This window comes from Streptomyces sp. NPDC002206, assembly GCF_053593595.1.
The window spans coordinates 43,717-158,506 of sequence record NZ_JBSFCW010000008.1 but is presented as its reverse complement, the minus strand read 5'-3'; the positions used below and the strand labels follow the sequence as shown (position 1 = coordinate 158,506).

Below are 114,790 nucleotides of genomic sequence, written 5' to 3'. Positions count from 1 at the left end.
TGAAGACCCGGTTGCCCTTCACCTCGTCGTGCTCGTCGCCCCGGCCGCGCGACACCGCGCCCCGCAGCTTCGACCAGATGTCGTTGTTGGCGACGGTGGCGCAGGCGATCAGCGCACCGGACGACGTCGACATCACTGCGGCGAGTGCGGCGGCCAGCACCAGCCCTCGCACACCCACCGGCAGTTCGTCCTTGACGATGGTCGCGAAGGCGGAGTCCGCGCTGGGCAGCTTCGGGTACATCACCTTGGCCGCGGTGCCGATGACGGCTCCGGCGAGCGCGTAGACCAGGCAGTACGTACCGGCGACGGTGCCGCCCCAGCGCGCGGTGCGGTCGGTGCGCGCGGTGAACACGCGCTGCCAGATGTCCTGGCCGATCAGCATGCCGAAGGTGTAGATCAGCACGTAGGTGAAGATCGTCTCGCCGCCGATGCCCAGCGGGTCGAAGTACTCGGTGGGCAGCTTCGCCTTCATCTCGCTGAAGCCGCCGGCCTTGATGACCGCGATCGGCAGGAGCAGGAGCAGCACACCGATCGTCTTGACGACGAACTGCACCATGTCCGTGAGCGTGATCGACCACATGCCGCCGAGCGTCGAGTACGCGACGACGATGGCGCCGCCGAGGATGATCGCGACGGTCCGGTTCATGTCGAAGAGGACGTCGAAGATGGTGGCGTACGCGATGGTCGAGGTGACCGCGAGCATCAGCGTGTACGCCCACATGACGACGCCGGAGATGAGGCCGGCCCGGCCTCCGTAGCGCAGGTCGAGCATCTCGGAGACGGTGTAGACCTTCAGCCGGGCGATGCGCGCCGAGAAGAAGATGGACAGTGCGAGCAGTCCGAGGCCGATGGTGAAGACCATCCAGGCGCCGGAGAGCCCGTACTGGTAGCCGAGGCCGACGCCACCGATGGTGGAGGCGCCGCCGAGGACGATCGCGGCCATGGTCCCGGAGTACATCCAGGGGCCGAGGCGGCGGCCCGCCACCAGGAATTCGCTCTTGGACTTGGCGCGGCGCATGCCCCACCAACCCATGGCGAGCATGCCGGCCAAATAGACGACGATCACCGCGTAGTCGACAGCCATGGGCTTCCTCCGTCTCAGTCACGTTGCGGGTCATTGCGGGATGTGTGGTTCGTGAAGACGGTAGGTGGCCCGCAGGCGGCGCTGAAGTGTACGTTTTATCCAATCTCGCCGTAGCCAATGGATGGACCGTCCATGTCGGACACTCCCACCGGGCCCTCCGCCCTCACCGGATCCACCGTCCCCGCCGCTCCTGCCGGGTCCGCCGCCCCCTCCGGGTCGGCTCCCCCCACCCCGCCGATCCCGCTCGCCGAGCTGCTCGCCCGCGAGGACCTCGGGCTGCGCCTGATCGCGGGCCCGGCCCACGTCGACCTGCTGTGGGTGCACACCTCGGAGATGGCCGACCCGTACCCGTATCTGCTCGGCGGCGAGCTGCTGCTGAGCGCCGGTGTGCTGCTCAAGGAGCCGGACACGTATGTCGCCCGGCTGGTGGAGGCCGGGGCGGCGGCCCTCGGCTTCGGGGTCACCCCGGTGCACGACGCGGTGCCGCAGGCGCTGATCGAGGCGTGCGACCGGCACGGGCTGCCGCTGGTGGAAGTGCCGCCCGCGACGCCGTTCACGGCGATCGCGCGGGCGGTGTGGCGGCTGATGGCGGAGGCCCGGCACCGGGAGCTGCGCCGGGTGACACGCGCCCAGCAGGCACTGGCGACGGCCGCGGCCCGGCCGGACCCGGTGCCCGCCGTGCTGCACCAACTGGCCGCACAGCTGGCGGGCCGGGCGATGCTGCTCTCCGCGGCCGGCGAGGAGCTGCACGCGGCGGGCCGCCGGCCGGCCCCCGAGGTCCGGGCCGCCCTGACCCGGCTGGCCCGCGTGGTCTCCCCGACCTCCGCACCCGCCTCCCCGGCCCCGACGTCCGCGACCGACACCCTCGGCGACACACATCTCTTCGCGTACGCGCTCGGCGGCGGGCAGGGGCTCGTCCTGGCGCTGGCGACGGGGCGGCGCGAGGCGGGCGACCACACGGTCACCGGGATCGCGGTCGTCCTCCTCTCCCTGCTGGCCGCCCCGCACCAGGGCGCCGACGCCGCGGGCCGGTCGGCGGCGCTCGTGCGGCTGCTGCTCGGCACGGACCCGGTGGCCGTCGCCCCGCTGCTCGGCGGCGCCGAACTCTGGACGGTGGTGCACGCACGCCGCAGCGGCGGCGGCCCGGTCGATCCGCTCACCGCCGGGGCGCTGGGCGCCGCCCTCGGGTCGGCCCTGGTCGACGCGGGCCGGGGCGGCGACGCCGTCAGGGTTTTGGTCCCGGGCGGCGACCGGATCACCCCGCAGCCCGGCTGGACGCTCGGCACCTCCGCCCCGGCCCCCATCACCGCACTGGACCTCGCCGACGGTCAGGCGGCCCGCGCGCTGGGCCGCGCCGTGGCCACCCGTACCCCGCTGGCCCACCACCACACCGACACCGGCCGGGGCCTTGCCGCCCTCGTCCCGCGCGCCGAGGCGGAGGCGCACGCCCGCGCGCTGCTCGCTCCGCTCACCCCCACGCTCGCGGAGACGCTCCGCTGCTGGCTGAGCCTCCACGGCAGCTGGGACCGCACGGCCACGGCCCTCCAGGTCCACCGCAACACGGTTCGCCAGCGCATCGCCCGCTGCGCGACGCTGCTGGACGCGGACCTGGACGACATGGACGTACGGACGGAGCTCTGGTTCGCGCTTCGGCAGCAGTGAGACCGCGCCGACCGGTCCGGCGGCGAGGTATGGGCCGGCCGGTCCGGCGGTGAGCTCCGGGCCGGCCGGGCGGGCGGTAAGCGCCGGCTGTGATGTGGGCGACCACCGCGGGCCAACTCTGGACAGCCCCGGTGACTGCCGGGTAACTTTTGACCAGAGCTGAGCAAGCGCTTAGCCAGCCCTGGCCGAAGCTCACTCACCGCTGACCGAAGCTGACAGAGGAGGCACCCCCGTGCGCCGTACGGTATTCAACGAGGACCACGAGGCGTTCCGGGAGACCATCCGCGCCTTCATCGAGGCTGAGGTCGCGCCCGTCTACGACGAGTGGTTCGCCGCGGGCCAGGCGCCGCGCGACTTCTACGACAAGCTCGGCGAGCTGGGCATATTCGGCATCAACGTCCCCGAGGAGTTCGGCGGCGCGGGGCTGGACACGCACAAGTTCGAAGCCGTGCTCTACGAGGAGACCGCACGCGCGGGCGTCTCCTTCGGCGGCTCCGGCGTGCACGTGCTGCTCGCCCTGCCGTACATCAAGTTGCTCGCCTCCGACGAGCAGAAGAAGCGCTACCTGACGAAGTTCGTCACCGGCGAGGAGATGTGGGCGCTGGCGATGACCGAGCCGGGCACCGGCTCCGACGTCGCGGGCATGAAGACCACCGCCAAGCTCTCGGAGGACGGCACGCACTACGTCCTCAACGGCGCCAAGACCTTCATCACCGGTGGCGTGCACGCCGACCGCGTGATCGTGTGCGCCCGCACCTCCGCCCCGCGCGAGGACGACCGCCGCTTCGGCATCTCCCTCTTCGCCGTGGACACCAAGTCCGAGGGCTACTCCATCGGCCGCAAGCTCGACAAGCTCGGACTGCGCACCTCCGACACCGCCGAGCTGGCGTTCGTCGACGTGAAGGTGCCCGTCGAGGACCTCCTCGGCGAGGAGAACAGGGGCTTCCACTACCTCGGTCAGAACCTGCCGTCCGAGCGCTGGGGCATCGCCTTCGGTGCGTACGCGCAGGCCAAGGCCGCCGTCCGGTTCGCCCAGCAGTACGTGCAGGAGCGCACGGTCTTCGGCAAGCCGGTCGCCTCGTTCCAGAACACCAAGTTCGAGCTGGCCGCCTGCCAGGCCGAGGTCGACGCCGCCGAGGCCGTCGCCGACCGCGCCCTGGAGGCCCTGGACGCGGGAGAGCTCACGCCCGCCGAGGCCGCCTCCGCCAAGCTGTTCTGCACCGAGGTTGCGCACCGCGTCATCGACCGCTGCCTCCAGCTGCACGGCGGCTACGGCTACATGAACGAGTACCCGATCGCCCGCCTGTACGCGGACAACCGCGTCAACCGCATCTACGGCGGCACCAGCGAGGTCATGAAGTCGATCATCGCCAAGTCCATGGGGCTGTAGAGCGGTTACGTTCTTCTCCATGAGCTCAGCACTTGAATCCCTGCTCGATCTGCTCGACCTGGAACAGATCGAGCGGGACATCTTCCGGGGCACGAGCCGTTCGGCGGTCGTGCCCCGGGTCTTCGGCGGCCAGGTCGCGGCCCAGGCACTCGTTGCCGCGGGCCGCACCGTCCCCGCGGACCGCACGGCCCACTCCTTGCACTCCTACTTCCTGCGGATGGGCGACCCGGGCGCGCCGATCGTCTACAGCGTCGACCGGATCCGCGACGGCCGCTCCTTCACCACCCGCCGGGTGGTGGCCGTCCAGCACGGGCAGCCGATCTTCCATCTCTCGGCGTCCTTCCAGACGTACGAGGAGGGCCTGGAGCACCAGGCGGACATGCCGCCTGCTCCCGCCCCGGAGACGCTGCCCACTGCGGAACAGATGCTCCCGCGGTACGCCGACGCGTTCACCGACCCGGGTGTCATGGACCGGCTGCTGGAGGCGCGGGCCGCGGTCGACCTGCGCTATGTCGGCGCCCCGCCGTTCGCCAACGTCGGCACACCGCAGGAGCCCCGCTCCCAGGTGTGGTTCCGCACCAACGGCAAGCTCGCGGACGACCCGCTGCTGCACGTCTGCATGGCCACGTACGTCTCCGACATGACGCTGCTCGACTCGGTGCTCCTCGCGCACGGGCGCGGCGGCTGGGCGGTCGGCGACGTGGTCGGCGCGAGCCTGGACCATGCGATGTGGTTCCACCGGCCGTTCCGGGCCGACGAATGGCTGCTGTACGACCAGGAGTCACCGTCCGCGTCCGGCGGGCGCGGACTCGGTCAGGCCCGTATCTACACGCAGGACGGCCGACTGGCGATCACCGTCATCCAGGAGGGCGTGGTCCGGGTCCCGCGGGACTGAACAGGCCACGGTCCGCCCCTTCATGGATACTCCCCACCATGAGCGCCGAGAACAGCACCAGCAGCAGCGCGCCTGGTGGGGAGTCCACGTTCACGGTCGTCGTCGCGGCGGTCGCCAATCTCGGTATCGCCGTGGCGAAGGCGGTCGCGGGGCTGATCAGTGGATCGAGCGCGATGCTCTCCGAGGCGGCGCACTCGGTCGCCGACACGGTCACCGAGGTCCTGCTGCTCACCGCGCTCAAGCGCAGCGAGAAGCCCGCCGACGAGGAACACCCGCTGGGCTACGGCCCGGAGCGCTACATCTGGGCGCTGCTCGCCTCGGTCGCCACGTTCGTCGGCGGTGCGGTGTTCGCCTTCTACGACGGCATCCACACCCTCGTCCAGGGCGAGGAACTCGGCGACCCGCTGGTCTCGTACATCGTGCTGGCCGTCGCCTTCCTCCTGGAGGGCTTCTCCCTGCGTACGGGCCTGCGCCAGGTCCGCGGCGAGGCCGCCCGTCTGGGCGCACCCACCACCCACTACTTGCGCCACACCCCCGACACCGCGGTCAAGGCGGTCGTGATGGAGGACTCGGCGGCCCTGGCCGGCCTACTCCTCGCCGCGGGCGGCCTGCTCGGCGGTCAGCTCTCCGGCTCCGGCGTCTGGGACGGCATCGCGTCGGTCCTGATCGGCGCACTGCTGGTGTACGTGGCCTGGGTGCTGGGCCGGTCCAACGCCCAACTGCTGATCGGCCGCCCGGTGCCGAAGGTGATGCGGGCCGGGATCCGCGAGGAGCTTCTCTCCGTACCGCACATCATCGAGGTCCTGGAGCTCACCACCCTGATCCAGGGACCGACGGAAATCCTCGTCGCCGCGAAGATCGACTTCCGGGACGCGTCGACCGCGGCGCAGATCGAGTGGGCGTGCGAGGAGGCGGAGGAGCAGCTGCAGGAGCGGTATCCGGCGATCCGCCGGGTGTATCTGGACCCGACGCCGGGGCTGGGGCTGGTCGTGCGGCGCGGGGCCGCCGGCTCGGACCCGCCCGGCGCCTGAGGACGACGGGCGCTCAGATCAGCCCGGCCGCATCCAGCAGATAGTCCGTCATCGCGTCGTAGAACCGCGGGTCCAGGACATGGTCGTCCAGCGGCACGACGACCTGAAGAGTGCCCTCCGCCTCCCCGAGGAAGAGCGCCGGGTCATTGCAGTCCGCGTACCCGACCGAGTCGAGCCCCCGCTGTCCGGCGCAACCCGCCCACCCGTGATCGGCGACGACCAGATCCGGCATCGGCCGCCCCTCGCGCTCCAGACCGTCCAGGACGGCCGCCATCGGCACCGGGGAGTGCGTGTGCCACAGCGTCGCCCCGCGCTCCATCACGGCCACATCGGCGAACTGGAAGACCATGCCCTCGTCCGCCATCAGCCCGGACGGAATCCGCACGATCTCGCATCCGGCGGCCCGCAACGCGTCCGCGGTCTGCCGGTGCACATCCAGCAGCCCACCCGGATGCCCGGTCGCGAACAGCACCCGCTCCGAGCCGGCAGCCGCCTTGCGCAGCCGGGCCGCCATCCGCTCCAGCGCGTCGACCGTCAGCTCGGGATCGATGGTGTCCTGCCCGTACCGGTGCTCCGGATCATCACTGACCCCACAGCGCTCGGCCATCACGGCGAGCACATCCTGCTCATCGGCCCACCGGTTACCGAGGTCCAGACCCAGCCAGTAGTGGCGATCGCCGTTGGCGAGCCTGCGGTAGTGGGAGAGGTTGTTGTCACGGGGTGTGGCGACATCTCCGGCGATACGCGTACGGACAAGGTGTTCGACGAGAGCGGCACGGCTGGGTATCGGCATGAACCCATTGTGCCGTCAGGTGTGCGCAGCGTGCCGGGTGTCTCGCACGGCGGACGGCGGGGCACGCCCGTGGCTCCCGGGCCGCCGCGCCGCAGGGCCGCTACGGGCGCCGCGCACCCGGCCGGGACACCCGGTCGGTGCTGACCGGCTCCCCGGCTTCCCGCAGATCCCGTACGAAGCGAAGGCCCGGGCGGCCGTCGAGCCGGATCTCACCGGCGGGTACGAATCCTGTACGGGCCAGCACGGCTCGCGACCCGGCGTTGTCGAGGGTCGTGACGGCCCGCAGCGTGGTCAGACCGTACTCCGCGGCGGCAAGGCCGCAGACCTCACGGACGGCGGCCGTGGCCAGTCCCTGCCCGGCGCTCTTCTCGGCGATCCGATATCCGAGCTCGGCCGAACCGTCCGCCACATCGGCCAGGTTGACCCGCCCGTGCACCGCACCGCTGCCATCCACCAGCAGGTGGAAGAAGTGCTGCCCCGCAGCCTGTTCTGCGAGCAGATCGTGGTGCCGCACGTCGAAGTGGGCGAAGTAGTCGTCACCACGATCGGGAATCGACGCGGCGAAGTAGGCCCGGTTCTCCTGCTCGAACGCAAGAAGAGCCGGGGCGTGGTCGAGGCGGAGGAGCTGCAATTCAGGCATGCGGCGATGCTAGTGATACGTCGGCCCGGACGTCGCCGTCCAACGACACGTGGGCCCGCCCGAACCTCGGGAGGGCCCACGTGTCCGTGCTTCTCCGTGTCATTGCGGTTCAGCGGGACCGTAGGGAGAGGACAGCCGGGGCGGAACTGTCAGCGATCACGCCTGGACCTGGTCACCCGTCCGCGAAGACCTCGCCGACGTCGGCGAGGATGCCGCTGCAGAGGGCCTCGTCCGCCCTCACCCTGCGGTCCGGCCTCGCCACGGACCGGCCGCCACGGATCGCCGGGAAACGCCACCGGCACCTTGCGTTCTGCCTGCGCCTGAATCTCGTAGTGCGAGTCGTGGGCGGTCACACGGAAAGCCTCGTCGTAAGAGGCCATGGCGGCGCGGACAGCTCCGCCGGCAAGACCGCGACGGCGGACAAGGGATGCCAGCCAGGTGAAAAAGCCCCTGATCGTGGCGAGCGCGCCGGTGACCACAAGGAACGGCAAGAGCTCACCCATGCAGCAGAGATTAGCGGCAGGTCCGCAGGAGTCGGCGTGCCTTACGCCTGCTCGCCCGCCGCCTCGAACGCCCCCCGCGCCAGCCGGTGCAGCAGTGCCGCCGTCGCCGTGCGACCTGGGAGGGCGCCGGGGCGGCCCAGGTGGGGGGTCGAGTTGAGCAGGCCGAAGACCGCGTGGACGGTGGCGCGGGCCTCGGTCTCGGGCAGGAGGGGGTAGCGGGCGCGGACCACTTCGACCCACAGTTCCACGTACTGCCGCTGGAGCCGGCGCACCCGCTTGCGGTCGGTGTCCCGGAGGCGGTCCAGCTCGCGGTCGTGCAGGGTGATCAGAGGGCGGTCGTCGAGGGCGAAGTCGATGTGACCCTCGATGAGCGCGTCCAGCAGCGCCTCCGGGGAACCGTCGCCGGAGGTCGCGTCCTCGGCGACCCGCAGCTGTCCGCCGGCCAGGAGGCGCTCGCTGATGCCGACCAGGAGTTCGGCGAGCATCGCGTCCTTGCCGGGGAAGTGGCGGTAGAGGCCGGGGCCGCTGATCCCCACGGCGGCGCCTATTTCGTCGACGCCCACGCCGTGGAAGCCGCGCTCGGCGAAGAGGCGGGCAGCCTCCTTGAGGATCTGCTCACGGCGAGTCGGGGCGTCCGTCCTGGTGGTCATGGATTCGATTCTAGACAGTCGGGTTAGCGAGCGTTAACCTGAAGGAAACGTGTTAACGCTCATTAACCGAGTCGGCCGGACCGGCCGACCGGGCAAGGGGGCTCGACGGATGCAGCAGGCACCGGTACTGGCGAGTGCGGCGGATCCCGCGTCTCAGGGCTGGCTGGCCAATGAGGAGGCGCATCGCGCGCTCGGCGACGAGCTGCGGGCGCGGCTTGCCGTGGCCAGGCTGGGCGGGGGTGAGAAGGCCCGCGCCCGGCATGTGGCGCGCGGCAAGCTGCTGCCCCGGGACCGGGTGGACGCGTTGCTGGACCCCGGGTCGCCCTTCCTGGAGCTGGCGCCGCTGGCGGCCGAGGGGCTGTACGGCGGCGCGGCCCCGGCGGCCGGAGTGATCGCCGGGATCGGGCGGGTCAGCGGCCGGGAGTGCGTGATCGTCGCCAATGACGCCACCGTCAAGGGCGGCACGTATTACCCCATGACGGTGAAGAAGCACCTGCGGGCCCAGGAAGTGGCGCTGGAGAACCGGCTGCCCTGTCTCTACCTGGTGGACTCGGGCGGGGCGTTTCTGCCGATGCAGGACGAGGTGTTCCCCGACCGGGAGCACTTCGGGCGGATCTTCTACAACCAGGCGCGGATGTCAGGGGCCGGGATTCCACAGATCGCGGCCGTGCTGGGGTCCTGTACGGCCGGTGGGGCGTACGTCCCCGCGATGAGCGACGAGGCCGTGATCGTACGGAACCAGGGGACGATCTTCCTCGGCGGGCCGCCGCTGGTGAAGGCCGCGACCGGTGAGGTGGTCACGGCGGAGGAGCTGGGCGGCGGCGAGGTCCACTCCCGTACGTCGGGCGTCACCGACCATCTCGCCGAGGACGACGCGCACGCGCTGCGGATCGTCCGGAACATCGTCTCGACGCTGCCCGCACGTGGGGCTCTGCCCTGGTCCGTGGAGCCCACGGAGGAACCGAAGGTCGATCCCGCCGGGCTGTACGGGGTCGTGCCGGTCGACTCACGGACGCCGTACGACGTACGGGAAGTGATCGCCCGGGTCGTCGACGGGTCACGGTTCGCCGAGTTCAAGGCGGAGTACGGGACGACGCTGATCACCGGCTTCGCCCGGATCCACGGACATCCGGTCGGCATCGTCGCCAACAACGGCATCCTGTTCTCCGAGTCCGCCCAGAAGGGTGCGCACTTCATCGAGCTGTGCGACCAGCGCGGCATCCCGCTCGTCTTCCTGCAGAACATCTCCGGGTTCATGGTGGGGCGCGACTACGAGGCCGGTGGCATCGCCAAGCACGGCGCCAAGATGGTCACGGCCGTCGCCTGCACCCGCGTGCCGAAGCTGACCGTCGTGGTCGGCGGGTCGTACGGGGCCGGGAACTACTCCATGTGCGGGCGGGCCTATTCACCGCGCTTCCTGTGGATGTGGCCCAACGCCAAGATCTCCGTCATGGGCGGTGAGCAGGCCGCGTCCGTCCTCGCGACGGTCAAGCGCGACCAGTTGGGCGACGACTGGAGCGCCGAGGACGAGGAAGCCTTCAAGGCGCCGATCCGCGAGCAGTACGAGACGCAGGGCAACGCGTACTACGCCACCGCCCGGCTCTGGGACGACGGTGTGATCGATCCCCTGGAGACCCGGCAGGTGCTGGGGCTCGCTCTGACCGCGTGTGCCAACGCCCCGCTGGGTGAGCCCGGCTTCGGCGTCTTCCGGATGTGAGGGAACAGATGACGATGTTCGACACCGTTCTTGTCGCCAACCGCGGCGAGATCGCGGTCCGGGTCATCCGGACCCTGCGCGACATGGGTGTGCGGTCCGTTGCCGTCTTCAGCGACGCGGACGCCGACGCCCGGCATGTACGGGAGGCCGATACGGCGGTACGGATCGGTCCCGCACCCGCCTCCGCGAGCTATCTGAACGTGCCCGCGCTGCTGGAGGCGGCCCGCCGCACCGGCGCGCAGGCCGTGCACCCCGGGTACGGGTTCCTCGCCGAGAACGCCGGGTTCGCGCAGGCCTGCGCGAACGCGGGGCTTGTCTTCATCGGGCCGCCCGCGTCGGCGATCTCGCTGATGGGAGACAAGATCCGGGCCAAGGAGACGGTGGCCGCGGCCGGGGTTCCGGTCGTGCCCGGGTCGTCCGGGAGCGGGCTCAGCGACGCTCAGCTGGCGGACGCGGCGCGCGGGATCGGGATGCCGGTGCTGCTGAAGCCGTCTGCGGGCGGCGGCGGCAAGGGCATGCGGCTGGTGCGTGACGAGGCGCTGCTCGCCGACGAGATCGCGGCCGCCCGCCGCGAGGCCCGTGGCTCGTTCGGGGACGACACCCTGCTCGTGGAGCGGTGGATCGACCGGCCGCGTCATATCGAGATCCAGGTCCTGGCCGACGAGCACGGGAATGTGGTGCACCTCGGCGAGCGCGAGTGTTCGCTGCAGCGCCGCCACCAGAAGATCATCGAGGAGGCACCGTCCGTCCTGCTCGACGAGGAGACCCGGACGGCGATGGGCGAGGCGGCCGTCCAGGCGGCCCGCTCCTGCGGGTATGTGGGTGCGGGCACGGTGGAGTTCATCGTCCCGGGCAACGACCCGGCCTCGTACTACTTCATGGAGATGAACACCCGCCTCCAGGTCGAGCACCCGGTGACCGAGCTGATTACGGGGCTGGACCTGGTGGAGTGGCAGCTGCGGATCGCCTCCGGCGAGCAACTCCCCTACGGCCAGGCGGACATCACGCTCACCGGGCATGCGATCGAGGCTCGGATCTGCGCCGAGGACCCGGCCCGCGGCTTTCTGCCCTCCGGCGGTACGGTGCTCTCCCTCCGCGAGCCGAACGGCCACGGCGTACGGACCGACTCGGGGCTCAGCGAGGGGGTCGAGGTCGGCAGTCTGTACGACCCGATGCTGTCGAAGGTCATCGTCCACGGTCCGGACCGGGAGACGGCGCTGCGGCGGCTGCGCGCGGCCCTGTCGGAGCTGGTGATCCTGGGCGTCCCGACGAACGCCGGGTTCCTGCGCAGGCTGCTCGCCCACCCGCAGGTGGTGGCGGGCGAGCTGGACACCGGACTGGTGGAGCGCGAGGTGGACGGGCTGGTGACGGACGGGGTTCCGGAGGAGGTGTACGCGGCAGCGGCGTTGCTGCGGCAGTCCTCCCCGGTGAGCGCCTCCCCCGTGGACGCCTCCGGCTGGGTGGACCCGTTCTCGGTGGCGAGCGGCTGGCGGCTGGGCGGCACCCCGGCCCGGACCGTGCGCGACTTCCGGTTGCCGGGCCATGACCCCGTGCAGGTCTCACTGCGCGCCTGCCCGGCGGGCACCGAGCTGACGTTCGGCCATGTCGGGGAGGGCGCGCAGCCACCGGAGCCCCCGACCGGCACCTGCGGCCCACTGGCTCCGCTGCCCGGTGGCAGGGAAACGGCCAGAGTGATCGAGCTGTCGCCGCACCGCATCGTCCTCGAACTCGCCGGTGCCACCCACACGTTCACACACGCCGCCTCCCCGGAGGGGACCTGGCTGGGCCGCGACGGCGACACCTGGCACGTCCAGGACCACGATCCCGTCGAGGCGTCGCTCACCGGAGCAGCCCGCTCCGGCGTCGACACGCTCGCCGCACCCATGCCGGGCACGGTCACCGTGGTGAAGGTGGCCGTCGGGGACGAGGTCGTCGCCGGGCAGAGCCTCCTCGTCGTGGAGGCGATGAAGATGGAGCACATCATCTCCGCCCCGCACGCCGGGACCGTCACCGAGCTCGATGTCACGGCCGGCTCCACCGTCGCCATGGACCAGGTACTGGCCGTGGTGGCGCCCGCGGCCGAACCCGGGGAGGACGCATGACCACCGCCCGCACCCTGCCCATGACGGTGCCCGCACCGGATCTGCCCGCCCGGGTACGCATCCATGAGGTCGGCGCCCGCGACGGGCTGCAGAACGAGAAGGCCGTCGTACCCACCGAGGTGAAGGCGGAGTTCATCCACCGCCTCGCCGCGGCCGGTCTGACCACCATCGAGGCGACCAGCTTCGTCCACCCCAAGTGGGTGCCCCAACTCGCCGACGCGGAGGACCTGTTCCCCCGCCTCGGCGACCTCGGCGGGATCGCGCTCCCGGTACTCGTCCCGAACGAGCGCGGGCTCGACCGGGCCGTCGCACTCGGTGCCCGCCGGATCGCCGTCTTCGGGTCGGCGACCGAGACGTTCGCCGCCCGCAATCTCAACCGCACGGTCGACGAGTCACTCGCCATGTTCGAGCCGGTCATCGCCCGCGCCAAGGCGGACAAGGTGCACGTCCGCGGCTATCTGTCGATGTGCTTCGGCGACCCGTGGGAGGGGCCCGTCCCCGTCCACCAGGTCGTCCGGGTCGCCAAGGCGCTGATGGACCTCGGCTGCGACGAGCTCTCCCTCGGCGACACCATCGGCGTCGCCACCCCCGGCCATGTGCAGGACCTGCTCTCCGAGCTGAACGAGGAGGGCGTGCACACCAACACCATCGGAGTGCACTTCCACGACACGTACGGCCAGGCCCTCGCCAACACCCTCGCCGCGCTCCAGCACGGGGTGACCACCGTGGACGCCTCCGCGGGCGGCCTCGGCGGCTGCCCGTACGCGAAGAGCGCCACCGGAAATCTCGCCACCGAAGACCTCGTGTGGATGCTCCACGGCCTCGGCATCGAAACCGGGGTCGACCTCGACGCGCTCACCGCCACCAGCGTGTGGCTCGCCGAACAACTGGGCCGACCGAGCCCGTCCCGTACCGTCCGAGCCCTCTCCCACAAGGAGTGACCCCCGCCATGTCCCTGGACCACCGGCTGACCGCCGAGCACGAGGAACTGCGCCGCACCGTCGAGGAGTTCGCGCACGACGTGGTCGCCCCGAAGATCGGCGACTTCTACGAGCGCCATGAGTTCCCGTACGAGATCGTGCGCGAGATGGGACGGATGGGCCTGTTCGGGCTGCCGTTCCCGGAGGAGTACGGCGGCATGGGCGGCGACTATCTCGCCCTCGGGATCGCCCTGGAGGAGCTGGCCCGGGTCGACTCGTCCGTGGCGATCACCCTGGAGGCCGGGGTCTCACTCGGCGCGATGCCGGTCTACCACTTCGGCACGGAGGAGCAGAAGCAGCAGTGGCTGCCCAGGCTCTGCTCGGGCGAGGCGCTCGGCGCATTCGGGCTGACCGAGCCGGACTGCGGGTCCGACGCGGGCGGCACCCGGACGACGGCCGTGCGCGACGGGGACGAGTGGGTGATCAACGGCTCCAAGTGCTTCATCACCAACTCCGGTACGGACATCACCGCACTGGTCACGGTCACGGCGGTGACCGGCCGCAAGGAGAACGGCGCCCCGCTCATCTCGTCGATCATCGTGCCGGCCGGCACCCCCGGCTTCACGGTCGCCGCCCCGTACTCCAAGGTCGGCTGGAACGCCTCGGACACGCGCGAGCTGTCCTTCACCGACGTCCGGGTCCCGGCGGCGAACCTGCTGGGTGAGGAGGGCCGCGGGTACGCGCAGTTCCTGCGGATCCTGGACGAGGGGCGGATCGCGATCTCCGCGCTGTCCACGGGTCTGGCGCAGGGCTGTGTGGACGAGTCGGTGAAGTACGCCAAGGAGCGGCACGCGTTCGGCCGGCCGATCGGCGCCAACCAGGCCATCCAGTTCAAGCTCGCGGACATGGAGATGCGGGCGCACATGGCCCGGATCGGCTGGCGGGACGCGGCGTCGAGGCTCGTGCACGGCGAACCGTTCAAGAAGGAGGCGGCGCTCGCCAAGCTGTACTCGTCGACGGTGGCGGTGGACAACGCGCGCGAGGCGACGCAGATCCACGGCGGCTACGGCTTCATGAACGAGTACCCGGTGGCGCGGATGTGGCGCGACTCCAAGATCCTGGAGATCGGCGAGGGAACGAGCGAGGTGCAGCGGATGCTCATCGCGCGGGAGCTGGGGCTGCCGGCCTGAGGGGTGTCCGGCAGGCCCCCCGGAAGGGCGGCTGCCGGATTCCTGCCGGCGGGCAATTCGTTCGACAGGGCCGGGGCCGCCCCGTCAGAGTCTGTTCATGGACCCCCGGTACTGGCCCCTCTACGGGCTCCGCATCCGCACACCCCGCCTGGAACTTCGGCTTCCGGACCTGGAGTTGCTCGACGACCTCTCGACGGTCGCCGCCGACGGGGTGCATGCGCCGGACAGCATGCCGTTCACCGTCCCCTGGACCGACGGCCCGCCCGCCGAGCGCGGCCGGGCCGTGTACCAGCACGTGCTGGGCACCGTCGCCAACTGGTCGGTGCGGAGCTGGGTGCTGAGCCTTGCCGTGCTGCACGAGGGCAAGGTGGTCGGCCGGCAGGACCTGGGGGCGGCCGACTTCGCGGTGACCGGTGAGGTCAGCACCGGCTCGTGGCTGGGGCTGGCGCACCAGGGGCAGGGTATAGGCACCGAGATGCGGGCCGCCGTGCTGCATCTGGCCTTCGCCGGTCTCGGCGCCCGGACCGCGATCTCGTCGGCGATGACCGACAACCCGCGTTCGCTGGGCGTCTCGCGCCGGCTCGGCTATCTGCCGGACGGGCTCGAGGTTGCCGCACTGCGGGGCGCTCCCGTGACCCTGCAGCGGCTGCGGATCGACCGCGACCGCTGGGAGGAGCACCGGACCCTCGACGTGCGGATCGAGGGACTCGACGCGTGCCGGAAGGACTTCGGCGGATGACGCTCCTGGTGCACACCTTCGTGCGGGGCAGGAGCGGCAGGCCGCACCTCCTCGACGATCCCCCGGACGGCAGCGACATGGCCGGGTTCGAGAGCTGCCGGACCGATCTGTGGGGGTCGGAGCGGGTCCGCGCGCTCGGGGCCCGGTTCCTGCCCGAACTCGCGTCCTGCGACCTGTACGTCGAGCCGGAGGACATCGAGGAGTTCCTCGCCGAGTGCGCGCTGCTGCGCCCGCACGCGGCGGCACTCGACGCGCACTGCGGCTACCGCGAAGGCTATGTGGCCGAGCGGCCGGCCAACATCACCGCGGCGGCTCGGCGGGCCCAGGACGTGGGTGGCGGAGTTCTCGTCCGGTAGCCGGGCCGGCGGCCCATGGGCAGGGCGCCCTCTGGACAGTTAATGAGGTTAGGCTAACCTACCTTCGAACTCGTCAGCGGGCGCCCACCGGCGCGTACGAAAGCAGACACACCCATGCCCAAGGTCCGGACCACCTCCCTCTCCCGTCGCGGCCTCCTGGCCGCCGGCGGCGCCGTCGGCCTCGGCGCCGTGCTCGCAGCCTGCGGCGACAGCGACTCGAAAGGCTCCGGCTCCGGCTCGGGTTCGAGCTCCGAGAAGTCCGGCCCGTGGACGTTCAAGGACGACCGCGGTCTGACCGCGAAGGCCAAGTCGACCCCGAAGAACATCGTCGCCTTCACCGGTGTCGCCGCCGCACTCCACGACTACGGCATCGAGGTCAAGGGCGTCTTCGGCCCGACGAAGACCAAGGACGGCAAGGCCGATGTGCAGGCCGGCGACCTCGACATCAGCAAGGTCGAGATCCTCGGCAACGTCTGGGGCGAATTCAACGTCGAGAAGTACGCGGCGCTCGGCCCGGAGCTGCTCGTCACCGCCATGTGGGAGAAGGACGCCCTCTGGTACGTGCCGGACGAGTCCAAGGACAAGATCCTCAAGCTGGCCCCGAGCGTCGCCCTGTGGGCAGCCCAGACCACCGTCCCCAAGGCGATCCAGCGCCACGAGGACCTCGCCGCGTCCCTGGGCGCCGACGTCAAGGCCGCCAAGGTCACCGCCGCCAAGGCCCGCTTCGAGAAGGCCGCGGCCCGGCTGCGCGCCGCCGCCAAGTCCAAGCCGAACATCAAGGTCATGATCGGCTCGGCCGGCCAGGACCTCTTCTACGTCTCGCTCGCCAAGATGTCCGCGGACACCCTGTACTTCCAGGAACTGGGCGTGAAGTTCGTCGAGCCGAAGGTCAACGCTGCGGGCTTCTTCGAGGAACTGAGCTGGGAGAACGTCGACAAGTACGACGCCGACATCATCATGATGGACAACCGCTCCTCGGCCCTGCAGCCCGACGCCCTGACGTCCAAGCCGACCTGGGCCCAGCTGCCCGCGGTGAAGGTCGGCCAGGTCATCCCGCGTACCACCGAGCCGATCTACTCGTACGACAAGTGCGCGCCGATCCTTGAGGACCTCGCGAAGGCCATCGAGGACGCCAAGAAGGCCGGCTGACGCACCGGAAGCGCTCCGGAGCCATTCCGGAACCGCTCATCGCAGCAACCCAGTACCGGCCCGGCCCGGCCGGGAAGATCCCGGCCGGGCCGGGCCGCGTCACCCACGCTTCCCGGTTCCTGGAAGGAGCCCTCGTATGACGACCGCCGCCGCTCCCCCCATCGCCCCCTTCCGGTTTTTCGGCCTGACGGTCGTCCGGACCAGGCGGCTGGGGCCGTCCATGCTCCGGATCACCTTCGGCGGGCCGGGACTCGACGGCTTCGCCGCCGGGGGCCGGGATCAGAGCCTGTCGCTGTTCCTACCGCACCCCGGCCAGCCGGAACCAATCGTTCCGGTCGATGAGAACGGCGACTGGTTCGCCGCCTGGCGGGCCCTGCCCGAGGATGTCCGGGCCGTCATGCGCTCGTACACGGTCCGCGCGCAGCGCCGCGGCCCCGACGGTTCGACCGAAATCGATATCGACTTCGCGCTGCACGAGGACGGCGGTCCGGCCTGTCGCTGGGCGGCCGGCGCCGCCCCCGGCGATTTCCTCAAGGCGCTCGGACCGGCCGTCGAGGACAACACGGCCGTCCGCTTCCGGCCCCCTCAGGACACCGACTGGGTGCTGATCTGGGCCGACGAGACGGCGCTGCCCGCCGCGTCCGCGGCCCTGGAATGGCTGCCGGCCGGCATGCGGGCCCGGGTCTGGCTGGAGGTCCAGCACACCGAGGACCGCCAGGCCCTCAACACCGCGGCCCGCGCGCGGATCAGCTGGCTCGTCCGGGACGAGGGCGCACCGTCCGCCGTGGACGCCGTGCGCGCCGCGGAACTGCCCGAGGGGACCGGGTACGTCTGGATCGCGGGCGAGTCGTCGAACGTACGGGCACTGCGCCGCCATCTCGTGCAGGAGCGTCAATTCGACCGCAGGCGCATCACCTTCGTCGGTTACTGGCGCCGCGGACTGAGCGAGGAGCAGCTGCGTGCGGAAGCGGCCACCGAGGACGCGTAAGGGCATGTGATTCGGACAACTTCTGCGTCCCACGGGGGGCGAGGGAACAACGCGACGTGAAGTTAGGTTAGGCTCACCTAACTTCGACATCGCGCCCTCGCCCCCTCTTCTGTCCTGAGGGCCCGATGAAGTTCCCCGCATCCGGGAGGACCCCTTCATGCGTTCGCACCTGCTCAATGACACAACCGCGGAGCACTACCGTCGCTCCGTCACCGCAGGCGTCGAACGGGTCGCAGCCAAACTCGCCACCACCGACCGGCCGTTCACCGGGATCTCCGTCGACGAGCTCTCCCCGGTCGTCGACGCGATCGATCTGGACCGGCCGCTGGGCGATGCGTCCGCCGCCCTCGACGAGCTCGACCGCGTCTATCTCCGTGACGCCGTCTACTTCCACCACCCCCGCTACCTGGGGCATCTCAACTGCCCCGTGGTGATCCCCGCCGTCCTCGGCGAAGCCGTGCTCTCGGCCGTCAACTCCTCGCTGGACACCTGGGACCAGAGCGCGGGCGGAACCCTCATCGAGCGCCGGCTGATCGACTGGACCGCGGCCAGGATCGGCCTCGGACCGGCCGCCGACGGCATCTTCACCAGCGGCGGCACGCAGTCCAACCTGCAGGCCCTGCTGCTCGCCCGCGAAGAGGCCAAGTCCCGCCCGGAGCACTTCAACCGGCTGCGCATCTTCACCTCCGAGTGCAGCCACTTCAGCGTCCAGAAGTCGGCGAAACTCCTCGGCCTCGGACCGGACTCCGTCGTCTCCGTCCCCGTCGACCGGACCAAGCGCATGCAGACCATGGCCCTCGCCCGCGCGCTCGAGCAGTGCGTCGCCGAGGGAGCCGTCCCGATGGCGGTCGTCGCCACCGCGGGCACCACGGACTTCGGCTCCATCGACCCGCTGCCCGAGATCGCCGCGCTCTGCGAGCAGTTCTCCACCTGGATGCATGTCGACGCCGCGTACGGCTGCGGACTGCTCGCGTCGCGCGAGCGCCGTCACCTCCTCGACGGCATCGAGCACGCCGACTCGGTCACCGTGGACTACCACAAGTCCTTCTTTCAGCCGGTGAGTTCCTCGGCCGTGCTGGTCCGGGACCGGGTGACGCTGCGGCACGCCACGTACCACGCGGAGTACCTCAACCCGCAGCGGATGGCCGCGGAGCGCATCCCCAACCAGGTCGACAAGTCCCTGCAGACCACCCGCAGATTCGACGCCCTCAAGCTGTGGATGACCCTGCGCGTCATGGGCGCGGACGGCATCGGTGAGCTCTTCGACGAGGTCTGCGACCTGGCCGCCGAGGGCTGGCGGCTGCTCACCGCCGACCCGCGCTTCGATGTCGTCGTCGAGCCGCAGCTGTCCACGCTGGTGTTCCGCTGCATCCCGGCCGCCGTCACCGCACCCGCCGAGATCGACCGGGCCAACCTCTACGCCCGCAAGGCGCTCTTCGCCTCCGGCGAGGCCGTCGTCGCCGGGACGAAGGTGGGCGGCCGCCAGTACCTGAAATTCACCCTGCTCAACCCCGAAACGACCGCACGGGACATCGCCGCGGTCCTCGACCTGATCGCCGGCCATGCCGAGCAGTACCCGGGAGACTCCCTTGACCGCGCTTCCTGACCTCCACGACTTCATCGGGATCGGCCTCGGCCCGTTCAATCTCGGCCTCGCCTGCCTGACCGAGCCCATCGACGAGCTCAGCGGTGTGTTCCTGGAGTCCAAGCCGGACTTCGAGTGGCACGCCGGGATGTTCCTCGAAGGCGCCCATCTCCAGACGCCGTTCCTGTCGGACCTGGTGACGATGGCCGACCCCACCTCGTCGTACTCCTTCCTCAACTATCTGAAGGAACGCGGCCGCCTGTACTCCTTCTACATCCGGGAGAACTTCTACCCGCTGCGGACCGAGTACAACGACTACTGCCGGTGGGCCGCCGCCAAACTGAGCAGCGTCCGCTTCAACGAGACCGTCGAGTCCGTCACGTACGACGAGAACACCGCCCTCTACACCGTGGCCACCGCCGACGACGGCGTCTTCCGCGCCCGGCATCTGGTGCTCGGCACGGGGACCCCCGCGTACATTCCGGAGGCCTGCCAGGACCTGGGTGGCGACTTCCTGCACAACTCCCGCTATCTGAACGGGAAAGCCGCCCTCCAGGCGAAGAAGTCCATCACCCTCGTCGGCAGCGGGCAGAGCGCGGCGGAGATCTACCACGACCTGCTCTCCGAGATCGATGTGTACGGCTACCGGCTGAACTGGGTGACGCGCTCACCCCGGTTCTTCCCGCTGGAGTACACCAAGCTGACGCTGGAGATGACCTCCCCGGAGTACATCGACTACTTCCACGCGCTGCCCGAGCAGACCCGCTACGGGCTGGAGTCCGGCCAGAAGGGCCTCTTCAAGGGCATCGACTCGGAGCTGATCGACGCGATCTTCGATCTGCTCTACCAGAAGAACCTGTCCGGCCCCGTCCCCACCCGGCTCCTGACCAACTCCGCCCTGAACAGCGCGAGTCACCAGGAGTCCAGCGGTACGTACACCCTCGGTCTGCGCCAGGAGGAGCAGGGCAAGGACTACACCCTCACCACCGAGGGCCTGATCCTCGCCACCGGCTACCGCTACACCCCGCCGGTCTTCCTGGAGCCGATCACCGACCGGCTGCGCCACGACAGCCGGGGCCGCTTCGACGTGGCCCGCAACTACTCCATCGACACCACCGGGCGCGGCGTCTTCCTGCAGAACGCAGGCACGCACACCCACTCGATCACCTCGCCCGACCTGGGCATGGGTGCCTACCGCAACGCGTACATCATCGGCGAACTGCTCGGCCGTGAGTACTACCCGGTCGAGAAGTCCATCGCCTTCCAGGAGTTCGCCGTATGACCACCGACCTCGGCACCTTCACGGTCCGCGCCCTCGACCCTCTCGCCGACGCCGAGATGGTGCACGGCTGGGTCACCCACCCCAAGGCCTCCTTCTGGCTGATGGGCGGCGCCAGGCTCGAGGACGTCGAGCGGGAGTACATGGCGATCGCCGCCCACCCGCACCACGACGCGTTCATAGGACTGCACGACGGGGAGCCCGCCTTCCTGATGGAGCGGTACGACCCCGCGGAGGTGGAGCTCAAAGGTCTGTACGAGGCCGAGCCCGGAGACATCGGGATGCACTTCCTGGTCGCCCCGTCCGACACCCCGCTGCACGGTTTCACGCGCGCCGTGATCACCGCAGTGATGGAGAGACTCTTCGCCGACCCGTCGGTACGCCGTGTCGTCGTCGAGCCGGACGTACGCAACAACGCGGTGCACGCACTCAACAAGGCCGTCGGCTTCGAGGTTCTCCGGGAGATCGCCAAGCCGGAGAAGACCGCCCTGCTCAGCGCCTGCACCCGGGAGCAGTTCGAGGCCGCACGACGCGAAGGAGCCGCCCGATGACCAGGACCACCGACGTCGTCGCACACCTCACCCCCGCACACTGGGCCACCGCCAACCGGCAGCTCATCCGCAAAGCCCTCGCCGAGTTCGCCCATGAGCGGCTGCTGGCCCCTGAACCGCTCGGGGGCGACCGCTACGCCGTACGCAGCGACGACACGGCGACCGAGTACTGCTTCGCTGCCCGGCTCTTCGCGCTCGACCACTGGCAGGTCGACGCGGCCTCCGTCACCCGCCACCGGCACGGCCAGGAACTCCCCCTGGACGCACTGGAGTTCTTCATCGAACTGCGCGAGACGCTCGGCCTCTCGGCGGAGATCCTGCCGGTCTACCTGGAGGAGATCTCCTCCACGCTGGCCGGAACCGCGTACAAACTGACCAAGGAGCCGGTGACCTCCGCCGAGCTCGTCGCCGCCGGTTTCCAGGCGATCGAGACGGGCATGACCGAGGGCCACCCCTGCTTCGTCGCCAACAACGGACGGCTCGGCTTCGGTGTCGACGAATACCGCGCGTACGCCCCCGAGGCGGCGAGCGAGATCCGGCTGGTCTGGCTCGCCGCCCGCCGCGACCGCGCCACCTTCACAGCGGGCGCCGGGCTCGACTACCCCACGCTGATCACCGGAGAACTGAGCGAGGAGACCCGGGCCCGGTTCGCGGCCACGATGACCGGCCTCGGTCTCGACCTCGACGACTACCTGCTGATCCCCGTCCACCCCTGGCAGTGGTGGAACAAGCTGGCCGTCACCTTCGCCGGAGAACTCGCCCAGCACCATCTGGTCTGCCTCGGGGAGGGCGACGACAGCTACCTCGCCCAGCAGTCGATCCGCACGTTCTTCAACACCAGCAACCCGGACAAGCACTACGTCAAGACGGCGCTGTCCGTCCTCAACATGGGCTTCATGCGCGGGCTCTCCGCCGCGTACATGGAAGCGACGCCTGCGATCAACGACTGGCTCGCCGGGCTGATAGAGCGCGACGAGGTGCTGCGCGCGGCCCGGTTCTCGATCATCCGGGAGCGGGCTGCCATCGGCTACCACCACCGGGCGTACGAGGCGGCCACCGCCAAGGGCTCCCCGTACCTGAAAATGCTCGCCGCGCTCTGGCGGGAGAGCCCGGTGCCCGGTCTGGCGGCCGGTGAACGGGTCGCGACCATGGCCTCGCTCGTCCACACCGACCACGAGGGCAACTCCGTCGCGGGTGCGCTGATCGCCGCATCGGGACTGGCGCCGGCCGCGTGGCTGCGGCGCTATCTGGACGCCTATCTGGTGCCGGTGCTGCACAGCTTCTACGCGTACGACCTGGTGTACATGCCGCACGGCGAGAACGTCATCCTGGTCGTCGAGGACGGGGTCGTCACCCGCACGGTGTTCAAGGACATCGCCGAGGAGATAGCGGTCATGGACCCGGACGCGGTGCTGCCGCCGCAGGTCGAGCGGATCCGCGCCGAGGTCCCCGACGACATGAAACTGCTGTCGGTCCTCACCGACGTCTTCGACTGCTTCTTCCGCTTCCTGGCCGCCGGACTCGCCACCGAGTCGGTCCTCGACGAGGAAACCTTCTGGCGGACGGTCGCCGAGTGCGTGTCCGGCTACCAGGAGTCGGTGCCGCAGCTCGCCGACAAGTTCAAGCAGTACGACATGTTCACCGACGAGTTCGCGCTGTCCTGCCTGAACCGGCTGCAGCTGCGCAACAACAAGCAGATGGTCGACCTCACGGACCCGTCGGGAGCACTGCAACTGATCGGCACCCTGAGGAACCCGATCGCGGGGTTCTAGATCGTTGTCCCGATCGCCGGACGGGTCCGATGAATCGAGCCCGTCCGGTGATCGAGGACAGAGGCGTCAGCCGGACCGCCCGGTCACCTCACTTCGCGGGCCACGGCACCTGCGCCGACCGGTAGTAGTCGATCCCCAGCGCCGAGAACCTCGGCCCCTGGGCGGCCAGCCGCACCTTGTACGCGTCCCAGTCATGCGTGGACGCCGGCGACCAGCCCAGCTCCGCGACGCCCGGCAGCCGCGGGAACGCCATCTGCTCGATCTCGTCGCTGTTGGTCAGCGTCTCCGACCAGAGCGGCGCCTCGACACCGAGGATGGAGCTCTCCGGGGCACCCTCGAGATACGTGCCGGGGTTCCAGTCGTACGAACGCTGCACCTCGACATAGCCGGCCCAGGCCAGCCCCAGCGCGGTGTCCTTGTTGTACTTCATGTCGAGGTAGACCCGGTCCGCCGGGGACAGCACCAGCTTCGTGCCGTTCTTCGCGGCGTCCGCCACCTGCTTGCGCTCGGTGGCGCCCGTCTCGTCGTACCCCCAGTACTGGGCGACCGCCCCCGCGACCGGCGTGGCCCCGGTCAGCTGGTGCCAGCCGACCACGGTCTTGCCGTACTTGCCGACGATGGCCTGCGCCTTGTTCATGAACGCCACATAGTCGTCGTGGCTGGTGGAGTGCGCCTCGTCGCCGCCGATGTGGAGGTACCTGCCCGGGGTGAGCGCGGCCAGCTCACGGACCACGTCGTTCACGAAGTCGTATGTGATGGCCTTCGGTACGCACAGCGAGCTGAAACCGACGTTCGTGCCGGTGTAGAGCGGCGGCGCGACGCCGTTGCAGTTCAGCTCGGCGTACGAGGCGAGTGCCGCGTTCGTGTGGCCCGGCAGATCGATCTCCGGCACGACCTCCATGTAGCGCGAGGCCGCGTACCGGATGATCTCCCTGTAGTCGCTCTTCGTGTAGTAGCCGCCGGCTCCGCCGCCGACCTCCGTCTGCCCGCCGTACATGGCGAGCCGCGGCCAGGAATCTATGGCGATGCGCCAGCCCTGGTCGTCGGAGAGATGCAGATGGAACTTGTTCATCTTGTAGAGGGCAAGCTGGTCGATGTAGCGCTTGACCTCGGTGACGGAGAAGAAGTGCCGGGAGACATCGAGCATCGCGCCGCGGTACGCATAGCGCGGCGCGTCCGTGACCGTGCCGCCCGCAACCTTCCAAGGGCCCGCCTGACGGCTTTTCTCCTCCACATCGGCCGGGAGCAGCTGACGCAGCGTCTGAACACCGTGGAAGAGCCCTGCCGGGCCGCGCGCGGTGATGGTGACTGATCCGCGGCCGGACTTCAGCGTGTAGCCCTCCGCGCCCAGCTTGCTGTCGTGGGAACCGAGCCGCAGCCGGATGCCGTCGCTGCCGCCGCTGCCGGTGACCGGCAGGGCGTACCCGGTGGAGGGGCGCAGCACACCCGCCAGATAGTCGCCGATCTTTCGGGCCTCGCTGGAGCCGCGGTCGACGCGGATCTTCGTTCCCGTGGTGATGACGTACGGGGATCCGCCCGCCCTCACTTCGGCGGGGGCGGGCACGATCTGCCCGAGCGGACGGGGCGCGGCGGAGGTGGCCGGGCCGATGCTCGCCGCCGCCGCTCCCGGAGCCGCGCCGGCACTGGAGATACCGGCCGCTGTGACGAGCAGCAGCGAGCCGAGAAGACGGGGAAGGGCGGTGCGCTGTGTCCTGTGCAGTCTCACAAGTCGGGTCCCTTTCGACGGGTTCACACCTGTGGATCTCCTGAGAAACGAACCATCACCATGCGTATCGTGCGGCCCACGCGCGGTCAAGGTGTAGACCACTTCCCCCTATTGCGGGCGACGGAATCTGACGTGCAGCGGAAATCATCCGGTCGGGACGGGGCGCGGATTCTGTAGCAACTCCGAGCTACTCCTCGATCACGTGGAGCGATTTCGGGCTCCTTCTACGCCGCCCCGGGCGCCCCGGGGAGTGCAATCGCACTCACGCCTGCCCGAAATCGGGCAGAATTGTTGCGTACGGCCTTCATTCACCGCAATATCAACGAGTGCTCGAACGCCGCCCGTCGCATGACGACCTCATCGATCACCTGGTGCGCTCCACCACGCTTCAGCGCGGGGAAGCAGCCCGGGTGATCCTCGACGTGCTGGCGTACTTCGACGAGACGACCGACGACTTCGTGCGCCGCCGCCACCGGGAACTGCAGTCCGGCGGCCTGGTGAACGCGGAGATCTTCGAACGGATCGCGGCCGAGCTGCCGCACCGGGCGGTCGCGCCGCCGGAGCTGTCGCTCCGTCAGCTGCGCCGCATCGTCTACGGCTGAACAACGGGCACTCACAAGTACGTCGATGGAGGGGCAGAGACCATATGTGCGGAATCGTCGGATACATCGGGAAGCGTGACGTGGCTCCGCTGCTGCTGGAAGGTCTGCAGCGGCTGGAGTACCGGGGTTACGACTCCGCGGGCATCGTCATCACAGGCAAGGCGTCGGCCGGGAAGCCCGCCGCGCTGAAGATGGTCAAGGCGAAGGGCCGGGTCCGCGAGCTGGAGGCCCGTATCCCCAAGCGGTTCACCGGCACCACCGGTATCGCCCACACCCGCTGGGCCACCCACGGCGCCCCGAGCGACGAGAACGCGCACCCGCACCTGGACGCCGACCACAAGGTCGCCGTCGTCCACAACGGCATCATCGACAACGCCTCCGAGCTCCGTGCGAAGCTCGTCGCCGACGGCGTCGTCTTCCTCTCCGAGACCGACACCGAGGTGCTGGTCCACCTGGTCGCCCGCGCGCAGGCGGACACCCTGGAGGAGAAGGTCCGCGAGGCCCTGCGCTCGATCGAGGGCACGTACGGCATCGCCGTCATGCACGCCGACTTCAACGACCGTATCGTCGTCGCCCGCAACGGCTCCCCGGTCGTCCTCGGCATCGGCGAGAAGGAGATGTTCGTCGCCTCCGACGTCGCCGCGCTGGTCACCCACACCCGCCAGGTCGTCACCCTCGACGACGGCGAGATGGCCACCCTCAAGGCCGACGACTTCCGTACGTACACCACCGAGGGCTCCAGCACGACGGCCACGCCGACCACCGTGGAGTGGGAGGCCGAGTCGTACGACATGGGCGGCCACGACACGTACATGCACAAGGAGATCTCCGAGCAGGCCGACGCCGTCGACCGGGTGCTGCGCGGCCGGATCGACGACCGGTTCTCCACTGTCCACCTGGGTGGTCTCAACCTGGACGCCCGCGAGGCGCGCGGGGTCCGCCGGATCAAGATCCTGGGCTGCGGCACCTCGTACCACGCGGGCCAGATCGGCGCCCAGCTGATCGAGGAGCTGGCCCGTATCCCCGCGGACGCCGAACCCGCCTCCGAGTTCCGCTACCGCAACCCGGTCGTCGACCCCGACACCCTGTACGTCGCGGTCTCCCAGTCCGGCGAGACCTACGACGTACTGGCCGCCGTCCAGGAGCTCAAGCGCAAGGGCGCCCGCGTCCTCGGCGTGGTCAACGTGGTCGGCTCGGCGATCGCCCGGGAGGCCGATGGCGGTACGTACGTCCACGCGGGCCCCGAGGTCTGCGTCGTCTCCACCAAGTGCTTCACCAATACGGTGGTCGCGTTCGCGCTGCTCGCCCTGCACCTCGGCCGGATCCGCGACCTGTCGGTCGCCGACGGCAAGCGGATCATCGAGGGTCTGCGCAGGCTGCCCGCCCAGATCACCGAGATCCTCGAGAACGAGGACGAGATCAAGAAACTGGCCGCGGAGTACGCGGACGCCAAGTCGATGATGTTCATCGGCCGGGTGCGCGGCTACCCCGTCGCCCGTGAGGCCTCGCTGAAGCTCAAGGAGGTCTCGTACATCCACGCCGAGGCCTACCCGGCGTCCGAGCTGAAGCACGGCCCGCTGGCCCTGATCGAGCCCGCGATGCCGACGGTCGCGATCGTGCCGGACGACGAGCTGCTGGAGAAGAACCGCGCCGCGATGGAGGAGATCAAGGCCCGCAGCGGCCGGATCCTCGCGGTCGCCCACCAGGTGCAGGAGAAGGCGGACCACACCATCGTCGTACCGAAGAACGAGAACGAGCTGGACCCGATCCTGATGGGCATCCCGCTCCAGCTCTTCGCGTACCACACGGCGCTGGCCATGGGCCGCGACATCGACAAGCCGCGGAACCTCGCGAAGTCCGTCACGGTCGAGTAGCACGCGCGGCAGTACGCCGGACAGGGAGCGGCCCCGCACCACGCCACCACGGGTGCGGGGTCGCTCTCTCGCGTCGGCCGGGTCGCACCGGCCGATGGCTGCCTCAGCCGGTGGCCGTCACACCTCGGCCGGCAGCGCGCTTCGGGAGCGCCGTCGGCCACTTGGCCAGCGCCGCCGTCGCCCCGTACCAGGCGGCGAGACCGGCCACCGCGGCGAGCCAGCCGCCGACCTTGCCGAGCCCGTCACTGTCGGCGAACTGCCCGACGCCCAGGAGCAGAAGCCCCAGGAAGAGCAGTCCGTACGTCCCCTGGGCGAGCCGACCGCCGCCGGCCGACCCGAGGGCCAGGCTCAGTGCGAACAGTGCCCAGAGCAGCAGGAACATCCCCGCCGCGTGACTGGAGACTTGGGCATCGGCACCGGTGCCCCAGGTGAACCAGAAGGCGCCGAGTCCGACGAACGCCGTGCCGGTGAAACCGCTGCCGGCGCGGAACTCCAGCAGTCCGGCGACGAACAGGGCTATACCGCCGACATACAGCGCGAGCGAGACGGCGTCGGCTGCCGTCACACCGTCGATGACCCCGGTGTGACCGATGCCGAACGCCAACAGGGTGAGACCCAGGGCGAGATGGCCGAGGGTGGAGGTGCTGCTGTTCCCCGCAGAGACGTCATTGTCCACGGCGGGCTCCCTTCAAGGCAGTGGTGCTGTTTCCAGTGACCCTTATGTACCCTTCACAAGCACACAATCCACCTCTACGGGTGAGTAGATTGCCTGTTTCCGACAGCGAGTTGACGCCACGTCGGAGAACGAGGGAGTGGCGGGGGGATCGCCGAGGGTCCGCCAGCAGTCCGCGCTAGGGAATGACCACGACCGGGCGCTGCGCGCGCCTCGCCAGCCGCCCCGCCACCGAACCGAAGATCCGGCCGACGATGCCGTGCGTGGAACCGACGACGATCGCGTCGGCCGAGTACTCCCGGCCCACGTCCTCCAGCTCGTGGCAGATGTCGCCGCCCCGCTCGACAAGCACCCACGGCACCTCGGAGAGGTAGTCCGCACAGGCGAGCTCCAGCCCGAGGACCTCGGTGCGGTGATCGGGCACGTCGACGAAGACGGGCGGCTCACAGCCTGCCCAGACCGTGGTCGGCAGGCGGTTGGCGACATGGACGATGATCAGACCGGAACCTGATCTCCGGGCCATCCCGATGGCATAGGCGAGGGCTCGCTCACTGGACGTCGAGCCGTCGAAGCCGACCACGACCCCATGCCGGAAGGCGGGATCGCAGGAATGGCGTGCTTCTTCGACCGCCTGCTGGTCCGACAGAGGGTCGGCTACCTGCTTGCGGTCCGCGGGTTCGGGGATTTCGTGACCGGCCATCGGTGTCTCGGCGAAGAGAGTCCTCGTGAGGAGTGAGCGGCTTGGGGAAGGTGTATCAGCGGGCGGTGATGCGGTGTCCGGGAATCATCTTCCCAACCCCTTACCCCCAAGGGTACGGCGCCACTCCTCCACTGCCCAGACCCCCGCAAAGCGCGTGCGACGTTCCAGGGAGCATGCCCGAGGCGGCACCGTATGGCAATGCCGGTTGCCTAGTACATCGAGCTTGCGTGAGCAGCAGACCGCACTCGGTGACCAGCGGGCGGGCAGGTGCCGCCGGTCACACGCCGGCGCCGCGGAATCACGGCACCGCGCGCTCCGCACCGAAGAACAGCACCCGGGAGCACCGCGGCGGAGCGATGCCGGGAAGCGGCGCCGCGGCGGTGTTCAGCTGTTCACCGGCACCCCCTCGCCCGCGTGGCGTTCGGCACATCCGCCACCCCGTCCGCCGATACACCCACCGACCGGATACCGCCATCCGTCCGGGTCCTGCCGTCCCACGCGCGGCCTGCCGCATCCTCGCCCCGCCCGCCCGGCCGCGGGCGCGTACGGGCGCAGTCGCAGCCTCGGGGTCGTGCGCCGGTCAAACGACGGATTCAGACTTGCGCAACCATATATTTTCAGCCAACTTCTCACCCCTGCCCATTCCTTGCGGATTTGGCCGATCAACCCCCTTGCCACCAGGCAAGAAGAGACCAGGCGGTACGCTTCCACCCGACGGGGACGGGCCACGAATGCGAGGCGCACTTCCCTGCACGGCTTCTGAGTGAAACGCTTCGTGATCGAATGCTTCTCGCCAAGTTGCCTTGTCGACATAGTGCTGGTTGGTCAACTTGTCACGCCGGCACCGCGGGACGCAGTAGATTCGATCTTGAGTGCCGAAGACCGGGGACTCGCGCAAGACCGAGGGGAAATGTGCAGGAGCGACAGGCCCGTAAGGACCAGGGAGACGCGAACACCGAGGGGGGGCTTAGCGTCATGAGCCAGGACTCCGCCGCCGCAACGGAGGCTGTACGGAAGCTCGGCGGACGACGACGTCGGGAAGTCGTCGCCGTGCTGCTCTTCAGCGGCGGCCCCATCTTCGAGAGCTCCATCCCGCTCTCCGTGTTCGGAATCGACCGCCAGGACGCGGGAGTTCCGCGCTACCGACTGCTCGTCTGCGGCGGGGAAGAGGGACCGCTGCGGACCACGGGGGGACTCGAACTCACCACGCCCTACGGGCTGGAGGCGATCAGCAGGGCAGGCACCGTCGTGGTGCCCGCCTGGCGTTCGATCACCTCTCCGCCGCCCGCCGAGGCGCTGGACGCGCTGCGCCGCGCCCACGAGGAAGGGGCCCGCATCGTCGGGCTGTGCACCGGGGCGTTCGTGCTCGCCGCCGCGGGCCTGCTGGACGGCCGCCCGGCGACCACGCACTGGATGTACGCACCGACGCTGGCCAAGCGCTATCCGTCGGTCCATGTCGATCCGCGTGAGCTGTTCGTCGACGACGGCGATGTGCTCACCTCCGCCGGCACGGCGGCCGGCATCGACCTCTGTCTGCACATCGTCCGCACGGACCACGGCACGGAGGCCGCCGGGGCGCTGGCCCGCCGGCTCGTGGTGCCGCCGCGGCGCAGTGGCGGTCAGGAGCGCTACCTCGACAGGTCTTTACCTGAAGAGATCGGCTCCGACCCGCTCGCCGAGGTCGTGGCCTGGGCGCTGGAGCATCTGCACGAGCAGTTCGACGTGGAGACGCTGGCCGGGCGTGCCTATATGAGCAGGCGGACCTTCGACCGGAGGTTCCGTTCACTCACCGGCAGCGCACCGCTCCAGTGGCTGATCACCCAGCGGGTGCTGCAGGCTCAGCGGCTGCTGGAGACGTCCGAGTACTCGGTGGACGAGGTCGCGGGCCGCTGCGGCTTCCGCTCGCCGGTTGCGCTGCGCGGACATTTCCGGCGCCAGCTGGGCTCCTCCCCCGCCGCGTACCGGGCCGCCTACCGGGCCCGTCGTCCGCAGGCCGGGGCGCTGGACCCGGTGGCGACCGCGATCGAGACGGTCGTGCCCGCACAGGGCGCGTCCGCGAGCCGGAGGGCCGGCCCGACGGGGGCCCCGTCGGGCCCCGGGGCCTCCACGGCGGTCGGTACGGGTCAGCCGGATCACGGGAGGCCGGGGTCCGATGCGTACGCCACAGGACGCCCGACCCTGCCGGGGCAGCGCAGCGCCCCGTAGGGTGGGGCGTATGAACGATCGCATGGTGTGGATCGACTGCGAGATGACCGGGCTCTCGTTGACGGAAGACGCACTCATCGAGGTGGCCGCACTGGTCACCGACTCGGAGTTGAACGTGCTCGGCGACGGGGTGGACATCGTGATCCGCCCGCCGGACAGGACCCTGGAGACGATGCCCGAGGTGGTGCGGCAGATGCACACCGCCTCGGGCCTCCTCGACGAGCTGGCCGGCGGCACCACCCTGGCCGACGCCGAGGCCCAGGTGCTGGCCTATGTGCGCGAGCACGTGAAGGAGCCGGGCAAGGCCCCGCTCTGCGGAAACTCGGTCGGTACCGACCGTGGCTTCCTGGCCCGCGATATGGCGGCCCTGGAGGGCTACCTCCACTACCGGATCGTCGATGTGTCCTCGATCAAGGAGCTGGCCCGCCGCTGGTACCCGAAGGCGTACTTCAACAGCCCGGAGAAGAATGGCAACCACCGGGCGCTCGCGGACATCCGTGACTCCATCACGGAGCTGCGGTACTACCGGGAAGCGGTCTTCGTACCGCAGCCCGGGCCCGACTCCGAGCAGGCGAAGGCCATTGCGACACGCCTGACGCAGCAGTCGGCTTAGGACCACGGGAAGCCGCTGGTCACGGGCGCTTCAAGGTCTGGGATCAGCGGCTGAACAACAAGGGCGCGAGCACCCTCTCGGACCCTGTACACTTTTTCTCGGCCGGTCAGAAAAAGACCGGACATGGTGGGTATAGCTCAGATGGTAGAGCACCTGGTTGTGGTCCAGGATGTCGCGGGTTCGAGTCCCGTTACTCACCCTGAAGGGAAGGGCCCCGGTCTTCGGACCGGGGCCCTTCTCGTGTATCCGTGCGACTGAGTCTCCCTCACCAGGCCCTTGTGTGACGGTCGTCACTCCTGCCCCTGGCCCGGGGCGGCCGTCAGGACGAATCGCGGACGACGAGTTCCGTCGGGAGCACGATCTGCGGTCGCTCCTCGTTCTCGCCCGCGATCTCCTGGAGCAGCACCCGCGTCATCACCCGGCCCATCTCCTCGATCGGCTGGCGCACGCTGGTGAGCGCCGGGTCCATGTGACGGGCCACGGCCGAGTCGTCGAAGCCGATCAGCGCCACATCGTCCGGGATGCGCCGGCCCGCCTCGCGGAGTACCTGACGGGCGCCCGCGGCCATCACGTCGGAGGCGGCGAAGACCGCGTCCACATCGGGGCGGCGGGCCAGCAGCTCCCGCATGGCACGGGCGCCGCCCTCCTCGGTGAAGTCGGCAGGGGCGATCAGCTGCTCGTCCGGGCCGAGACCGGCCGCCGCGACCGCCTTGCGGTAGCCGTCGAGGCGGCGCTGCGCGCCGTACACATCGAGGCGCCCGGTGATCGTGGCGATGGAGCGGCGACCGCGGGAGATCAGATGGTCGACGGCGCCGCGGGCACCCTCGAAGTTGTCGGAGTCGACCGCGGCGAGCGTCTCGCAGGCGGATCTGCGGCCGCTCATCACGGCCGGCATGCCGAGCTGTTCCAGCAGGTCCGGCAGCGGGTCGTCGGCGTGCACGGAGACCAGCAGCACGCCGTCGACGCGGTGCGCGGTCAGATACTGGGCCAGCCGCTTCCGCTCGCGGTCGCTGCCGACGAGGGTGAGAAGCAGCTGCATCTCGGTGTCGGCGAGGGCCGCGCCGACCCCGCGGACGATGTCCGAGAAGTACGGCTCGGCGAAGAACCGGGTCTCGGGCTCGGGCACGACGAGGGCGATGGCGTCCGTGCGGTTCCCGGCGAGTGCGCGGGCCGCGCGGTTGGGTACGTATCCCAGCTCGGCGACGGCAGCTTCGACCGCCTCACGGGTGTGCTCGCTGACCCGTGGCGAGCCGTTGATGACCCGTGAGGCCGTGCCACGCCCGACTCCGGCCCGTGCCGCGACCTCTTCGAGCGTGGGCCGCCCGCCGCTCCGTACTCGCGCTGCCGCCATGGCTGCCTCCCGTTCGCGGTCAACTTCTCATAGTCGGATAACCAAGCCAAGTCCACCTGTTGGACCCCGTGACACCTGTCCGACCTCGGGAGGCCTGCCGGGCCCCAACTATGGGAGCGCTCCCACCCTACGGGATGGCGGCGCCGGGTGCAGGTGACCAGGGGGTACGGGTCTGCGGATGCGCATCCGGGAGCCGGCCGGTCCATCGGGAGCTGCGGAAACGGCGAAGACCCGGCGCGGGCCGGGTCTCCGTCGTCTGTCGCGTGCGCTTGCCTGGGAAAGTCGGAGGAGTCAGGGGAGTTCGGGAACCGGCGGAAGGGCATGACGGCGGATCACATCGGCGTACCAGTGGGCGCTCGCCTTGGGGATGCGGCGCTGGGATGCGTAGTCGACGTAGACCGCGCCGAAGCGCTTGGAGTATCCGTACCCCCACTCGAAGTTGTCCATCAGCGACCACAGGAAGTAGCCGCGGACATCCGCGCCGTCGGCGACGGCCTGCTGGACGGCGTCGAGGTGGCCGCGCAGGTACTCGATCCGCTCCGGGTCGTCGACCCGGCCGTCGGGCGAGACCTGGTCGTCGAAGGCCGCACCGTTCTCCGTGACCATCAGGGGCAGGCCCGGGTGGTCGTGGGTGACGTCCATGAGCAGCGCGTACAGCCCGTCGGGGTCGATCGCCCAGTTCATCGCGGTGCGCTTCTTGCCCTCCGAGAGGTGGAAGGCGACCTGCTCGGAGCCGGTCCACGGGGAGTGGTCGCTGTTGCCGTGGCCGTCGTCGCGGGAGTCACCCCTGCCCGCTTCCGGCATGGAGACGATCGTGGGCGTGTAGTAGTTCACCCCCAGCACGTCGACGGGGCGGGAGATGGCTGCCAGGTCGCCGTCGTGGACCAGCTTCGACCAGTCCACCACGTGGGAGGTGTCGGCGATCAGGTCCTCGGGGTACGCACCGCGCAGCATCGGGCCGGTGAAGATCCGGTTGCCGACGGCGTCGATCCGACGGGCGGCGTCCACGTCGGCGGCGCTGTCGGTCAGCGGGCGGACCTGGTGCAGATTGAGGGTGACCGAGGTCTGCGCTCCAGCGGGGAGTCGGCCGCGCAGTACCTCGATCGCCCGTCCGTGGGCGAGGTTGAGATGGTGTGCCGCGCGCAGGGTGGCCGCCGGTTCGGTGCGGCCGGGGGCGTGCACGCCGGAGCCGTAACCGAGGAAGGCCGAGCACCACGGCTCGTTGAAGGTGGTCCACACGGGGACCCGGTCGCCGAGGGCGCCGGCCATGATGGCGGTGTAGTCGGCGAAGCGCTCGGCGGTGGCCCGCTCGGGCCAGCCGCCCGCGTCCTCAAGCTCCTGGGGAAGGTCCCAGTGATAGAGGGTGGCGACGGGGGTGATGCCCGCCTCGAGGAGCTCGTCGACGAGCTTGCGGTAGAAGTCCAGGCCGCGTTCGACGGCGGGGCCGCGGCCGGTGGGCTGCACCCGGGACCAGGAGACGGAGAAGCGGTAGGCCTTCAGCCCCAGCTCCTTCATCAGCGCCACGTCGTCCCGGTAACGGTGGTAATGGTCGGCGGCGACGTCGCCGGTGTCACCGCCCAGAACCTTGCCGGGGGTGTGACTGAAGGTGTCCCAGATGGAAGGGGTGCGGCCGCCCTCGGCAGCCGCGCCTTCGACCTGGTAGGCGGCCGTGGCCGCCCCCCAGACGAAGCCCGTCGGGAAGAGTGTCGGCGAGTTCGTTGCCTCGGATGCCGGCTTCGGGGTGATGTCAGGTCGTACGGCAGTCATGCGGGAGCGCTCCCATGTGTGGACGGAACAGAGGCAGGGGGAGGGAGAGGAGGTACGGGGTGGGGCTCCGGGCCCGCACGGCCTGTGGTCGGGGGCAGGCCGTACGGGACGTCCGGGACGGAGGCGGCGGGTGACCGAGCGTCACCCGGCCGACCCGGTGCCGTCGGGTCAGCCCTTGACGGCGCCGGACATGATCCCTCCGACGATCTGCTTGCCGAAGATCACGAAGACCACGAGCAGCGGCAGCGTACTGATCAGCGCACCGGCCATGACGATGCTCTGGTCGGGGGTGTAGGAGGCGCTCAGCTGGCCGAGGGCCACCTGAAGCGTCGGGTTCTGCTGGTTCAGAGCGAGATAGGGCCAGAAGAAGTCGTTCCACGCCTGCACGAAGGTGAGCATCCCGAGCACCATCATCGCGGGGCGGGCCACCGGGAGCACCACACTCCGCACGATGCGGAAGTTGTTCGCGCCGTCGATCTTGGCGGCCTCGATCAGCTCGTACGGAAGCGCCTCGCTCAGGTACTGGCGCATGAAGAACACGCCGAACGCGCTGACCAGCGTCGGGAAGATCACCGACTCGAGGTTCCCGCCCCAGCCGATGTCGGACATCATCATGAACAGCGGGACGACGCTGAGCTGCGGCGGGATGGTCAGGGTGGCGATGACTCCGGTCATCAGCGCGCCGCGGCCCCGGAACCGCATCTTGGCGAAGGCGTATCCGGCCAGGGTGCAGAAGAAGAGCGTCGCCGCCGTGATGCAGCTGGAGACGATGACGCTGTTGACGATCGCCTTGCCCAGATGGGCCTGGCTCCAGGCGGCGTCGAGGTTGTGCAGCAGCCGGCCGCCCGGCAGGAACGGCGGAGTGGAGGCCAGTACTTCGTCCTGGGTGTGGGACGCGGCCACCAGGGTCCAGTACAGCGGCAGCAGCGAGCCGATGCCGACGACGGCCAGCGCGATGTAGGCGAACGGACCGCCCTGCAGCTGCTTGCCGGCGCCGGGCTTGAAGCGGCTCGGGCGCTTCGGGAGGCGGTGTGCGGAACGTGCCGGGAGGTCGAGCTCCGGGACTTTGGTGGGGCTGGTCATGGTCATGGATATCGCTCCCGGTCAGGCCGCGGATTTGCGTACGAAGCGGCCGATGAGCCAGTTGACCGCGGCGATGATCAGCAGGAGGGCGAGCATCGCCCAGGCCACTGCGGCGGCCGGACCGAGATGCCCCAGGTTCCAGCCGTAGTTGTAGAGGTAGACGCTGAGGGTCTCGTACTGATTCTCGTTGCCTCCGGTCGCGCCGAGAGTGCCGCCCTCCAGCAGCAGGGGCTCACCGAACAGCTGCATGGAACCGATGGTCGAGATGACGATCGTGAAGAGGATGGTGGGCCGCAGCGAGGGAATGGTCACCTTACGGAACTGCTGCCAGCGCGAGGCTCCGTCGAGCGAGGCCGCCTCGTACAGATCGGTCGGTACCGCCTGCATCGCGGCCAGGTAGATCAGCGTGTTGTAGCCGGTCCAGCGCCAGATCACGATGACCGAGATGGCGATCTTGGACGTCCAGTGCCCGTTGACCCAGTTGGTGTCACCGAGGCCGACGAAGTGCAGCGCCCAGTTCAGCAGCCCGCCGTCGGCCCGGAAGACCAGAGCGAAGACGAGGGCCGCGGAGGCCACCGAGGTGGCGTACGGGGTGAGGACGACCGTCCGCCAGAAGGTGCTGGCGCGGAGCTTGTAGTTCAGCAGATGGGCCAGGCCCAGTGCGACGAGCAGCTGCGGGACCGTCGACATGACGCCGATCAGGAAGGTGTTGCTGACGGCCGTCCAGAACTCCGAGTCGTGCAGGATCGTGTCGAAGTTGCCCCAGCCGACCCATTCCAGCTGGTTCAGTCCGGTCATCTCCACCCGGTGCAGGGCGATCCAGCCGGTGTAGACCAGCGGATAGAGCCCGAAAGCACCGAAGATGAGGAAGAACGGGGCTATGTAGGCGTACGGCGATGCCTTGTCGTCGAACCGCCAGAGCCGGCTCCGCCACGTCTGTCGGCGGGCGTTCGCCGGTGTCTGCTGGGAACCGCGGGGTGGCGGGGCGTATGCATCCCGGGTGGGAGTCGAGGTGGCCACGGGCGGGAGTCCTTCCCTGGATTGCTGGTTACCCGGGTACGGGGCTGGATGGGCCGAAGGCGCGTGCGGTGGGCGTGCACGGGGCGGCCGGGGAGATACCCGGCCGCCCCGTGCACGCCCATCGGGAGACGGGCTGTGCACGGTCCCGGTGCCCTACGGGGTGGGGACACGCAGGTGCGGGCGGCCCGGGGGCCGCCCGCTGCTGCGACCGTCAGCCGATCGCCTTGTCGATCGCGTCGGTCGCTGCCTTCCACGCGTCGTCGGGGCTGGTGCCGCGCTGCTCCATGTTGTTGATCTGGGTGGAGATGGTGTCCTTGATGACGCCGTCCTTCGGGCCGAGAACGGTCTCGGGGATGGACTTGGCCTCGTCGGCGTAGATCTGGCCGATCGGCGCGTCGTTGAAGTACGGGAGCTTGGCGTTCTTCACGTCGGGCAGTTCGTACGCGCCCGTGTTGGACGGGAAGCTGCCGATCGCCTTGAAGACGGCGGCCTGCTGCTCGGGGGCGGTCAGCCACTTGACGAGCTTGGTGGCCTCGTCGACGTTCTTGCCCGACTTGGGCACGCCGAGGAACGAGCCGCCCCAGTTGGCAGCCGTCGCGCCGGGCGCGGTGGTGATGTTCCACTTGCCCTTGTTGGCGTCGCCGGCGTTGATCGAGATCTGACCGGCCATCCAGGCGGGGCAGGCCACGGTGGCGATGGTCCCCTTGCGCAGGGCGGCCTTCCACGGGTCGTTGAACTGGGCGAGGCCCTGCGTCAGCTTCTTGTCCGCCGCCTCGGCCGCCAGGTTCCAGCCCTGCTTCACGCTGGGGCTGTCCTTGTAGATCGCCTTGCCGCTCTCGTCGTAGTACTGCTGCGCGTTCGAGCTGACGACGGCGTTGAACATCGCGCTGGCGGAGTCCATGAAGAAAGTGCCCTTGGGGGCGTTCTTCTTGTACTCCTCACCGAGCTTGAGGTAGTCCTCCCAGCCCCCGGCGACCTTCGCGGCGACCTCGTCGCGGTCGGTCGGCAGACCGGCCTTCTTGAAGAGGTCGGTGTTGTAGCAGAGCGACATCGGTCCGATGTCGGTACCGGCGCCGATCACCTTTCCGTCGGGCGTGGTGGCCTGCTTCTCCTTCCAGGACACCCAGTCGCCGACGTTGATCACCTTGCTGAGGTCGGCGAACTGGTCCGCCTTGGTGTCGACGAGCTCCTTGATCCGGCCGACCTCGAGGCCCTGGACGTCCGCCAGCCCGCTGCCCGAGTTCAGCTGCTGGAGCAGCTTGGGGTAGTAGACCTTCTCGTCGGCGGTGACGTCCTCCTTGACCGTGATGTTCGGGTGGAGCTCGTGGTACTTGGCGAAGAGACCCGCTTCCTTGTAACCGAACTGCCCGAAGTCGGCGACGGTCAACGTGATCTTCCCGTTTGCGTCGGAGCTCCCGCTGGAGTCCGATGAGTCCGAGTCGCTGCATCCGGTCAGCAACAGGGCGGTGGCCGTCAGGCCCGTGGTGGCCACCAGCGCGGCTCTGCGACGCCGGCCGGCGGCGGTGCGGGTGATACGCATTCCACTACTCCTTGTTCCAGGGCGGGACTGGCGTTCTGACTGCGCGCCGTACGCGCAGGTGGGTGCAAGTGCCAGATGGTGCAGGGGGGAAGACACGGGCAGTGCCGTCCGCACGAGAATTTCCCGTGCGATGTGGGAGCGCTCCCATGCGCCGATGCCGGAAGGTTGCTGCCTCAAGGGGGTGGGTGTCAAGAGTTGAAGACGGTTCCGTTGCCGGAGTGTGTCCTGCAAGTCACGCGACCGTGTCCGGTCGAAGCCTTGCCTAAGCGTTCGGATGCCGCCCATGGGCGGCGCGCGCTCGTGAATACGCCCAGGCCGGCGGGGTGTTGGAGCGGGGCAGGGTGCGGGAATCCGGCGGAAGCAGACCGGCCGCGCTGTTTTTCCGTGCGCCATCGGGCCGGTTCGGCCACGACCGGATTTTGCTTGTTCGCCCACCGGAAGGTGAACAGGGTGCGGAGCCAGGGGGCACGTTGGGCCGCATCCGCGTTCTCCCTCCGAACCGTGCGGCCGAGGTGAAGCGGCGCGCTGTGGCCCAGCGGTCGCCGAGGTGGGTTCAGGCCGTGCGCAGCCGGGTCGGCGTGGTCTCCAGTTCGGCCTGGGCGGCCCGGCCGGCCGGCTCCGCGTCGCCCGCCACCACGGCACTCACCAGTGCGTCATGGGTGTCGTCGCGGGTGTCGTCGCGGCCGGCCGGCCGCCGCCGCACCTGCAACAGCCTCACCGAACTGTGGGACGCGTCCCCGGACCGGCCGGTCATCCACAACCTGCCGGCCACCGTGGAGATCGCCACGCCGAACGTGTACGCGGACCAGATCGAGTACATGTACCGGCATCTGGCCAGGCGGGACTCTGTGATCCTCTCCGTCCATCCGCAATGTCCGGCGACTGAGGACGTCTTTCAGCCCGTCCGGGGATCGAGGACGGAACCGTCGCGAGAAAAGGGGGCGCACCCCGGCCGGTTGTGGGGGTGTGGGGCCGGCCGGGATGCGCGCGGGGGGTGGCGGTCTGCGGGGTGGAAAGAGCTACTTGTACGCGCCGAACGCCTTCGTGAAGGCGAGCGGCTCCTGCGCGATCGAGCTGCACGACGCATCCGCGGACGGCTTCGCCCCGCCCGCGCACTCCTTGTCCCGCGTGCCAGACCACATCGCCAGCCGGCCCAGCCCCTTCTCCTGGGCGAATTTCACCAGCTGCGTGGCGTCCTCGACCTTGAAGATCTCGGTGCTGACGTCGTTCACACCGATCATCGGGGTGACGGCCACGGCCTTCCACGCCGCCGTGTCCGACAGCCCGAGCACACCCTTGATCTGGGCCTGCGTCGCGGTCGCCGCCTGGATCGCGTACGAGCCCATGTCGCCGCTGTACGAGGCGCCGTAGTCCATCGCCATGATGTTGACCGCGCCGACCTCGACGCCGTTCTTCTTCGCGTCGGCGATCAGGTCCACACCCGGCTGAGTGAGGCCCTCGGGCATGACCGGCAGGGTGAAGGACACATCGAGGTCCGGGTGGGACTTCTGGAGCTGTGCGATCGCCTGGGCGCGGCGGGAGTTGGCTGCCGTGTCGGGCAGCGCGCCGCCTTCGATGTCGAAGTCGACCTTGGTGAGCTTGTACGTGTCCATGACCCTGCCGTACGCGGCGGCGAGGTCGGTGGCGGAGGTGCAGTTGAGCGCCAGTTCGGAGCCTGCCGCGCCGCCGAAGGAGACCCGGACGTCGCCGCCCTTGGCACGCAGCGCCCCGATCTGGGAAGCGACGTGGTCGTCACCGAGGGCGGTGACGCCGCCCCAGAGCGGGGCGCAGCTGCCGCCGGAGGTGATGAAGGCGAGGTTGAACTCCTTCACCCCGGTCCTGGTGACGGTGTCGACCAGGTCGTACGCCGGGTAGAGGGAGGTGTCGACGTACGGGGCGAAGCCGGCGCCGCCCGCCGTACCGCCGCCCTCGGTCGCGGTGGGGGTGGGCGTGGGGGTCGCCGTGGCGGTCTGCGTGGGCTTGGCCGTGGGGGTGGCCGTGGGAGTCGGGGTCGCGGTCTCGGTCGGGCGTCCGCTGGGCTCCGGCGTCGCTCCGGTGTCGACGGAGCACTTGGCGTCGTTGATCAGACAGCCGGTCGGGTCCGCCGCCGTGCCGTCCGAGGTGGTGACGAAGCCGACGGTGGCCGACTTGCCGGGCGCCAGCTCCTTGTTCCAGCCGGCGGGCTTCACGGTGACGTGGTTGCCGCTGACGGTGTGTTCGCCGTTCCAGAGGGAGCTGATCCTCGTACCCGCGGGCAGGTCGAATTCGAGTGTCCAGTCGGTCTGGACCTTGTCGGTGTCGTTGGTGACGACGTACTGCCCGGTGTAGCCGCCCGTCCAGCCGCTGGTCCTGGTGTACGCGGCGCCTACCGAAGCGGCCTGTGCCGTGCCCGTGAGGGCGAAGACGGTGGAGCCGATCACTGCCGCGGCGACAACGGCGCCGATCGCCTTGGTCCTGGTGCTCGCCGTGCGCCGGTGCGTACTGGTGCCCATTGCGTGCCTGCCTCTGTCGTACGGGGGGTGGGGGTGCGGGAGCACGCTAGCGGCACCGAATCCGGCAAATGGGCTGTACCGGGCACGAGTTGATGTTCTTAGGGTTCGCTTAAGGGACGCATCGGTGCTGGTTAAGACCGGGCCGCCGACCGGAGGCGGCGACGCTGCCGGCCCACCCGGCGACGGCGCCCGCCCTGCCCGGGCCGACGCCCGTCGAGCCAGATCCAGATGCGGACCTCCGTGCCGCCGAGCACCGACCGCCCGATCCGCACATCGCCGCCGGTGGACTCCGCGACGCGGCGGACGATGTCGAGCCCGAGCCCGGTCGAGCCCACCGAGCCCCGCGCCCCTCCCCCACCGCTTCCGCCGCGCGCCAGCGCCGCCTTGGGGTCCGCTATGCCGCCGCCCGCGTCCGAGACCAGCACGATCACGGCGTCGCCGCTGTGGTGCACGTCGACGGCGAAGGCGGTGCCCTCCGGGGTGTGCCGGAAGACGTTGCCGAGCAACGCATCGAGCGCGGCGACGAGTTCGGGCCGAGCGACGGGGATGCGAACCGTACGGTCCACTCCCGCGAGGCGCACCTCGCGCCCCTCGTCCTCGGCGAGCGCCGACCAGAAGTCCATCCGCTCGCGGATCACCTCGGAGGCATCGCAGCCGGCCCCGGGCCCACTGTTCAGTCCCTGGGTCTGCGGGCGCTGTTCGCGGGCGGTGCGGATGATCGTGTCGACCTCGTGCTCCAGCTGCTCAACGGCGGCCCGGGTCTGCTCGGCGGCCGGGCCCTCGCCGAGCGAGGCGGCGTTGAGGCGCAGGACGGTGAGCGGGGTGCGCAGCCGGTGCGAGAGGTCCGCGGCCAGTTCCCGTTCGTTGGCGAGGAGCTGGACGACCTGGTCGGCCATGGAATTGAACGCGACAGCGGCGGACCGCAGTTCGGTCGGCCCCTCCTCGCGGACCCTGGTCCCCAGCCTGCCCTCCCCCAGGTCGTGGGCGGCGCCCGCGAGCCGCTGGGCGGGCTTCACCATCCGTACCCCGAGCCGGTCGGCGACCGCGACCGAGCCGACGATCAGCGCGATGCCGACGCCCGCCAGCATCAGCCAGGCGGTGGCGACCCCGTTGGACTCCTCGCCCTCGGGCACGAACACCTCGACGACGGCGATGCCCCCGGACCCCAGCGCGGTCGGCTGGAGCAGTGCGGAACCGCCGGTGACCTCGCTGATCGAGGCGCGCCCCGAGGTGCGTACGGTCTCCACGTCCTTGCGGGTGGCGCGCCGGGTGCCGATCTCCACCGGGCGGCTGTCCGACTCCTCGGAGGCGGGGATGTGGACAGCCATCCGGCCCTCGCCGCCCGGCTCGGTGGTGAGGACGGCCGTCTCCAGTTCCGCGCGGTCGGTGGTGATGGAGAGGGTCGGACCGATCGTGGCGGCCTGCCGCTCGGCGTCGGAGAAGGCCCGGTCGCGGGCCATCTCCTTGATGACGAGACCGAGCGGTACGGCGAAAGCGATGACGACCATCGCGGTGACGGCCAGGCAGACCTTGACCAGGGCCCATCTCATACGGGCTGCTCCGGGTCCGGCGGTTGCACCGCGGGCGGCTGGAGTTTCACGCCGACGCCGCGCAGGGTGTGCAGATAGCGCGGCCTGGCCGCCGTCTCGCCCAGCTTCCGTCGCAGCCAGGAGAGATGGACGTCGATGGTCTGGTCGTCGCCGTACGACTGCTGCCAGACCTCGGCCAGGAGTTCCTTGCGCGGGACGACGACCCCGGGGCGCCCGGCGAGAAAGGTCAGCAGATCGAACTCGCGGCGGGTGAGGTCGAGTGCGGTGCCGTCCAGTTCGGCCTGGCGGCGCAGCGGATCGATGGAGAGCCCGCCGACCTGGATGACACTCGGCGGCGGCGCCCCACCCCCGGCGGCGCGCGAACGGCGCAGCACGGCAGCCATCCGCGCCGACAGGTGTTCCACCGAGAACGGCTTGATCAGGTAGTCGTCGGCGCCGTCGTTCAGCAGCCGGACGATTTCGCTCTCGTCGTCCCGCGCGGTCGCGATGATCACGGGTACGTCGGTGATGCCGCGGAGCATCTTCAGCGCCTCGGATCCGTCGAGGTCGGGCAGGCCGAGATCGAGGATGACCACATCGAATCGGAAGTGGGCGACCTCGCGCAGCGCTTCCAGCGCGGTACCGACACTCCGTACCGTATGGGAGGCCTCGGTCAGGTGCCGGATGAGGGCGGAACGTACGAACTGGTCGTCCTCGACCACGAGCACACTTGGCATGGGCGGCACCGTACGCCATTGACCGGCCCGCGGTCCCGTCCGTGTGGGTACGGGGACAGCACAGGGCCCTGTGGTGCAGGATGTGCCGGATGCAACGAGGACTCGTACACGCGCTCGCGTGGTCGCTCGCCACCGGCGCTGCGGTCACGCTGTCGTGGTGGGGTGTGCACACGGTGATGGCGGGGACGGCGTACGACCCGCCGCGCGCGGTGCCCATCTCCGCGAGCGCCCGTGACAGCCACAGCGGGGCGGGCGCGTTGTCGTCCTCGACGAGGCGCCCGGAGTCGTCGCCGGCACCGACGCCGAGCAGCACGCCGCGTACCGCTTCGAAGCCGTCCGCGACCCCTCCCCGGCAACCGTCCCGCACCCCGTCGAGCAGCCCTTCGCCCTCGCGCCCGGCCAAGCCCTCCGGCACGGTCAGGAGCTACCCGACGGACGGCGGGCGGGTCGTCTTCGAACTCGGCTCCGACTGGGCGAAGCTCGTCTCGGCGACACCGGATCCGGGCTGGTCGATGCGGGTCTGGACGAACACGACCTGGATCCGGGTGAACTTCAGCACCGATGACGGGACGACGGTGTCGGTCTTCTGCACCTGGAACGACCATCCGCCGATGGTCGAGATCGTCTGATCACCGGACGCTCACTCGAAGGCGGAGGGCGGAGGCGCGGGTGACGGACGGGCGTCCGCATCGCTCACCGCCGCCGCGCCGCCGGTGAAGTCGGCGAGCTCCTTGCCGTGTTCGACGCGTCCGGGGTGCGGGTCGGTGGCGACCCGGCGGGTCAGTTCGGCGACCTTGAGCGGGAGCGCCGAGGCGAGCAGTACGGCGTTGCCGAAGCGGCGGCCGCGCAGCACGGCCGGATCGGCGGCGAGTGCCAGCTCCGGGAAGACGGTGGCGGCGGTGGCGATCTGGCCGCGCAGATGGGCCAGTGGCGGACCGTCGGCGAGGTTGGCCACATACTGCCCGGCGGGCTTCAGGACCCGGCGTACGTCGGTGAGGAACTCGGCGCTGGTGAGGTGGGCGGGCGTGCGGGCTCCGCTGAAGACATCGGCGATGACGAGATCCGCCCAGTCGTCCGGGATCTTCCCGAGCCCGGCGCGGGCGTCGGTGGAGCGGACCCTGATCCGGGCCTGCGGGTCCAACGGCAGCTCCCGGCGGACCAGTTGGACGAGCGCCGCGTCCAGCTCGACGACCTGCTGGGTGGAGCGCGGCCGGGTCGCTGCGACGTACCGGGCGAGGGTGAAGGCGCCGCCGCCCAGGTGCACGACGTGCAGGGGCTGCCCTGCGGGGGCGGCCAGATCGGCGATGTGGCCGATCCGGCGCTGGTAGGCGAAGGAGAGATGCGAGGGGTCGTCGAGGTCGACGTGGGACTGCGGGGCGCCGTCGAGGGTCAGCGTCCAGGCGTGCGGCCGCTCCCGGTCGGGGATCAGCTCGGCGAGACCGCCGTCGACGGTCTCGGAGAGGGGCTCCGGCTTGCGGTCGGACTTGCGGTCCGCTCGTTTCCGGGCGCCCGCGCCACCGCTCGACGGACCTCGACGTGCCACTGACGCTCGTCCCTACTCACTGCTCATCGCCCGGGCCGGTGCAGGACCGGCAGCGACGGGGAAACCCGCCCACCTGGCCATTATGGGCTCAGCAGCAGTTGTCGGCCGCCTCGATCAGCCGGGCCGCCTGGTCGAGTGCGGCGCGCAGCGCGGCCGGATCGGTGACCGTGGTGTCGGCGGGCGGCAGCAGCCAGCCGCTGCCGGAGACCGGCGGCTCGGTGGGGATGCGCAGCCCGCGGCCGTTCGTCTGCGTACAGGCACTGCCCGGTACGTCCCAGGCCTCGGCGGTGCCCGGCGGCACCAGGAAGCCGAGGGTGTCGCAGGCGCCGTCGTGCAGGACCGGGCCGACGGCCTCCTGATCGGCGCCGCGGCGCAGGATGTCCACGGCCTCCAGCCCCTGGCGGGCCGGAACGGTCACCAGATCACAGGGGCCGCCGCCGAGGAAGGTGCCGGGGGGATCGCACTCTGCCGTTCCGGGATCGGCCTTCGCCGTACGGGTGGTGGCAGTACTGGTCGTCGCCGTTCGGGTCGCCGCAGTCGTCCGCGAGCCGGCCTCCGTGCCGAGATGCAACAAGGGACCTCTCCTCTCATCGCTGGGCGGAGCCAGACTCCGTCTCCGCATGGACCAACGCGTCGACCACGTCAAGGGCTACGGTGTGGCACCGCCGCAAAGGGTGGCAGTTCATGGCGGATCGTGGGTGAGATATCCGTTTCGTACGCAAACGCTGTGTGTGCGAGCTGTCACAGCGGGTACGTTCTTGCCCCGCCGGACTCCGGAACCAGGCGTCCGGCTTGCACCAGAGAGGGCCCAGCCATGGTGTCGACAGGGGCAGTTCCCAACCTCGCCTTCCGACGGCTGCGCGGACCGCGCTCCGCCGGGGAGTTCGCTGCCGCGGTACGCAGGTCCGCCCGCGAGATCGGCGAGCAGGTCGCGTGCGACGCCCGGTACATCGGACGCGTGGAGTCCGGCGAGATCCGCTGTCCCAACTACGCGTACGAACGAGTCTTCCGGCACATGTTCCCCGGGGCGACCCTGGCGGATCTGGGCTTCTCGGCGCGCGAGTCCGTACGCGGCCGGGCGGCGAGAACCATCGGCAGCGCCCCCGACAGCCCTGACAGTCCCGATACCCCACCACCCCCCACGCTCCAGAGCGACACCGACGAGGAGAGCGACGTGCTGCGTCGCGTATTCATGACGAGCGGCACCACCGCGATGGCGGCCGCATCCCTGGGCCTCGGCCTCGGCACCACGACCATCGCCGCCGCTGCCGTGCCCGTCCAACGGCGGGTCGGCGAGGCCGAGGTGACGGCCGTCGAGAAGGCGGTACGGCAGATCCGTCTGCTGGACGACCGGCACGGCGGCGGCGGCCTCTACCGGCGGGCCGCGCAACCGCTGCGGGCGGCCTACGCGCTGCTGGACGAGGGGACCATCACCCGCCGCTCCACCTCCGACCGGCTGCACGCGGGGGCCGGCGAACTGGCCATCTCGGTGGGGTGGCTGGCGCATGACTCGGGACGCTTCGACGACGCCCGCTCGCACTATGCGGAGGCGCTGGCCACGGCTCGGGTGGCCGGGGACCCGGCGCTGGAGGCGCATGCGTTCTGCAATACGTCGTTCCTGGCGAGGGACACGGGGCGGCCCCGTGAGGCGGTACGCGCGGCGGAGGCCGGGCAGCGGGCGGCCGGCCCCCTGGGCTCATCGCGACTGCTGGCGCTGCTCGCGCTGCGGGAGGCAGGGGGGCGGGCCGGGCTCGGCGACCGGAGCGGTTGCGAACGGGCGCTGGGGCGGGCGCACACGGCGTTCGGCCGTGGGGCGTCCGATGCCGACCCGGAGTGGATGACGTTCTTCCGGGAGGCGGAGCTGGAGATGCTGGAGGCGCAGTGCTGGTCGGCGCTGGGCGACTGGCCACGGGCGGCCCGCCATGCGCGGCGGGCCACGCAGCTCCAGGATCCGCACTTCACCCGGAACCTGGCGCTGTACCGCGCCGAGCTGACGACGGACCTGGCCCGGGCCGGGGCCGCGGCGGAGGCGGCCACGGCGGGGCAGCAGGTGCTGGATCTGCTGGCCCAGGTCCAGTCCTCCCGCATCCGGGCGATGCTGGCGGCAGCGGTGCAGGTGCTGCGGGCGCAGTGGGGGTCACCTGAGGTGACGGAGTTCCTGGAGCGGTACGGGGAGATGGGGGCGGAGGCGTAGGGCGGGGTGCCGCGCCACGCGACGCGCATCCGGGTCCGGTGCACCGGTTCCGTCCTCAATCGCCGGGCGGGCCGAATTCGGCCCGCGCGGGCTGCGATCGGGCGACGGTTCGCCTCACCCGCAGGCCAGAGTTCGAGCCCGTCCGGCGATTGAGGGCACCACACCGCCGGGTAAGGGCAGGACCTCACCGGTCCAGGTGGCCCGTGTCGTTCCAGCGTTCGAGGGCCGGTGCCCCGTATGCCCATCCGAGCACCGACAGCGACGTCGGGTCCAGGCGGATGCGGGACGCGAACGACACGTCCTCGCCCAGCCAGCGCGCCCCCAGTGCCCGCAGGATGTGACCGTGCGCGAAGACCAGCACGTCGCGTTCGGCCGAGCGCGCCCAGTCGACGATCTCGTCCGCACGGGCGGACAGCTCGGACAGGGTCTCGCCGTCCGGTACCCCGTCGCGCCAGATGAACCAGCCCGGCCGGATCGCCTGGATCTCGGCCGGTGTCATGCCCTCGTACGCCCCGTAGTCCCACTCCATGAGCGCGTCCCACGGCTGCGCCCGGTCCGCGAAGCCCGCTATGTCGCAGGTCTCCCTGGCACGGACGAGCGGGCTGGTGCGGACCTCCAGGCCCGGCAGGTCCGCCCACGGTCCGCGGTGCAGCCGCTCGCCCAGCAGCTTGGCGCCCGCGCGGCCCGCGTCGAGCAGAGGAATGTCCGTCCTGCCGGTGTGATTGCCCTTGACGGACCATTCCGTCTGGCCGTGCCGGGCGAGCAGGATACGCGGTGCCATGACGGCTCTCCCTGAATCTTGGTTCGGAGAAATCGACAACAGGGACGGGTGATCCGCCTTTTCCATCATCGCTCACGCGTCCGGCAGGCAACCTCCGGGGCCGAACAGGCGTCCCCTTCCCCGCGGAGAAATCTCCGTACGAACCGGGGCATCCACAGGGGTACCCCCGGGGGAATCGCGGCCGATCTGCACCTTACGGTTGAACGGCCGCCCTCGGTCGCATGAACACATGATGGAGAGCTTCCGAATGCCGCTTGCCACCGCGTCCGCGCCGAGACACCGGCCTCGCTGGTGGGCCGAGCTGCCGCTGATCGCGGTCGTGTACGCGGTCTACTCGGCGGGCCGGCTGCTGGTCCGCAGCGATGTGTCGACGGCTGTGGACCACGGGCTGCGGATACTGCATCTGGAGAAGACGCTCTTCCTCAACGCGGAGCACCCGCTCAACCGGCTGATGACCGCCCACCCCTCCATCGGCATACCCGCCGACTTCGCCTACGCCTCACTGCACTACCTGGTCACCCCGGCCGTCCTGATCTGGATCTACCGGCGCCGCGCCGCCGTGTACCGCACCGCCCGCACCTGGTTGATGACCTCCACACTGCTCGGCCTGGTCGGCTTCGCGCTGCTGCCGACCTGCCCGCCGCGGCTGCTGCACGCCACGCACGGCTTCGTCGACACGATGGCCCGGTACAGCTCCTACGGCTGGTGGGGCACCGAGGCGAGCGCGCCGCGCGGGATGGGCTGGATGACCAACCAGTACGCCGCGATGCCGAGTCTGCACGTCGGCTGGGCGCTGTGGTGCGGGGTCCTGCTCTGGCGTCACACGCGGCACCCGCTGGTACGCACCGCGGGCGTCATGTACCCGCTGGTCACCACGATCGTCGTGATGGGCACGGCCAACCACTACTTCCTCGACGCGGTCGCGGGCGCTGCCGTGATGACCGTCGGAGCGCTGCTGACCGGGCCGGTCATGCGGCTCGCCGACCGGGTCAGGGCCGCGGTACAGGACCGGTTCGTAACCGCCGCTTCGGCCACGAAGTCCCCGATTGTCAGTGTCGGATGCAAGACTTCCGCGGGTGAGCGAATCCCCGGCCAGCGGACCTCCTCCGCAGACTCCACCGACGACGCAGCATCGGGCGACGCAGCAGACGACGGCGCTCCGGCAGCGGCTCGCTGAGCTGCGCGGTCCGGCCGTCGCCCCGCATCCGCTCGATGCCCGCGCGCTGGCCGCCCTCGCCGCGAACCCCGGCTGCAAGCGGCGCGCCCTGCTGGACGGCGCCGGGGTGGACAAGACCGCGCTGGCGGCGGCGCTCGGCTCCCCCGCCGCGTTCGGCCAGTCGCAGTTCGCGTTCATGCGGGGCAACGCCTTCGAGGCGAAGGTCAAGGCCGACGGCGGTACGGAGCTGATGCGGCTGCTGTACGAGCGGCTCGGCGGCTGCAGCGAGGCGCCGCGCGAGGTCCTGGTACCGGATCTGACGGCGGCCGGTCCCGAGGGACGCGCGGCCCGTACGGCGCTGGCGCTGCGGGAGGCGACGGGGGCGGGCGGCTGGGCGCTGCTCGACCATCCGATGCTGGCCCTGGAGGTGGCTGGTTCGCCCGCCTATCTGGAGCCGGACGCGGTGGTCGTGCACCCCGACGGCCGGTGGACGGTTGTGGAGATCAAGTCGTTCCCCGTGATCGACAGTTCCGCGGACGCGGCGAAGGTCGGCGCGGCGGCCCGGCAGTCCGCGGTGTACGTCCTGGCGCTGGAGCGGATCGCAGCGGTCACGCAGGGCGCGGAGGTCGGCCACCGGGTTCTGCTGGTCTGCCCGAAGGACTTCTCCAACCTGCCGACGGCGTCGGTGGTGGACGTGCGCAAGCAGCGCGCGGTCACCCGCCGTCAGCTGACCCGGCTGACCCGGATCGAGGAAATCGCGGCCGCCCTGCCCGAGGGCACCACCTTCGACCCGGAGTGTTCGCCGCAGGAGCTGACGGCCGCGGTCGAATCGGTCACGGCGGCGTACGCACCGGAGTGCCTGGCCGCCTGCGAGCTGGCCTTCCACTGCCGAACCAAGGCACGCTCGGCCGGTGCGGTGCAGGCGCTGGGCCGGAGCGTCCGGGGCGAGCTCGGAGGTCTGACGACGGTCAGCGAGGTACTGGCCGCGGCCGCGGGCAAGGAGGGCGACCCGGCGGATCCGACGGTCGCGGCCCTGCGCCGCGCGGCGGCCCTGCGCGCGGAGGCGCTGGAAAGAGCGACCGGCCCGGCAGCTCCGGAGGGCGGAACGGTATGTCGCTGATCAGCACCCTGGCCCGGCTCGAGGCCGTGGACAGCGGGCGGGCGCAGCCGACGGCCACCGTTCTGCACCGCCATCTCACCGGCCGGCCGCTCGTCCTCGTACCGCTGACCACCGCCGGTGAGGCGGGCGCCCCGCTCGGCGCGCTCGTCGGAACCGACCGGGACGCGCCGCGACTGCTGACCGTGGCCCAGCCGCGCGACCGTGACCTGCGGTTCGCGTTCCTCGCCGACCTGGCCGAGGCGGTCCTGCCGCACATCGAGTCGTACGCGGACGTGGTCGAGCCGGCCGAGCGCAACGAGACCGACCCCGAGACCGGAAAGAAGGTCAAGGTCGAGGTCGAACTGTGCATGGACGCACCGCAGTTGATCGTGCCGAGCCGGGCGGGCATCGACTTCGTACGGCTGCTAGGCCGTTCCATGCGGTTCCGGCGCACCGCCGAGGACGATCCGGACACCCCGTACCCTGCCCCGGCCCGTGTCCCGCTGCTCGGCCGCTGGCTGACGCACTACGCGGAGCGGGCCCGGGTGCCGGGCTCCTCGCTGCTCCTCGCGGCGACCGATCTGCTGAACCGGCACTGGGCGACCGGACAGTCCACGCTGGAGGACCAGCATCTGGGGGCGCTGCTCGCCTGGATCGACCCTCCGGCGGGCGAGTCCGGGGCCGAGGCCGCGCTCCGGGCCGAGCTGGAGCGGGACGACGGCGGCCAGCTGGTGTGCCCGCCGGCCGGTCCGGCCACGGACCCGGCATTCGACAACCGGCTGCTCGCACCGGCGATCGAGAAGTACGACCGGGCGCGCACGGCACTCGCGGCGGCCGAGGACGGGCTCGCCGCCGACGCCCGGCTGGCCGAACTGACGGCGGCCGAACGGGAGATCGGATCGCTGCTCGCCGGGGTGCTGCGGCCGACCTGGGATGCGGTGTGGCGGGGGCTGGACCTGATGGCGCAGCTGCCGCCCGGGGCCAGGTCCGAGGACCGCTGGACCCGGGACCGCTGGTCGTTCACCGGCCACCGGGACCGGGTGCGGTCCGGGGAGCCGCCGCAGCCGCGCCGCGACGACGCGGTGACGGCAGCCCAGAAGCTGGCGTCCCGGGAGACGGCACAGGCGCAGCTGGAGGCCCAGGAGGCGCTGGACGATCCGCTGGTGCTGGCCGGGCGGCGGCTGGCCGGCGAGGCGTTTGTCGGGGAGGTGACGGAGGTGGTGATGGCGTACAGCGAGTCGAAGCGGCCCTCGCCGCGCCCGCTGGTCACGATCCGGACGGACGAGCGCCCGCATCTCGGTGAGCGGACGAAGGTGTACCGCTCGCTGGACGGCAGGCCGCAGACCGCCGAGTTCGTGGCATACGCCTCCGAGGACGAGGCCGGAGCGGAGGAGGTCCTGCTCGTGCTGCGGATCACCGACCGGATGGGCCGGAGCAAGGAGCCGGCCCCGGGTTCGCTGCCGGAGCCGGGCGACCGGATCGCGTGGACGCTGTTCGAGCACGACCAGCGCGGCGGCCCGAAGCTGCCGGACCCGGAGGACACCCCCTGGACGCACGGCGGTCCACCGGGCGCCGCCGCCGAGAACCCCGACCCCGTGACCGCGGAGGACCTTCTGTGACAGCCGTATTCGACCCGGGCGCGGCGGCGGGACGGGCAACCACCGCGATCCTGGACGACACGCTGCACGGCACGGCACGCGGCATCGTGGTGGACTCCCCGCCGGGCGCGGGCAAGTCGACGCTGGTGGTACGCGCCGCGCTCGAACTGGCGGCTGCCGGGCGTCCGTTGATGGTGGTCGCGCAGACCAACGCCCAGGTCGACGACCTGGTCGTGCGGCTGGCCGAGAAGGACCCGGGGCTGCCGGTCGGAAGGCTGCACAGCAATGACTCGGACCCGTACGACAAGGTGCTGGACGGCCTGGCCAACGTACGGAAATCGGCAAAGGCGGCGGACCTCGCCGGACTTGACGTCGTCATCTCGACGGCCGCCAAGTGGGCACATGTGAAGAACGTCGAGCCGTGGGGGCACGCGATCGTCGACGAGGCGTACCAGATGCGCTCGGACGCGTTGCTGGCCGTCGCCGGGCTCTTCGAACGAGCGCTGTTCGTCGGCGATCCCGGCCAGCTGGACCCGTTCTCGATCGTCGGCGCGGACCAGTGGGCAGGGTTGTCGTACGACCCGTCGGCGAGCGCGGTCTCCACACTGCTGGCGCACAACCCGGAGTTGCCGCAGCACCGGCTGCCGGTGTCATGGCGGCTGCCCGCGTCGGCGGCGCCGCTGGTCTCGGACGCGTTCTACCCGTACACCCCGTTCCGCAGCGGCACGGACCACGGCGACCGGCGGCTGTCGTTCGGTGTCGCGTCGGACGGCTCCGCCCCGGACCGGGTGCTGGACGAGGCCGCGGAGTCCGGCTGGGGCCTGCTCGAACTTCCGGCCCGGCACACCCCGCGCACGGATCCGGAGGCGGTACGGGCGGTGGCCCTGGTGGTGCGCCGCCTGCTGGACCGGGGCGGCGCGGCCACGAGTGAGCGCTCCCCCGAGCCCGCTGCGGTGACGGCGGACCGGGTCGCGGTCGGCACCGCCCACCGGGACCAGGCCGCGGCGGTGCGGGCGGCGCTCGCGGAGCTCGGTGTGACGGGTGTGGCGGTGGACACGGCGAACCGGCTCCAGGGCCGCGAATTCGATGTGACGGTGGTCCTGCACCCGCTGTCCGGCCGCCCGGACGCCACGGCGTTCCACCTGGAGACGGGCCGGCTGTGCGTCCTGGCCTCGCGGCACCGCCACGCCTGCATCGTGGTCTGCCGCGAGGGCGTCTCCGACCTGCTGGACGAACATCCGTCGACGGAGCCGGTCCAACTGGGTGTCACGGTGAAATTCCCCGACGGCTGGGAGGCGAACCACGCGGTCCTGGCACATCTCGCGGAACACCGGGTGCGGTGGGCGCCGTGACGTCGCCGACGTGGTGGGCTCCCTGGCGTCGCCGATGCAATGGCGTCCGTAACGTCGTCGGTGCGATCGCGTCCGTAACGTCGTCGGTGCGATCGCGTCCGTAACGTCGTCGGGCCGTGGGCGACGGGCCACCGGGGGCGCGCGACGCGCCCGGAGGTGTGTTGGTGCGCGCCCCCGCGCACTGGCCCCGTGCACCGCCCCGAAGCGCACTTGCGGCGGGTTGGACAATAGAGGGTGGCCGTCGGGCCCACCGAAGGAGGAACACCACATGGCACAACCCGAGCGGAACGAGCGGCAGCGGCTGCGCCCCGCGCCCCTGCTCTTCGAGCCGTCGGCGGCGGTCGCCGATCCCGAGCACTTCTTCGACCTGGAGTCGATGGACGACCCGAAGGAGATCCTGGACCGCGCCACCGAGCTGACCCTGGCATTCCGCGCCGCGGCCGACCGCGCGGTCGAGTTCCAGGCGATGGCCGCTGCCCAGCTGGCCGACCCGCGCCGGTTCGACCGGCTGACCAATGCGGACATCGCGGAGCGCGCGGAGTGGACCGAGGACTACGCGAAAAAGATGGTCGAATTCGGCCGGAGCCTGTTGGGCGGCGCCAGACCGTGACACCGGAGCGTCCGGCCCTTGCCCGGAGCTGACTCCGGGTACAGCCCGCTGGCATATGCCCGCGGGCAAGATACTCCTCCCCCCACCACCCTGTCCCGATTTCCGGCAACTCTTGGAATCCGGACCGTCACTCCCGGTAGACCAATGCACATGAGTGCATGGCTGCCAGACCAATCGACCCTGTACCCCGGCACCGGGTCCCAGCACAGCGTCGACATCTTCGCCGCCCTGCGGGACCAGACCGGGGACCGGACCGGAACCCAGGCCGGATCCCAGCCCGGGAATCAAGCCCGGCATCAGACCGCGCAGGTCACCGCGGCGGGCGCCGCCTGGCTCGTCGGCGCCACGGCCTATCCGCGCTCCACGCTCGCCCAGTGGCAGGCCCGCCCCGGCTCCCCCGGTGTGCTGCCGTGCGGCTCCACGTTCGACGTGGTCAATGTGCCCGCGCTCTTCGGGCGGCGCATGCTGGAGCACCTGTGGGCCGACGGGCCCGGCTCGGGGCCGGTCGCCTCACACCGCGGGCGGGTGCTGCTGTTCGCCGCTCCCGGTACCGCCCAGCGGCTGCCGTCGCTGCTCGACTGGGAGGAGTGGGGCAGCCGCCCCGAGCCGGCGACGGAACACGACCCGCAGGCGCCCGGACGGCCGGACGACCAGGAGAACAGGTTCCCGCCGCTGCTCTGTCACGGCACCGGCGACGCGGTGACCGTCCCGCCTCTGGCCTGCGGTTCCACCGCACCCGGGCCCCGGTGGGTGGTCGCCCCCGACACCCGTAACCCATGGCTTCCGGGCCCCGACGTACTGCTCTGGGCCTGTGTACGCGTGACCCGCTCGGCGCCCGCGTCGACGGCCCGGATTTCGATTTTTCCTCCCGCCGATCAGGATGCTAAGGTCTACGACGTCAGCAGGCGCCGCTAGCTCAGTTGGTTAGAGCAGCTGACTCTTAATCAGCGGGTCCGGGGTTCGAGTCCCTGGCGGCGCACAGACGGAAGAAGCCCCCCGCGCAAGCGGGGGGCTTCTTCGTTTCACCGCCGGACCGGTTGCTCACGTGCCGGTGGTGATCCTGACCGTCCACGCACCCGACGGCGTCCGGTCCGCGACCTCGACCCTGGTGTGCTCACCGGGAATGGTGTACGTCTCCCCGACCCGCAGCGGGGCGTCCGCGAGCGGCGGGTAGACCGACAGGTCCCAGCAGGCGTCGGTGTGGGGGTGCGTGTCGATGACCTGGATGGGCCCGCCGCCGGACGACGTCCCGTTGCGGACCCGGTAGATCAGCACCCCTTCGCTGCAGGTCGTCCGGTCGTTACCAGTGGCGCTGCGGGCCTCCATCGCCACCACGCCGCCCACCCCGGTCCTGATCACCGCGAGCCGAGTCCCGAGAGACGCACCACGCGCCGGGACGGCGGCCATCGACTCCAGGGTGATGTCCTGCTTGCGCTGGATGCACGCCACCTGCCCGCGGTCCAGCCAGCCCAGCTTCCACTTCTGCCAGCCGAACAGATCCGGCGCAAGGCCGAACTGGCTGCCCATCACGTCCCAGTCACCGACGTACGTGTCCCAGTCGCCCTTGCCGTCCGTCGGCCGGTGGTAGAGGTCCGGCAGGTCGAAGACGTGCCCGGTCTCGTGGGCCAGCACGTTCCGGTCCGGCGGGTGCTGTTCGAAAACGGTGACAACACGTCTGATGTCCGTGCCGTCGGCGTGCAGCGGCCGGTCGAAGTTGACGACCTTGGTGGCATCGGAGTCGACGCCGGGGGCGTCCGGGTCGGCGACCAGATAGACGATGTCGTACTTCGAGAAGTCGACCTGGTCGTCGGCTACGGCAATCGCGTCACGCAGATACTCGCTGCGCCGGTCGTCGTCCCAGTCACGCTTTATCCCGTACGCGGTGGAGCTCCGGGGCATCCGGATCCAATGGAGCTGCGGGTGCGGGCGCAGGGTGAACTTCCCGTACGAGGCGCGCTGGAAGAACTGGGTGGTGGCGGGGAAGTAGTCGGCGGCCAGCTCGGCGGGGGTGGTGACGGGGCGGGCGTCCGGGAAGGAGAGGAAGATCATGACCGCGTCGAGCGCGTGGTCCGGGCGCGGGTAGGCGTCGTTCCAGTCACCCACTCCCAGCGAGTGGTGCACATCGGTCCGGGGCAGGGCGCACGGACCGGCCGCACCGGTGACGGCCACGGCCGGACCCGCGACAAGAGAGATGGCGGCGAGCGCCAGGAGCGCGATCAGCCCTGCCAGCACGCCACGCGGACTCGGCCTCTCCACTCCCGCGAGTCTGCGCTTACGCGGCACATCGACCTCCGGGTGCGGGATGCGGGACTCGCAATCCAGCCTGTGCCGGTTTGGTGGTATACGCCCTGTTGTGCTGCCCCACTCGGGTACACAGGCCGCCACCCGGTGCCTTTTCACGGACAGTCATAATCGATCACCGCAACCGCACGAGACGGACCCAAGATCGACTGGAGAGAACAGAGCTACGCAGAAACAATCAGTCCTGGGCAAACCGGATCGGCGCGCGAATGGTCCATGCGGGGCGATCCGCGGGCCCGGAAGGGGCCGGGAGCTGGAACGGGCCGGACGACAACCTCTATGCTTCACCACGCTTTCCTGCGTGGTTTCCGCCCCGACAACGGCACTCCACGCGGCGGGCCCAGTACGACCACATCTGTTCAGGACAGAACTGCACGGCGGGAGCGAGCGGTGAGCGAAACCTCCGAAGGGCCGAGGCCCCCGGCAGGCGCAGCGCCCCCTACCGCGCGACCGCCGGTCACGGAGCGTCATACGGATCCCGCGTCGGCGCGGGCCGGAAACGGGACCGCGGACGGGACCGCGGACAGAGCCGGAGACGGCCTCGCAGGCGGAACCGCTGACGGCACCGGTGGGTCCGAGCCGGACGGCCGCGGCGCCGACTACCGGGCCGTCTTCCGGGCCGCCACCCTTCCGATGGCCGTCGTCGACCACGAAGGGCTGATCCTCACCGCCAACGACGCCCTCGGCGCACTGCTCGGCGCCGACCCCATGGCGCTGACGGCGCAGTCCGCGTCCGATCTGCTCGACGTCTCGTCGGACGGTCGCACCTGGCATGCGTACCGCGAGGTGCTGCGTGGCCGGCGCTCCCGGTTCCGCTGCACGCGCAGGCTCAAACACCCCGACGGGCGCTCGTTGTGGGCCGAGATCACTGTCGCGCCGATGCCGCAGACGCCACCCGGTTCCTCCCCCGGTTCCTGTCCCGTACTGCTCTCCGTCGCCGACATCAGCGACCGGCGCGAGCTGCAGAAGCGGCTGCGCCACCTTCAGATGCACGACCCGGTGACCCGGCTGCCCAACCGGATGCTGTTCTTCGAACGCCTCTCGGCCGCCCTGGAGACTCCGCCGGACCAGGACGGTCCCCGGCGGCACGGCCGGATCGGGCTCTGCTACCTCGACCTGGACGGGTTCAAGGCCGTCAACGACACGATGGGCCACCGGATCGGCGACCGGCTGCTCGCCGCCGTCGCCGCCAGACTCACCGACTGCGCCGAACAGGAGAACCAGCACCGCACCGGCGCCTCACTCGTGGCGCGCCTCGGCGGCGACGAGTTCGCGATCCTCGTCGAGGAGTCCGCCGGTACGCAGCAGCTCACCGATCTCGCCCGCGCGGTGCTCACCGCCCTGCAGAGGCCGTTCGACCTGGCCGGGCAGCGGCTGGCCGTATCGGCGTCGATCGGCGTGGTGGAGCGGGCCGTGGCCGGTACCTCGGCGACCGGTCTGATGCAGGCCGCCGACACCACGCTGTACTGGGCGAAGGCGGACGGGAAAGCCCGTTGGACACTCTTCGACCCCGAGCGCAACGCTCACCGGATGACGCGGCAGGCACTCTCGTCCACGCTGCGGCCCGCTGTCGAGCGCGGCGAGTTCACCATCGAGTACCAGCCGCTGGTCGGGATGGCCGACGGGGTCGTACGCGGGGTGGAGGCCCTGGTCCGCTGGAACCACCCACAGTTCGGCATGCTCTCGCCGAATCGGTTCGTCGCGATCGCCGAGGAGGACGGCTCGATCGTCCAGCTCGGCCGGTGGGTGCTGCAGTCGGCGTGCCGCCAGGCCCGGCGCTGGCAGCTGGACCATCCGACCGAACCGCCGCTGTTCATCAGCGTCAATGTCGCCGTACGGCAGGTCTGGGACTCGGACCTGGTGACCGATGTCGCGGAGATCCTCGCCGAGACCGGCCTGGCACCCGGACTGCTGCAGCTCGAGCTGACCGAGTCCGCAGTGATGGGCTCGGCGGGCCGCCCGCTGGAGGCGCTCCAGGCGCTCAGCGACATGGGCGTCCGGATCGCCATCGACGACTTCGGGACCGGCTACTCGAACCTCGCCTATCTGAGCCGGCTGCCGGTGTCCGTACTGAAGCTGGACGGCTCGTTCGTACGCGGCTTCCGTTACGACGACGGCGCGCACCCCAGCCCCGCCGACGAGACGATCGTCGAGGCGATGGTGCAGCTGGCGCACCGGCTGGGGCTGACGGTCACCGCGGAGTGCGTGGAGACCGCGGGCCAGGCGGAGCGACTGCGCCGGATCGGCTGCGACACCGGCCAGGGCTGGCTCTACTCACGAGCGGTGGCCCCGGAACGCATCGCGGAACTGATCGGCACCAGGCCGCTGCAACGCTGAGCGGCCTGCGACCAACCCAACCCCGCCCGGCAAAATCAAGCCCGCCCGGCGATTGAGGGCAATCTTTCAGCCCGTCCGGCGCTTGAGGACAGAACGGCCAGGCGGACGAACCCGCACAACCTCAGCCGCGCAGCCCATATGCATCCGCGATCAGCTCATAACTCCGCACCCGCGCCCCACCCCCATGCGCATTGGCAGTGATCATCAACTCATCCGCACCGGTCCGCTTGGCCAGGTCGTCCAGCCCGGAACGGACCTCGTCCGCCGTTCCGTGGATGACATTGCCGAGCCAGCTGTCGACGAACTCGCGCTCCATGGGGGTGAAGGCGTACGCCTCCGCCTCCTCGGGGGTCGGGATCAGACCGGGCCGGCCGGTGCGCAGGCGGACCATCGACAGCGCGCCGGTCAGCACCTGGCGCCGGGCCTCGCGCTCCTCGTCGGCGGCCAGCGCCGAGACGCCGATCAGCGCGTACGGGGCGTCGAGCACTGCGGAAGGCTTGAACGACTCCCGGTACAGGTCGAGCGCCGGAATCGTGTTCTGCGCCGAGAAGTGGTGGGCGAAGGCGAACGGCAGGCCGAGGACGCCGGCCAGCCTCGCGCTGAAGCCGGAGGAGCCGAGCAGCCAGATCGGCGGGCGGCCGGTGGGGCCCTGCACCGGGCCCGGGACCGCGTGGATGCGGGCGTACGGGTGACCGTCGGGGAAGTCGTCGTCCAGGAACCGGGTCAGCTCGGCGAGCTGCTGCGGGAAGTCGTCGGCGCCCTCGTTCAGCCGCTCGGTGCGGCGCAGGGCGGCGGCGGTCGCGCCGTCCGTGCCGGGCGCGCGGCCGAGGCCCAGGTCGATACGGCCGGGAGCCATCGCCTCCAGGGTGCCGAACTGTTCGGCGATGACGAGCGGGGCGTGGTTGGGCAGCATCACCCCGCCGGAGCCGAGCCGGAGCCGCTCGGTGTGCGCGGCGAGATGGGCGAGGATCACGGCCGGGGACGACGAGGCGACGCCGGGCATGGAGTGGTGTTCGGCGACCCAGAGGCGGTGGAAGCCGCGGCGTTCGGCCAGTTGCGCGATGTCCACGCTGGTGCGGAGCGCCTGGGTCGCGGTGCGGCCCTGGCCCACGCTCACCAGGTCGAGCACCGAGAGCGGCACGGGGGCCGTTCCCTCGGCCCGGCCGCGAATGTCGTCGCCTCGGTTCTTGTCCACGTGAAGGCCTCTCCGGTGATGCGCTGGCGTTCGGACGCGTACGTCCGGGGTGGCTAACAGGAGGTTGTCTCCGCTTATTCCCCGGCCGGTCGCTCCGGGCCGGTCACGCCCCCACGGGGGCCGGTGGCGCTTCCCGGGTGGCGAAGAGCGTGCCCAGCTGCGGCGCCCAGGTACGGCGGCGGGCCAGTCGCAGCGCCTCGAACACCGTCACCTGGTTCGCGGTGAGAACCGGCTTCGCAAGGAGTTCTTCCAGGTCCCGGATGTGCGCGGCGGTGTGCAGGGCGGTGTCCGGCAGCAGCACGGCGTCCGCGTCCGGGCGGTCCGCGGCGACGGCGAGCTCCTTCAGCCGGTCCGGACCCCACACGGCGGCCTCGGCTGCCGAGGTGACGCCGCCGCTGTGTGTGGCGATCACGTCGATGCCCGCGGCGCCCAGGAACTCGCTGAAGAGCCGGGCGATCTCTTCGGGGTAGGTCGCGGCGACCGCGACGCGGGCGGCGCCCAGCGCCCGTACCGCCTGGACGAAGCCGAGCGACGCGCTGGAGGCGGGCAGTCCCGCCGCCCGGGCCAGGGCGGTGGTCTGCCCATGGGCGCCCTCCCAGCCGTACACGAAGCTCCCGCCGGTGCTGGCCCAGACCACCGACTCGACGCCGGCGCGCCGCAGCTCCTCGATACCGGCGGCGAGGCGTTCGGGCTCTCCCAGCTTTCGCAGGGTGTCGGGGCGCCGGTCGTCCTCGCCGGGTTCGGTGCGGTTCACGACCAACCTGATGGTGGTGTCGAGGATGACCTCCATCCGTGGGAACTCGTCCTCCGCGAAGTGGCCCGGGTAGAGGAATCCGACGGTCGTCATGTCCACCCTCCTGCACTGCTGGACCGGTGTACTGCCGCTACTGCCCCTCTCTGCCCAGTATTCCCCTCGGCAGCCGTCGCCCACCTTCCCGTTGACGGAGCCGGGCCGGGGTGCGAGCGTGGTCAATCCGCACATCTCAGACACAGCGGAGCCACCGTCTCTCATGCCAGAGCCCACCCTGCTCGTCCTGGACACCGACCCTTCGCCCCGTCTCGGCCGGCTGACCGGACGGGTCCGGATCCTGTACACGGACGAGGCCGGCCTCGCCGGGCAACTGCCGCACGCCGATGCTCTGCTGGTGTGGGACTTCACCTCCGACGCGGTACGGGCCGCCTGGCCGGGCGACGGGCCGCGGCCCCGCTGGGTGCATACGGCGAGCGCGGGCGTGGACCGGCTGCTCTGCCCGGAGCTGGCCGCATCCGACACCGTGCTGACCAATGCGCGGGGTGTTTTCGAGCTACCGATCGCCGAGTATGTGCTGGGCCTGGTGCTGGCGTTCGCCAAGGACGTTCCCGGCACGCTGGAGCTGCAGCGGCTGCGGCGGTGGCGTCACCGTGAATCGCAGCAGGTCGCGGGCGCCCGCGCGGTGGTGGTCGGGGCCGGGCCGATCGGCCGGGAGATCACCCGGCTGCTGATGGCGCTGGGGGTCCAGGTGGCGCTCGTCGGGCGTACCGCGCGCCGCAGTATCCATGGCGCCGAGGATCTGGACCGGCTGGCGGCGCTCGCCGACTGGGTGATCTGCGCGGCGCCGCTGACGGAGCGCACGCGCGGGATGTTCGACGCGCGATTCTTCGGGCTGATGCAGCCGTCGGCCCGCTTCATCAACGTCGGGCGCGGGCCGCTGGTCGTCGAGGAGGACCTGGCCGACGCGCTGCGCAGACGGTGGATCGCGGGCGCGGCGCTCGATGTGTTCGCGCACGAGCCGCTGGATCCGGGGAGCGCGCTGTGGGACGTACCGGGGCTGATCGTGTCCCCGCACATGAGCGGCGACACCGTCGGCTGGCGGGACCGGCTGGGTGAGCAGTTCGTGGAGATGTACGAACTCTGGGCGGCCGGGAAGCCCTTGCCGAACGTGGTCGACAAACAGCTCGGGTACGTACCCGCCCGGGACCGGAGTGAGTGACCCCAACCGGTCGAGCTCGATGACCACTTCGTCCACCCATGACGGACATCGCCACATGACGGTGGGTCATGGGCCCTTCCAGCCCGGGGAATACGCGCTGCGCACCGGCCGTCGCGCTCCGCCCACATGGAGGCACGGGATGGTCACGCCCAGGTCACCGTTCGATTACATGCGGCCTCTTCCTGCATAGCTGCACGGGATCGGGCAGGCGCTGAACCTGTCCGGACTGTTCGACCCCTCCAGGAGACTGCGAACCATGGCTGACTTCCCGAACCTGTCCCGTCGGGGCTTCCTCAACCGATCGGCGGCCGTAGGTGGTCTGCTCGTCGTGCCCGGTCTGCTCTCCGCGTGCAGCAAGACCGATGCCGGTTCCGCGGACGGTGCGGGGGCGCTCGAGGCTCTCCGCAAGCAGGGGTTCGTCCGGGTCGCGTACGCCAATGAGGCCCCGTACGGCTACCTGGAGGGCAAGCAGCTCAAGGGCGAGGCACCCACCCTGCATCGGGAGATATTCAAGGCGCTCGGCGTCGACGAACTGAAGCCCACCCTCTCCGAGTGGGATGGCCTGATCCCCGGGCTGCAGGCGGGCAAGTACGACGTGGTCAGTGCCGGCATGGCGATCACGCCCGAGCGCTGCGCCAACGCCATCTTCTCCGAGCCCGAGTTCATCTCGCCCACCGCGCTGATGGTGAAGAAGGGCAACCCGAAGAAGGTCACCGACCTGGCATCGGCGAAGGCCGCCGGGGTCGTCGTCGGTGTGATGTCGGGCGCCGTCGAGGCTTCGTACGCCGAGGGGGCCGGCATCCCCAAGGACAGGATCAAGTCGCTGCAGAAGCCGCAGGACGGCGCCGACGCGGTCAAGGGCGGCCGGATCGACGCGTTCCTGCTCACCGGGATCTCGCTGCGCTGGCTGGCGAAGACCAACCCCGGCATCGAGGTCACCGAGCCCTTCCTGCCCGAGCTCGACGGCAAGCGGCAGTACAGCCCCGGCGGCGCCGTCTTCCGCAAGGGCAACGAGGATCTGCGGGACGCCTTCAACCGCGAGCTGAAGAAGATCGTCTCGGACAGGTCGCGCTATGTCAGCCTGCTCCAGGAGTACGGCTTCGGAGCCACCGAGCTGCCACCGACAACCCTGAAGACGGCCGATCTGTGCAAGGGCTGACAGGGACGGACCCCACCGCATGAGTGATTTCTTCTCCGCCTTCTTCGACGATCTGCCGCAGCTGCGCTCGGGGCTGTGGGTGACCCTCCAGGCGACCGTCCTGGGAGCACTGCTCGCCCTGCTCCTGTCCTTCGTCCTCGGTCTGATGTCGGTCAGCCGGCTGATGGTGACGCGCGGAGTGTCGCGCGTGGTCGTGGAGTTCTTCCGCGGCACGTCGCTCTACATCCAGCTGTTCTGGCTCTACTACGCGATGCCGCCGCTGACGGGGTACGAACTGACGCCGCTGCTCTGTGGCGTCGTCGCCTTCGGCCTCAACTACGGCGCGTACGGCTCCGAGGTGGTGCGCGGTGCGATCAGCTCCGTACCCCGTGCCCAGTACGAGGCGGCCGTCGCGCTGAACATGACGCCGCTGTACCGGATGCGGAAGGTGATCATTCCGCAGGCCTGGGTGCAGATGATCCCGTCCTTCACCAATCTGCTGATCCAGCTGCTGAAGTGCACCCCGCTGCTGTGGCTGATCTCCGCGGCCGACCTGATGACCGTGATCCAGCAGCTGCGCGACCGAACCGGTGAGACGCTCACCGCGTACCTGACCCTGCTGGTCGCCTACTTCGTCCTGGCCTACGCGCTGACTCTGCTGATGAATCTGCTGGAGCGGAGCGCCAAGCGACGGCTGGGTCTGCCGACCGGTGCGGGCTCGCTGCTGCGCAGCCGCAGCGCCACCGAGACCGTCGCCTCTGCGGCCGGAGGTGCCCGGTGAACGGCTTCGACTGGAACGCCGCCCGGGACGCGCTTCCCCTGGTGCTCGAAGGTTTCCGGGTCACGCTGCTCGCGACCGTGCTCGGCACGCTCGTCGCCGCGGTCCTCGGGCTCGCCATCGCGGTCGCCGGACGGGCCCCGAGCAGGTTCGTGACCGTGCCGGTACGGGTCGTGATGGAATTCATCCGGTCCACCCCGCTGCTCGTCCAACTGGTCGGTGCGGCCGCCCTGTTCACCTCGGTGGAGCCGCTGACGGTCGGCATTGTGGTGCTGGGCGTCCACTACGCCGCGTACACCTCCGAGGTGTACCGCGCCGGGATCGACGGTGTGCCGAAGGGCCAGTGGGAGGCCTGCCGGGCGCTCTCGCTCACCCCGCGTCGGACCTGGCAGGCCGTGATCCTGCCGCAGGCGGTGCGCAATGTGCTGCCCGCCCTCGGCAACTACGCGATCTCGATGTTCAAGGAGACCCCGTTCCTCGCCGTGATCACGGTGCAGGAAATGGTCTTCGAGGCCCGTAAGTACGGCGCCGACCACTTCGCCTACACCGAGGCATTCACGCTCGCCGGACTGGTCTTCCTGGTCGCGAGCTACCCCACCTCGCTGCTGATGAGAAAGCTGGAGAAGCGCCTTGGCCACTGAACCTCTCCCCCCGCAGAAGGCTGCGGCCGCGGCCCCCGTGGACATCGTCCCGGTCCCTGCCACGTCGCAGACCGGCCATCCGCTGGTCCGCTTCGACAACGTCGTGAAGCGGTACGGCGACCATGTCGTCCTCGACGGGCTGGACTTCTCGGTGCGGCGCGGCGAACACGTCACGCTGATCGGACCCAGCGGCTCGGGCAAGACCACCATCCTGCGGCTGCTGATGACGCTCGAGAAGGTCAGCGACGGAGTGATCTGGGTGGACGGCGACCCGCTGTCCCACGTCAGGACTCCCGACGGCTCGCTGAGGCCGGCGACCGAGAAGCATCTGCGCGAGGCCCGGAGGAAGATCGGCATGGTCTTCCAGCAGTTCAACCTCTTTCCCCATATGAAGGTGCTGCAGAACATCACCGAGGCACCGGTCAGCGTGCTGGGCATGGACCGTGACGAGGCGGAGACCCACGCCCGTGAGCTGCTCGATCTGGTGGGGCTCGCGGAAAAGGTCGACGCACACCCTTCCCAGCTCTCCGGCGGCCAGCAGCAACGGGTGGCGATCGCCCGCGCGCTGGCGATGCAGCCGGAGATCCTGCTCCTGGACGAGGTGACGTCCGCGCTCGACCCGGAGCTGGTGGCGGGCGTGCTGGACCTGCTGGGCGACATCGCGCGAAACACCGACATCACGATGCTCTGCGTGACCCACGAGATGAATTTCGCCCGGGACGTCTCGGAGAAGGTGCTGATGTTCGACGCAGGGCGGGTGGTGGAGGCAGGTTCGCCGGAAAAAATCTTCACCGATCCCGAGCACGAACGTACGCGCGAGTTCCTCGACGCGGTGCTGTGACCTCGCCCGCCACCAGCCGCTAATGGCTTTGGCATATGCCAGACGAGTGCATCCCAGCTGGCAGCGCCGGGGCGCCTCGTCAAGTCGTCAACAGGCCCCCCAGAGAAGCCATTTGGCGGCTATCGTGGTGCGGAAGCTTGCGGTTACAACCTGGTCTTGCGGTCACAACCTGGTAGGGGGAAACCGTGGCGCTGAAGCCCGAACCGACCGCACCGTTCCACTCGGTGCAGTACGCCCTTCGTGTTCTCGAAACGGTCTCCAAGCACGGCAACGGCGTTCTGGACGCCCAGATCGCCCGCGAGACGGGGCTGCCGGCCGGGCATCTCGCCCCGCTGCTGCTGATGCTGCGCCGCGAGGGCTATGTCGAGCAGATCACCGACGGCGCCTATGTGATCGGCGCCTCACTCCTGCTGCTCGGCTCCGGCGCCGGCCGCCGGCAGGCCCTGGAGACGAAGCTCCAGCAGACACTGGACCAGCTGCGCGACTCCGTCGGCGCCGCGGTGTACATCAGCCGGTACGTCGACGGCGAGATCCGGGTCACCCAGTACGCCGACGGTCCGCGCACCCCCGCGGTCAACGAGTGGGTCGACTTCCGGTCCGCCGCGCACGCCAGCGCGATCGGCAAGTGCCTGCTGACCCAGCTCGACCAGAACGGCCGCCGCGACCACATCTCGCGCCACAAGATCGCCCGGCTCACCTCGCGGACCATCACCAGCGAGAAGGTCCTCTTCTCCAAGCTGGACAGCCAGCCGGCGACGGTCCCGGTGCTCGACCTCCAGGAGTACGCGGTGGGGACGGTCTGCGCGGCCGTCCCGCTGACGGCGGGCTCATCGGCCGGCTGCCTGGCACTCTCCCTGCCGGTCGAGGATGCGCACCGGTTGCGCTCGGCAGCGGACACACTGAACCGGCGGGCCGCGCCGGTCCTGCTGTCACTGGCGCTCTAGGGCGCGTTCGGAGGCCGCGAGAAGGCCGTGCCCGCGGGCCGCGGGCACGGCCTTCGGCCTGCCATCGTCGCCGGTATCGTCCGCGCCCACCACGGCGACCTGACCTTGACCCCCGACCCGGGCGGTGGGCTCACCGCCCGCGTGTCACTCCCCAGCCGCCAGGGGCCGTCCGGCCAGGCCGGATGTCCCCGCGGGCCCGTCGCGGGCGCGTGTCATCAGCACCTCTGGGGACCAGGTATTATTTTCGAGTCAGCAGGCGCCGCTAGCTCAGTTGGTTAGAGCAGCTGACTCTTAATCAGCGGGTCCGGGGTTCGAGTCCCTGGCGGCGCACAGACAACGCAGTGGGCGGTCTACGTACGTGTACGTAGACCGCCCACTGCGTTTTTTGCTGCCCGCCGTTCCATACAAACGTGTCACACAGTCGTACTATACACTTGTTTTAAACGCTCGTATATTTCCTGGCATGACGAACGCGACGAGCACCACCACTGATCGCAGTGACCTCGCCGGCCGCAAGGAATGGACCGCCTTCGTGGTCCTCCTCCTCCCCCTCCTCCTTGTCTCGATGGACGTCTCCGTCCTCTTCTTCGCGATCCCGTCCATCGACCGGGACCTCGCCCCGAGCGCCACCCAGCAGCTCTGGATCTTCGATGTGTACGGCTTCGCCCTGTCCGGCCTGCTCATCACGATGGGCTCGCTCGGCGACCGGATCGGCCGCCGCAAGCTGCTGCTCCTCGGGGCGGCCGCCTTCAGCGCCGCGTCCGTCGGCGCGGCATACGCCACCAGCCCCGAGATGCTGATCGCGGCGCGCGCGCTGCTCGGGATCGGCGGAGCGACGCTGATGCCGTCGACGATGGGGCTCGTACGGAACATGTTCCGCAACGAGCAGCAGCGCAGCACCGCGGTCGGCATCTGGTCCGGCGCCATGGCGGGCGGGATCGCACTCGGCTCGGTGCTCAGCGGGTTCATGCTGCAACACTTCTGGTGGGGCTCGGTCTTCCTGATCAACGTGCCGGCGATGGTGCTGCTGCTGGTTCTGGTGCCGGTGCTGGTCCCGGAGTTCAAGGACCCGAACCCGGGCCGGTTCGACCTGTGGAGCGTGCCGCTGTCGATGGGCGCCGTGCTCCCCGTCATCTACGGCGTCAAGGAGAGCGCCGCCCACAGTCTCGACGCGCGCAACGCCCTGCTCATCGCCGTCGGTCTGCTCGTCGGCTGGGCCTTCGTCCGCCGCCAGCGCGTCCGTGACGATGCGATGATCAGCCGGGAGCTGTTCCGCGGGAAGGGCTTCGCCGCCGGAATCGGCCTCAACTCCCTCGCCGCCTTCGCGATGATGGGTTCCGCCTTCTTCACCACCCAGTACCTCCAATCGGTGCTCGGCATGTCCACGATGGAGGCCGCCCTGTGGAGCCTGGCCCCGTCGCTGGCGGTGGGCGCCGCGGCTCCCACGGCCACGGCGATCGCCAGGCGGATCGACCGTACGCAGGTCATCTCCGCCGGATTCGTCATCGCCGCGGCCGGGTTCGCTCTGCTGGCCCTGTCCGATACGGACTCGCTGTGGCTGCTGCTCATCGGCTCGGCCGTGATGAGCTCGGGCATCGTCACCGTCATGGCGCTCGTCTCGGACCTGGCGCTGGCGACCGCCCCGCCGGAGAAGGCCGGTTCGGCCGCGTCACTGCTGGAGACCGGTCAGGAGTTCGGCGGCGCGATGGGCATGGCGCTGCTGGGCGCGGTCGCCACCGCGGTGTACGGAGCGGACCTGCCGGACTCCGCACCGGAAGCCGCCCGCAAGACGCTGCCGGGGGCGCTGGCCACGGGGGACGCGTCGCTGATCTCGGCGGGCGGGGAGGCGTTCGTGCACAGCATGCAGTACGCGTCGGTGGCGGGATCGCTGATTCTGCTGACGGGAGCGGCGCTCGCCGTGGCACTTCTGCGGCGCGGCAGTGGGGCCCGGAAGCAACTGGCCCCGACGCACTGAGGGGCCGTCCACGTCACCGTGTCCGTCCTCGTTCGCCGGACGGGCTCGGGTTTCGAGCCCGTCGAGGGGCCCCTCCCATGCCCTTCAGGCCATGGGGGAGATCGAGGACAGGAGGGCAGTGCGTCCGTGCGCCTCGTACTCGGCGAGCAGGCCGGTCAGTTCCTCGCCCCCCAACGGGCCGTACGCACCATCGCCCACCCCGTTCCACCACACCGGGTCCGTGCTCCGGAAGCCCTCGCGGCGGAGCGCGACCCGGTGCACCTTGTTCGTCGCCGTGACCGGCATCGCCGGGACGATCCGCACGAAGCGGGGCGCCATCTTCGTCCCCAGATCCGGCTGGGCCGCCAGGAACGCGGCGAAGGCGGCCGGGTCGAACTCCGCCCCCTCACGCAGTGCCAGCGCCGCCATCACCTGGTCGCCGGCCACCGGGTCCGGCACCGCGTACACCGCGACGGCCGCCGCGTCCCCCCAGCGGGCCAGGATGTTCTCGATCATCGCGGCCGCCAGGTTCTCGCTGTCGACGCGCAGCCGGTCGTCCGTGCGGCCCGCGAAGTAGAGGAAGCCGTCGGGGTCGCGGAAGAACAGGTCCCCGGTCCAGTACCAGCCGCCGCGCACCCGCGCCGCGTCCGCCTCCGCGTTGCGCCAGTAGCCCTCGAAGGGTGTACGGCCCCGGTTGACCAACTCCCCTATGGCCTCCGCACCGTTGACCAGTCGACCACCCTCGTCGAAGAGCGCGGCGGCGCGCTCCTCGCCGGTCTCCGGGTCGACGACGGCGAGATCGTCCCGGGCGGAGGCCCGCCCGATGGCGCCCGCCGGGGTCTCCGGGGTCCGCTGGATCGCCGCGCCGCCCTCGGAGGATCCGTACCCCTCCACCAGCCGCACCCCGAACCGCTCCCGGAACCTGGCCGCGTCCACCGTGCCCGCCTCGGTGCCGAAGCCGAGTCGCAGCGGATGGTCACGGTCGTCGGGGCGCTCGGGGGTGGCCAGCAGGTACTGCACGGCGCGGCCGACATAGGTGAAGTACGTGGCGCCGTACGCCCGTACGTCGTCGAGAAAGCCGGAGGCCGAGAAGTGGCGGCGCAGGGCGACCGAGGCGCCGCCGGCCAGTGCGGGGGCCCAGTCGGCGATCACGGCGTTGCCGTGGAACATCGGCATGCAGACGTAGTGGACGTCGTCGCGCCGGACCCCGAAGTGGTCGACCAGCGACTGCCCGGCCGCAGCCAGCCGCCCCTGGGTGCAGATCGCGGCCTTGGGCGCACCGGTCGACCCGGAGGTGAAGTAGAGCAGCATGCGGGTGGCAGGCCGGACCTCCCCGAGCGCCGCGTCGCCCGGCTCGGCCCCCGCATAGCCGGCGAGCAGCTCGGCGTACGCGTCGGTGTCGGTGACCAGCACCCGTACGCCCGGCAGATCGAGCCCGTCGAGCAACGGCAGATGCGCGCGTTCGGTGACCAGGACCCTGCAGTCGGTGTGCATGATGTCGCGGGCCAGCTCGGCGCCGCGCCGGGTCGGGTTGATGCCCGCAACGGCGGCCCCGGCCAGGGCCGCCGCGCTCAACCACAAGGGAAATTCTGGGGTGTTGTCGAGCAGCACCCCCAGGTGCGGTTCGCTGCCCGCCGGCAGCAGATCCACCAGGAGCGCCGCCCGTACGGCAGCGCCGGCGGCGACCTGATGGTGACTGAGGACGGCGTTCTCATGCCTCAACCCGGTCCGGTGGTCGCCCCATTGGCGCTGTACGAGCTCCGCGACGGTGCCTGCGCTCCCCATGGCGCCGCACGGTAACTGACTAGACGTCAGAACTGAACATCGGAGCACGCATAGAACGCGTTCCCGGTGTCCGTTATGTTCCAGACGCTCAGGATGATGTGCCGCCCGGTCTTCTGGGTGGGGATGGTGCCCTGCTGGGTCAGGGTGCTCGGGGGCTGCTGACCGCCGTACGGCACGGTCATGAACGGCTGCGACTCGAGCGCCGCCCTGGTGAGCGGCTTGGTGGGGTCCCAGCCGTTCTTGGTGATGTAGTACCGGAAGTCGGTTGTGGCGTGGCGGGCGGTGAACTGCCAGCGGAAGCTGAAGCCCTGACCTGCGGTGACCTTGGTGGCGGGCCAGTTGCCGCCGCGCGGGTCGTCCAGTGCGGCGAAGTTGTCGTGGGCGCCGGAGCAGATCTTGCCGTCGGCCGGACCCGCCGCCGGGAAGCCCTTGGGAGCCTCGACGCTCTGCGGCTCGTACTGGATGGCACCGCAGCCGGTGACAGTGCCGTTGGCACAGAGCTTCTGGCGACTGATGGGGTTGTCGGTGTAGCCGTGACTGCCTGCGCCGCTCGTCGCGAACATCGAGACGCCCGCGACGGCGAGGCCTATGACGGCCGCGCTTGCCCGTTTACGCATTGCTGTCGCTCCTCAAGAACATGGGGGAGGTTCCATGAGCACTGCTGCGCGCGTGATGGTGCGGTCTAGACCAAGTCTTAGATTATTGACAGGGCATGAACATGCCCAGACCAATGGGAGTGGCATTCCGGTTCCCCACGGAGGCAGTACGACGGCGCGGTCAGCAGCCTTCCCGACTGGTGCGTCCGGTGTAGAAGGCCACCGTCAGGTCCTTGACCAGCGCCTTCCGTTCGTAGTCGTCGAGCGTCACGAGGCCTCGCGCGGTCAGCCGGCTGACCGTGTCGTCCACCGCGTCAACCACGGAGGTCAGCACGCTGTCGCGGTGTTGGGCGTCGATGGCGGCGATCCGTCGGCGCTGCATGGAAGCGGCGACCTCCGGCGCGTACTCGATACCGGTCGGCTGCGCGGAGTACACCTCGATGCCCACCGGCTCGCATTCCGTCTTCAGCGTCAGGGTCAGCGCGTCACCGACCGCCTCCGCGTTGCGCAGGGTGTGCGCGTCCTCGTGGAAGGCGTCGGCGGGCAGCTGCGAGAGGACCCGCGCAATCGCCGACTCGACCTGCTCGCGCAGATAGTCCTCGTGGTCCGTCACCCCGAACGTCGCCCGCACCGTGTCCCTGATCCGCCACACGACGAGGACGACGACGCGCAGCGTCGTACCGTTCGCGTCCACAGCGGGCAGCGGTTCGCTCCGCCAGTGCCGAAGCCGTACGTCGACGCGGCGACGCAGCAGCAGCGGGCTGGTCCAGACGAGCCCGGTCCGGCGCACGCTGCCCCGGTACTCACCGAAGAGCGTCAGCACCCACGCGCTACCGACCCGCCCGCGACCCAGACCGCCGAGCGCGACGAGCACCAGGATCAGCAGCAGGAAGAGCTCCGCCAAGGCCCCGAGGCCGATCCCGTCGTACGGGCGCGCACTGATCCCGGCCCGCGCGAGCAGGCCACGCGGCACCGCACCGACCCACCACAGCACGGCGCCACCGCCGACGACCCCGGCCAGCCCGGTGAGCACCGCGATCCATCCGGGCAGCGCGGCCCCCGGCTTCTCGATCAGGTACGGATCCGCGGCCGGAGCGGGCCGGGTGGGGGCCTGCACCTGCCCCCTGCGGGCCACGGGCGCCCGCCGCACACCCGTCGCCTTCCCCCCGCCGCCGTCCCGCCGCGCCGGACCGGCGGGGGGCTCGACGGAGTCGTCACGGAAGCGGACGTGCACGGGGCCGGCGTCGGGGAGCTCCTTGACACTGACGGCCTGCTGCCGCCCGGTCTCCCGCCGGGCATCGTCGTCGCCGTCCGCGCCATCGCCCTCCGCTCCAACGGACGTCAGGGCGGCGGGTGCGGCGTCGGGCACGGCGTCGGGCACGGTGTAGGGCGCGGTGTAGGGCGCGGTGTAGGGCGCGGTGTAGGGCGCGGTGTAGGGCGCGGTGTAGGGCGCGGCATCGAGCAGAGCGTCGGACACCGTCTCGGGCACGGTGTCGGGCACGGCATCGAGCAGGGCGTCAGGCACGGCGTCGGGCACGGTGTAGGGCGCAGTGTAGGGCGCGGTATCGAGCAGGGCGTCGGGTGCGGCATCGAGCAGGGCGTCGGGTGCGGCATCGAGCACGGGGTCGGGCACCGGCTCGACTCCGACGGATTCGGGCGGCCATACGGCCCTGACCTCGACAGCCGGCACGGGATCCGAGACCGTGGCAGAGACCGAAACCGGCACGGGGTCCGCAACCGGGACAGACACCGAAGCCGGCACGGGGCCGGGTGCGGCATCGAGCAAGGCACCGATCATGATGTCGGACACCCGCTCGACTCCGACGGGTCCGGGCGGCGGCCATACGGACCCGGCCTCGACAGCCGGCACGGGATCCGAAACCGGCACGGCCCCGCCCCCGGCCTCAACCGACACCAGGCCGGCGGCCACGGGGCCGAGTGCGGCGTCGGGCGCGGCATCGAGCACGGGGTCGGACACCGGCTCGACTCCGACGGATTCGGGCGGCGGCCATACGGACCCGGCCTCGACAGCCGGCACGGGATCCGAAACCGGGGCAGACACCGAAGCCGGCACGGGGTCCGAAGCCGGTACGGATACCGACGCCGAGGCCGCGCCGAGGGTGGAGTCCTTGGCTTCGCCCGGGACCAGGTCGAGCACCAGGTCGAGGACGGAGTCCGTCCCCTTGCGCGGCTCGGCACCCGTACGGGACTCTGCGTCGGCACTCACGCCAGGACCCCATCCGGCCCACTTTTCCTCGCCGCCGTTCACCGGCTCTCCTTCCATCCCGTTCTTCTTCTCCGGACCTCCGGAGCTGTCCGACACCGTGGATCTCATTTCCCGCCTCCGTCATTTCCGTTCTGTCACGCGAAAAGTCGTTGCCAGGTCTCCGGGCCGGGGTAGCCGTCGGCCTCTGCGCCCCGCCAGCCCTGGGCCCGTTGGAAGGCCTCGACATTGCGCCGGTCCTCCTCGGTCCACCGGGGGCCGGGGCCCTTTGCGTAGTGCTTGCCGTATCCCTTCCTCACCAACTGTTTGCCGAGCTTGTCGACATGGCTGTTGGACTGACCCGGCCGGAAATAGTCCGGCCCGGGAACGCCGGGGCCGCGGCGGAACGGGCCGGAGCATCCCCGCTGCCGCCGGCGGGGATGCTCCGGCCCGTTCCGCTCACCAGCAGCCGCCAGGTGTCCGGGCCGGGGATGCCGTCCGCTTCCTTGCCCGACCAGCCCTGGGCCTTCTGGAACGTCTGGGTCGCGCGCCGGTCCGCTTCGCCCCAGTCCGGTCCCGGGCCGGCCTTGTAGAAGCGCTTGCCACCGCGGTTCATGAGCATGCGGCCGAGCCGGGTGACGTACGTGTTGCTGGCGCCGGGACCGAATTTCGCAGCACCCGGGAACGCCGACAGCGCCTTCGAACTGCCGCTATCGGTTTCGGTGGACAGCCCTTTGTAGCGGTACGGGATGTAGCTCCCGGAGTGGCTCCAGTACGCCATGGGCGTCGTCCGCTTACGCGTGTGCGAGGGCGTCTGCTCGTACGCCGAGTAATGGCTGTGCGTGTAGTCGGTCCAGCCGCCGAAGATCGTGACGTGCGAGCCGTTCGTCGGGTTGGCCTTGTTGTGGAAGAGCAGAATGTCGCCGGGCTGCAGTTGCTCGCGGGCGATCTTGGTGCCGAATTTGGCGAGGCTGCCGGTCCACTCGTTGCTTTTTAGCTTCCAGGCCATCGACACATAGCCGGAGCAGTCCTGCCGGTAGCCGTCGGACCAGTACTTCGCCATGCTGTACGGGACCTGCTCGCTGACCCACTTCTTTGCCCGGTTGATGATGTCCGTCCGTGTGGTCTTCGGCGTCTCCGGTGCCGAGCCCGTGGACGATGGCGGCCCCGCGGCCCCGCTCCCCTGCAATGGGCCGGGGACACCCTGCGGACTGCCGGATTCCGAGTCGTCCGAATCCGGATCGCCCGGATCGGCCAGGTCAGCCGGATCGGCCAGGTCGGCCGGATCCGGGTCGCCCGGGTCGCCCGGGTCGCCCGGGTCACTTGGGTCACTTGGGTCGGCCAGTTCCGGGTCGGCCCGGGTCGGCGTCGGGTCCGCTCGGGCAGACCCGACGGACCCTGTGGCCCCGGCGCTTCCGGCAGCGTGCCCGGTCGCCGCGCTCGCCGTCTCGGCCGCGCCGGTGCCGAGCACCACGCCGGCCGCCGTGACCATGACCAGCGCGCGCCGCGCCCCATGCGCGGCAGGGTGTCCTCCGTACCGCGTCGGCAGGCCCCTGGCGGCGGCGCGGCGCCGCGCGGCACACCCCGCGCAGGCGCAGTCGACGGCGGGCACGTACTCCTCGAAGGCCGGCACAGTCATGCGAATCCCCTCCGCACTCTCAAGATCTTTGGGCGCACCTGCGCGGGCGTCAGCGTGGCAACTCACCGGACATATTGCATTTTGACGGATAGAAGTGAAAAAACGACCATCCGACAGGCCGTGATCGACAGGAAATGGTCAGAAGCACCCCTGGAGGTCGGGTAGAGTTCTCCAGGTCAGCAGGCGCCGCTAGCTCAGTTGGTTAGAGCAGCTGACTCTTAATCAGCGGGTCCGGGGTTCGAGTCCCTGGCGGCGCACGCAGAGTCAAGGCCCCCTCACCGAGCGTGAGGGGGCCTTGTTCGTGTACACGCAGCCCTTACGCCTCCGCGCGCCCCCTCCGCAAGACCCACTCAAATCGCACATATAGCCGGTTAACAGCTTGTTTCACCCTTGCGATAACGACCTGGGTCATACAACCTGTCATGAGGTCATCGGCTTCAACCGGGCCGATGACACGCGCAGTTGGGACAGCACAGGGGAAGTTCCGGTTGCGTTGCCGCGGGGTGGGGGTCCCGCTCATGGACGGATGCCGAGGGGCATCCTGCAACCGGTAGGGCGCCATCCCACGCCTCAGGGGAACGTGGCCCGCAGCGATGCCGCCCGCGGCGGTCGAGGGGGATTCACCGCGGACGAGACGACCGACCGATCACGCAGTGACCAGTGCGTGCAGGGGGATGACCCATGACGTCGACGCCGACTGGCGCCGGGCAGAACAACGACCACTCCTCCCGGACCACGCAGCTGCGGATACCCCCGCAGCTCCGGACCGGGATACAGCGGCGCCACCCGAAGAAGACGCTGCCGCGTTACGACTACGAGCACTACAGCCGGCTCGCCGGGCCACTGACCCAGCCCGATCCGGCCAGGCCCTACACCGTGCAGTACCGCTCGCTGCTCTCGCAGGAGCCGCACAGAATCCGCGCGGCGCTCCTGCTCGGCGCCGCACCGCTCGTCTCGCTCGGCCTGTTCGCCTGGCTGATGCAGCCCGAGCACTGGACCCAGCGCGACCCGAACGTCAAGAACGACACACTGCTGATCCTCGACATCGTCATGCTCGTCTCGATCGGTCTGATCGAGCTCTTCCGCACGATGAATGTCCTGTCGAACGCGCACGCGACGCTGGTCGCGCGCGACCCGGTCCCGGTCGTGCCGGAGTCCGGCACCAGGGTCGCCTTCCTCACCTCCTTCGTCCCGGGCAAGGAGCCCCTGGAGATGGTGACGAAGACCCTCGAGGCCGCGGTCCGCATCCGGCACCGCGGGCTGATGCACGTCTGGCTGCTCGACGAGGGCGACGACCCCGCGGTGAAGGAGGTCTGTGCCCGCCTCGGGGTGCACCACTTCTCCCGCAAGGGCGTCCCGCACTGGAACCAGGCCAAGGGCGCGCACCGCGCGAAGACCAAGCACGGCAACTACAACGCCTGGCTCGACGCGCACGGCGGCGCCTACGACTTCTTCGCCTCGGTCGACACCGATCACGTACCACTGCCCAACTACCTGGAGCGGATGCTCGGCTACTTCCGCGACCCGGACGTCGGATTCGTCATCGGCCCGCAGGTCTACGGCAACTACGACACGTTCGTCACGAAGGCCGCCGAGTCCCAGCAAAGCCGTCGACCAGGTGCAGCACTGCGTCCGGCTCCAGGATCACTGTGGCCCGGCGGTCGCCGATGCCTTGGGCGACCATCTCCAGCCAGGCGCGGTACGCGTTGCCGTCGGCGGCGCCGCCCTTCGAGAACTGGTCGCAGTCGCGGTGCGGGATGTTGTAGAGGACCAGCAGCGCCTCCCGGCCGGCCTTCGCGGCCGCCTCGGTGAAGCCCTTGGTCTCGGCCTCGGGGTTGTCCGGGCCGATCCACTCGCCGACCGGCTGCCGGGCGATCTTCCTGATCAGGTCGGCGTTCTTGTCGTTGCCGTCCTTGGTGTAACCGGCGACCTGCCGGGCCGCGTTCCCGTCGGGGTTGACCCAGTACGGGTCACTGCCCGTGGGCTGCCGGCCGACCCCGGCGGGGTTCTTGTCCCCGTCGTCGCCGGCCGAGGAACATCCCGCGAGCAGCACCATGGCGCCGGCCGCGGCCACCGCCCCCGTGCGGAACCGGCCGGTGTAATTGCCGTACATCCACTCCCCCTTGGGTGCCGGACAAGACCGGTCGAATCCATCCTGGCACACCCGAGTGTCCGGCTTGCCCGTACATACGAGGACGTTCACGAACGACGGACAGTGACCGGTTCTGGACGTACCGTCAAAAAGCGACTGGGTCATGACCGTTCACCGGCCTACAGTGTTCAGGAGGCCCACACGCCCCCCTGCCCTCCCGTGTCGGCGCCGGGCTTCTCCCGCAGCCCGCGCACCGCGGTCGAGGACCGGCCCGGCCGACGCCCCGGGGGGAGAAAGGGCGGCCGGCCGGGCCAGGTATCTCTCTTCTGCTCGGGACGACCTACGTGGAGTCGGCGGACCTGGCGGACTCGGCGGACCTGTCCACGGCCGCGGCCGCCTTGGCCGCACTCTTCTTCTCGCCGGTCAGATAGGCGGAGACGACCACATTGGCGTTGTACTCGTGCGACGCCCGGTCGAACGTACCGCCGCAGGTGATCAGCCTCAGCTCCGCCCTGCCGTCCTTGCGGGGTCCGTACGCCTTGTGGGCGTTGAAGCGGTTCCGGGTGAAGACCTGGACGTCGTCGATGGTGAATTCTGCGACCGTGCCGTCCGTGCGGACCACCCGGATCTTGGCGCCGGGGCGAGCCGCGCTCAGCCCGTAGAAGACGGCCGGTTTGGTCTCGGTGTCGACATGGCCGACGAAGAGCGCGGCGCCCGCCGCGCCGGGCCGGGTGCCGCTGCCGTACCAGCCGACCGTGTGCGGTGTCGCGAAGGGCGGCGGATCGATCCCTCCCGCCGCGTCCAGGCCGCGGGAGACGACGGGGGCCTTGATGCCGATCGAGGGGATCTCGACGCGCTCGGGCGCCGCACCCTTGATCGGGGCGTGCGCCGCGGGCAGCGGTACGCCGAGGGGGCGGCCGACCGCGGCGACATCGCCGGTGGTCGGGGCGGAGCTGGCGCCGGAGCCGTCGGTGATGCCGCGTCCCCAGAGCCACAGGGCCAGCAACACGATGACCCAGGCCACGCCGGTGAGCGGCCGGCCGGTGCCTGTCGGGCGGTCCTTGTCGGACATCTCGTTCAGTCCGTGGACGGGTGGCGACGGCGGGAGCTGTGGAAGGCGACGGCGACGGAGGCGACGGCGGCCAGGACCAGCCCGATCACGGTGTGTGCGATACCGGGGCCGTCCTGCTGGGCCGCCTCGCCGGCAAGGAGCGTCGCGGTGCCGCCGCCTCCGGCGCGGACCGGGGCGATCGGGGCCAGGGGCGCGGCGCCTTCGCGGTCGACGACGGTGACGGTGCCGGACACTCGGGTGTCCTTGTCGTCGTCACACGTCACCCAGATGTCGTAGTCGCCGGCCGCGGCGTCCGAGCGGATCCTGGCCGTGGCGGAGAGCCTGCTGTCGTCGGCGGCCGAGAAGCCGGCGTCGGAGTCGAAGGCATCGGAGATCCCTTTGGCCTTCTTGCCCTTGCAGCCGTCGAACTGCAGATCCACCTCACCCCCGGGGGCGATGGAGGACGGGTCCACCGAGAGGGTGGCTCGGGTCTGTGAGTCCTTTTCCTGGCCGGAGCCGGAGTCGGCCAGTGCGACTGAAGCGGGCATCAGTGTCACCGCAACCACTGCGGCTCCACAGAACGTGAAGGGTATGGAACGCATCGTGAACCTCCTAAAGGCAGGTTCACGCGTCCGGCGGGTTTTCGCATCCGCTGGGGCGACGGGGCTGGTCCGTGGGGGTGCAGGGAGCGGCTCGCAGGAACCCTCCCCCGCACGCGCCCGTGCCGGTGCCGGCCGGGCTCAGCCGGCGTCGATGAGGCCGACCAGGGCGGCGATGGAGTCGATGACCGTGGACGGCCGGAAGGGGTAGCGGTCGATGTCGGCGGGGGCCGTCGGACCGGTCGGCACCAGGAAGGTGTGCATGCCCGCCTCCAGGCCCGCGAGCACATCGGTGTCCATCCGGTCGCCGATCATGGCGCTGGACTCGGAGTGGGCACCGATCGCGTTCAGCCCGGTGCGCATCATGAGCGGGTTGGGCCTGCCCGCGAAGTACGGGTCCTTGCCGGTGGCCCTGGTGATCAGTGCGGCGACGGCGCCGGTTGCGGGCAGCGGGCCCTCGGCGGAGGGGATCTTCGGGCGAGTTACCCCTTACTGGCGTGTAGGGAACTCCATGGACGAAAGGGCATGTTTCCCCCTGCGACCGGTCCGGGCTGCGAGACGTTCAGGCTCTGAATGCGATGAGTGAATAGCATGGTCATCCCGTGAGTCCTCGTATGGCAGGAGCCGCACCCATGACAGACCACAAGCCCATCGAATCGTGGCTCACCGACATGGACGGGGTGCTGATGCACGAAGGCGTGCCGATCCCCGGTGCGGACGCCTTCATCAAGAAGCTCCGTGATTCGGGCAAGCCGTTCCTCGTGCTGACGAACAACTCGATCTACACAGCCCGAGACCTGCATATGCGGCTCAACCGTATCGGCCTCGAAGTGCCGGTCGAGAACATCTGGACCTCGGCCCTGGCCACCGCCAAGTTCTTGGACAACCAGCACCCCGGCGGCACTGCCTACGTCATCGGTGAGGCGGGGCTGACCACCGCCTTGCATGAAGCCGGGTACGTGCTCACTGACACCGAGCCCGATTTCGTGATCTTGGGTGAGACGCGGACTTACTCGTTCGAGGCGCTGACGAAGGCCATCCGGTTGATAAACAACGGTGCCCGCTTCATCGCCACCAACCCCGACAACACCGGCCCCTCACCCGAGGGGGCGTTGCCCGCCACCGGTTCCGTCGCTGCGTTGATCACGAAGGCGACCGGCAAGGAGCCGTACTTCGTCGGCAAGCCCAACCCGCTCATGATGCGCAGTGCGCTGAACACTTTGGGTGCCCACTCCGAGACATCCGCGATGATCGGCGACCGGATGGACACGGACGTGTTGGCCGGACTTGAGGCCGGGATGGAAACGTTCCTGGTTCTCACCGGGCTGACGAACAGGGACGAGATCGAGCGCTACCCGTACCGGCCGACCAAGGTTGTGGACTCGATCGCGGACCTCGTCGACCTCGTCTGAGTGGTGGTCCGGCACTCCGCCCCGCAGCGGAGTGCCAGGCAGCCAGGGTAAGACGTTCAGAGGCCCTGGAAACGGTGTTTCCGCAGGTCAGGGCCAAACCCCCGATTTCATGGGGCCGGGCCGGTGGGCCCGTGACGGTCGCCGCAGTCAGCTTCCGGTGGCCGTCTTCCAGGCATCCACATATCCGTCCAGGTTGGCGCCTATCTCCGACCAGTCCGGCTCGAAGACCTCCACCCCGTCCATCAGCTTGCTGAGCTCGATGGCGTTCGCGTCCGTGGCCTCGATGTCCTTGCGGGCGGAGAAGCCGCCGCCGACCTCGCTGACTTCCTTCTGGGCCTGCTCGGAGAGCATGAAGTCGAGCAGCTTCTTGCCGTTGGCGCTGTGCGGGGCCTTGCTGACCAGTCCGGCCGCGTAGGGCAGGGCGAACGTGGTGGGCTTGGAGCCGGCCTTCGCCGGGAACCAGATGCCGAGGTTCGGCATGTCCTTGGACTGGGCGTAGTTCATCTGGACGTCGCCGTTGGCGACGAGCAGTTCGCCCTTGTCGACCTTGGGGGCGAGCTTGCCGGTGGAGGCGGACGGGCCGACGTTGTTGGCCTGGAGCTTCTTCAGGTACTCCATCGCCGGCTCCTTGCCGCCGAAGTCGTGCATGGCCTTGATGAGTACCGCTGTGCCGTCACCGGCGACTCCGGGGGTGGAGTACTGGATCTTCTCCTTGTACTTCCCGTCGGTGAGCTCGTCCCAGGTGGTGGGCGCGGCCTTCAGTTCCTTCTTGTTGTAGACGAAGCCGAAGTAGTTGTTGACGACCGAGGTCCACTTGGAGTCGGACGCCTTGTCGGCGCCGTCGACCTGGTCGGAGCCGGCCGGCTCGTACGCCGTCAGGAGGCCCTTGGAGTCGGCCTGCTGGATGAACGGCGGGAGCGTGACCAGCACATCGGCCTGGGTGTTGGACTTCTCGCGGACGGCGCGCTGCACCATCTCGCCGGAGCCGCCCTCCACGTACTCGACCTTGATGCCGGTCTTCTTCTCGAAGTCCTTGAATACCTTGTCGTACCAGCCGTCGCCGTTCTCGCCCTTGAGCCCGTCCGCGCTGTAGACGGTGACGACCTTCTCGTCGGAGGCGGCGGAGGAGGAACCGCCGCAGGCGGAGAGGGTGGCGGCGAGGGCGAGCGCGCCGGTGACGGCGGCCAGCGGCTTGAGGTGGCTCTTGCGCATGGGTGTCGTATCTCCTGGAAAGTGGGTTCGGTACGGGGTGTCAGCGGTACGAGGCTTTGGTGCGGATACGGGAGACCGCGAGCAGGACCAGCAGCGTCGTGCCCATGAGGACCACGGCCACGGCGGCGCCGGTGAAGAGCGAGCCACGGTCGGTGGCCGCGAAGATCTGCACCGGGAGCGGTGTCCAGTCGGGCGGATAGAGCATCATCGTGGCGCTCAACTCACCCATGGACAGGGCGAAGCAGAGCCCCGCGGCCGCCGTGAGGGAGGGCAGCAGGAGCGGCAGCTTGATCCGCCACAGGACGTAGGAGGGGCGGGCACCGAGGCTGGCTGCCGCCTGCTCGTACATCGGGTCGAGACGCAGTGTCGCGGCCGAGACCGACTGATAGGCGAACGCCGTGACAAGAATGGTGTGCGCCAGGATCACGATCCAGCGCGTGCCGTTGAGCAGCAGCGGCGGCTTGCTGAACGCGACGAGCACGGCGAGGCCGACGACGACGGACGGTACGGCGACCGGCAGCATGAACAGCCCGTCCAGGAACCTCTTGCCCCGCCGCCGCAGCGTGGCGGCGGCGAGCGCGGCCCAGGAGCCGATGGTGAGGGCGAGCAGGCTGGCGCCGACGGCGGTGATCAGGCTGGTGGTGAGGGCCTGGAGGGAGTCGCCACTGGTGGCGGCCCGGTAGTGCTCGGTGGTCGGGCCCGAGGGGAAGGCACCGGACCAGTTGGTGGTGAACGACGCGGCGACGATCACCAGCAGGGGTAGTGCGAACAGTGGGACGAAGAGCAGGAAGAAGACGGCCCAGGTGGCCCACTTCCCGGTACGGCTATGCACCAACACGGCGGCTCACCATCCGATACAGGCTGTAGAGACCCACGGAGATCGCGATGTTGACGACGGCGACGGCACAGGCGGCCGGGTAGTCGGACTCCAGGATCGCCTTGCCGTAGACGAGCATCGGCAGGGTCGTGACCCCTTTCGCCCCGGTGAACAGCACGATCCCGAACTCGTTGAGGCACATCACGAGGACGAGGGAGCCGCCCGCGGCGAGCGCCGGCAGCGCCTCGGGGAGGATCACCTGCCGCACGATCCGGGCCGGCTTCGCGCCCAGGGAGGAGGCGACCTCCAGTTGTGCGGTGTCGAGCTGCGAGAACGCGGCGAGCAGTGGCCGCATCACGAACGGGGTGAAGTACGTGATCTCCGCGAGGAGGACGCCCCACGGGGTGGTGAGGAAGTGGAAGGGCCCGTCCGCCGCCCCGGTGACATCCGTCCAGACGCCGTTGGCCATGCCCACGGTGCCGTAGATGAACAGCAGGGCGAGGGTGATCAGGAAGGACGGGAAGGAGAGGAAGACGTCGATGAACCTGGCGACCGCCCTGCCGCCGGGGAACGGTACAAACGCGATCACCAGGGCGAGGACGAGGCCGAGCACCAGACAGCCGACGGTCGAACCGACGGCGAGCCAGACGGTGGTGGTCAGCGCCGAGCGGAACGAGGCGGAGGCGAAGACGTCGCCGTACGGGGCGAGCGAGGTGCCGCCCTCGTCCGGACTGACGGACTGCTGGACGACGAGGACCAGCGGATAGAGGAAGACAAGAGCAAGAACGGCAACGGGCGGCACCACCCACACGAACCGGGGCGTGCGCACCTTGGTGGGCACCGACCCCGATGCGGGATCAGCAGGCTTGAGGCGGACCCCGGTGCTACCCATCGTTCACCCCCGTTGCCCCCGCGGGCAGCAGCACCGCGTCCTCGGCGGCGAAGTGCAGGGTGACCTGGTCGCCGAGCGCCGGAGTGTCGCGCAGTTCGCGAAGGTCGGCCTTGATCCGGTGGCCTTCGACGTCGACGTACAGCCGGTGGGTGGAGCCGCGCCACTGGACCTCGGCGAGGGCACCGGTCAGCGCGTTGGGCCCGTCGCCGAGTCCGACCAGGTGGGGGCGGACGCAGAGGGTGGCGGTGACGCCGTCGGCCGCCTCCCCGGTCGGTACGTCGAGCCTGCGCCCGGCGAACTCCACGGCGCCCGCGGTCCCGGCGACGGTGACCGGCAGCAGGTTGGCGTTGCCGACGAACGACGCGGTGAACTCCGTACGCGGGCGGCGGTACAGCTCCTGCGGGGTGCCGCAGTCCTGCAGCCGCGCCTTGTCCATGACCGCGATCCGGTCGGCAAGGGTCAGCGCCTCGACCTGGTCATGGGTGACGTACAGGATGGAGACGTCCGGCAACTCCCGGTGCAGGCGGGCCAGTTCGGCGAGCATCCCGGAGCGCAGCCGGGCATCGAGCGCGGAGAGGGGTTCGTCGAGCAGCAGTACACCGGGGCGGACGGCGAGCGCGCGGGCGATGGCGACGCGCTGCTGCTGACCTCCGGAGAGCTCGCGCGGGTAGCGCTTGGCGTACGCGGCCATGCCGACGAGCTCGAGGGCTTCGGCGACCCGTGCGGGGATCTCGGGCTTCGCGACCTTGCGGGCCTTGAGGCCGAAGGCGACGTTGTCCTGGACTCGCATGTGCGGGAACAGCGCGTACTGCTGGACGACCATGCCGATGCCGCGCTTGTGCGGCGGCAGCCCGGTGACATCGCGGTCGCCGAGCCAGACCCGCCCGGAGGCGGGCCGGACGAAGCCGGCGACGGCACGCAGGGCGGTGGTCTTGCCGGATCCGGAGGGCCCGAGCAGCGCCATGACCTCGCCGGGTTCGACGGTCAGATCGAGCCGGTCGAGGACGGTGTTCCTGCCGTACGCGACGCTGACCCCGTCGAACCGGATCCCGCCGCCCTGCGCGGTCCGACCGACTGCTGCGGGTGCCGGTGCGCCGGTCATGCTTCCGCCCGGGCGATCAGGTCCGGCAGCTCGGCGACCGAACCCAGCACGTGCGTGGCCCCGCTGCGTTCCAGCTGGTCCTTGTCGTGTGCGCCGGTCAGCACCCCGGCGACGATCCCGGCTCCGGAGCGTACGCCGCTGAGCATGTCGTACGAGGTGTCCCCCGCGACCACGATCTGCTGGACGCCGTCCACCGCTCCGGTGCGCAGGAACGCGGCGAGGACCATGTCCGGGTAGGGGCGGCCGCGGCCGCCCGCGTCGGCGGGGCAGAGGGTCAGCGCGACCAGGTCCTGCCAGCCGAGCGCGGCAAGGATCGCGTCCTGGGTGGTGCGGGCGAAACCGGTGGAGAGGACCACGGTCCGGCCCTCTCCCGTGAGCCGCTCGATGGCTTCGCGGGCGCCGGGCACCGGCGCGATACGGCCGCCGTCGACCAGCTCCCCGTACGCCTCCTCGAACGCGACGTTGGCCTGCTGGGCCCGGTCCTCGTCGCCGAAGAGGTGGCGGAAGACGGAGATCTTGGACTCGCCCATGGTGGCCCGCACATAGTCGAGCTTCTCGGCGTGGTCGGCGGAGCCGGGCTGCACGCCGAGGCGCTGTGCGGCGGCGCCGAAGGCCTGCTCGACGAGGCCGCCGTCGGCGACGGTGGTCCCGGCCATGTCGAGGACGATCAGATTCAGCCTGCTCCTCTGCCCGTTCTTCCGGTTGTTCTTCTGCGAGTTGCTCAACTTCTTCACCAGCCCAGTTCGTCGGCGGTCGTTTCGGCGATGGCGGGCGAGCAGGTCATACCGCGACCGCCCGGCCCGGTGACCAGCCAGACGCCGTCCCTCACCTGCTGGCGGTGGACGACGCGGCCGGTGTCGGTGCACTGGGCGTAGACCCCGGCCCAGCGGCGCCGGATCCTCGGCAGTGGGCGGCCGAGGAAGGACTCGACGACCCGGGTGAGGTGCTCGTACGGCTCCTCGACGACGTCGAAGGAGAACGGGTGCTCGTACTCGTGGGTGTCGCCGATGGTCAGTCCGCCGTCCCGGCGCTGCACCATCAGCAGCTGCATCCTGTGTTCGGCCGCGGTCGGCGCCTGCGCCTGTCCGGCGTTGAGGGCGTCGAGCGCCTCGCTCCGGTACGCCGGGTAGTAGCGGAAGCTGTCGGCGTCGGCGACGGAGGTGGTGAGCGTTTCGCCGAGCGGGTCGGTCTGCATCATCTGGAGGCGGACGCGGCGCACCGGCAGATCGGGGCCGGCCAGTTCGCGGACGAGGCCGCCGAGCCAGGCGCCGGTGCACAGGACGACGGCGTCGCCGGTGTGCACGTCGCCGTGGTCGTCGCGCACGGAGGCCGCACCGACCACCTCGCGGACCTCACGACCGCCGAGGAAGGTGTACCGGCCTGACGCCAACAGTTCCTGCTTCAATGCCAGTTGAGCGGTGCGCGGCTCGACGGCGGCGTCCCGCTCGCACCACAGCGCGGCGACGAAGTCGCCGCGGAGCGCAGGGTTGACGGCGCGGGCCTCGTCGGCCGTGAGCAGCTTGTAGCCGCGGGCCGCAGCATCGGGGCGGGCCGCGGCCGCCTCGGCGACGGCGATCTCCAGCTCGGTGCGGAGCGGTGTCAGCGAACCGCAGGGCCGGAAGCCCAGGCCGGGGACCTGCTCCCCGATGCCCTCCCACAGCTCGCGGGCGCGGAGGGCGGTCTCCAGCTCTTCGCCGCCGGCCCGGCCGCTGACCCAGATCTGTCCGAAATTGCGGAGCGATGCTCCGCGTGCCTCGCTCTCGCGCTCGATTTGTACGACCTCGTGGCCGCGGTTCACTGCGTGCCAGGCGTGCATGGTTCCCACCACGCCGGCTCCTACGACGATGACTCTCACGACGGCAACGCTGCTCGGGGTGGGTGGCCCGTTCGGATCGGTACGGCAACGGGAGGGTGAACTGGGTCTCAAGGTTGGCCTAGACCCGTTATGTTTTCGTTATCAATGCACGTCGATTGCCGGTCTGCGGTGTCAGCCCCGCGCGCCCAGGTGAGCGGTGAAGGAGAACCGGTCGCCGCGGAAGAGGGTGCGTACGCGCTCCAGCGGCTGCCCGCTCGCGTCCCGCGAGATCCGGTGGAGCAGCAGCATGGGCAGCGCCGGCGGCGTACCGATCAGCAGCGCCTCGCGCGGGGTGGCGAGCACCGTCTCGATCCGCTCGTCCGCATCGCCGAACGAGATACCGAGCCGGTCGTGGAGGTAGGCGTAGAACGAGGAGTCGGGGTCGAACTCGGTGTCCAGATCCGGTACGCGGGCGACGGAGACGTACGTGCTCTCCAGGCCGACCCGGTCGTCGTCGGCGAGCAGGACGCGTTCCAGGTGCCAGACCGGTTCGCCCTGCTCGACGCCGGTCTCGGCGGCGAGTGCGGCGGTGCAGGGGAACTTTTCCAGACCGATGAGGTGACGGCCCGGGGTCCGCCCCTGGCGGCGCACCCCCTCCGTATAGCTGGCGAGGGAGAGCGGCTGCTCCAGTTTGGGACCCGCGACGACGGTGCCGCGGCCCTGACGGGCGAGCCGGCCCTCCAGCAGGAGTTCGCGCAGCGCCTGACGCACGGTCTCGCGCGAGACTTCGTAGCGGACGGCGAGGTCACGCTCGGTCGGCAGCATGCCGCCCTCGCCCAACTCCTCGATGAGGAGCGAGACATGAGCCTTCACGGCGTAGTACTTGGGGATACGGCCGTGCTCCGGAATGCCGGAGCGGATCGGTGCGCCAGGTGCCTGGTCGAGCAGGTAGTCCACGCCCCGATGGTGGCAGACGGACATGAACACCGGTGAATGGTGCGGCGTCGCAGGTCAGCGACGGAGGTGGCGCAGCCGCCGGGACCACGCGACGACGGCGGCGCCGCTGAGCAGCAGGGACCCGGCGGTGAGGAGCGTGAGCCAGAGGACGGTCGACGTCCGGCCGGTCATGGCGAGCTCGGGACGGTCCTGCGGAGCCCGTCCGGAGACCGGGACGCGCCCGGAGGCCGGCGGGGTCGGCGTACCACCGACGGCTCCGCCGCCGCCGTCGACGCCGCCGATGGCAGCGGTGTCACCGGTGCCGCCGACCGCTCCGGTGGCGTTGTCCCGAGGGCCGGTTCCGGATCCGTCGCGAGCGGTGTCCCGGCCGGGGTCCTCGCCCCCCGCCACATCGCCGGCGCCCCCGACATCACCGTTCCCGCCGACGCCGGAAGTCTCACCGGTCTCACCGGAATCACTGGCCTCACCGAAATAGTCCGTGTCACCGTAATCGCCGGTGTCTCCGAAATCGCCGGTGTCGCTGTCGCCACTGTCCTCGACGACGCTGAAGACATAGTCGTCGGACTCACCGACCCAGTCCCCGTCGTCCTTCGGCTGCATCTTGTCGCTGTCGGCGCTCGCGCCGCGCTGCCGCTGGACGATCGCGGCGTTGACCGTGATCCGGCCGGGGCCTGTGTCGGAGGTGAACGCCATCCGGACCTCGACGGTGACGGTGCGGCCCGCAGGGACCGTGAAGCCGGCGAAGTCGTCGGCGCCGTCGCCACCGAAGACACCGATGTGCTCGTCGCGGTCGGTCGTCTCCCAGGCGACGCGGTGCTCGACATCGGGTTGGGCCTGATCGGAGAACTCCAGCTGGATCTGGTCGGAGGTCAGCTTCCGGTCCTCGTCGGTGAGGACCAGGACCGGGTGGATGGACCGGCAGGACTCGGAGGTCGTATTGGTCAGATCCAGGAACCAGGTGCCGTAACCGCCGCCGGACGCATACGTCTCCGGGCCGCTGTGGATCCGGGTCGTGATCGGGAAATCGCCCGCCGTCGGTGTGCCGCAGGTGGGCTGCTGGTCGGCGGTGACGGAGAGCGGCAGGACCGGGGTGGCGGCGGCGGGCGGGCTGCCGAGGACGACGGCGGGGACCACGCTCGCCGCGGCCAGTCCGAGGGCGAGTCCATGGCGTGGCCGCGCGGGAGGAAGCAGTGAGGACGGCAGGGGCGGGGACGGTTCCGGAGACGGTTCGGGGGACGGTTCCGGGGGCGGTTGGGGGGACATGGGGGACACCCTTCGCTGCTTGCGAACGGCCGGATCGCCCCGTGCCCGGAGTTCACCGGCGGTAGGCGGCGACGCTGTCACGCGCGCGCGACCCACCGGGCGTCGACATGCCGAAGGACCACCCGGTCGGCCGCCCTCAATCCCTCGACCGGCCCACACCCGTACCGCTCCGACGGCGCTATGCGCCACCGCCGCTGCCGACACGGCCGAACAACGGGGCGAGGACCAGCTGCGCGGCCCCCTCGGCGACCGGCCGGCCGGCACCGGCGGTGGTGACGAGCGGCACCGCCGCACCGGTGCCGTCACGCCGTGCACGCTCTTCGATCACGGCGCGGACCCCTCGTACGTACGCATCCGGATCCGCGCCGACGGTACGGCCGCCCAGCACCACCCGGTCGATGTCGAGCAGCCCGACGAGGTTGGCGGCACCGGTCCCGAGCACGCGTGCGGCCTCCGCGACATCGCCGTCGGCGACGGCGGCGAGACAGAGCGCCTCGATACAGCCGCGCCCGCCACAGCTGCACGGCGGCCCGTCCAGCGACACGGTCTGATGCCCGAACTCGCCGGCCCCGGTACGGGCCCCGCGGTGCAACGCCCCGCCGAGAAACAGCCCGGCACCGAGCCCGGTCCCGAGATGCAGATACGCGAAGTCGCCCGGACCGTCGGCCCGCAGGGCGAGCCCGAGGGCGGCGGCGTTGGTGTCCTTGTCGACGACGACGGGCAACCCGGTACGAGCGGCAAGGGCGTCCTGGAGGGGATAACCGTCCCACTGCGGAAACCCGGTGACCCGATGGAGCACGCCCCTGCGATGGTCCAGGGGCCCGGGCACGGCCACACCGATCCCGAGCACGGTCCGCGCGTCCCCCACGGGAGCGGCCCCGTCCGCGCCCCTCTCACCGGGGGCGGACGCCGCGGAGGTCCCGAGACCTGCCCCCGGTTCCGGGAAGGGGCGCGGCCGGGGAGATTCCGCCACGGCGTCCGCCCCCACCGGCCTACCCAGCACCGCCCCCACCTCGTCCGCCGCCACCGCGACGACCTCCCCGGCCGGCGCACCGAAGTCCAACGGCGTCCTGCGGCTCGCGACGACCGTCCCGGCCAGGTCGACCAGGACCACCGTCAGCTCGTCGCGGTCCAGGTGCAGCCCCACCGCGTGACCCGCGTCCGGGACCAGCCGCAGCACCGTCCGCGGCTTGCCGCCCGTGGACGCGCGGTGGCCGGCCTCCGTCCCCAGGCCCTCCGCCCGCAGCCGGGCAGTGATCTTGCTGACGGCCTGCGGCGTGAGCCCTGTCCGCTCCGCCAGCTCCAGGCGGCTGATCCCGCGCTCGCCCGCGACACGCAGCAGGTCCAGCACGAGCGCCGCGTTGTGGCTGCGCAAGGTCGGCAGGTTGGCCCCGGCATTACTCCTGTTCACGGCCCCATTGTCCCTCTCGCTTGCACTTTGGCAACAGCGTTGCTTAAGTGGATTGCATGACTGGCATCACGACTCCCGAGACGCGGCAGCAGACGCACGCGCACGAGACCCCCCTCCGCGTCGGACTCGTCGGCTACGGCCTGGCGGGCTCCGTCTTCCACGCCCCGCTGATCGCCGCGACCGAGGGCCTCGTCCTCGACACGGTCGTCACGTCGAACGAGGAGCGCCGGGCGCAGGCCCGCGCCGAGTTCCCCGACGTCTCGTTCGCCGCGTCGCCCGACGAGCTGTGGGCCCGCGCGGGCGGTCCGGACGCGCTCGACCTGATCGTGATCGCCTCCCCCAACAAGACCCACGTCCCGATCGCGACCGCCGCGCTCGACGCCGGTCTGCCGGTCGTCGTGGACAAGCCGATCGCCGGTACGGCCGCCGAGGCGCGCGCGCTCGCCGCGCTGGCCGAGGAGCGTGGCCTGCTGCTCTCGGTCTTCCAGAACCGCCGCTGGGACAACGACTTCCTGACGCTTGCCCGGCTGGTCGAGGACGGCGAGCTCGGCGACGTACAGCGCTTCGAGTCCCGTTTCGAGCGGTGGCGCCCGCAGCTGAAGGGCGGCTGGCGCGAGTCGGGCGATCCGCAGGAGATCGGCGGACTGCTGTACGACCTGGGCAGCCATGTCGTCGACCAGGCGCTCGTGCTGTTCGGCCCGGCCGTCCAGGTGTACGCGGAGTCCGACGCGCGTCGCCCCGGCGCCGCCACCGACGACGACACGTTCCTGGCGATCACCCATGCGAACGGGGTCCGCTCGCACCTGTACGTCAGCGCCACGACGGCGCAGCTCGGCCCGCGCTTCCGGGTGCTGGGTTCGAAGGCCGGTTACGTGAAGTACGGGCTGGACCCGCAGGAGGCCGACCTGCGCGAGGGCCACCGCCCGTCCGCCGCAGCTCCCGGCTGGGGCGAGGAGCCCGAGACGCTGTGGGGCCGGATCGGTGCGGGTGAGTCGCCGCTGACCGGTGGCGGCGTCCCGGTCCGTACGCTGCCGGGCGACTACCCGGCGTACTACGCGGCGGTCGCAGACGCGGTGCGCGGCAAGGGCGACAATCCGGTGACGGCCCTGCAGGCCGCCGCAGCCCTGGACGTCCTCGAGGCCGCCCGCCGCTCGGCCCGCGAAGGCGTCACCGTGACCCTGCCCACTGCTTCCGAGGAGCAGACCGCATGAACCCCACCGCTCCGACCATCTCCGAGCTCATCGCGCAGGAGCGCCGACTGACTCTGCCGCATTTCGGCTACGACGACGCGTACGCCCTCGGCGGCCTGCTCGTCGCCATGGCCCGGAGGCGGCACGCGCCGGTCGCGATCGACATCCGGCGCGGCGCCCAGCAGCTGTTCCATGCCGCGCTGCCCGGTTCGAGCGCGGACAACGACGCGTGGATCGACCGCAAGCGCAGAGTGGTCGAACGGTACGGCGAGAGCTCGTACCTGGTCGGGACCCGGTTCCGGGCGAAGGGGACGACGTTCGAGGACTCCTCGCGGCTGGACCCGAATTTGTACGCCGCGCACGGCGGTTCGTTCCCGATCGCGGTCGAGGGAGCGGGCGTGATCGGCTCGGTCACGGTCTCGGGTCTGCCGCAGGCCGACGACCACGCGCTGGTCGTCGAGGCGCTGGAACAGTTCGCCACCACGATCGCCGGATGACACACCGGAGGGGTGGGTCGCTGCACCAGCAGCGACCCACCCCTCCGATCTCTGACCGCCCAAGGGCTGTCCCGTAATCCCTGGTGGATCAGCGCGCGGCGTCAGATGCGGTGCATCGCAAGGCGGAGGGACGTCCTCATGCTGGGCGTATTCGGGCGTTCCGACATAGCTGTCGTCGTGCGCCCGCCAGGGATTACGGGACAGCCCTTGAGGGACAGCCCTTGGCCGGCTACGCGGCTATGCGTCCTTGAGCTCCTGCCGCTGCCGTCCCAGCCCCTCGACCTCCAGCTCGACGAGGTCGCCCGCCTTCAGATAGGGCTTGGGCTCCGGCTGCCCCAAGGCCACCCCGGCCGGCGTACCGGTGTTGATGACATCGCCCGGGTACAGCGTCATGAACTGGCTGAGGTAGCGGACGACCTCGCCCACCGGGAAGATCTGGTCGGCGGTCGTGCCGTCCTGCTTCAGTTCGCCGTTGACCCACAGCTTCAGCGCAAGCGCCTGCGGGTCGGGCACCTCGTCCGCCGTCACCAGCCACGGCCCCAGCGGGTTGAACGTCTCGCAGTTCTTGCCCTTGTCCCAGGTGCCGCCGCGCTCGATCTGGAACTCGCGCTCGGAGACGTCGTGCGCGACCGCGTAACCGGCGACATGCCCGAGGGCTTCCTCGGCGGAGTCCAGGTACCGGGCGGTGCGGCCGATGACGACGGCGAGCTCGACCTCCCAGTCGGTCTTGCGGCTGCCGCGCGGCACCAGCACGGTGTCCTCGGGTCCGACAACGGTGTCCGGCGCCTTGAAGAACAGGATCGGCTCGGTCGGAATCGCCGCACCGGTCTCGGTGGCGTGGTCGTGGTAGTTCAGCCCGATGCACACGATCTTGCCGATCCGGGCGAGCGGCGGCCCGACCCGGAGCCCTTCGGCATCGAGTACGGGCAGCTCGCCGGGTGCGGCCGCGGCGGCCCGTACGCGGGCCAGCGCGGACTCGTCGGCGAGCAGGTCGCTGTCGATGTCGGTGACGATTCCCGACAGGTCACGCAGCGTTCCGTCCTGGTCCAGCAGCGCCGGTCGTTCCGCACCTGCCGTACCCACGCGAAGCAGCTTCACGGTCTGTCTCCCCTTGGTCGAGATCGGGCCCGTCGGATGGGTGGCGGCCACCGCAGGCTTGGCCGATCCTCCAAGACATCGGATCACTCCGCAAGACCCTGTTCACACACTGGACCGGCGCACTCGCTGCGGCGGCTGCGCCGCAGTGGCCATGACCCCTACGCCACGGTGGCCATTGCGGCGCCCGCGGCCGGCATGTCGCGGTAGAGGACGGTCCGCTCGACCGCGGTCCAGGTGGTGCTGGTGACGATGTAGAGCGCGGCGGCGAGCGGCACGTACGCGACCGAGACGAGCGTGAAGAAGGACATCAGCGGCATCAGCTTCGTCATCGCGCCCATGCCCGGCATCGGCTGCCCGTCGGGCCCGGTGGCGGGAGTGGCCGGGGCTGCGGCGAGCTGACGCTTCGTACGCCGGTAGTTGAACGTGGCGACGGCGGCGACGATCGCGAAGAGGCCGAGATAGACGACGCTCTGCGCGCCGAACAGCCCGCCGTGCGCGAGCGCGTTGTGCCAGCGCTCGCCGAGCGGGGCGCCGAAGAGCTCGTGGCCGAGCAGCGCGTTGGGGTCGCCGCCGATCTTCTGGCTGGAGAAGAGGTGGTAGAGCAGGAAGAAGGCGGGCATCTGGAGAAGGCTCGGCAGGCAGCCGGACAGCGGCGAGACCTTCTCCTCCTTGTGCAGTTCCATGAGCGCCTTCTGCATGCGCTCGGGGTTCTTGCCGTGCTTCTTGCGCAATTCGGCGATCTGCGGCTGGAGTTTGGTGCGGGCCTTCTGCCCGCGCGCCGCGGCCCGCGACAGGGGGTGCACGGCGAGCCGCACCAGCGCGGTGAAGAGGACGATCGCGGCGGCGGTGGCGGCGCCCTGGAAGAGCGGCTGGAGGAGGTCGGCGAAGGAGCCGACCAGGCCGGCGAAAGCGGACATGAAGACGGACATGGGTGAGCCCTCCGGGGGTCTCGTCGTGCCGGGGAGAGAGGATCTGGCTCGGCATGACGACCCGCGTGGGGGTGCGCCCGGGTACGCGTATGCGTACGTACACAGGCAAGAAGGTGGGCGAAGTCCCTACGCGGCCGTCAGGAGGGCGTGGCCGGGGGCTCGGGGCCGCCTGCGCCCCTTGGCGTCGGGGTCGCGCTGCGACAGGAACGCGGTGCGTTTCTCGCGGTCGCGCATGGCGGTACGGACCCGGGTGCGGGGCACCGGGGCGGCACAGCGGGCGCTGATGACCGAGCAGACGACGAGCGCGGAACCGGCGGCGGCGGTGGCGGCGAGCGCGACCGCGGCGGAGAGGCTGCCGCCCTCGGCGAGGAGGACCTCGGTGAGGAGGAAGAGCAGGATTCCGACGGGTCGGGGCAGGCGGGCGACACCGGCGCGCAGACGGTTGCTGACGCTGCCGCTCATCGATCCCTCCCCTGCTCGGCCCTGCGGGCTCGTCCGTTCGGCCCTCCAGCCGTTATACACGATGGCACCGTGGCAGGTGGCCGGCGTCAGACGGGGTCGGACTCCAGGGGCTGAAGCAGCCGGCGCGGCGCCAACAGGGCGCGGCTGACCGGATCGCGGGCCGGGTCGAGCCCGTCGCCCGGCCGCATCTCGACATCCTCCGGCGGTACGGCCTGGGCGCAGGCCGGGCAGTTGCCCCACGGCCCCAGCTCCGTACCGCAGGCGGCATGGACGAAGAGCCGCATCGGACGTGTACCGGCAATGTGCTCGCTCCCCCACACACCGAGGGTGCGGAGGACCGGCCAGAGGGCCTTGCCGCTGTCGGTGAGGAGGTATTCGTCGCGCGGCGGCGACTGCTGGTAGCGGCGCTTCTCCAACACTCCGGCCTCGATGAGGGACTGCAGCCGGACGGCGAGGACGGCGCGCGGGATGCCGAGGTGGACGAGGAAGTCGCTGTAGCGGCGGACGCCGTAGAACGCGTCGCGCACCACCAGGAGGGTCCAGCGCTCGCCGATCACTTCGAGCGCGCGGGCGATCGAGCACTGCTGTGTCGCGTAGTCCTTGCCGAGAGCCATGGGCACCACTTTACTCCCACAAGGTTCGATGAATGAACTGACCCGTGTTAGCGTCAACCCATAACCCTAAGTTCATTCACCGAACCAAGAGCGGCCGAGAGCCGACCCGGAACGAACGATCCGAGCCCCGGAGCGAAGCCATGGCGCAGCCCACCCGTCCCCTCACTCAGCAGCTCGCGCACACCCCACCGCACCCCCCGAGACGCGTCGCGACCCGACCGACCGCCACCCTCTCCACCTCCTCTCCCCGCCCCACCGCCACCCTCGCCGTCACCGCCCTGGCCACCACCGTGGCGCTGATGAACTACACGTCGCCGTTGACGACCGTCCCCGGCATCTCCGCCGCGCTCGCCACCCCCGCCTCCGGCCAGGCCTGGCTGATCAACGGCACCCCGCTCGGACTGGCCGCCTTCCTCCTCGTCGTGGGCAGCCTCGCCGACGACTACGGCCGGCGCAGGCTGTTCCTCATCGGCACCCTGGGCCTCGGCGTCACCACCGCCGCCGGCGCCTTCGCCACCAGCACGCTCGCCTTCACGCTGGCCCGTGTCGCCCAGGGCGCGGCGACCGCGGCGATCCTCGCGACCAGCCTGGGCCTGCTCGTCGGTGCGTTCCCCATGGGGACGGCCAGGATCAGGGCGACCGGGATCTGGGGCGCGTGCGTGAGCGGCGGGATCGCGCTCGGCCCGCTGCTCGCCGGTTCGCTGGGCATCGTCGACTGGCGGCTGGTGTACGCCGCACTCGCGGTCGCCTCACTCGGCACGGCCGCCTTTGCGTTCCGCGTGCTCTCCGAGTCCCGCTCGCCGCGCGGCGGCCGCCCCGACCTCGCGGGCACAGCGGCGCTCGGCCTGGCGATGACCGCGCTGCTGACGGCCCTCACGCTGGGCCGGGAGGGCTGGCTGCGCGCGAGTATCGGCCTGCTGCTGCTTGCCGCGCTCGCGCTGACCGCCGTGTTCGTGGTGGTGGAGCGCCGGGCCGCGGCGCCGCTGATCGATCTGACGCTGCTGCGCAGCCGCCCGTTCCTGACCTCACTGGCGGGCGGTCTGTTCACCGGTCTCGCGGTGATCGGCCTGTTCAGCTATCTGCCGACACTGCTGCAGGGGGGACTCGGACTGTCGCCGATGGGCACGGCGTGGCTGTTCCTGCTCTGGTCCGGTACGTCGTTCGTGGTGGCGTTGCAGGCACGGCGACTGACGGGCAGGGTCTCGGCGCGCCACCAGCTGGCCGCGGGCTTCGCCCTGCACGCCGTGGCGGTGCTGGCGCTGCTGGGCACCCTGGACACGGGAACGGCGGGCCCGTCGGTATGGCTGCGGCTCACCCTGGCGCTCGTCGTCTCCGGCATCGGCAGCGGCCTGCTCAATGCCGCGCTGCCGCGTGTCGCGGTGGAGTCGGTGCCGGCGGAGCGGGCGGCGATGGGTTCCGGGGCGAACAACACCGCCCGCTACCTCGGCTCGTCGGCGGGGGTCGCGCTGACGATCGCGGTCGCGACGTCGGGCTCGGGTGCGGACGGGGCAGTGCTGCTCTCGGTCGCAACGGCCCTGGTGGCGACCTTGGTCGTCATGCTCCTGCGGGAACGTCGCTCGCCTCGCTGACGCCCGTCCCCGAGAGCTCAGGCTTCCGGCTCTCCACGGTCTCCCGCCTCTCCCCCGGCTCGTCCCGCGCGAGCACGTCGCCGTCCGGCCGGTCGTCGTGCTCGCGCGGGCCGGCGAAGGTCACCGCGAGCGCGACGGCGAGATTGGCGCCGAGCGCCACGATGCCCGCGTTCACGCCCCACACCGGATCGTTCTCGGTGAACACGAACCCGCAGACCACCCCCACGCCCACGACCAGCCCGGCCATCGCACCGAGCAGCGTCAGCCGCCGCCACATCAGTCCCAGCAGCACCATGGGGAGCAGCTGCGCCATCCCCTCGTACGAGATGAGGGAGAGCCGCACCAGCGTGTTCGGCGCGGTGTACGTCAGCACGAGCGCGATGACGCCCGCGGCCACGACGACGGTCTGCGCGGCGCCCTTCTGCCGCTGCTGCCAGCGCGGTACCAGCGAGAGCACACTGCGCCCCCACATGGTGCCGATGACGAGCATGAAGACGGCCATGGGCACGATCGACGACAGCGCGGCCGCCACCCCGATGACGCCGACGGCCCAGGCGGGCAGCGAGTCCACGACGAGCTCGAAGAGCGCGAGATTGGACTCGGCGCCGACGAGCCCCGGCACGACGAAGAGGGCGGCCATGCCGAGCAGCATCGGGACGAACAGCAGCACGTTGTAGGCGGGCAGCCACATCGCGTTGCGGCGCAGGACGTCGGCGTTCTTCGCGCCGAGGTAGCCGGCGACGGTGGTCGGGAAGATCACCACGGTGAGGGAGTTGAGGAACGAGGTGGTGATGAACCACGCCTGCCCGAGCCCGCTGTCGCCGTGCCCGGGGAAGGTCAGCCACTCGCTCTTCCCGGTGACGAGCCGGTCGAGGAAGGGCCCGTACCCGTCGAAGTAGTGCATCGGGACATAGAAGGCGAGGAACCCGAGAGTGGCGATCACCAGCACGTCCTTGAGCACGGACACCCAGGCGCTGCCGCGCAGCCCGCTGACCACGACGAAACCGGTGGTGACGGCGAAGGCGATGAAGTACGCCCAGTTCAGGCTGATGGCACCATACGAGATGGTGGACACGACGACGCCCATGCCGGTGATCTGCAGCTGGATGTACGGCAGCAGGAACACGGTCGCGAGGACGGCCACGAGGGCGCCGAGCCAGGGCCGCCCGAAGCGGTGCGCGACCATGTCGGTGATCCCGACGAGCCCGTGCCGGCGCGCGTACGCCCAGAGCATCGGCCCGACGACATACCCGACGGCGTAACCGCAGGACATGTACGCCACCACATAGAGCACGGGGGCCCCGTAGTTGTAGCCCCATCCCGCGGCGCCGAGATAGCTGAAGCTGGTGTAACCCTCGCCGGCCATCAGCACCCAGATGAAGACGGTCCCGAGGCTGCGCCCGCCGACGGACCACTCGGCGAGCCCGTCGCGGCCCTTGTTCCCGCGGCCTCGCACGGCGAGGAGCCCGAGAGCGACGGTGGCCACCATGAAGGCCGCGAAGACGGAGGTTGCGACTGCGGCGTTCACCGGCGGTCCGCCCGCCGGGTCAGCCAGACCGCCACGGGTGTCAGCAGGGTCGCCCCGAGCAGCCACACGAAGAGGAACGGCAGTCCGAGCACGACGGGACGGACCCGGTTCACGAACGGCAGCGCCCCCAGGTACAGCACGTAGGGGACCAGCAACCACAACAACTGCGGACGTCGTCTGAGCACGTCGGGAAAGCTTAGCGACGCCTCCTACCGCCCCCGCACGCCTGCCAGCTTCCCCCAGACGACAAGGCGGTAACGGGAGGTGAATTCAGGCGTGCACGTGGTCAGCGTCACGTAGGAACCGGGCTCGCTGTACCCGAAGGCGGGCTTCAGATTGCTGCGCGGCACGGCGGCGATGACCCCGCTGTCCCGGGCGGCGGTCTGCGCCAGCGTCTTGTCGACGACGTACGTGTACACGCGCTGCCGGGTCTCGACGGTGATCCGGTCACCGCGCCGCAGCCGATTGATGTAGCGGAACGGCTCACCGTGCGTATTGCGATGCCCGGCGAGCGCGAAGTTCCCGGTGCCACCGGGTTGCGCGGTGCGCGGGTAGTGCCCGACGTACCCCTTGTCGAGGACGCCGCTCTTGCTGATGCCCCGGGCGACGGGGGCGGTGAGCCCGAGGCGCGGGATGCGGATGACGGCGTAGGCCTGATCCCAGCGCGGCGCGGCAGCCGCTGCCGTACGCGCACCACCCGCCGGCGCGCCCCCGCCCTCCCCCGCCGCATCCGTGTCCGTATCCGCGTCCGCACCCTCGTCCGACGGGACGGACGGAACACCGGCGTCCCCGCCCCCCGCCCGCCCCCACTCCCGCTCCAGGGACTGCACCTTGTGCCGGGCATCGGCCCTGGCCTGCCGATTGGTCCACCACAGCTGGTGGACCACGAGAAGCAGCAGCACCACACCGAGGGTCACGACCACCTCGGCGCCCGACCACAGCCCGCGCGCGGCGAGGCGCCGCCCGCGCGGGTTCCGCTGCACCATGACCGGTATCCGCTGCCTCACGGCCCGCACGATAAGGGCAGCACCCGTAACTCTCCAGGGTCGGAACAACCCTCCGTGCAGGAGCCGTACAGCAGTACGGTGTGATGCATGCGCCCCGACACGCCTGCTGACCACATTGCCGAAGCCGAGCGCCTGCTGCGCACGGCGGCGCAGTACCCCGACGACCGGGAACCGCTGCTCCTCCGGGCCGCCGCCCACCTGGAACTCGCCGGCGAGCGCACCCGCGCCACCCCCCTCTACGACGAGCTCCTCGCCGCGGACGCCGCCGAGCCGTATCTGATCAAGGCCCTCAAGGCATCGAACCTCTGGGAGTACGGCCACGAGGCCGAGGCCCGCGCCATCATCGAGGGCATCCGCGCGGCGGGGCCCCTCGAACCCGGCCCCTGGCAGATCGCGGCCGAGACCCTGGAATCGCACGACGAGCTGGAGTCGGCCCACGACTTCCTCTCGACCGCGCTGACCCTGCTCCTGGCCCCGGGCGAGGAAGTCCCGTACGCCACCCAGTCGCTGCTGATCGGCCGCCACCGGGTACGCCGCCTGATGGGCGTCGACCACGACACCTGGGACGACCTGACCGACACGCTCCACACCGCCCCCGTCCCGTTGGACGAACTCCACGACCCGAAGCGGCTGTGGTCACTCGGCTCGTCCGACCCGGGCGAACTCCAGGCCGAGATCACCCGCCTCCGCGCCGAGCTGGGCACCTACCGCACCGCGCTCTCCCGCCCGTTCCCGGTGGCGGTCCTGCACTGGCCGGAGCCCGAACTGAGTGAACTCCTCGCCGCATACCCCACCCTGCGCGCGGAGTACCCCTCCCACACCGAACACCTCGCCGACCTGGAAGCCTCCCTCCGCGACCTCCAGTCCGCGGGCACCCCGAACCTGGGCATCGTCACCGGCACGGTCCCCTCGTACGAGGCCTTCGCCGCCTCCGAAGCCGCGTCCCCGTCCGACCCGAACCTCCTCCCCCAGTACGCAACGACGCTCGCGGCCCGCGGCCGCGCGGTGCCGTGGCCTCCGGCGCGGACCGCGGCCTGCTGGTGCGGGTCGGGACGGGCTTACCGGGACTGCCACGGGGTGGCATGAGCACCTGACCGGGGGGCGCTGCTGCTGTGCCGTTGCCGGAAAACCCCAAGGGCCCTGCTCCAGCGGGGCCCTTGGACGTAGGTGAGCGGAACGAGGCATTCTTTCTGCAGGAAGATTCCCTCGATGTCCCACTTTTGCAATATCATCACATCCCACCACTGATCTCAGGGCGCACCTCCCCCACGCAAGTCTCAGCTCTGTGTGCGCGAGGAAGCCTTCATGCCGCCTTATCAGCCTTCTGCCGACTGGCAGTACGAGATCCCGACGACCGGCAGCAAGCGGCTGCCGCCTGCCGCCCGGTACGTCGAATCGCTGACGCATCAGGGCTACGGCTTCGAAGCCGCCATCGCCGACCTCGTCGACAACTCCATCGACGCGGGCGCCCGTAACGTCGTCGTCAGCTTCCTCCGGGACGAGGACCGCCTCGCCGGCCTCCTTGTCGTCGACGACGGGTGCGGCATGAACGACGAGGCCCTGGACACCGCGATGACGGTCGGCGGCCGTGAGGGCTACGCGGCAAGCGCGCTCGGTCACTTCGGGGCGGGCCTCAAGGCCGCCTCCCTCTCGCACGCCGATTCGCTGACCGTCATCAGCCGCACCAAGAAGAGTCCGTCCACCGGCCGCCGCTGGCTGACGGCGCGCGCCCAGGCCGACTTCACCTGCGACGTCGTCGACCCCCGCTACTGCCAGGACCTCGTCGACCGCTACGACGGGGTCGTCGAGTGGCACGGCACGATCGTCCGCTGGGACCGGGTGCGCGCCTTCGACACCGTGACGACGGGTCAGGCCGACCGCTTCCTGAACGACGCGATCGAGAAGCTGGAGACCCACCTCGGTCTGTATCTGCACCGCTTCCTCGCCCGCGAGGACTTCAACATCGACATCGTCGTCGAGGACGTCCGGACCAAGGAAGAACTCGACCATCGCGGCGTCGAACCGATCGACCCGTTCGGCTACCGGATACCGGGCCGGTCCGGCTTCCCCCGTACGTACAGCGCCCCCATCGAGGGCGTCGGCAAAGTGGCGCTGACCGCACACATCTGGCCTCCGAAGTCACCGCTGGTCAGCTTCCGCGGCATCGGTCCGCTCGCCGAACGCCAGGGCTTCTACATCTACCGCAACGACCGCCTCGTCCAGGCAGGCGGCTGGAACAGCACCCGCAGCGCCGAGGGACACCTCGCGCTGGCCCGGATAGCCGTCGACCTGCCGACCGAACCGAACGACGTCTTCAGCCTCACGGTGAAGAAGGACGGCGTGACGGTCACCCCCGCCTTCGCCCGCGGCCTCGAACAGGCCACGGACGACAGGGGCCAGACGTTCGCCACGTATCTCCAGGAAGCGGAGACGACGTACCGGGAGGCGGCCCGGCGCGCCACCGAGCCGCAGCGCAAGGCCGTCCTCCCGGCCGGCAAGGGCCTGGACCCGAAGCTGAGGCGTGCGCTGCGTGACGAACTTCCGGAGCTGGAGGGCGAGGACGCGATCACCTTCCGCTGGGACACGCTGCCGTCGGAGGTGTTCTTCGAACTCGACCGTGACGAGCGGGAGGTCAAGCTCAACAAGGAGTACCGGCAGGCCTTCAACGGGGGCCGCCGCGGCGGCCTGAATGACGCCCCGGTCGTCAAGAGCATGCTCTATCTCATGGTCAACGAGATCTTCCAGAAGGAACGGGTGCGGGCTGTCCACACCGACAACGTGGCGCTGTGGAACAGCGTCCTGGTGACGGCCGCGCGCTGCGAACTCGCGCGCTGAACCACCGAGTCGTCCGCCCACCTCCCTTCTCGAGGAAGCCGTCCCCACCATGCCCGACCACCTGTTCAACCTGCACGGCGACGTCCTGGCCGCGATGCGACGTGGCCCCAAACACTTCACCAAACTGGCCTTCGTCCTCTCCGAGGCCGACGAACCCGCCGACACGGAGCTGAGCCACTTCCGGGACCGCATCATCGCCGCGGGCCCCGGCGACGAGCTCACCGCACTCTGGCACCGCACCCTGACCGGCTGGGACCTGGCGGAACAGGCCGACTGGTCCGCCGCCCCGCCCCGTACCGACGAGCGCCGCGCAGACACGTACACCCGCCTCGGCTTCGGTGCAGATCTACGCAAGGCGCTCGACCATGCGGTGCCGGTCTTCAAGGAGCCCGGCCCGACGATCATCAGCACGACTCCGACTTCCTGGTACTCCCGCGACACCGCGGCAGCCCGCTCCTTCTACTGGAACTCGTACGAGCAACTGCTGCGCCGCAAGGGCTGGTCGGACGCGGCCGTGTCCAGCCTCGACGAGGCGAGTCACGCCGTGGTCGAGCGCCTCGCCGACCCCACGCGCACCGAGGCATACGGAGCCCGCGGCCTGGTCGTCGGCTATGTCCAGTCGGGCAAGACCGCCAATTTCACAGGCGTCACGGCAAAGGCCATCGACGCGGGCTACCGACTCGTCATCGTCCTCGGCGGCACCCTGAACCTCCTCCGGGGCCAGACCCAGCGCCGCCTGGACATGGAACTGATCGGCCAGGAGAACATCCTGCGCGGCGCCGACCCGTCGGACCCCGACGCCCTGATCGACATCGACTACCAGGACGACGAGGACTGGCCGGCGAAGTTCGTCAGCCACGGTGGCCGCCCCTCCACCCGAGGCGCCTTCGACATCGAACGCCTCACTACCCGGGACGACGACTACAAGAGTCTGGCGACCGGAATCCGCGCACTCGAATTCGACAAGCAGGTCCGTACGCAGCCGCTTCACGCCCCGGACAACCTGCACCACGCGGCCGCGCGCGTAATGGTGGTGAAGAAGAACAAGTCCGTGCTGGCCAAGCTCATCAAGGACCTGAAGAAGATCGGCCCGCTCCTCTCCGAGATCCCCGCGCTGATCATCGACGACGAGTCCGACCAGGCTTCGGTCAACACCACGGACCCGAAGAAGTGGGAGGAGGGCAAGGTCGCCCGTACGGCCATCAACAGCCAGATCTCCCAGCTGCTCGGCCTCCTCCCCCGCGCCCAGTACGTCGGCTACACGGCGACGCCCTTCGCCAACGTCTTCGTCGACCCGGGCGACGGCGAGGACATCTTCCCGCGCGACTTCCTGATCTCACTGCCCCGCCCGACCGGCTACATGGGCGTCCAGGACTTCCACGACCTGGACCGGACCGACGACTCCGCCACCGGCACCGGCACCGCCGAGGAATCCCACATCCGCGGCATCTACGAGGACACGGGCGACCGCCTCCAGGAAGCCCTGGACGCGTTCCTCCTCACCGGAGCCCTGAAGCTGTACCGCGCGGCCAACGGCGTCCCCGACGGCCCCTTTCGCCACCACACGATGCTCGTCCACGAGTCCGTACGTATGGCCGAACACGCGTCCCTCGCCCTGCGGATCAGCTCTCTGTGGCACGAGGCGGCCTACACCAGCCAGGAGGGTCACGACCGCCTCTCGGCCCTGCTGGCCTCCGACTTCCAGCGCTTCGCCGACGACGGCCTGCCCACCCCCACCTCGTACGAGGACCTGAAGCAACACGTCTTCCGGGCCCGCCAGCTGATCAACTCCGGCGGCACATCGGTGATCGTCGTCAACGGTGACACCGAACGCGACTACGCCCAGCCCGACCTCGACTTCGACCGCACCCCGAACGTGTGGAAGATCCTGGTCGGCGGCACCAAGCTCTCCCGCGGCTTCACGGTCGAGGGCCTGACGGTGACGTACTACCGCCGCAAGACCCAGCAGGCCGACACCCTGATGCAGATGGGCCGCTGGTTCGGCTTCCGCCCCGGCTACCGCGACCTGGTCCGCCTCTACATCGGCCGCGAGGAGCCCATGGGCAAGTCGAAGACGGTCGATCTGTACGAGGCCTTCGAGGCCATCTGCCGCGACGAGGAAACATTCCGCGCCCAACTCACCCGGTACGCCGCCCTGGTGGATGGCAAGCCCCAGGTCACCCCGGCCCAGATCCCCCCGCTGGTCTCCCAGCACCTGTCCTGGATCAAGCCGTCCGCCCGCAACAAGATGTTCAACGCGGAGCTGGTGGAGATCCGGTCGCCGGGCGAGTGGGTGGAGCCGACGGCGTACCCGACGGATGCGGCGGATCTGCGGCACAACGCGGAGGTGTGGCAGCCGGTCCTCCAGTCCCTGGATACGGATCCACGCGTCTTTGTCACGCTCTCTGAGAGTGACCGGGGAAGCTACATCCGCTACTCGGCCAAGACTGCGATCCTCAGCCACAATCAGATGCTGGACATCATGCACAGCCTGCAGTGGGGCCGCCCTGATCTGTTTGCGCCCCACTTGACGTATCTCAAGGACTCCAGCTCTGTCGGCTGCGCGACGGACGACTGGGTCCTGATCCTCCCTCAGACATCCGGTCGTACCAGCGTGGAGGCGAGGATCCTTGATGTGCAGCCGCTCACGCTGGTCCAGCGCAAGCGCAACGCTCGCGGAGTCTTCAACCGCATCTCCGGCGTGTCTCATCGCCAGTCTGCCGAGCGCATCGCTGGTATCCGTCCCCCGTGTGAAGACGACCCCTTCGCTACACAGTTCCATCGGCCTCGGCGTGGAGCAGTACTCCTCTACCCAGTGGTTGACCCCGATCTCGGCGACCCCGCGGGTCTCGTGGCACAGGGCAGGATTGATCCAGCCAAGGTGGTTATGGCGGCTGCCTTCATCCCGGCTGCTGACCCAACAAGCCAGCAGGTAACCTGCGTTCGGTTCCGGACTATCGACTCCTCACGGTCCGGTGAGCCAGTCGTCGAGGCCAAGGAACGGTAGGACAGCTCGCCAGAGCTACAGATCACATAGCAGGAGCTTCCACATGCCGAAACTCGTTCTGCCTGAGCTGGAAGCACTCTGCGCAAGCGAACATCCTCCGGCACACCAGCTCATCGGACCGGAGGATGATCTGGAACTCCAGTCAGTGCTGGGATGGTTCCGCAGTCACCCAGTCGATGCGCGCTATACGGAGGCGATCGGAAACTCCATCGACTACGTGCTGGATGGCGGCCGGACAGGCCGCTTTGATCTGCAGCTGCCAACAGTTCACCCCGGCGAGCGCGCCTCAGTCGGCGCGAAGCTGGAATATGAAGTCCTGCGGGTTTTCGACCTGCCGAAGATCAAACCGCTCGACACAGCCATCAATGGCATCCCTGTGGACATTAAGGCCACGACCACGGGGAACTGGACGATCCCTTCAGAAGCACACTGCCAGCTGTGCATCTGCACGAAGATAGAGCTATCGAAGAACCGGCACCAAACCCTGCTTGTCCGCACGCATAGGTCGTGGCTTCAGGAAGGTGAGAACAAGGACGGTAAGCGCGGCCTGGCCGCTCATGCACGCGATCATTGGAGCGTGCCTCTCTACGATTGGACACCTCTTCCAGTCAACCCACTCCGCTACCTCACTGACGTTCAGGCTGCCGAGGTACTGGCCGACAAGCCCGGTCAAGTGAAGCGGCTACTGAAGATGTTCCAGTACCTGGAGGGGCGGGTAATTCCACGCAACGTGATCAGGACAGTCGGAGCGGGAAAAGACGACCCAGTTCGCCGCGCGAGGGAGGCGCGGGGCCCTGCCGAGCAACTGGGGCTGAATCTCCTCTGCGGCGATAAGGTCGAATCGCGCGAAGTCGCTGCCGCAAATGGATATACCCTCCGCCCTGGAGAGTGGCTTGCCCTGCGGCAAGAGGCAGATCAGACAAACGTATCGCCATAGTTGGATCAGCGTTGGGGAGCAAATAAATCCCGATGGAAGAGCAATGCGCCATAGCCATGAGGAGCGGAGGACGGTGCCCGAGCCCGAAGAGTGGACGCCTCCAGAAGGTTCGTGGGCATCCTCGGCAGCCCGGCGGAGAAACATGCAGGCGATCCGGAGCCGCGACACGAAGCCCGAGCGCCTGATCCGTCGGCTTGTACATGCCAACGGCCTCCGCTATCGCGTCGCCGCTCAGCCCTTGCCGGGCCTTCGCCGGACGGCAGACATGGTTTTCCGTCCGGCGAAGGTAGCGGTGTTCATCGATGGCTGCTACTGGCACGGCTGCCCTGAGCACTATGTCCCGCCGAAGACCAACCCCGGCTACTGGTCAGACAAGGTGGCCCGGAACATGGCCCGCGACCGCGACACTGACCAGCGCCTCGCCGAGGCCGGCTGGTTGGTTCTGCGGTTCTGGGAGCACCAGGATTCAGACGCCTGCGCCCTGGCGATCATCGACACCGTCCGCGAGCGGCGGCATCTGCCCGGGTAGCAAGTTCAGCGGCTCGACCTTGGCTTTCGTGTCGCGTTGATGGGCGGCACGCAGAACCGCCGCGATCGCTTTACCTACAACTGCAGCAACGGGCGGAGGGAACGCATTTCCCACCTGTCGATACTTGGCAGTCTTCCCTCCGGTGAATTTCCACTCCTTCGGAAATCCCTGGATGATTGCGGCTTGCTCTACCGTCAGCATAGGGCCGCCAGATCCAAACAGATCACGAGCCTGGCTGTTCTTTTTCTTACCTTCCTCGTGATCATTGGCAACGCCCATACCAGATACACCAAGCGTATCCCAGGCTGCCTTTGCCCGACTCGGACCCAAGTCGGCGCCACCATGCTTCTTAGAGCCACCAACCAGGGTGGGAGCGATGCCGCCATCCTTCTTTTTCCCGGCTGCATCAGATGCCTTACGCATCCATCTGTCGAGACACTCCCGCGCCATCACAGAGATGTCCCCACCCATTTCAATATAGGGATTATATCGATCTCTCATCGACGACTCCAGCGCGCTGAAGACACTTCGAGGGCCGTCTTCAGGGGTGGGCCACACAAATTTAAGATCGCGCAGAACGTTCTCGCGGATAGCAACAAGCACTGCTCGCGGGCGCAACTGAGGAACGCCGAAGTCACTGGCCTCCAGCACTTCCCATTCACATACTTCGTAGCCCATACCCTGGAAATCTTCTTCTACGCCGTCCTCAGGCCTCTTCGCCCGACCCCCTTGAAGGCGCGCTTCAATATAGGTGCGGTAGTCGCTGAATTTTGCGTCTTTGATTCCGCGAACATTCTCGATCATCACAGCTTTAGGGTGAAGCTCATCAACCAGCTGCAGCATCCGAGGGAAGAGATCTCGCTCGTCATCCTTCCCCAACTGCTTTCCAGCATGCGAGAACGGCGGGCAGGGAACGCCGCCAGCAAGCAGATCAAGCTCCCCCCGAACGAGCGGCCTGCCAAGGAATTTAACTGGATTCTTCAGGCCAGCCTCTGGGTTCTTTTTATCGGGGAGTGGAAGGAAATGATTGACATCGCCAGAAATGACGTCACAATACTTTCGTTCCCATTCCCACCCTTCCGTATTCTTAATGTTGTGCTCTAGAGTCCTTACCGCATGCTCGTCGATCTCGACAAGCGCAAGATGCCGGAAGCCCGCCTGATGGAGGCCGATGGCTTGCCCGCCGGCCCCTGCGCAGATCTCAATCGAGGTCAGCGTGTGATCACTGGGGCTCATCGGCTCCTCCTGGTGTGGCTGATACAGACACGCAAGTGTCGCATCTACCTCGGACACCGGTGGAACCCCGACGCCAGGCCCGCCCCACCCGGCCCGTTCAGCTCTCTAGTAGATCCCGCAGGTCTCGCTGCATCTCATCCCGCAACACAGCCGGCAGCTGCCGATACATGCCCCAGGCCCGTTCGACTGGACTCAACGGCCGAACGTCCGCGGCCATCCACTCAAGCAGCTCCCGCTTCTGCTTGCCGGGCAGCGCCTTAACCCGTTCCCAGACCTGCGCAGAGCTCATCTCGACGCCGGCCAGGTTCCTCACAAGCTCATTACAACGAGCACATTCCGTAATGAGGCCCTCTGCACGGCCCCCGCTGCCCGAGCCGAGCGGGTTCACGTGACCGAGCGTGAGCCGGGCAGTCGAGCCCGGCTCCCCCGGGTATGCCTCAGCGGCGCCGACGCCACAACGACGGCACATGTGCTGGTCCCGCTCCAGTACATAGCGCCGCGTCTTTGCGCTGATCTGACGCAGCCCAGCCGCGCGGTGTTCCCGCTCCCAGACCGGCGCCCCGATCTTCTCCAGGAAAAGCTGATCAGGCTGAAGACTTGGCTTATCCAGGTCCGTCCTGATCACCCAGCCAGCAGGGCGAAGATCTCGCATCCGGCGGTCCACCTGCTCAGCGCCGGTGATGGCCGCCCGCATCGCCGCCTTCGAGAAGGCATTGCCGACGCGGACCTCATCGCGCAGCCAGAGGGCCACCCGCACCCGCGTGCCCAGATTCGTGTTGCGCCAGTCCAGCCCCTCGGCCGACATCAGCCACCGCCACATTCGAATGTCCGCACCAACAGTGGTCACTTCGAGCGATCACGCTAGCTTGCCGTCACTTGCCGCGGCAAGTGACGGCAAGCTGCCGGTTATGGGCAACTTCCATCGGCAGGTCAGCGAGAGGACACCCTGATGATTCCGCCAGACGACAGCCGCCACCAAGCGCTCCCCGGCCTCGCTTGCGTCGAGATCTGCGCTGGCGCCGGAGGACAGGCCCTGGGACTGGAGCGTGCGGGATTCGAGCACAGAGCCTTGGTTGAGCTGGACGACGACGCTGTCCGCACCCTTCGCGCCAATCGCCCGTACTGGAATGTCCTCCACGCCGACGTCCACAGCATTTCCGCTGGCGAGCTCCGGCCGAGCGGCCATGAGCAGCAGGAGATAGCACTCCTCGCGGCCGGCGTACCGTGCCCGCCCTTCTCGCTGGCAGGCCAGCAGCTCGGTGCGGCCGATGACCGAGATCTCTTCCCCGCCGTGCTGGCACTCGCAGCCAGTCTGAAGCCGAGGGCGGTTCTGATCGAGAACGTCAAGGGGATCTTGCAGGCGAAGTTCGACAGCTACCGCACAGACGTGCTCCAGCAGCTCGAAGACCTCGGGTACGCCACGAGCTGGCGGTTACTCCGTGCCTGTGACTTCGGAGTGCCGCAGCTACGGCCGCGGGCAGTTCTGGTCGCTATGCGGCCCGCGTCATTCACGCAGTTCATCTGGCCGACGCCGACAGCCTGCCCGGACACCGCCCCGTCAGTGGGCAGCGTGCTCTACCAGTCCATGGCGTCACAGGGCTGGGAACTCGCCCGCGAGTGGGCCGACTCCGCAGCAGTCATCGCACCGACGCTCTGCGGCGGATCCCGGAAGCACGGCGGAGCTGACCTCGGCCCGTCCCGGGCCCGGCAGGCCTGGGCGGAGCTGGGTGTCAACGGCTCCAGCGTCGCTGACGCCCCGCCCCTGCCTGGCACGCCTCTCCCTGTCAAGCTCACGGTGGCCCAGATGGCGCTGCTCCAGGGATTCCCTCCGGACTGGGCAATCACTGGACGCAAAACTGCGGCCTACCGACAGGTGGGAAATGCGTTTCCACCGCCGGTGGCCGCAGCTGTCGGCCGCAGTATCGCCACCGCCCTGATTCAGACGGGCAGCGGCACAGACGCCCGGAGTCCCCATACCGGCTGGCTCGGAACCAGTGCATCTGGCAACAGCCGCCATGCCCCCGTAGCGAGTCCTGGCGTAATGGCATAAACCGGAACCTCAAGCCGGGCCGACTCCCAGCGCCCGCCTTCGGCCTTGTCCGCTGGAACAGCTGAGTGGAGCCACCCGCGGCTTACGGTGGCTACATTCACCGCGTTCCCGTCCCCACCAACGAGAACGGCGGCCAGACACCATTCGACGTCGGTCGCCATGACCTCGTACTCGTGCCGTGTCAGGTGAATGACCAGGCGTGTGGGGTCCGTCGTGGACTTGACCTCAATATGCGCACGTTCCGCGAGAGACCGCACAGCCTCTATGTCGTAACCATAGGCATCTGACTCTGCCGCCACATGCCTGACTCGTGGCACGCCGCCCCGTCTGAGCAACCGGAGAAGAGCCTGTTCACCGGCCGCCCCGATAGCCCTCCTGGCTTCCTCAGCAGCACGGCTCCACTGAACCTGAGGAACTACGGAGGCAATCCCCATGTCCCTCAACTCGCTGTCGCTGATCTCGACAACAGGACGGTTCATCGCCGTGACCATGCCAGCCCGCCTGAGCCAGGCCAGACCCTCGTCGTACTGAGCCGGCGTGAGGTCCGAGTATCGCGGGTGATGCGTGAAGAGCACCCGCACGCGGGGAACTCCAGCTACACGCAGCTCTGACAGCCAGCGAAGCGCTGCACGGCGCGTGGCTTCACTGGGCAGCGACGGCATCGACATGCCTCAGCAACGCACGAACATCGGCCATATCCATACCGGCGGCTCCAGACGGTTCGTCTTCGAGGTCGGCCAGCTGCTGGACGGAGGGGTCGTCGAGGATCCGCCCCATGAATTCGAGCTTCTCTTCAAGCCTCATGGCCACCACCTCATCGATGGTGCCTTCAACGGCGAGCACGGTGACACGCGTCTCCGTATTGGGGGCGAGACCGAGTCGGTGAATCCGGTCCAAGCTCTGGAGAAAACGTCCCGCCATGAAGTCACGATCCACATAAACAGCGTCATGGCAGACGTGGTGCAGGCTGATGCCCTCGCCAAGAGTGGCCGGGTTGGACAGCAGAACGTGACAGTCGGGATCCTCGCGGAAACGCTTGATCTGCTCCTCGCGATCAGGCGTACCGCCGTGCACCACAGCGGGCTGGTATCCCGCGAACAGGCTCTCCATCGTGGTGATGCTGCGTACGAAGGTCGTCCAGACCAGGGTCTTCCGGCCCATAGCGGCGTTCTTCGCCACTATATTCAGCGCTTCCTTGTACTTCGGGGACAGCTCGTGTCGCGGCAGGTTCCGCATCAGCGAATACAGCGATTCGTCCTGAGGGACTTCAAGCGGCGGCACCTGATACGTCAGTGGTTCATAACGGCTTCCCCCCTCGACAAGCAGCGCGGGGCTCGTAGCTGCCATGAGCAGGCGCAGCATCGCTTTGCCGAGGGCGTCAAAATCTGCACGAGATGCCTCGGCCCTGGTAGTGAAGCGCCCAACCAATGCGTCGTACACCTCACGGTGCAGATCCGGCATCTTCAAACGCCTGATGCGTGTCTCGAACGGGGGCAGTCCCAACTCATTCTTAGTCGTCCGCGTGAAGAGCGGGCGAAGCACCGAGCTGGCGTGCGCAAGATCGCCTCCCGCGACAGCCTGCGTCACCACCCGCCGCCCGTGGCCTGGCCAGACAAAGGACAGAAGATTCTCCAGGTCTCGCGCCCCGTTCGGAGCCGGCGTACCGGTCAGGATGAGCCGACGACAGCTAAGCGGCCCAAGCGCCATACAGGCGCTGCCGTATGTCCCCTGCGCCCCCAGCTTCATGCGATGCGCTTCATCGAGGATGACCATGGAAGGTGCGCCACGCAGCCAAGAGGCCAGTGCTGCAAGCGACTTGTCAAGGCGCTCGTAGTTAACGATCAGAATCTCTGCTCTGGGGTCGGGGTTCTTCCCCATCACGGTGGTGATCGGAGGTTCTTTGAAGCAGAGGTCGCTCTCAGACAGCCAGGATTCATAGGCAGACTTCGGGCTGACGACCAGGAGCCGACGGACGTCGCTGCGCTCTCGCATGGCCGCGTACACCGCAAGCCCCACACGCGTCTTTCCCGCTCCAGGAACGCTGAAATTGGCGCCGTGCTGCAACGACAACAGGCGTGCGATGTCGCGTCGCTGGAATTCCGTGAGGTCTGCGCACCAGCCAGATCCCAGCGCCTCTTCTACAGTGCTGTCGTCCCATACCGGCGCCGGGCTGGGCGCCTGGAGCTGCTGCTCAGCCTGGTCGGCATCGTCCAGGACTCCCCCGACCAGCGTGCCAAGTTCGTCCTCCCACGCAACCGACTCTGGATGAGGCCAGTCAGCGAGAACATCAATGCCTACAAGGAAGTCGTCCAGAGACAACTCCAGGGTGAGCCTGCCACGCAGACCCCCGGGAAAGCGGGCAGCCAGCCGGGTCAGATCACTGCGGTACGGCTCATCAGCCCGCAGAACGGCTTTAGTCCGCGATACATCGAAGCCGATGTGCAGGGACGGTTCTTCCGTCACTGTTACGACTCCTCCGACCGTCCGGCGTCGAGCAGCCAGGCAACACCGTCACCAGGTACTTCGATGCTCTGAGCGGCGGCCAGAGCTAGTTTGCCCAGGGACGCCTTCAACTTGAGAACTGCCTCGTCGAGGGCCTCCTCATCCAGGCTCCGGGACGCACGGGCCAGCACCATGTCCGTGATGCACTGCTCGATGTCCTGGCAGGCGTCGTGAAGCCGGTCAGGAGCCGCCTGCTTGCGCTTGCGCACGCGGGCATCCTTGCCGGCTGGTTCCAGAGCATCCTCTACTGCTTTATGCGCGTCTTCGAACACTGAGGCAGCCTTCTCAGCCTGAGCAGGGGAAACCTTGTTCCCTGCACGAAGGACAGCCTTCGCCCGAAGGATCGAGTCTGTGAAAGCGCGAGCTTCGGCCACCTGAGGCACCTCGGCCCTCACCGCTCGGTTGATTCCGGGGATCACACGTTCGGCGACTGCGGTGGGCGCGGCCTTCAGAACATCCGGCAGCCGGTGCTCCAGATAACGCGTCCGGAAATCGGCTTCGATGAGACGGACGTCAGTCTTGGAGAATTCCATCACGATGGCAGCCAAGCGGTTTTCCTTGAGCAGCTCAGCCTTCTTCGGATCGGCCTTGGATTCCTTGGCGTAGGCGCGATGCACCTCACGAAGCTTCTCCTGAGCATCTTCAAAGTCCAGTAGCCGAAGCTGCGCGTCCTCGGTTGTGGACCTGTCCCTCAGGTCGCGGAGGCAGTTCAGCACCCAGAGGTCCTGCTCGGCCGTCGACTCCCGGATACGGAAGTCGCGCGCAACCTCCTTCAGCGGTCGGCCTGCCGCGACCTGCTCATCAATCGTCAGCAGCCTGTTGATATACGAGTACGGGCGGCGAGTGTCGTGGCGCAGCTGGAGGGAGAGCTCGACCGTGTTGATGTCGGCCCAGGTGCAGGAATCAGGCAGCACGCCGACCCTGATGTAGGGGATGCCGAGCTCACGCAGTGCTGCCGCGCGGGTGTTGCCGTTGACCAGGATGCCTTCGCGCGTGACGAGCCCCGGTTCGTTCTGCCGGAAGTCCTTGAGGCTCTGCTTCAGTTCCTCAAAGTCCTTGTCCCTCTTTGACGGGTCAGACGGCTCTGCCTGCAGCAGGTACTGCAGGTAGGTCTGGCTCTCATCGCTAAACGGATCCTCGTCCAACCGACGGTCCAGCTGAGGATCGAAGCTGCGCTGGGCTCGGATCCGGTGGGTGCCCGGGTTGTAGTAGAGCAACTCCAACGGCATGTCGATGACCTGTACGACCTGCGGCTTCGTACGCCACTCAATCGTCAGGGTCTCCTGGAGTCCCGTGCCGGCGGCTACCTCCTTGAGGCGCTGCTCTACGAGGTCCTTGTTCTCAGCGGCAAGCGGCGGTCGGCCGAAGTCCCCGACGTCCTTGATCACAGTACGTTCTCCTCTGACTCGCGAAAGATGTAGCTCTGCTCACGGGTGGGGCCGCCACCGAAAGCGACCCCACCACGGTCCTGCGGATGCGGCTCAGGCGGGGGGCATTCCGAGAGCCGCGCGGACCTTGTCCCGGGACTCAGCCGGCAGGGTACGGAAGTCGGCCCAGAGCCGCTCCACAGCGCCGAACTCCCGCTCGTCCGCGGCGACCCAGTCCGTCAGCATCTGACGCTCCAGCCCACCGAGCTTCGCGACGGCCTCGATCACGGCATCCAGGTCTGCCTCCAGACCACGGCCGCCGATACGACAGCGGTTGCACTCCGCCACGAACTGCACCGGGCAGCTGCCGTCGGGCTGCTTCACCTTCCGCCGGGCGATATCAATCTGGGCCGACTCGAACGAGCCGGCGTAGATCTGTCCCGGGCTGATCCCGCACGACCGGCAGCGGTTTCCATCGCTGGCCAGGATCTTCCGCCGCTGGGTGTCCGTGATGGACGAGCTGTCCTTGGTGGCCTTACCCGGCTCCCAGACCGGCTGACCCTGCCCGACGAACCGCTGTTCGTGCTGGCCCAGCAGTGCGTCTTCCCTGTGCGTGTCGATCTGCCAGCCATAGTCGCGCAGGTCACGCACCCGGCGATCGGCCTGACTGATCCCGGGGAAGGCGTTCTTGACGTCCTCCTTGGTGAAGACGTTGCCCTCTCCTACGACCGTCACCAGCCACAGCGCGGCGCGCTTCATGGTGCCGAACTTCTCATCCCGCCACGATGGCAGAGCCATTCCACGTTCCCCTTACGTCAGGCACACGGCAGACCGAACTGATGCCAGAAGGGATCCTGCTGGCAGCCCTTGCGGACAACGCCAGTTTTGCTGCGTGACAGTCCGTCACGCCAGGCTCTGCCCGGTTTCGAGGGGTGATGGAAAACATCCGCGCGGCCCGAAAAGTGGACGCGTCCGCGACAATTGAGTGCTCATCGCCGCAGCATCAGACGAACGGAAGTCGTGCGTGACGCTCAGATCGAGGAAGTGGAAAGAACTGCCAAGTAACACCACCTCGGCCCATCGGGCCCTGGTGACGGCGATGCGCGAGATCCGGGATTGCAGCCCTCGGACGCAGGCCGCGATCGCCGGGAATGCCCACCAGGCAGCGACGACACTCTCGAACCACCTCAACGGTGGTCGCATCCCGGAGGAGCCTCTCCTGCGGGACTTCTACGAGGTCATAGAGAAGGACGCCGCCGCAGAAGGTGTCCTGCTGCCACACACGCTCGATGCCCTCCTGGAGCTCCGCGTCCAAGCCCAGAAGAAGCACTGCCGATGCTGCAGTGTCGGATACCCGCCCGCTCACACCCAGACCGGTCCGGAGCAGCCGGCTCCTCGCATCGTGCGGAACTCGCCGGTACGGCGGGCGCGAAGCCTTCGCCGTCAGGTCCGGCGGCGCGAATTTTCAGTGCTGCAGGAACGGATGAGGGTGCCGGTCCCCCGAGCGGAGGGGGACCGGCACCCTGCACAGGCCGCCGAGGTCACTTGGACGGAGACTGGAGTAGTGGCTCGCTATCTCGCCGACGGCCGGAAGCGCGACGCGGACCTCTTGCTCTGGCGGGCAGGGACGTCGTACTCCGCCGACAACATCCTTAGGGCCGTCAGCTCATGTCGTTCAGCTGGCTTGCGGGACGCCGCCGAAACGATACTGATCACCGCAGCTGAACGTACGGACAAACAGGCCGTCCTGAACATCACGGCAGCCTTCAACAACGCCGGCCGGCACGAGGACGTCGCGTTCATGTTGGCCGCAGCGACCCAGGCTTCAGGCTGACTCTTGCCACAGCAGCCCCGGAGTTAAGCCGCCTCGGCCTCCGCCTCGAAGTGCATCTGCGCCCGGTCCAACAGGCCGTCCGGGTCGCCGCCCCGGGCAGCGACCCAGTGGAGGAGATCCGCGATGAGGTCGGTGGCAGATTCCTCAAGGATCTGAGCCGTGCGACTCTGCAGCAGTGGCGGTGCTCCGACGTCCCGTCGGTAATTCGCCAGGGCCGCCTCGGCCCGTCGCACGCGGCGGCATTGCAGCTCCGGGTCAGCTGAAAGCTCACACCAGACCGCTTTGCCCGTCGCAGTCAGCAACGTGCCCCAGTCGACAGCCATGCCGGCAAGCAAATGCAGACCCCGGCCACACTCGTCGTCGCAAGCAGGCGATCCAAGGACCGGCACACGGTGACTCTTGTCATGGAGCTCGATCCGCAGCCGGTCAGCCGCCGCCTCCAACACGAGAGTGGCAGCGGCACCTCTTCCCACGTGCTTGATCACGTTGGCAGCCAACTCACTCACTGCGAGCTCGGCCTCTTCAGCAAAGGCCGGCAGGCGCCACTCCGCGAGCTGCCCTCTGACGACTCTCCGGAGGTCCCGAACCGCTGCGGGCTCGGCCTCGAACGGCAACACGCTGCGGAGTTGCGAACTGTTGTCGTGTCCGGACATGCGCTCTCCTTCCGGCGCCACTTCAGCCCTGCACCTGCCGTATCCAAACGACTGCGCTGAGTGGCCAGGTTTGCGAGTATGGCAGCAAGAAGTCTCTTCATGAAACTTCTCACGGGAATCGATCGGGTGAATCCGGACGCCTCCAAATCGCCACCGACATAGCCTTGTTGGCGCCCAAGCGCCGCATGACACGGAACGGAAGGCCCCCTCCATGTCCGTCAGGACCACCACACGACGCCGCCAGCTCGGCGCGATGATGCGCAAACTGCGCGCACGGAAGGGCATGACGCTGGAAGAGGCCGGACGGCTCGTCGGGGTTTCAAAGGCCACTGTCAGCCGCTACGAGACCCAGGAAGGGCCAGTGAAATGGCCCATCGCGGACGCGCTCTGTCGGCAGTACGACGCAACCGACGCGGAGCGGACTGCCGTGGTCGCTCTGGCGAAGGATGCCAAGCAGCAGGGCTGGTGGGGGCCGTACACCGACTCCATCCCACCTGACATGAATCTCTTGCTGACGCTTGAGGACGAGGCCGTGCGCGAGGACCACTTCTCCTGCACTTACGTACCCGGCCTTCTGCAGACACGGGATTACAGCACAGCGATTCAAGGTGCCAGCGAGATGCGCCTAGCGCCCGAAGAGATCCAGCGTCTCGTGGATATCCGCATGAAGCGCCAGGAGATCCTGAGCCGACCCAAGCCACCCCACCTGTGGGCCATCCTCGACGAGTCAGTGATCCGGCGCGTGGTCGGTTCCCCCCGA

General features: G+C 69.6%; 99 protein-coding genes, 4 tRNA genes and 3 pseudogenes (1 of these 106 cut by a window edge). 53 read left to right on the top strand and 53 right to left on the bottom strand.

What is annotated here, in order from left to right:
- Positions 1-1,084: the 5' portion of a sodium:solute symporter gene (locus tag ACWCP8_RS17795; RefSeq protein ID WP_326603845.1), read on the bottom strand. It extends 383 nt beyond the left edge of the window; the window shows 1,084 of its 1,467 coding nt (coding positions 1-1,084); it begins with the start codon at positions 1,082-1,084; its stop codon lies off the left edge, out of view.
- Positions 1,085-1,216: 132 nt separating this feature from the next.
- Here ACWCP8_RS17795 and ACWCP8_RS17790 point away from each other — a divergent pair, with 132 nt between their 5' ends.
- The 4 genes from ACWCP8_RS17790 (at position 1,217) to ACWCP8_RS17775 (ending at position 6,062) form a co-directional block, all read left to right on the top strand.
- Positions 1,217-2,746 carry a PucR family transcriptional regulator ligand-binding domain-containing protein gene (locus ACWCP8_RS17790; protein ID WP_451116799.1) on the top strand — a complete coding sequence of 510 codons (1,530 nt, stop codon included), beginning with the start codon at positions 1,217-1,219 and terminating at the stop codon, positions 2,744-2,746.
- A gap of 232 nt (positions 2,747-2,978) precedes the next feature.
- Positions 2,979-4,136, top strand: a complete 1,158-nt coding sequence (locus ACWCP8_RS17785; RefSeq protein WP_451116797.1) for an acyl-CoA dehydrogenase family protein — start codon at positions 2,979-2,981, stop codon at positions 4,134-4,136.
- Between the two features lie 19 nt (positions 4,137-4,155).
- Positions 4,156-5,031, top strand: a complete 876-nt coding sequence (locus tag ACWCP8_RS17780; RefSeq protein ID WP_355994254.1) for an acyl-CoA thioesterase — start codon at positions 4,156-4,158, stop codon at positions 5,029-5,031.
- A 38-nt stretch (positions 5,032-5,069) separates the two neighbouring features.
- Positions 5,070-6,062, top strand: coding sequence for a cation diffusion facilitator family transporter (locus tag ACWCP8_RS17775; protein WP_451116795.1), 993 nt, complete (start codon positions 5,070-5,072; stop codon positions 6,060-6,062).
- A 13-nt stretch (positions 6,063-6,075) separates the two neighbouring features.
- Here the strand turns inward: ACWCP8_RS17775 and ACWCP8_RS17770 are convergent, their stop codons facing one another.
- The 3 genes from ACWCP8_RS17770 to ACWCP8_RS17760 form a co-directional block, all read right to left on the bottom strand.
- Entirely contained in the window at positions 6,076-6,855 is a 780-nt protein-coding gene (locus ACWCP8_RS17770; protein WP_451116793.1) for a phosphatase, read from the bottom strand.
- A 100-nt stretch (positions 6,856-6,955) separates the two neighbouring features.
- On the bottom strand, positions 6,956-7,495 hold the full coding sequence (locus ACWCP8_RS17765) for a GNAT family N-acetyltransferase (RefSeq protein ID WP_451116791.1): 540 nt from the start codon (positions 7,493-7,495) through the stop codon (positions 6,956-6,958).
- 544 nt (positions 7,496-8,039) lie between these two features.
- On the bottom strand, positions 8,040-8,648 hold the full coding sequence (locus ACWCP8_RS17760; protein WP_352262393.1) for an SACE_7040 family transcriptional regulator: 609 nt from the start codon (positions 8,646-8,648) through the stop codon (positions 8,040-8,042).
- A gap of 109 nt (positions 8,649-8,757) precedes the next feature.
- Here ACWCP8_RS17760 and ACWCP8_RS17755 point away from each other — a divergent pair, with 109 nt between their 5' ends.
- The 12 genes from ACWCP8_RS17755 (at position 8,758) to ACWCP8_RS17700 (ending at position 22,996) form a co-directional block, all read left to right on the top strand.
- Positions 8,758-10,365, top strand: coding sequence for a carboxyl transferase domain-containing protein (locus tag ACWCP8_RS17755; protein ID WP_326814407.1), 1,608 nt, complete (start codon positions 8,758-8,760; stop codon positions 10,363-10,365).
- A gap of 8 nt (positions 10,366-10,373) precedes the next feature.
- Complete coding sequence (locus ACWCP8_RS17750; RefSeq protein WP_352262396.1) at positions 10,374-12,467, top strand: acetyl/propionyl/methylcrotonyl-CoA carboxylase subunit alpha; 2,094 nt, start codon at positions 10,374-10,376, stop codon at positions 12,465-12,467.
- Positions 12,464-13,408: a hydroxymethylglutaryl-CoA lyase gene (locus ACWCP8_RS17745; RefSeq protein WP_352262398.1), complete on the top strand. Its 945-nt coding sequence runs from the start codon at positions 12,464-12,466 to the stop codon at positions 13,406-13,408. The genes ACWCP8_RS17750 and ACWCP8_RS17745 overlap by 4 nt, the downstream gene beginning before the upstream one ends.
- 8 nt (positions 13,409-13,416) lie before the next feature.
- On the top strand, positions 13,417-14,577 hold the full coding sequence (locus tag ACWCP8_RS17740; RefSeq protein WP_352262400.1) for an acyl-CoA dehydrogenase family protein: 1,161 nt from the start codon (positions 13,417-13,419) through the stop codon (positions 14,575-14,577).
- Positions 14,578-14,674: 97 nt separating this feature from the next.
- Positions 14,675-15,316, top strand: coding sequence for a GNAT family N-acetyltransferase (locus ACWCP8_RS17735; protein ID WP_352262402.1), 642 nt, complete (start codon positions 14,675-14,677; stop codon positions 15,314-15,316).
- Positions 15,313-15,672, top strand: a complete 360-nt coding sequence (locus tag ACWCP8_RS17730) for a hypothetical protein (RefSeq protein ID WP_451116787.1) — start codon at positions 15,313-15,315, stop codon at positions 15,670-15,672. Before ACWCP8_RS17735 ends, ACWCP8_RS17730 begins: the two co-directional genes overlap by 4 nt.
- Before the next feature lie 114 nt (positions 15,673-15,786).
- Complete coding sequence (locus tag ACWCP8_RS17725; RefSeq protein WP_451116785.1) at positions 15,787-16,821, top strand: ABC transporter substrate-binding protein; 1,035 nt, start codon at positions 15,787-15,789, stop codon at positions 16,819-16,821.
- Between the two features lie 136 nt (positions 16,822-16,957).
- Positions 16,958-17,809, top strand: coding sequence for a siderophore-interacting protein (locus ACWCP8_RS17720; protein ID WP_451116783.1), 852 nt, complete (start codon positions 16,958-16,960; stop codon positions 17,807-17,809).
- Between the two features lie 157 nt (positions 17,810-17,966).
- Positions 17,967-19,415 carry a pyridoxal phosphate-dependent decarboxylase family protein gene (locus ACWCP8_RS17715; RefSeq protein WP_451116781.1) on the top strand — a complete coding sequence of 483 codons (1,449 nt, stop codon included), beginning with the start codon at positions 17,967-17,969 and terminating at the stop codon, positions 19,413-19,415.
- Positions 19,399-20,676, top strand: a complete 1,278-nt coding sequence (locus tag ACWCP8_RS17710) for a lysine N(6)-hydroxylase/L-ornithine N(5)-oxygenase family protein (RefSeq protein WP_451116779.1) — start codon at positions 19,399-19,401, stop codon at positions 20,674-20,676. The genes ACWCP8_RS17715 and ACWCP8_RS17710 overlap by 17 nt, the downstream gene beginning before the upstream one ends.
- Positions 20,673-21,224, top strand: a complete 552-nt coding sequence (locus tag ACWCP8_RS17705) for a GNAT family N-acetyltransferase (RefSeq protein WP_352262411.1) — start codon at positions 20,673-20,675, stop codon at positions 21,222-21,224. The genes ACWCP8_RS17710 and ACWCP8_RS17705 overlap by 4 nt, the downstream gene beginning before the upstream one ends.
- Positions 21,221-22,996 (top strand): IucA/IucC family protein, encoded by a 1,776-nt coding sequence (locus ACWCP8_RS17700; RefSeq protein ID WP_451116777.1) that lies wholly within the window; start codon positions 21,221-21,223, stop codon positions 22,994-22,996. Before ACWCP8_RS17705 ends, ACWCP8_RS17700 begins: the two co-directional genes overlap by 4 nt.
- Positions 22,997-23,084: 88 nt before the next feature.
- Here ACWCP8_RS17700 and ACWCP8_RS17695 read toward each other — a convergent pair whose 3' ends face one another.
- On the bottom strand, positions 23,085-24,722 hold the full coding sequence (locus tag ACWCP8_RS17695) for a beta-N-acetylhexosaminidase (protein WP_451116775.1): 1,638 nt from the start codon (positions 24,720-24,722) through the stop codon (positions 23,085-23,087).
- Positions 24,723-25,048: 326 nt separating this feature from the next.
- On the opposite strand from ACWCP8_RS17695, the gene ACWCP8_RS17690 reads away from it, so the two are divergent.
- Positions 25,049-25,324, top strand: coding sequence for a hypothetical protein (locus tag ACWCP8_RS17690; protein ID WP_277326331.1), 276 nt, complete (start codon positions 25,049-25,051; stop codon positions 25,322-25,324).
- A 44-nt stretch (positions 25,325-25,368) separates the two neighbouring features.
- Positions 25,369-27,198, top strand: coding sequence for a glutamine--fructose-6-phosphate transaminase (isomerizing) (gene glmS, locus ACWCP8_RS17685; RefSeq protein ID WP_326603870.1), 1,830 nt, complete (start codon positions 25,369-25,371; stop codon positions 27,196-27,198).
- A gap of 103 nt (positions 27,199-27,301) precedes the next feature.
- On the opposite strand, the gene ACWCP8_RS17680 is transcribed toward glmS, so the two are convergent.
- Together ACWCP8_RS17680 and ACWCP8_RS17675 are read right to left on the bottom strand one after the other, a co-directional pair.
- Positions 27,302-27,874 (bottom strand): acetate uptake transporter, encoded by a 573-nt coding sequence (locus ACWCP8_RS17680; protein WP_352262415.1) that lies wholly within the window; start codon positions 27,872-27,874, stop codon positions 27,302-27,304.
- Between the two features lie 175 nt (positions 27,875-28,049).
- Positions 28,050-28,571 carry a universal stress protein gene (locus ACWCP8_RS17675; protein ID WP_327423298.1) on the bottom strand — a complete coding sequence of 174 codons (522 nt, stop codon included), beginning with the start codon at positions 28,569-28,571 and terminating at the stop codon, positions 28,050-28,052.
- A gap of 975 nt (positions 28,572-29,546) precedes the next feature.
- On the opposite strand from ACWCP8_RS17675, the gene ACWCP8_RS17670 reads away from it, so the two are divergent.
- The 3 genes from ACWCP8_RS17670 (at position 29,547) to ACWCP8_RS17660 (ending at position 31,588) form a co-directional block, all read left to right on the top strand.
- Entirely contained in the window at positions 29,547-30,776 is a 1,230-nt protein-coding gene (locus tag ACWCP8_RS17670; RefSeq protein WP_451116771.1) for a helix-turn-helix domain-containing protein, read from the top strand.
- A 10-nt stretch (positions 30,777-30,786) separates the two neighbouring features.
- On the top strand, positions 30,787-31,389 hold the full coding sequence (gene orn, locus ACWCP8_RS17665; protein ID WP_267005035.1) for an oligoribonuclease: 603 nt from the start codon (positions 30,787-30,789) through the stop codon (positions 31,387-31,389).
- Positions 31,390-31,515: 126 nt separating this feature from the next.
- A tRNA-His gene (locus ACWCP8_RS17660) sits at positions 31,516-31,588 on the top strand.
- A 120-nt stretch (positions 31,589-31,708) separates the two neighbouring features.
- Here the strand turns inward: ACWCP8_RS17660 and ACWCP8_RS17655 are convergent.
- The 9 genes from ACWCP8_RS17655 to ACWCP8_RS17615 all read right to left on the bottom strand — a co-directional run bounded on the left by ACWCP8_RS17655 (position 31,709) and on the right by ACWCP8_RS17615 (position 42,908).
- Positions 31,709-32,740: a LacI family DNA-binding transcriptional regulator gene (locus tag ACWCP8_RS17655; RefSeq protein ID WP_352262419.1), complete on the bottom strand. Its 1,032-nt coding sequence runs from the start codon at positions 32,738-32,740 to the stop codon at positions 31,709-31,711.
- A gap of 291 nt (positions 32,741-33,031) precedes the next feature.
- Positions 33,032-34,507, bottom strand: coding sequence for a GH1 family beta-glucosidase (locus ACWCP8_RS17650; RefSeq protein WP_451116769.1), 1,476 nt, complete (start codon positions 34,505-34,507; stop codon positions 33,032-33,034).
- 168 nt (positions 34,508-34,675) lie between these two features.
- Positions 34,676-35,596 (bottom strand): carbohydrate ABC transporter permease, encoded by a 921-nt coding sequence (locus ACWCP8_RS17645; RefSeq protein WP_352262422.1) that lies wholly within the window; start codon positions 35,594-35,596, stop codon positions 34,676-34,678.
- A 15-nt stretch (positions 35,597-35,611) separates the two neighbouring features.
- Positions 35,612-36,610, bottom strand: coding sequence for a carbohydrate ABC transporter permease (locus ACWCP8_RS17640; protein WP_352262423.1), 999 nt, complete (start codon positions 36,608-36,610; stop codon positions 35,612-35,614).
- Between the two features lie 211 nt (positions 36,611-36,821).
- A complete protein-coding gene (locus ACWCP8_RS17635; RefSeq protein WP_352262424.1) occupies positions 36,822-38,150 on the bottom strand; it encodes an ABC transporter substrate-binding protein in 1,329 nt (442 codons plus the stop codon).
- Between the two features lie 553 nt (positions 38,151-38,703).
- Entirely contained in the window at positions 38,704-38,970 is a 267-nt protein-coding gene (locus tag ACWCP8_RS17630) for a hypothetical protein (RefSeq protein ID WP_451116766.1), read from the bottom strand.
- A gap of 199 nt (positions 38,971-39,169) precedes the next feature.
- Positions 39,170-40,642: a cellulose binding domain-containing protein gene (locus ACWCP8_RS17625; RefSeq protein ID WP_451116764.1), complete on the bottom strand. Its 1,473-nt coding sequence runs from the start codon at positions 40,640-40,642 to the stop codon at positions 39,170-39,172.
- A gap of 131 nt (positions 40,643-40,773) precedes the next feature.
- Positions 40,774-42,192, bottom strand: a complete 1,419-nt coding sequence (locus ACWCP8_RS17620) for a HAMP domain-containing sensor histidine kinase (protein ID WP_355994194.1) — start codon at positions 42,190-42,192, stop codon at positions 40,774-40,776.
- The gene (locus ACWCP8_RS17615) at positions 42,189-42,908 is read right to left on the bottom strand and encodes a response regulator transcription factor (protein ID WP_267005026.1); all 720 of its coding nucleotides are present in this window, start codon (positions 42,906-42,908) and stop codon (positions 42,189-42,191) included. Before ACWCP8_RS17615 ends, ACWCP8_RS17620 begins: the two co-directional genes overlap by 4 nt.
- A gap of 89 nt (positions 42,909-42,997) precedes the next feature.
- On the opposite strand from ACWCP8_RS17615, the gene ACWCP8_RS17610 reads away from it, so the two are divergent.
- Positions 42,998-43,537, top strand: coding sequence for a hypothetical protein (locus tag ACWCP8_RS17610; RefSeq protein WP_451116761.1), 540 nt, complete (start codon positions 42,998-43,000; stop codon positions 43,535-43,537).
- Positions 43,538-43,548: 11 nt separating this feature from the next.
- On the opposite strand, the gene ACWCP8_RS17605 is transcribed toward ACWCP8_RS17610, so the two are convergent.
- Both ACWCP8_RS17605 and ACWCP8_RS17600 read right to left on the bottom strand, forming a co-directional pair.
- Entirely contained in the window at positions 43,549-44,451 is a 903-nt protein-coding gene (locus ACWCP8_RS17605) for a spermidine synthase (protein WP_451116759.1), read from the bottom strand.
- A gap of 88 nt (positions 44,452-44,539) precedes the next feature.
- Positions 44,540-45,022, bottom strand: coding sequence for a hypothetical protein (locus ACWCP8_RS17600; RefSeq protein WP_451116951.1), 483 nt, complete (start codon positions 45,020-45,022; stop codon positions 44,540-44,542).
- A gap of 243 nt (positions 45,023-45,265) precedes the next feature.
- Here ACWCP8_RS17600 and ACWCP8_RS17595 point away from each other — a divergent pair, with 243 nt between their 5' ends.
- The gene (locus ACWCP8_RS17595) at positions 45,266-46,645 is read left to right on the top strand and encodes a tetratricopeptide repeat protein (RefSeq protein ID WP_451116757.1); all 1,380 of its coding nucleotides are present in this window, start codon (positions 45,266-45,268) and stop codon (positions 46,643-46,645) included.
- Between the two features lie 184 nt (positions 46,646-46,829).
- On the opposite strand, the gene ACWCP8_RS17590 is transcribed toward ACWCP8_RS17595, so the two are convergent.
- The gene (locus ACWCP8_RS17590) at positions 46,830-47,426 is read right to left on the bottom strand and encodes a histidine phosphatase family protein (RefSeq protein ID WP_352262438.1); all 597 of its coding nucleotides are present in this window, start codon (positions 47,424-47,426) and stop codon (positions 46,830-46,832) included.
- Positions 47,427-47,673: 247 nt separating this feature from the next.
- Between ACWCP8_RS17590 and ACWCP8_RS17585 the strand changes: the two genes are divergently transcribed.
- The 7 genes from ACWCP8_RS17585 (at position 47,674) to ACWCP8_RS17555 (ending at position 54,220) form a co-directional block, all read left to right on the top strand.
- Positions 47,674-48,603 (top strand): phosphatase PAP2 family protein, encoded by a 930-nt coding sequence (locus ACWCP8_RS17585; protein WP_451116755.1) that lies wholly within the window; start codon positions 47,674-47,676, stop codon positions 48,601-48,603.
- Positions 48,503-49,702 carry a hypothetical protein gene (locus ACWCP8_RS17580; RefSeq protein ID WP_451116753.1) on the top strand — a complete coding sequence of 400 codons (1,200 nt, stop codon included), beginning with the start codon at positions 48,503-48,505 and terminating at the stop codon, positions 49,700-49,702. Before ACWCP8_RS17585 ends, ACWCP8_RS17580 begins: the two co-directional genes overlap by 101 nt.
- The gene (locus tag ACWCP8_RS17575; RefSeq protein WP_451116751.1) at positions 49,693-51,300 is read left to right on the top strand and encodes a hypothetical protein; all 1,608 of its coding nucleotides are present in this window, start codon (positions 49,693-49,695) and stop codon (positions 51,298-51,300) included. Before ACWCP8_RS17580 ends, ACWCP8_RS17575 begins: the two co-directional genes overlap by 10 nt.
- A complete protein-coding gene (locus tag ACWCP8_RS17570) occupies positions 51,297-52,631 on the top strand; it encodes an AAA domain-containing protein (protein ID WP_313937430.1) in 1,335 nt (444 codons plus the stop codon). The genes ACWCP8_RS17575 and ACWCP8_RS17570 overlap by 4 nt, the downstream gene beginning before the upstream one ends.
- Before the next feature lie 268 nt (positions 52,632-52,899).
- Positions 52,900-53,241, top strand: coding sequence for a hypothetical protein (locus ACWCP8_RS17565; RefSeq protein WP_352262444.1), 342 nt, complete (start codon positions 52,900-52,902; stop codon positions 53,239-53,241).
- Positions 53,242-53,391: 150 nt separating this feature from the next.
- Complete coding sequence (locus ACWCP8_RS17560; protein ID WP_451116749.1) at positions 53,392-54,156, top strand: hypothetical protein; 765 nt, start codon at positions 53,392-53,394, stop codon at positions 54,154-54,156.
- Positions 54,147-54,220 (top strand) — tRNA-Lys (locus ACWCP8_RS17555). Before ACWCP8_RS17560 ends, ACWCP8_RS17555 begins: the two co-directional genes overlap by 10 nt.
- Positions 54,221-54,282: 62 nt before the next feature.
- Here the strand turns inward: ACWCP8_RS17555 and ACWCP8_RS17550 are convergent.
- Entirely contained in the window at positions 54,283-55,497 is a 1,215-nt protein-coding gene (locus ACWCP8_RS17550) for a M6 family metalloprotease domain-containing protein (protein ID WP_451116747.1), read from the bottom strand.
- A 435-nt stretch (positions 55,498-55,932) separates the two neighbouring features.
- Here ACWCP8_RS17550 and ACWCP8_RS17545 point away from each other — a divergent pair, with 435 nt between their 5' ends.
- Positions 55,933-57,879 carry a putative bifunctional diguanylate cyclase/phosphodiesterase gene (locus ACWCP8_RS17545; RefSeq protein WP_451116745.1) on the top strand — a complete coding sequence of 649 codons (1,947 nt, stop codon included), beginning with the start codon at positions 55,933-55,935 and terminating at the stop codon, positions 57,877-57,879.
- A gap of 121 nt (positions 57,880-58,000) precedes the next feature.
- On the opposite strand, the gene ACWCP8_RS17540 is transcribed toward ACWCP8_RS17545, so the two are convergent.
- Together ACWCP8_RS17540 and ACWCP8_RS17535 are read right to left on the bottom strand one after the other, a co-directional pair.
- Positions 58,001-59,074 carry an LLM class flavin-dependent oxidoreductase gene (locus ACWCP8_RS17540; protein WP_355994167.1) on the bottom strand — a complete coding sequence of 358 codons (1,074 nt, stop codon included), beginning with the start codon at positions 59,072-59,074 and terminating at the stop codon, positions 58,001-58,003.
- Positions 59,075-59,177: 103 nt separating this feature from the next.
- The gene (locus tag ACWCP8_RS17535) at positions 59,178-59,921 is read right to left on the bottom strand and encodes a maleate cis-trans isomerase family protein (protein ID WP_451116743.1); all 744 of its coding nucleotides are present in this window, start codon (positions 59,919-59,921) and stop codon (positions 59,178-59,180) included.
- 163 nt (positions 59,922-60,084) lie between these two features.
- Here ACWCP8_RS17535 and ACWCP8_RS17530 point away from each other — a divergent pair, with 163 nt between their 5' ends.
- The 8 genes from ACWCP8_RS17530 (at position 60,085) to ACWCP8_RS17495 (ending at position 67,361) form a co-directional block, all read left to right on the top strand.
- Positions 60,085-61,044 (top strand): D-2-hydroxyacid dehydrogenase, encoded by a 960-nt coding sequence (locus tag ACWCP8_RS17530; protein ID WP_352262454.1) that lies wholly within the window; start codon positions 60,085-60,087, stop codon positions 61,042-61,044.
- A 256-nt stretch (positions 61,045-61,300) separates the two neighbouring features.
- Positions 61,301-62,203: an ectoine/hydroxyectoine ABC transporter substrate-binding protein EhuB gene (gene ehuB / locus ACWCP8_RS17525; RefSeq protein WP_451116741.1), complete on the top strand. Its 903-nt coding sequence runs from the start codon at positions 61,301-61,303 to the stop codon at positions 62,201-62,203.
- Positions 62,204-62,222: 19 nt separating this feature from the next.
- Positions 62,223-62,963 carry an ectoine/hydroxyectoine ABC transporter permease subunit EhuC gene (gene ehuC, locus ACWCP8_RS17520; protein WP_355994155.1) on the top strand — a complete coding sequence of 247 codons (741 nt, stop codon included), beginning with the start codon at positions 62,223-62,225 and terminating at the stop codon, positions 62,961-62,963.
- Positions 62,960-63,601 (top strand): ectoine/hydroxyectoine ABC transporter permease subunit EhuD, encoded by a 642-nt coding sequence (ehuD, locus tag ACWCP8_RS17515; RefSeq protein ID WP_355994153.1) that lies wholly within the window; start codon positions 62,960-62,962, stop codon positions 63,599-63,601. Before ehuC ends, ehuD begins: the two co-directional genes overlap by 4 nt.
- Positions 63,591-64,442, top strand: coding sequence for an ectoine/hydroxyectoine ABC transporter ATP-binding protein EhuA (gene ehuA / locus ACWCP8_RS17510; RefSeq protein WP_451116738.1), 852 nt, complete (start codon positions 63,591-63,593; stop codon positions 64,440-64,442). The genes ehuD and ehuA overlap by 11 nt, the downstream gene beginning before the upstream one ends.
- A gap of 185 nt (positions 64,443-64,627) precedes the next feature.
- Positions 64,628-65,386, top strand: coding sequence for an IclR family transcriptional regulator (locus tag ACWCP8_RS17505; RefSeq protein ID WP_451116736.1), 759 nt, complete (start codon positions 64,628-64,630; stop codon positions 65,384-65,386).
- A 256-nt stretch (positions 65,387-65,642) separates the two neighbouring features.
- A tRNA-Lys gene (locus ACWCP8_RS17500) sits at positions 65,643-65,716 on the top strand.
- Between the two features lie 133 nt (positions 65,717-65,849).
- Positions 65,850-67,361 carry an MFS transporter gene (locus ACWCP8_RS17495; RefSeq protein WP_451116734.1) on the top strand — a complete coding sequence of 504 codons (1,512 nt, stop codon included), beginning with the start codon at positions 65,850-65,852 and terminating at the stop codon, positions 67,359-67,361.
- An 84-nt stretch (positions 67,362-67,445) separates the two neighbouring features.
- Here the strand turns inward: ACWCP8_RS17495 and ACWCP8_RS17490 are convergent, their stop codons facing one another.
- The 4 genes and pseudogenes from ACWCP8_RS17490 to ACWCP8_RS17475 form a co-directional block, all read right to left on the bottom strand.
- Positions 67,446-69,125, bottom strand: a complete 1,680-nt coding sequence (locus tag ACWCP8_RS17490; RefSeq protein WP_451116732.1) for an AMP-binding protein — start codon at positions 69,123-69,125, stop codon at positions 67,446-67,448.
- 26 nt (positions 69,126-69,151) lie between these two features.
- Positions 69,152-69,742, bottom strand: a complete 591-nt coding sequence (locus ACWCP8_RS17485; RefSeq protein WP_451116730.1) for a lytic polysaccharide monooxygenase auxiliary activity family 9 protein — start codon at positions 69,740-69,742, stop codon at positions 69,152-69,154.
- 160 nt (positions 69,743-69,902) lie between these two features.
- Positions 69,903-71,948, bottom strand: a complete 2,046-nt coding sequence (locus tag ACWCP8_RS17480; RefSeq protein WP_451116728.1) for an SPFH domain-containing protein — start codon at positions 71,946-71,948, stop codon at positions 69,903-69,905.
- Positions 71,949-72,082: 134 nt separating this feature from the next.
- Positions 72,083-73,563 (bottom strand): annotated as a pseudogene (locus tag ACWCP8_RS17475) (peptidoglycan-binding protein).
- Positions 73,564-73,746: 183 nt separating this feature from the next.
- On the opposite strand from ACWCP8_RS17475, the gene ACWCP8_RS17470 reads away from it, so the two are divergent.
- Positions 73,747-73,820: transfer RNA gene (locus tag ACWCP8_RS17470), tRNA-Lys, on the top strand.
- Positions 73,821-74,244: 424 nt separating this feature from the next.
- Positions 74,245-75,168: pseudogene (locus ACWCP8_RS17465) on the top strand (glycosyltransferase); the annotation flags it as partial.
- Between the two features lies 1 nt (position 75,169).
- Here ACWCP8_RS17465 and ACWCP8_RS17460 read toward each other — a convergent pair.
- The 4 genes and pseudogenes from ACWCP8_RS17460 to ACWCP8_RS17445 all read right to left on the bottom strand — a co-directional run.
- A pseudogene (locus ACWCP8_RS17460) lies at positions 75,170-75,676 on the bottom strand (glycoside hydrolase family 6 protein); the annotation flags it as partial.
- A gap of 319 nt (positions 75,677-75,995) precedes the next feature.
- Complete coding sequence (locus ACWCP8_RS17455; protein ID WP_352262473.1) at positions 75,996-76,727, bottom strand: class F sortase; 732 nt, start codon at positions 76,725-76,727, stop codon at positions 75,996-75,998.
- Between the two features lie 5 nt (positions 76,728-76,732).
- Entirely contained in the window at positions 76,733-77,308 is a 576-nt protein-coding gene (locus ACWCP8_RS17450; RefSeq protein WP_352262475.1) for a hypothetical protein, read from the bottom strand.
- A gap of 138 nt (positions 77,309-77,446) precedes the next feature.
- Complete coding sequence (locus tag ACWCP8_RS17445) at positions 77,447-77,725, bottom strand: HAD hydrolase-like protein (protein WP_451116949.1); 279 nt, start codon at positions 77,723-77,725, stop codon at positions 77,447-77,449.
- Positions 77,726-77,937: 212 nt separating this feature from the next.
- Between ACWCP8_RS17445 and ACWCP8_RS17440 the strand changes: the two genes are divergently transcribed.
- A complete protein-coding gene (locus ACWCP8_RS17440; protein WP_030923286.1) occupies positions 77,938-78,717 on the top strand; it encodes an HAD-IIA family hydrolase in 780 nt (259 codons plus the stop codon).
- Positions 78,718-78,864: 147 nt separating this feature from the next.
- Here ACWCP8_RS17440 and ACWCP8_RS17435 read toward each other — a convergent pair whose 3' ends face one another.
- From ACWCP8_RS17435 to ACWCP8_RS17395, 9 genes are all read right to left on the bottom strand, one after another.
- The gene (locus ACWCP8_RS17435; protein WP_352262477.1) at positions 78,865-79,929 is read right to left on the bottom strand and encodes a 2-aminoethylphosphonate ABC transporter substrate-binding protein; all 1,065 of its coding nucleotides are present in this window, start codon (positions 79,927-79,929) and stop codon (positions 78,865-78,867) included.
- 40 nt (positions 79,930-79,969) lie between these two features.
- Positions 79,970-80,767, bottom strand: coding sequence for an ABC transporter permease (locus ACWCP8_RS17430; protein WP_352262478.1), 798 nt, complete (start codon positions 80,765-80,767; stop codon positions 79,970-79,972).
- Positions 80,754-81,638 carry a 2-aminoethylphosphonate ABC transporter permease subunit gene (locus ACWCP8_RS17425; protein WP_451116725.1) on the bottom strand — a complete coding sequence of 295 codons (885 nt, stop codon included), beginning with the start codon at positions 81,636-81,638 and terminating at the stop codon, positions 80,754-80,756. Before ACWCP8_RS17425 ends, ACWCP8_RS17430 begins: the two co-directional genes overlap by 14 nt.
- On the bottom strand, positions 81,631-82,740 hold the full coding sequence (locus ACWCP8_RS17420; RefSeq protein ID WP_451116723.1) for an ABC transporter ATP-binding protein: 1,110 nt from the start codon (positions 82,738-82,740) through the stop codon (positions 81,631-81,633). Before ACWCP8_RS17420 ends, ACWCP8_RS17425 begins: the two co-directional genes overlap by 8 nt.
- The gene (locus ACWCP8_RS17415; protein WP_451116947.1) at positions 82,737-83,465 is read right to left on the bottom strand and encodes a phosphonatase-like hydrolase; all 729 of its coding nucleotides are present in this window, start codon (positions 83,463-83,465) and stop codon (positions 82,737-82,739) included. The genes ACWCP8_RS17420 and ACWCP8_RS17415 overlap by 4 nt, the downstream gene beginning before the upstream one ends.
- Before the next feature lie 5 nt (positions 83,466-83,470).
- Positions 83,471-84,595: a TIGR03364 family FAD-dependent oxidoreductase gene (locus tag ACWCP8_RS17410; protein ID WP_451116721.1), complete on the bottom strand. Its 1,125-nt coding sequence runs from the start codon at positions 84,593-84,595 to the stop codon at positions 83,471-83,473.
- Between the two features lie 132 nt (positions 84,596-84,727).
- Positions 84,728-85,492, bottom strand: coding sequence for a GntR family transcriptional regulator (locus ACWCP8_RS17405; RefSeq protein ID WP_352262486.1), 765 nt, complete (start codon positions 85,490-85,492; stop codon positions 84,728-84,730).
- A 54-nt stretch (positions 85,493-85,546) separates the two neighbouring features.
- On the bottom strand, positions 85,547-86,755 hold the full coding sequence (locus ACWCP8_RS17400) for a hypothetical protein (RefSeq protein ID WP_451116719.1): 1,209 nt from the start codon (positions 86,753-86,755) through the stop codon (positions 85,547-85,549).
- Positions 86,756-86,933: 178 nt separating this feature from the next.
- Positions 86,934-88,166: an ROK family protein gene (locus ACWCP8_RS17395; RefSeq protein ID WP_451116717.1), complete on the bottom strand. Its 1,233-nt coding sequence runs from the start codon at positions 88,164-88,166 to the stop codon at positions 86,934-86,936.
- Between the two features lie 56 nt (positions 88,167-88,222).
- Between ACWCP8_RS17395 and ACWCP8_RS17390 the strand changes: the two genes are divergently transcribed.
- Complete coding sequence (locus ACWCP8_RS17390; RefSeq protein ID WP_451116715.1) at positions 88,223-89,377, top strand: Gfo/Idh/MocA family oxidoreductase; 1,155 nt, start codon at positions 88,223-88,225, stop codon at positions 89,375-89,377.
- The gene (locus ACWCP8_RS17385) at positions 89,374-89,853 is read left to right on the top strand and encodes a heme-degrading domain-containing protein (RefSeq protein ID WP_355994091.1); all 480 of its coding nucleotides are present in this window, start codon (positions 89,374-89,376) and stop codon (positions 89,851-89,853) included. Before ACWCP8_RS17390 ends, ACWCP8_RS17385 begins: the two co-directional genes overlap by 4 nt.
- Before the next feature lie 237 nt (positions 89,854-90,090).
- On the opposite strand, the gene ACWCP8_RS17380 is transcribed toward ACWCP8_RS17385, so the two are convergent.
- The 4 genes from ACWCP8_RS17380 to ACWCP8_RS17365 all read right to left on the bottom strand — a co-directional run bounded on the left by ACWCP8_RS17380 (position 90,091) and on the right by ACWCP8_RS17365 (position 92,956).
- Positions 90,091-90,951, bottom strand: a complete 861-nt coding sequence (locus tag ACWCP8_RS17380; protein WP_451116713.1) for a fumarylacetoacetate hydrolase family protein — start codon at positions 90,949-90,951, stop codon at positions 90,091-90,093.
- Positions 90,952-91,109: 158 nt separating this feature from the next.
- Positions 91,110-91,880, bottom strand: a complete 771-nt coding sequence (locus tag ACWCP8_RS17375) for a YidC/Oxa1 family membrane protein insertase (RefSeq protein ID WP_352262496.1) — start codon at positions 91,878-91,880, stop codon at positions 91,110-91,112.
- 126 nt (positions 91,881-92,006) lie between these two features.
- Positions 92,007-92,342 (bottom strand): DUF6412 domain-containing protein, encoded by a 336-nt coding sequence (locus tag ACWCP8_RS17370; RefSeq protein WP_352262497.1) that lies wholly within the window; start codon positions 92,340-92,342, stop codon positions 92,007-92,009.
- Between the two features lie 86 nt (positions 92,343-92,428).
- Positions 92,429-92,956, bottom strand: coding sequence for a winged helix-turn-helix transcriptional regulator (locus ACWCP8_RS17365; protein WP_451116710.1), 528 nt, complete (start codon positions 92,954-92,956; stop codon positions 92,429-92,431).
- Positions 92,957-93,096: 140 nt separating this feature from the next.
- Between ACWCP8_RS17365 and ACWCP8_RS17360 the strand changes: the two genes are divergently transcribed.
- A complete protein-coding gene (locus ACWCP8_RS17360) occupies positions 93,097-94,545 on the top strand; it encodes an MFS transporter (protein ID WP_451116708.1) in 1,449 nt (482 codons plus the stop codon).
- Here ACWCP8_RS17360 and ACWCP8_RS17355 read toward each other — a convergent pair.
- The 3 genes from ACWCP8_RS17355 to ACWCP8_RS17345 are packed head-to-tail and all read right to left on the bottom strand — an operon-like array spanning position 94,511 to position 97,059.
- A complete protein-coding gene (locus ACWCP8_RS17355; protein WP_451116706.1) occupies positions 94,511-96,073 on the bottom strand; it encodes a sodium:solute symporter family protein in 1,563 nt (520 codons plus the stop codon). The genes ACWCP8_RS17360 and ACWCP8_RS17355 overlap by 35 nt on opposite strands.
- On the bottom strand, positions 96,070-96,228 hold the full coding sequence (locus ACWCP8_RS17350; protein WP_352262779.1) for a DUF3311 domain-containing protein: 159 nt from the start codon (positions 96,226-96,228) through the stop codon (positions 96,070-96,072). Before ACWCP8_RS17350 ends, ACWCP8_RS17355 begins: the two co-directional genes overlap by 4 nt.
- Before the next feature lie 54 nt (positions 96,229-96,282).
- Positions 96,283-97,059 carry a class E sortase gene (locus ACWCP8_RS17345; protein WP_451116945.1) on the bottom strand — a complete coding sequence of 259 codons (777 nt, stop codon included), beginning with the start codon at positions 97,057-97,059 and terminating at the stop codon, positions 96,283-96,285.
- Positions 97,060-97,167: 108 nt separating this feature from the next.
- Here ACWCP8_RS17345 and ACWCP8_RS17340 point away from each other — a divergent pair, with 108 nt between their 5' ends.
- The 5 genes from ACWCP8_RS17340 to ACWCP8_RS17320 all read left to right on the top strand — a co-directional run bounded on the left by ACWCP8_RS17340 (position 97,168) and on the right by ACWCP8_RS17320 (position 104,388).
- Positions 97,168-98,166: an SEC-C domain-containing protein gene (locus tag ACWCP8_RS17340; RefSeq protein ID WP_451116704.1), complete on the top strand. Its 999-nt coding sequence runs from the start codon at positions 97,168-97,170 to the stop codon at positions 98,164-98,166.
- A 219-nt stretch (positions 98,167-98,385) separates the two neighbouring features.
- A complete protein-coding gene (locus ACWCP8_RS17335) occupies positions 98,386-99,915 on the top strand; it encodes an ATP-binding protein (protein ID WP_352262506.1) in 1,530 nt (509 codons plus the stop codon).
- 49 nt (positions 99,916-99,964) lie between these two features.
- The gene (locus ACWCP8_RS17330) at positions 99,965-102,922 is read left to right on the top strand and encodes a Z1 domain-containing protein (protein ID WP_451116702.1); all 2,958 of its coding nucleotides are present in this window, start codon (positions 99,965-99,967) and stop codon (positions 102,920-102,922) included.
- A gap of 43 nt (positions 102,923-102,965) precedes the next feature.
- Positions 102,966-103,859, top strand: coding sequence for a NaeI family type II restriction endonuclease (locus ACWCP8_RS17325; protein WP_451116700.1), 894 nt, complete (start codon positions 102,966-102,968; stop codon positions 103,857-103,859).
- Between the two features lie 43 nt (positions 103,860-103,902).
- Entirely contained in the window at positions 103,903-104,388 is a 486-nt protein-coding gene (locus ACWCP8_RS17320; protein WP_451116698.1) for a very short patch repair endonuclease, read from the top strand.
- On the opposite strand, the gene ACWCP8_RS17315 is transcribed toward ACWCP8_RS17320, so the two are convergent.
- The gene (locus ACWCP8_RS17315; RefSeq protein WP_451116696.1) at positions 104,326-105,624 is read right to left on the bottom strand and encodes a DNA cytosine methyltransferase; all 1,299 of its coding nucleotides are present in this window, start codon (positions 105,622-105,624) and stop codon (positions 104,326-104,328) included. The genes ACWCP8_RS17320 and ACWCP8_RS17315 overlap by 63 nt on opposite strands.
- Before the next feature lie 97 nt (positions 105,625-105,721).
- Positions 105,722-106,471 (bottom strand): HNH endonuclease, encoded by a 750-nt coding sequence (locus tag ACWCP8_RS17310; RefSeq protein WP_451116694.1) that lies wholly within the window; start codon positions 106,469-106,471, stop codon positions 105,722-105,724.
- 102 nt (positions 106,472-106,573) lie between these two features.
- Here ACWCP8_RS17310 and ACWCP8_RS17305 point away from each other — a divergent pair, with 102 nt between their 5' ends.
- Positions 106,574-107,674 carry a DNA cytosine methyltransferase gene (locus ACWCP8_RS17305; protein ID WP_451116692.1) on the top strand — a complete coding sequence of 367 codons (1,101 nt, stop codon included), beginning with the start codon at positions 106,574-106,576 and terminating at the stop codon, positions 107,672-107,674.
- Here ACWCP8_RS17305 and ACWCP8_RS17300 read toward each other — a convergent pair.
- The 4 genes from ACWCP8_RS17300 to ACWCP8_RS17285 form a co-directional block, all read right to left on the bottom strand.
- Positions 107,563-108,108, bottom strand: a complete 546-nt coding sequence (locus ACWCP8_RS17300; protein WP_451116943.1) for a protein NO VEIN domain-containing protein — start codon at positions 108,106-108,108, stop codon at positions 107,563-107,565. The two genes, ACWCP8_RS17305 and ACWCP8_RS17300, sit on opposite strands and share 112 nt — an antisense overlap.
- Before the next feature lie 208 nt (positions 108,109-108,316).
- Positions 108,317-110,137: a DEAD/DEAH box helicase gene (locus ACWCP8_RS17295; protein WP_451116690.1), complete on the bottom strand. Its 1,821-nt coding sequence runs from the start codon at positions 110,135-110,137 to the stop codon at positions 108,317-108,319.
- A gap of 2 nt (positions 110,138-110,139) precedes the next feature.
- Positions 110,140-111,564: a transcriptional regulator gene (locus ACWCP8_RS17290; RefSeq protein ID WP_451116688.1), complete on the bottom strand. Its 1,425-nt coding sequence runs from the start codon at positions 111,562-111,564 to the stop codon at positions 110,140-110,142.
- A 93-nt stretch (positions 111,565-111,657) separates the two neighbouring features.
- On the bottom strand, positions 111,658-112,341 hold the full coding sequence (locus ACWCP8_RS17285) for a hypothetical protein (protein WP_451116686.1): 684 nt from the start codon (positions 112,339-112,341) through the stop codon (positions 111,658-111,660).
- A gap of 226 nt (positions 112,342-112,567) precedes the next feature.
- Between ACWCP8_RS17285 and ACWCP8_RS17280 the strand changes: the two genes are divergently transcribed.
- Positions 112,568-113,377 (top strand): hypothetical protein, encoded by an 810-nt coding sequence (locus tag ACWCP8_RS17280; protein ID WP_451116684.1) that lies wholly within the window; start codon positions 112,568-112,570, stop codon positions 113,375-113,377.
- A gap of 23 nt (positions 113,378-113,400) precedes the next feature.
- Here ACWCP8_RS17280 and ACWCP8_RS17275 read toward each other — a convergent pair whose 3' ends face one another.
- Positions 113,401-114,030 (bottom strand): ATP-binding protein, encoded by a 630-nt coding sequence (locus tag ACWCP8_RS17275; RefSeq protein ID WP_451116682.1) that lies wholly within the window; start codon positions 114,028-114,030, stop codon positions 113,401-113,403.
- Between the two features lie 211 nt (positions 114,031-114,241).
- On the opposite strand from ACWCP8_RS17275, the gene ACWCP8_RS17270 reads away from it, so the two are divergent.
- Positions 114,242-114,790: Scr1 family TA system antitoxin-like transcriptional regulator (locus ACWCP8_RS17270; protein ID WP_451116680.1), on the top strand; the 549-nt coding region annotated here is incomplete at its 3' end.

Coding starts and splice junctions, on each gene's coding strand:
- ACWCP8_RS17790 (WP_451116799.1), top strand. CDS start 1,217: ATGTCGGACACTCCCACCGGGCCCTCCGCCCTCACCGGATCCACCGTC.
- ACWCP8_RS17360 (WP_451116708.1), top strand. CDS start 93,097: ATGGCGCAGCCCACCCGTCCCCTCACTCAGCAGCTCGCGCACACCCCA.
- ehuB (WP_451116741.1), top strand. CDS start 61,301: ATGGCTGACTTCCCGAACCTGTCCCGTCGGGGCTTCCTCAACCGATCG.
- ACWCP8_RS17585 (WP_451116755.1), top strand. CDS start 47,674: ATGCCGCTTGCCACCGCGTCCGCGCCGAGACACCGGCCTCGCTGGTGG.
- ACWCP8_RS17335 (WP_352262506.1), top strand. CDS start 98,386: ATGCCGCCTTATCAGCCTTCTGCCGACTGGCAGTACGAGATCCCGACG.
- ACWCP8_RS17635 (WP_352262424.1), bottom strand. CDS start 38,150: ATGCGTATCACCCGCACCGCCGCCGGCCGGCGTCGCAGAGCCGCGCTG.
- ACWCP8_RS17320 (WP_451116698.1), top strand. CDS start 103,903: ATGCGCCATAGCCATGAGGAGCGGAGGACGGTGCCCGAGCCCGAAGAG.
- ACWCP8_RS17730 (WP_451116787.1), top strand. CDS start 15,313: ATGACGCTCCTGGTGCACACCTTCGTGCGGGGCAGGAGCGGCAGGCCG.
- ACWCP8_RS17625 (WP_451116764.1), bottom strand. CDS start 40,642: ATGGGCACCAGTACGCACCGGCGCACGGCGAGCACCAGGACCAAGGCG.
- ACWCP8_RS17535 (WP_451116743.1), bottom strand. CDS start 59,921: ATGACGACCGTCGGATTCCTCTACCCGGGCCACTTCGCGGAGGACGAG.
- ACWCP8_RS17650 (WP_451116769.1), bottom strand. CDS start 34,507: ATGACTGCCGTACGACCTGACATCACCCCGAAGCCGGCATCCGAGGCA.
- ACWCP8_RS17615 (WP_267005026.1), bottom strand. CDS start 42,908: ATGCCAAGTGTGCTCGTGGTCGAGGACGACCAGTTCGTACGTTCCGCC.
- ACWCP8_RS17775 (WP_451116795.1), top strand. CDS start 5,070: ATGAGCGCCGAGAACAGCACCAGCAGCAGCGCGCCTGGTGGGGAGTCC.
- orn (WP_267005035.1), top strand. CDS start 30,787: ATGAACGATCGCATGGTGTGGATCGACTGCGAGATGACCGGGCTCTCG.
- ACWCP8_RS17365 (WP_451116710.1), bottom strand. CDS start 92,956: ATGGCTCTCGGCAAGGACTACGCGACACAGCAGTGCTCGATCGCCCGC.
- ACWCP8_RS17340 (WP_451116704.1), top strand. CDS start 97,168: ATGCGCCCCGACACGCCTGCTGACCACATTGCCGAAGCCGAGCGCCTG.
- ACWCP8_RS17565 (WP_352262444.1), top strand. CDS start 52,900: ATGGCACAACCCGAGCGGAACGAGCGGCAGCGGCTGCGCCCCGCGCCC.
- ACWCP8_RS17755 (WP_326814407.1), top strand. CDS start 8,758: ATGCAGCAGGCACCGGTACTGGCGAGTGCGGCGGATCCCGCGTCTCAG.
- ACWCP8_RS17325 (WP_451116700.1), top strand. CDS start 102,966: ATGCCGAAACTCGTTCTGCCTGAGCTGGAAGCACTCTGCGCAAGCGAA.
- ACWCP8_RS17400 (WP_451116719.1), bottom strand. CDS start 86,755: ATGTCCCCCCAACCGCCCCCGGAACCGTCCCCCGAACCGTCTCCGGAA.
- ACWCP8_RS17385 (WP_355994091.1), top strand. CDS start 89,374: ATGAACCCCACCGCTCCGACCATCTCCGAGCTCATCGCGCAGGAGCGC.
- ACWCP8_RS17720 (WP_451116783.1), top strand. CDS start 16,958: ATGACGACCGCCGCCGCTCCCCCCATCGCCCCCTTCCGGTTTTTCGGC.
- ACWCP8_RS17495 (WP_451116734.1), top strand. CDS start 65,850: ATGACGAACGCGACGAGCACCACCACTGATCGCAGTGACCTCGCCGGC.
- ACWCP8_RS17305 (WP_451116692.1), top strand. CDS start 106,574: ATGATTCCGCCAGACGACAGCCGCCACCAAGCGCTCCCCGGCCTCGCT.
- ACWCP8_RS17450 (WP_352262475.1), bottom strand. CDS start 77,308: ATGCGTTCCATACCCTTCACGTTCTGTGGAGCCGCAGTGGTTGCGGTG.
- ACWCP8_RS17760 (WP_352262393.1), bottom strand. CDS start 8,648: ATGACCACCAGGACGGACGCCCCGACTCGCCGTGAGCAGATCCTCAAG.
- ACWCP8_RS17390 (WP_451116715.1), top strand. CDS start 88,223: ATGACTGGCATCACGACTCCCGAGACGCGGCAGCAGACGCACGCGCAC.
- ACWCP8_RS17750 (WP_352262396.1), top strand. CDS start 10,374: ATGACGATGTTCGACACCGTTCTTGTCGCCAACCGCGGCGAGATCGCG.
- ACWCP8_RS17715 (WP_451116781.1), top strand. CDS start 17,967: ATGCGTTCGCACCTGCTCAATGACACAACCGCGGAGCACTACCGTCGC.
- ACWCP8_RS17440 (WP_030923286.1), top strand. CDS start 77,938: ATGACAGACCACAAGCCCATCGAATCGTGGCTCACCGACATGGACGGG.
- ACWCP8_RS17420 (WP_451116723.1), bottom strand. CDS start 82,740: ATGACCGGCGCACCGGCACCCGCAGCAGTCGGTCGGACCGCGCAGGGC.
- ACWCP8_RS17610 (WP_451116761.1), top strand. CDS start 42,998: ATGCAACGAGGACTCGTACACGCGCTCGCGTGGTCGCTCGCCACCGGC.
- ACWCP8_RS17560 (WP_451116749.1), top strand. CDS start 53,392: ATGAGTGCATGGCTGCCAGACCAATCGACCCTGTACCCCGGCACCGGG.
- ACWCP8_RS17425 (WP_451116725.1), bottom strand. CDS start 81,638: ATGGGTAGCACCGGGGTCCGCCTCAAGCCTGCTGATCCCGCATCGGGG.
- ACWCP8_RS17375 (WP_352262496.1), bottom strand. CDS start 91,880: ATGTCCGTCTTCATGTCCGCTTTCGCCGGCCTGGTCGGCTCCTTCGCC.
- ACWCP8_RS17780 (WP_355994254.1), top strand. CDS start 4,156: ATGAGCTCAGCACTTGAATCCCTGCTCGATCTGCTCGACCTGGAACAG.
- ACWCP8_RS17670 (WP_451116771.1), top strand. CDS start 29,547: ATGAGCCAGGACTCCGCCGCCGCAACGGAGGCTGTACGGAAGCTCGGC.
- ACWCP8_RS17765 (WP_451116791.1), bottom strand. CDS start 7,495: ATGCCTGAATTGCAGCTCCTCCGCCTCGACCACGCCCCGGCTCTTCTT.
- ACWCP8_RS17590 (WP_352262438.1), bottom strand. CDS start 47,426: ATGGCACCGCGTATCCTGCTCGCCCGGCACGGCCAGACGGAATGGTCC.
- ACWCP8_RS17745 (WP_352262398.1), top strand. CDS start 12,464: ATGACCACCGCCCGCACCCTGCCCATGACGGTGCCCGCACCGGATCTG.
- ACWCP8_RS17735 (WP_352262402.1), top strand. CDS start 14,675: ATGGACCCCCGGTACTGGCCCCTCTACGGGCTCCGCATCCGCACACCC.
- ACWCP8_RS17530 (WP_352262454.1), top strand. CDS start 60,085: ATGCCAGAGCCCACCCTGCTCGTCCTGGACACCGACCCTTCGCCCCGT.
- ACWCP8_RS17700 (WP_451116777.1), top strand. CDS start 21,221: ATGACCAGGACCACCGACGTCGTCGCACACCTCACCCCCGCACACTGG.
- ACWCP8_RS17740 (WP_352262400.1), top strand. CDS start 13,417: ATGTCCCTGGACCACCGGCTGACCGCCGAGCACGAGGAACTGCGCCGC.
- ACWCP8_RS17595 (WP_451116757.1), top strand. CDS start 45,266: ATGGTGTCGACAGGGGCAGTTCCCAACCTCGCCTTCCGACGGCTGCGC.
- ACWCP8_RS17485 (WP_451116730.1), bottom strand. CDS start 69,742: ATGCGTAAACGGGCAAGCGCGGCCGTCATAGGCCTCGCCGTCGCGGGC.
- ACWCP8_RS17705 (WP_352262411.1), top strand. CDS start 20,673: ATGACCACCGACCTCGGCACCTTCACGGTCCGCGCCCTCGACCCTCTC.
- ACWCP8_RS17725 (WP_451116785.1), top strand. CDS start 15,787: ATGCCCAAGGTCCGGACCACCTCCCTCTCCCGTCGCGGCCTCCTGGCC.
- ACWCP8_RS17645 (WP_352262422.1), bottom strand. CDS start 35,596: ATGACCATGACCAGCCCCACCAAAGTCCCGGAGCTCGACCTCCCGGCA.
- ACWCP8_RS17435 (WP_352262477.1), bottom strand. CDS start 79,929: ATGCGCAAGAGCCACCTCAAGCCGCTGGCCGCCGTCACCGGCGCGCTC.
- ACWCP8_RS17575 (WP_451116751.1), top strand. CDS start 49,693: ATGTCGCTGATCAGCACCCTGGCCCGGCTCGAGGCCGTGGACAGCGGG.
- ACWCP8_RS17330 (WP_451116702.1), top strand. CDS start 99,965: ATGCCCGACCACCTGTTCAACCTGCACGGCGACGTCCTGGCCGCGATG.
- ACWCP8_RS17620 (WP_355994194.1), bottom strand. CDS start 42,192: ATGAGATGGGCCCTGGTCAAGGTCTGCCTGGCCGTCACCGCGATGGTC.
- ACWCP8_RS17345 (WP_451116945.1), bottom strand. CDS start 97,059: ATGGTGCAGCGGAACCCGCGCGGGCGGCGCCTCGCCGCGCGCGGGCTG.
- ACWCP8_RS17275 (WP_451116682.1), bottom strand. CDS start 114,030: ATGTCCGGACACGACAACAGTTCGCAACTCCGCAGCGTGTTGCCGTTC.
- ACWCP8_RS17675 (WP_327423298.1), bottom strand. CDS start 28,571: ATGGCCGGTCACGAAATCCCCGAACCCGCGGACCGCAAGCAGGTAGCC.
- ACWCP8_RS17630 (WP_451116766.1), bottom strand. CDS start 38,970: ATGTACTCGATCTGGTCCGCGTACACGTTCGGCGTGGCGATCTCCACG.
- ACWCP8_RS17770 (WP_451116793.1), bottom strand. CDS start 6,855: ATGCCGATACCCAGCCGTGCCGCTCTCGTCGAACACCTTGTCCGTACG.
- ACWCP8_RS17285 (WP_451116686.1), bottom strand. CDS start 112,341: ATGGCTCTGCCATCGTGGCGGGATGAGAAGTTCGGCACCATGAAGCGC.
- ACWCP8_RS17455 (WP_352262473.1), bottom strand. CDS start 76,727: ATGTCCGACAAGGACCGCCCGACAGGCACCGGCCGGCCGCTCACCGGC.
- ACWCP8_RS17655 (WP_352262419.1), bottom strand. CDS start 32,740: ATGGCGGCAGCGCGAGTACGGAGCGGCGGGCGGCCCACGCTCGAAGAG.
- glmS (WP_326603870.1), top strand. CDS start 25,369: ATGTGCGGAATCGTCGGATACATCGGGAAGCGTGACGTGGCTCCGCTG.
- ACWCP8_RS17315 (WP_451116696.1), bottom strand. CDS start 105,624: ATGAGCCCCAGTGATCACACGCTGACCTCGATTGAGATCTGCGCAGGG.
- ACWCP8_RS17300 (WP_451116943.1), bottom strand. CDS start 108,108: ATGGGGATTGCCTCCGTAGTTCCTCAGGTTCAGTGGAGCCGTGCTGCT.
- ACWCP8_RS17370 (WP_352262497.1), bottom strand. CDS start 92,342: ATGAGCGGCAGCGTCAGCAACCGTCTGCGCGCCGGTGTCGCCCGCCTG.
- ACWCP8_RS17490 (WP_451116732.1), bottom strand. CDS start 69,125: ATGGGGAGCGCAGGCACCGTCGCGGAGCTCGTACAGCGCCAATGGGGC.
- ehuC (WP_355994155.1), top strand. CDS start 62,223: ATGAGTGATTTCTTCTCCGCCTTCTTCGACGATCTGCCGCAGCTGCGC.